88 protein-coding genes and 1 pseudogene (2 of these 89 running past the window's edge) are annotated in these 115,343 nt (G+C 63.9%); 41 read left to right on the top strand and 48 right to left on the bottom strand.

Annotation, left to right across the window (positions count from 1 at the left end):
- The 4 genes from LOY22_RS12230 to LOY22_RS12245 form a co-directional block, all read left to right on the top strand.
- Positions 1–804, top strand: partial view of a hypothetical protein gene (locus tag LOY22_RS12230; protein WP_258597618.1) — the 3' portion only. It extends 156 nt beyond the left edge of the window; only the last 804 of its 960 coding nucleotides appear in the window; its start codon lies beyond the left edge, outside the window; it ends in the stop codon at positions 802–804.
- Between the two features lie 158 nt (positions 805–962).
- Positions 963–1,514, top strand: a complete 552-nt coding sequence (locus LOY22_RS12235) for a hypothetical protein (RefSeq protein WP_258597619.1) — start codon at positions 963–965, stop codon at positions 1,512–1,514.
- Positions 1,511–1,879, top strand: a complete 369-nt coding sequence (locus LOY22_RS12240) for a hypothetical protein (RefSeq protein WP_258597621.1) — start codon at positions 1,511–1,513, stop codon at positions 1,877–1,879. Before LOY22_RS12235 ends, LOY22_RS12240 begins: the two co-directional genes overlap by 4 nt.
- 469 nt (positions 1,880–2,348) lie before the next feature.
- On the top strand, positions 2,349–7,925 hold the full coding sequence (locus LOY22_RS12245) for an RHS repeat-associated core domain-containing protein (RefSeq protein ID WP_258597623.1): 5,577 nt from the start codon (positions 2,349–2,351) through the stop codon (positions 7,923–7,925).
- A 309-nt stretch (positions 7,926–8,234) separates the two neighbouring features.
- Here the strand turns inward: LOY22_RS12245 and LOY22_RS12250 are convergent, their stop codons facing one another.
- Genes LOY22_RS12250 through LOY22_RS12325 form a run of 16 tightly spaced genes read right to left on the bottom strand, consistent with a single transcriptional unit; the run spans position 8,235 to position 26,141 of the window.
- Positions 8,235–9,023 carry a carbohydrate deacetylase gene (locus LOY22_RS12250; protein WP_258597624.1) on the bottom strand — a complete coding sequence of 263 codons (789 nt, stop codon included), beginning with the start codon at positions 9,021–9,023 and terminating at the stop codon, positions 8,235–8,237.
- Entirely contained in the window at positions 8,995–10,167 is a 1,173-nt protein-coding gene (locus LOY22_RS12255; protein ID WP_258597626.1) for a GNAT family N-acetyltransferase, read from the bottom strand. Before LOY22_RS12255 ends, LOY22_RS12250 begins: the two co-directional genes overlap by 29 nt.
- Before the next feature lie 4 nt (positions 10,168–10,171).
- Entirely contained in the window at positions 10,172–10,861 is a 690-nt protein-coding gene (locus LOY22_RS12260) for an N-acetyltransferase (RefSeq protein ID WP_093383306.1), read from the bottom strand.
- 34 nt (positions 10,862–10,895) lie between these two features.
- A complete protein-coding gene (locus LOY22_RS12265; RefSeq protein ID WP_258597627.1) occupies positions 10,896–12,815 on the bottom strand; it encodes a hypothetical protein in 1,920 nt (639 codons plus the stop codon).
- Entirely contained in the window at positions 12,812–14,116 is a 1,305-nt protein-coding gene (locus LOY22_RS12270; protein ID WP_045198756.1) for an oligosaccharide flippase family protein, read from the bottom strand. Before LOY22_RS12270 ends, LOY22_RS12265 begins: the two co-directional genes overlap by 4 nt.
- On the bottom strand, positions 14,113–15,123 hold the full coding sequence (locus tag LOY22_RS12275; protein WP_093383300.1) for a polysaccharide deacetylase family protein: 1,011 nt from the start codon (positions 15,121–15,123) through the stop codon (positions 14,113–14,115). The genes LOY22_RS12270 and LOY22_RS12275 overlap by 4 nt, the downstream gene beginning before the upstream one ends.
- A 9-nt stretch (positions 15,124–15,132) precedes the next feature.
- The gene (locus LOY22_RS12280; protein ID WP_093383297.1) at positions 15,133–16,269 is read right to left on the bottom strand and encodes a glycosyltransferase family 2 protein; all 1,137 of its coding nucleotides are present in this window, start codon (positions 16,267–16,269) and stop codon (positions 15,133–15,135) included.
- Complete coding sequence (locus LOY22_RS12285; protein WP_093383294.1) at positions 16,262–17,227, bottom strand: glycosyltransferase family 2 protein; 966 nt, start codon at positions 17,225–17,227, stop codon at positions 16,262–16,264. Before LOY22_RS12285 ends, LOY22_RS12280 begins: the two co-directional genes overlap by 8 nt.
- Complete coding sequence (locus tag LOY22_RS12290; protein ID WP_093383291.1) at positions 17,224–18,594, bottom strand: O-antigen ligase; 1,371 nt, start codon at positions 18,592–18,594, stop codon at positions 17,224–17,226. Before LOY22_RS12290 ends, LOY22_RS12285 begins: the two co-directional genes overlap by 4 nt.
- A complete protein-coding gene (locus LOY22_RS12295; RefSeq protein WP_258597628.1) occupies positions 18,591–19,679 on the bottom strand; it encodes a glycosyltransferase family 4 protein in 1,089 nt (362 codons plus the stop codon). Before LOY22_RS12295 ends, LOY22_RS12290 begins: the two co-directional genes overlap by 4 nt.
- Positions 19,676–21,265 (bottom strand): LPS biosynthesis protein, encoded by a 1,590-nt coding sequence (locus LOY22_RS12300; RefSeq protein WP_045198768.1) that lies wholly within the window; start codon positions 21,263–21,265, stop codon positions 19,676–19,678. Before LOY22_RS12300 ends, LOY22_RS12295 begins: the two co-directional genes overlap by 4 nt.
- Before the next feature lie 20 nt (positions 21,266–21,285).
- Positions 21,286–22,308: a polysaccharide biosynthesis/export family protein gene (locus LOY22_RS12305; protein ID WP_258597629.1), complete on the bottom strand. Its 1,023-nt coding sequence runs from the start codon at positions 22,306–22,308 to the stop codon at positions 21,286–21,288.
- Between the two features lie 22 nt (positions 22,309–22,330).
- Complete coding sequence (locus LOY22_RS12310) at positions 22,331–22,978, bottom strand: CpsD/CapB family tyrosine-protein kinase (protein WP_045198772.1); 648 nt, start codon at positions 22,976–22,978, stop codon at positions 22,331–22,333.
- A complete protein-coding gene (locus tag LOY22_RS12315; protein ID WP_045198774.1) occupies positions 22,979–23,725 on the bottom strand; it encodes a sugar transferase in 747 nt (248 codons plus the stop codon).
- The gene (locus LOY22_RS12320) at positions 23,722–24,792 is read right to left on the bottom strand and encodes an NAD-dependent epimerase (RefSeq protein WP_045198775.1); all 1,071 of its coding nucleotides are present in this window, start codon (positions 24,790–24,792) and stop codon (positions 23,722–23,724) included. Before LOY22_RS12320 ends, LOY22_RS12315 begins: the two co-directional genes overlap by 4 nt.
- Positions 24,789–26,141 (bottom strand): UDP-glucose/GDP-mannose dehydrogenase family protein, encoded by a 1,353-nt coding sequence (locus tag LOY22_RS12325; protein ID WP_258597630.1) that lies wholly within the window; start codon positions 26,139–26,141, stop codon positions 24,789–24,791. The genes LOY22_RS12320 and LOY22_RS12325 overlap by 4 nt, the downstream gene beginning before the upstream one ends.
- Before the next feature lie 405 nt (positions 26,142–26,546).
- Here LOY22_RS12325 and LOY22_RS12330 point away from each other — a divergent pair, with 405 nt between their 5' ends.
- Positions 26,547–28,256, top strand: coding sequence for a sulfatase-like hydrolase/transferase (locus LOY22_RS12330; RefSeq protein ID WP_093383282.1), 1,710 nt, complete (start codon positions 26,547–26,549; stop codon positions 28,254–28,256).
- Positions 28,257–28,341: 85 nt separating this feature from the next.
- The gene (locus LOY22_RS12335; RefSeq protein WP_258597632.1) at positions 28,342–33,432 is read left to right on the top strand and encodes a dermonecrotic toxin domain-containing protein; all 5,091 of its coding nucleotides are present in this window, start codon (positions 28,342–28,344) and stop codon (positions 33,430–33,432) included.
- 33 nt (positions 33,433–33,465) lie between these two features.
- Here the strand turns inward: LOY22_RS12335 and LOY22_RS12340 are convergent, their stop codons facing one another.
- The gene (locus LOY22_RS12340; RefSeq protein ID WP_093383275.1) at positions 33,466–34,425 is read right to left on the bottom strand and encodes a LysR substrate-binding domain-containing protein; all 960 of its coding nucleotides are present in this window, start codon (positions 34,423–34,425) and stop codon (positions 33,466–33,468) included.
- A 146-nt stretch (positions 34,426–34,571) separates the two neighbouring features.
- Between LOY22_RS12340 and LOY22_RS12345 the strand changes: the two genes are divergently transcribed.
- On the top strand, positions 34,572–35,948 hold the full coding sequence (locus LOY22_RS12345) for an L-serine ammonia-lyase (RefSeq protein WP_093383272.1): 1,377 nt from the start codon (positions 34,572–34,574) through the stop codon (positions 35,946–35,948).
- Positions 35,949–36,062: 114 nt separating this feature from the next.
- Positions 36,063–37,361 (top strand): serine/threonine transporter, encoded by a 1,299-nt coding sequence (locus tag LOY22_RS12350; RefSeq protein ID WP_258597633.1) that lies wholly within the window; start codon positions 36,063–36,065, stop codon positions 37,359–37,361.
- On the opposite strand, the gene LOY22_RS12355 is transcribed toward LOY22_RS12350, so the two are convergent.
- From LOY22_RS12355 to LOY22_RS12370, 4 genes are all read right to left on the bottom strand, one after another.
- A complete protein-coding gene (locus LOY22_RS12355) occupies positions 37,358–38,122 on the bottom strand; it encodes a hypothetical protein (protein WP_258597634.1) in 765 nt (254 codons plus the stop codon). The two genes, LOY22_RS12350 and LOY22_RS12355, sit on opposite strands and share 4 nt — an antisense overlap.
- Positions 38,123–38,198: 76 nt before the next feature.
- Complete coding sequence (locus LOY22_RS12360) at positions 38,199–39,287, bottom strand: HNH endonuclease (RefSeq protein ID WP_258597635.1); 1,089 nt, start codon at positions 39,285–39,287, stop codon at positions 38,199–38,201.
- A 44-nt stretch (positions 39,288–39,331) separates the two neighbouring features.
- Entirely contained in the window at positions 39,332–40,990 is a 1,659-nt protein-coding gene (locus LOY22_RS12365; protein ID WP_258597636.1) for an alkaline phosphatase D family protein, read from the bottom strand.
- Between the two features lie 91 nt (positions 40,991–41,081).
- Positions 41,082–41,759 (bottom strand): DUF3313 domain-containing protein, encoded by a 678-nt coding sequence (locus tag LOY22_RS12370; RefSeq protein WP_093383260.1) that lies wholly within the window; start codon positions 41,757–41,759, stop codon positions 41,082–41,084.
- 165 nt (positions 41,760–41,924) lie between these two features.
- Between LOY22_RS12370 and LOY22_RS12375 the strand changes: the two genes are divergently transcribed.
- Both LOY22_RS12375 and LOY22_RS12380 read left to right on the top strand, forming a co-directional pair.
- Complete coding sequence (locus tag LOY22_RS12375; protein ID WP_045198787.1) at positions 41,925–42,998, top strand: NAD(P)-dependent alcohol dehydrogenase; 1,074 nt, start codon at positions 41,925–41,927, stop codon at positions 42,996–42,998.
- Positions 42,999–43,076: 78 nt separating this feature from the next.
- Complete coding sequence (locus LOY22_RS12380; RefSeq protein ID WP_213601383.1) at positions 43,077–43,577, top strand: GNAT family N-acetyltransferase; 501 nt, start codon at positions 43,077–43,079, stop codon at positions 43,575–43,577.
- Positions 43,578–43,695: 118 nt separating this feature from the next.
- Here the strand turns inward: LOY22_RS12380 and LOY22_RS12385 are convergent, their stop codons facing one another.
- Genes LOY22_RS12385 through LOY22_RS12395 form a run of 3 tightly spaced genes read right to left on the bottom strand, consistent with a single transcriptional unit; the run spans position 43,696 to position 47,068 of the window.
- Entirely contained in the window at positions 43,696–44,442 is a 747-nt protein-coding gene (locus LOY22_RS12385; protein ID WP_258597637.1) for an enoyl-CoA hydratase-related protein, read from the bottom strand.
- Positions 44,443–44,466: 24 nt separating this feature from the next.
- On the bottom strand, positions 44,467–45,072 hold the full coding sequence (locus LOY22_RS12390) for a helix-turn-helix domain-containing protein (protein ID WP_045198793.1): 606 nt from the start codon (positions 45,070–45,072) through the stop codon (positions 44,467–44,469).
- A 46-nt stretch (positions 45,073–45,118) separates the two neighbouring features.
- Positions 45,119–47,068: an FAD-dependent oxidoreductase gene (locus tag LOY22_RS12395; protein WP_258597639.1), complete on the bottom strand. Its 1,950-nt coding sequence runs from the start codon at positions 47,066–47,068 to the stop codon at positions 45,119–45,121.
- A gap of 184 nt (positions 47,069–47,252) precedes the next feature.
- On the opposite strand from LOY22_RS12395, the gene LOY22_RS12400 reads away from it, so the two are divergent.
- The 13 genes from LOY22_RS12400 to LOY22_RS12460 all read left to right on the top strand — a co-directional run bounded on the left by LOY22_RS12400 (position 47,253) and on the right by LOY22_RS12460 (position 63,979).
- Complete coding sequence (locus LOY22_RS12400) at positions 47,253–48,290, top strand: ABC transporter substrate-binding protein (RefSeq protein WP_258597641.1); 1,038 nt, start codon at positions 47,253–47,255, stop codon at positions 48,288–48,290.
- Positions 48,291–48,361: 71 nt separating this feature from the next.
- Positions 48,362–49,117, top strand: coding sequence for a class II aldolase/adducin family protein (locus LOY22_RS12405; protein WP_258597642.1), 756 nt, complete (start codon positions 48,362–48,364; stop codon positions 49,115–49,117).
- 206 nt (positions 49,118–49,323) lie between these two features.
- On the top strand, positions 49,324–49,968 hold the full coding sequence (locus LOY22_RS12410) for a TetR family transcriptional regulator C-terminal domain-containing protein (RefSeq protein ID WP_093383240.1): 645 nt from the start codon (positions 49,324–49,326) through the stop codon (positions 49,966–49,968).
- 69 nt (positions 49,969–50,037) lie between these two features.
- Positions 50,038–50,754 (top strand): response regulator, encoded by a 717-nt coding sequence (locus LOY22_RS12415; RefSeq protein ID WP_045198803.1) that lies wholly within the window; start codon positions 50,038–50,040, stop codon positions 50,752–50,754.
- A 4-nt stretch (positions 50,755–50,758) separates the two neighbouring features.
- A complete protein-coding gene (locus LOY22_RS12420; RefSeq protein WP_258597643.1) occupies positions 50,759–51,532 on the top strand; it encodes an ABC transporter substrate-binding protein in 774 nt (257 codons plus the stop codon).
- Positions 51,529–53,784, top strand: a complete 2,256-nt coding sequence (locus tag LOY22_RS12425) for an ATP-binding protein (protein ID WP_258597644.1) — start codon at positions 51,529–51,531, stop codon at positions 53,782–53,784. Before LOY22_RS12420 ends, LOY22_RS12425 begins: the two co-directional genes overlap by 4 nt.
- Positions 53,785–53,986: 202 nt before the next feature.
- Positions 53,987–55,390: an amino acid permease gene (locus LOY22_RS12430; RefSeq protein WP_045198808.1), complete on the top strand. Its 1,404-nt coding sequence runs from the start codon at positions 53,987–53,989 to the stop codon at positions 55,388–55,390.
- 255 nt (positions 55,391–55,645) lie between these two features.
- Positions 55,646–56,437, top strand: coding sequence for an enoyl-CoA hydratase/isomerase family protein (locus LOY22_RS12435; protein WP_258597645.1), 792 nt, complete (start codon positions 55,646–55,648; stop codon positions 56,435–56,437).
- 31 nt (positions 56,438–56,468) lie between these two features.
- Complete coding sequence (locus LOY22_RS12440; RefSeq protein WP_045198812.1) at positions 56,469–57,629, top strand: acyl-CoA dehydrogenase family protein; 1,161 nt, start codon at positions 56,469–56,471, stop codon at positions 57,627–57,629.
- Between the two features lie 14 nt (positions 57,630–57,643).
- Positions 57,644–59,734 (top strand): acetate--CoA ligase family protein, encoded by a 2,091-nt coding sequence (locus LOY22_RS12445; protein ID WP_093383225.1) that lies wholly within the window; start codon positions 57,644–57,646, stop codon positions 59,732–59,734.
- A 10-nt stretch (positions 59,735–59,744) separates the two neighbouring features.
- Positions 59,745–61,352: a 5-guanidino-2-oxopentanoate decarboxylase gene (locus LOY22_RS12450; RefSeq protein ID WP_258597646.1), complete on the top strand. Its 1,608-nt coding sequence runs from the start codon at positions 59,745–59,747 to the stop codon at positions 61,350–61,352.
- Positions 61,353–61,380: 28 nt separating this feature from the next.
- Positions 61,381–62,571 carry a pyridoxal phosphate-dependent aminotransferase gene (locus LOY22_RS12455; protein WP_213601368.1) on the top strand — a complete coding sequence of 397 codons (1,191 nt, stop codon included), beginning with the start codon at positions 61,381–61,383 and terminating at the stop codon, positions 62,569–62,571.
- Complete coding sequence (locus LOY22_RS12460; RefSeq protein ID WP_093383216.1) at positions 62,564–63,979, top strand: aldehyde dehydrogenase family protein; 1,416 nt, start codon at positions 62,564–62,566, stop codon at positions 63,977–63,979. Before LOY22_RS12455 ends, LOY22_RS12460 begins: the two co-directional genes overlap by 8 nt.
- Before the next feature lie 14 nt (positions 63,980–63,993).
- Here LOY22_RS12460 and LOY22_RS12465 read toward each other — a convergent pair whose 3' ends face one another.
- Positions 63,994–64,434 (bottom strand): Rrf2 family transcriptional regulator, encoded by a 441-nt coding sequence (locus LOY22_RS12465; RefSeq protein ID WP_093383213.1) that lies wholly within the window; start codon positions 64,432–64,434, stop codon positions 63,994–63,996.
- 220 nt (positions 64,435–64,654) lie between these two features.
- Here LOY22_RS12465 and LOY22_RS12470 point away from each other — a divergent pair, with 220 nt between their 5' ends.
- The 8 genes from LOY22_RS12470 to LOY22_RS12505 all read left to right on the top strand — a co-directional run bounded on the left by LOY22_RS12470 (position 64,655) and on the right by LOY22_RS12505 (position 74,024).
- Positions 64,655–66,256, top strand: coding sequence for an ABC transporter substrate-binding protein (locus LOY22_RS12470; protein WP_258597649.1), 1,602 nt, complete (start codon positions 64,655–64,657; stop codon positions 66,254–66,256).
- Positions 66,257–66,310: 54 nt separating this feature from the next.
- Positions 66,311–67,270, top strand: coding sequence for an ABC transporter permease (locus LOY22_RS12475; protein WP_093383207.1), 960 nt, complete (start codon positions 66,311–66,313; stop codon positions 67,268–67,270).
- A gap of 3 nt (positions 67,271–67,273) precedes the next feature.
- Positions 67,274–68,101, top strand: coding sequence for an ABC transporter permease (locus LOY22_RS12480; RefSeq protein WP_093383204.1), 828 nt, complete (start codon positions 67,274–67,276; stop codon positions 68,099–68,101).
- A 2-nt stretch (positions 68,102–68,103) separates the two neighbouring features.
- Positions 68,104–69,750 carry an ABC transporter ATP-binding protein gene (locus tag LOY22_RS12485; RefSeq protein WP_093383201.1) on the top strand — a complete coding sequence of 549 codons (1,647 nt, stop codon included), beginning with the start codon at positions 68,104–68,106 and terminating at the stop codon, positions 69,748–69,750.
- Between the two features lie 9 nt (positions 69,751–69,759).
- Positions 69,760–70,461 carry an NAD(P)H-dependent oxidoreductase gene (locus LOY22_RS12490; protein ID WP_045198821.1) on the top strand — a complete coding sequence of 234 codons (702 nt, stop codon included), beginning with the start codon at positions 69,760–69,762 and terminating at the stop codon, positions 70,459–70,461.
- A gap of 113 nt (positions 70,462–70,574) precedes the next feature.
- Complete coding sequence (locus tag LOY22_RS12495; protein WP_258597651.1) at positions 70,575–71,678, top strand: polyamine ABC transporter substrate-binding protein; 1,104 nt, start codon at positions 70,575–70,577, stop codon at positions 71,676–71,678.
- Positions 71,679–71,710: 32 nt separating this feature from the next.
- Positions 71,711–73,129, top strand: a complete 1,419-nt coding sequence (locus LOY22_RS12500; RefSeq protein ID WP_093383194.1) for an aminotransferase — start codon at positions 71,711–71,713, stop codon at positions 73,127–73,129.
- 73 nt (positions 73,130–73,202) lie between these two features.
- Positions 73,203–74,024 (top strand): helix-turn-helix transcriptional regulator, encoded by an 822-nt coding sequence (locus tag LOY22_RS12505; protein ID WP_258597653.1) that lies wholly within the window; start codon positions 73,203–73,205, stop codon positions 74,022–74,024.
- A 7-nt stretch (positions 74,025–74,031) separates the two neighbouring features.
- On the opposite strand, the gene LOY22_RS12510 is transcribed toward LOY22_RS12505, so the two are convergent.
- Complete coding sequence (locus LOY22_RS12510; protein WP_258597655.1) at positions 74,032–74,928, bottom strand: universal stress protein; 897 nt, start codon at positions 74,926–74,928, stop codon at positions 74,032–74,034.
- Between the two features lie 155 nt (positions 74,929–75,083).
- Here LOY22_RS12510 and LOY22_RS12515 point away from each other — a divergent pair, with 155 nt between their 5' ends.
- Entirely contained in the window at positions 75,084–76,700 is a 1,617-nt protein-coding gene (locus LOY22_RS12515) for a mechanosensitive ion channel family protein (RefSeq protein WP_258597656.1), read from the top strand.
- A 2-nt stretch (positions 76,701–76,702) separates the two neighbouring features.
- Here the strand turns inward: LOY22_RS12515 and LOY22_RS12520 are convergent, their stop codons facing one another.
- The 10 genes from LOY22_RS12520 to napE all read right to left on the bottom strand — a co-directional run bounded on the left by LOY22_RS12520 (position 76,703) and on the right by napE (position 85,523).
- A complete protein-coding gene (locus LOY22_RS12520) occupies positions 76,703–77,800 on the bottom strand; it encodes an AI-2E family transporter (protein ID WP_258597657.1) in 1,098 nt (365 codons plus the stop codon).
- A 30-nt stretch (positions 77,801–77,830) separates the two neighbouring features.
- The gene (locus LOY22_RS12525) at positions 77,831–78,376 is read right to left on the bottom strand and encodes a membrane integrity-associated transporter subunit PqiC (protein ID WP_093383183.1); all 546 of its coding nucleotides are present in this window, start codon (positions 78,374–78,376) and stop codon (positions 77,831–77,833) included.
- 16 nt (positions 78,377–78,392) lie between these two features.
- Positions 78,393–80,045, bottom strand: coding sequence for an intermembrane transport protein PqiB (locus LOY22_RS12530; protein WP_258597658.1), 1,653 nt, complete (start codon positions 80,043–80,045; stop codon positions 78,393–78,395).
- A complete protein-coding gene (locus LOY22_RS12535) occupies positions 80,038–80,664 on the bottom strand; it encodes a paraquat-inducible protein A (protein WP_045198835.1) in 627 nt (208 codons plus the stop codon). Before LOY22_RS12535 ends, LOY22_RS12530 begins: the two co-directional genes overlap by 8 nt.
- Positions 80,661–81,260, bottom strand: a complete 600-nt coding sequence (locus LOY22_RS12540) for a paraquat-inducible protein A (RefSeq protein ID WP_093383177.1) — start codon at positions 81,258–81,260, stop codon at positions 80,661–80,663. The genes LOY22_RS12535 and LOY22_RS12540 overlap by 4 nt, the downstream gene beginning before the upstream one ends.
- 205 nt (positions 81,261–81,465) lie before the next feature.
- Positions 81,466–82,062, bottom strand: coding sequence for a cytochrome c3 family protein (locus LOY22_RS12545; RefSeq protein WP_045198838.1), 597 nt, complete (start codon positions 82,060–82,062; stop codon positions 81,466–81,468).
- A gap of 9 nt (positions 82,063–82,071) precedes the next feature.
- Positions 82,072–82,557 (bottom strand): nitrate reductase cytochrome c-type subunit, encoded by a 486-nt coding sequence (locus LOY22_RS12550; protein WP_093383174.1) that lies wholly within the window; start codon positions 82,555–82,557, stop codon positions 82,072–82,074.
- A gap of 11 nt (positions 82,558–82,568) precedes the next feature.
- Complete coding sequence (napA, locus tag LOY22_RS12555; RefSeq protein ID WP_258597659.1) at positions 82,569–85,073, bottom strand: nitrate reductase catalytic subunit NapA; 2,505 nt, start codon at positions 85,071–85,073, stop codon at positions 82,569–82,571.
- Positions 85,070–85,330: a chaperone NapD gene (locus tag LOY22_RS12560; RefSeq protein ID WP_045198844.1), complete on the bottom strand. Its 261-nt coding sequence runs from the start codon at positions 85,328–85,330 to the stop codon at positions 85,070–85,072. Before LOY22_RS12560 ends, napA begins: the two co-directional genes overlap by 4 nt.
- Before the next feature lie 22 nt (positions 85,331–85,352).
- Positions 85,353–85,523 carry a periplasmic nitrate reductase, NapE protein gene (gene napE / locus LOY22_RS12565; protein ID WP_093383168.1) on the bottom strand — a complete coding sequence of 57 codons (171 nt, stop codon included), beginning with the start codon at positions 85,521–85,523 and terminating at the stop codon, positions 85,353–85,355.
- 150 nt (positions 85,524–85,673) lie between these two features.
- Here napE and LOY22_RS12570 point away from each other — a divergent pair, with 150 nt between their 5' ends.
- Together LOY22_RS12570 and LOY22_RS12575 are read left to right on the top strand one after the other, a co-directional pair.
- A complete protein-coding gene (locus tag LOY22_RS12570) occupies positions 85,674–86,042 on the top strand; it encodes a DUF3302 domain-containing protein (RefSeq protein WP_093383165.1) in 369 nt (122 codons plus the stop codon).
- Between the two features lie 2 nt (positions 86,043–86,044).
- Positions 86,045–87,004 carry an HlyD family secretion protein gene (locus LOY22_RS12575; RefSeq protein ID WP_045198850.1) on the top strand — a complete coding sequence of 320 codons (960 nt, stop codon included), beginning with the start codon at positions 86,045–86,047 and terminating at the stop codon, positions 87,002–87,004.
- Between the two features lie 28 nt (positions 87,005–87,032).
- Here LOY22_RS12575 and LOY22_RS12580 read toward each other — a convergent pair whose 3' ends face one another.
- Together LOY22_RS12580 and LOY22_RS12585 are read right to left on the bottom strand one after the other, a co-directional pair.
- Positions 87,033–87,773 (bottom strand): Crp/Fnr family transcriptional regulator, encoded by a 741-nt coding sequence (locus LOY22_RS12580; RefSeq protein WP_093383161.1) that lies wholly within the window; start codon positions 87,771–87,773, stop codon positions 87,033–87,035.
- Between the two features lie 60 nt (positions 87,774–87,833).
- Positions 87,834–96,424 (bottom strand): annotated as a pseudogene (locus LOY22_RS12585) (GH36-type glycosyl hydrolase domain-containing protein).
- 257 nt (positions 96,425–96,681) lie between these two features.
- Between LOY22_RS12585 and xth the strand changes: the two are divergent.
- From xth to LOY22_RS12600, 3 genes are all read left to right on the top strand, one after another.
- Positions 96,682–97,461 (top strand): exodeoxyribonuclease III, encoded by a 780-nt coding sequence (xth, locus tag LOY22_RS12590; protein ID WP_093383155.1) that lies wholly within the window; start codon positions 96,682–96,684, stop codon positions 97,459–97,461.
- A gap of 132 nt (positions 97,462–97,593) precedes the next feature.
- Positions 97,594–98,505: an aldo/keto reductase gene (locus LOY22_RS12595; RefSeq protein WP_213601347.1), complete on the top strand. Its 912-nt coding sequence runs from the start codon at positions 97,594–97,596 to the stop codon at positions 98,503–98,505.
- 4 nt (positions 98,506–98,509) lie between these two features.
- Entirely contained in the window at positions 98,510–99,787 is a 1,278-nt protein-coding gene (locus LOY22_RS12600; RefSeq protein ID WP_093383149.1) for an NTP/NDP exchange transporter, read from the top strand.
- Here the strand turns inward: LOY22_RS12600 and LOY22_RS12605 are convergent.
- Positions 99,784–99,984, bottom strand: coding sequence for a hypothetical protein (locus LOY22_RS12605; protein WP_045198863.1), 201 nt, complete (start codon positions 99,982–99,984; stop codon positions 99,784–99,786). The genes LOY22_RS12600 and LOY22_RS12605 overlap by 4 nt on opposite strands.
- A gap of 122 nt (positions 99,985–100,106) precedes the next feature.
- Between LOY22_RS12605 and LOY22_RS12610 the strand changes: the two genes are divergently transcribed.
- The 3 genes from LOY22_RS12610 (at position 100,107) to LOY22_RS12620 (ending at position 101,672) form a co-directional block, all read left to right on the top strand.
- Positions 100,107–100,841, top strand: coding sequence for a TraX family protein (locus LOY22_RS12610; protein ID WP_213601346.1), 735 nt, complete (start codon positions 100,107–100,109; stop codon positions 100,839–100,841).
- A gap of 88 nt (positions 100,842–100,929) precedes the next feature.
- The gene (locus LOY22_RS12615; protein ID WP_156160215.1) at positions 100,930–101,076 is read left to right on the top strand and encodes a hypothetical protein; all 147 of its coding nucleotides are present in this window, start codon (positions 100,930–100,932) and stop codon (positions 101,074–101,076) included.
- A gap of 35 nt (positions 101,077–101,111) precedes the next feature.
- Positions 101,112–101,672, top strand: coding sequence for a cupin domain-containing protein (locus LOY22_RS12620; RefSeq protein ID WP_093383143.1), 561 nt, complete (start codon positions 101,112–101,114; stop codon positions 101,670–101,672).
- Positions 101,673–101,748: 76 nt separating this feature from the next.
- Here the strand turns inward: LOY22_RS12620 and LOY22_RS12625 are convergent, their stop codons facing one another.
- On the bottom strand, positions 101,749–102,870 hold the full coding sequence (locus tag LOY22_RS12625; protein ID WP_213601345.1) for an aryl-sulfate sulfotransferase: 1,122 nt from the start codon (positions 102,868–102,870) through the stop codon (positions 101,749–101,751).
- Between the two features lie 64 nt (positions 102,871–102,934).
- Positions 102,935–103,888 (bottom strand): ABC transporter substrate-binding protein, encoded by a 954-nt coding sequence (locus tag LOY22_RS12630; RefSeq protein WP_258597661.1) that lies wholly within the window; start codon positions 103,886–103,888, stop codon positions 102,935–102,937.
- Positions 103,889–103,921: 33 nt separating this feature from the next.
- Between LOY22_RS12630 and LOY22_RS12635 the strand changes: the two genes are divergently transcribed.
- Positions 103,922–104,980, top strand: coding sequence for a GlxA family transcriptional regulator (locus tag LOY22_RS12635; RefSeq protein WP_052676530.1), 1,059 nt, complete (start codon positions 103,922–103,924; stop codon positions 104,978–104,980).
- A gap of 417 nt (positions 104,981–105,397) precedes the next feature.
- Here the strand turns inward: LOY22_RS12635 and LOY22_RS12640 are convergent, their stop codons facing one another.
- The 7 genes from LOY22_RS12640 to LOY22_RS12670 form a co-directional block, all read right to left on the bottom strand.
- Positions 105,398–107,785, bottom strand: coding sequence for a DUF3772 domain-containing protein (locus LOY22_RS12640; protein ID WP_213601339.1), 2,388 nt, complete (start codon positions 107,783–107,785; stop codon positions 105,398–105,400).
- Positions 107,786–107,932: 147 nt separating this feature from the next.
- The gene (locus LOY22_RS12645; protein WP_093383132.1) at positions 107,933–108,400 is read right to left on the bottom strand and encodes an SRPBCC family protein; all 468 of its coding nucleotides are present in this window, start codon (positions 108,398–108,400) and stop codon (positions 107,933–107,935) included.
- Between the two features lie 19 nt (positions 108,401–108,419).
- Entirely contained in the window at positions 108,420–111,887 is a 3,468-nt protein-coding gene (locus tag LOY22_RS12650; RefSeq protein ID WP_258597663.1) for an amino acid adenylation domain-containing protein, read from the bottom strand.
- A 20-nt stretch (positions 111,888–111,907) separates the two neighbouring features.
- Positions 111,908–112,837: a diiron oxygenase gene (locus LOY22_RS12655; protein WP_045198880.1), complete on the bottom strand. Its 930-nt coding sequence runs from the start codon at positions 112,835–112,837 to the stop codon at positions 111,908–111,910.
- A 17-nt stretch (positions 112,838–112,854) separates the two neighbouring features.
- A complete protein-coding gene (locus LOY22_RS12660; protein WP_045198882.1) occupies positions 112,855–113,202 on the bottom strand; it encodes a DUF4437 domain-containing protein in 348 nt (115 codons plus the stop codon).
- On the bottom strand, positions 113,199–113,975 hold the full coding sequence (locus tag LOY22_RS12665) for a DUF3050 domain-containing protein (RefSeq protein WP_045198884.1): 777 nt from the start codon (positions 113,973–113,975) through the stop codon (positions 113,199–113,201). Before LOY22_RS12665 ends, LOY22_RS12660 begins: the two co-directional genes overlap by 4 nt.
- A 370-nt stretch (positions 113,976–114,345) precedes the next feature.
- Positions 114,346–115,343, bottom strand: partial view of a DHA2 family efflux MFS transporter permease subunit gene (locus tag LOY22_RS12670; RefSeq protein WP_045198886.1) — the 3' portion only. It continues 517 nt past the right edge of the window; only the last 998 of its 1,515 coding nucleotides appear in the window; its start codon lies off the right edge, out of view — the gene reads right to left on this strand; its stop codon occupies positions 114,346–114,348.

Here is a 115,343-nt window from a genome sequence, read left to right on the forward strand (position 1 = left end):
TATACATGCTCCGGCATCATCCTGCGCGGTACCCGGGATGTATTACCTGCACCACTCAACGCTTGGGATCCCTATCCAGCGGACAAAGTATCGGATACGTCATTTTCGTTCCTGCGCAAAGACATTGCCATGAAGCGTCTGGCTTGGGGTTACACCAATGGCTTTATCATCGATCCCCCCACGTACCTGGCGGTTAATTGTTTCTATCCCTTGGATGGCAGTTCTACAAACAGGCCAGAGAACGGATGTGGGGGGTATGAAGAATTCCCTAAAAGCAAGCCATGCGATCAATCAGGAATAGAAACAGGTACAGAGTGGCTCGCCAATAACCCCGTCTCGGATAAGGACCATAAACAGCGCTGTGGTTTTGACCTGCGTTCAGACGATACCAGAGCGGCTCGCTTCGAGCAGGGGGTACTGGCCGCAGTGGAGGCGTCCAAGACAGTAGAATTACCCAATGACTTGAAGATAACCACTTGGACGCCTGGCTATGATCGACGTTTACCTATAGTTGCTTTTTTTTATAGTAACGAAAATGGCAAGGCGATTGCTCAGGCTAACCAGCTTAAGTTTTTTAGAGAGACAGATAAATTCCTGCCGGTTATTAAAGTGAGTTTTCCAGATGCTTCGGTTGAGGGGGTAGGCTTTGAGTTTTTAGGTAAATATCAAGCTAAGGTGGCTGCATGTTATACCGATTATGAAAATGGGCGTGGAGCGCTTGCGGGGTACTACTATGGAACGGCAGCTGAGGATATAATGAAAAAGGCTGTCAGTGCTCCGCTGGGCTTTTGTGAGCTCATATAGATATCTTTGGTATGTGGCGGTTGGCCTGATGCTGGTATGTCGTGCCATTTTTAATGGCCGAAATTTAACTAAAGAGGCTATCTATAGTGAGGAATTATCGAGTTGGACGATACCTGCTGTTAGTAGGCTGGTTGTTCACGGTCATTACTAGCCATGCTATGGAGAAGGTCGATGGCGAGGCCTTGGTCAAGACGCTTAAAGCGCGTTATGAAAATATTGTTGGGCAATGTGACGACCAGCCAGCCTATACATGCTCCGGCATCATCCTGCGCGGTACCCGGGATGTATTACCTGCACCACTCAACGCTTGGGATCCCTATCCAGCGGACAAGGTATCGGATACGTCATTTTCGTTCCTGCGCAAAGACATTGCCATGAAGCGTCTGGCTTGGGGTTACACCAATGGCTTTATCATCGATCCCCCCACGTACCTGGCGGTTAATTGTTTCTATCCCTTGGATGGCAGTTCTACAAACAGGCCAGAGAACGGATGTGGGGGGTATGAAGAATTCCCTAAAAGCAAGCCATGCGATCAATCAGGAATAGAAACAGGTACAGAGTGGCTCGCCAATAACCCCGTCTCGGATAAGGACCATAAACAGCGCTGTGGTTTTGACCTGCGTTCAGACGATACCAGAGCGGCTCGCTTCGAGCAGGGGTACTGGCCGCAGCGGAAGCGTCGAAGAAAACAACATTGCCCAACGACATGAAGATAACCACCTGGAAGCTGGGGTATGACAAGCGTTTACCGATTGTTGCGTTTTTCTATGTTGACGAGAAGGGAAAGGCAATTGCTCAAGGCAATCAGGAGAAGCTTTTTAAGAAAGCAGAAAGACTTTTACCTATCATAAAAGTGAGCTTTCCAGGGACTTCTGAGGGGAGCGTTGGGTTTGAGCTTTTAAGCAAGGATCAAATTAAAATTGCCATGTGTGATGACGTGGAAAGGTCTAGTGGAAAAATAATAGAAAGGAAATACTATTTTGGTGCCGAGGCGGAGACTGCGGGCGAAGGTGCGTCGATGTTGGAGGAAACATATAGGGTTTCAGGTCGGTTCTATTCGTGCAAATTTATTTGAGCTTGAGACTTATTGGTTAGGTTTAGCCAAGCGGTCGTGATGCTATCCTGTCTTCAATGCTCCAGAAGTTAGGGTCGGAGCTGAGTTGCATTTTATATGTGTTCTTGCTGGGCCTTCAGGCGTTTCGGTGGGGGACTTTCGGGGGAAGATTAAGCCAGTGTGGCGGCATGTACTGCAACTGATGCTATGAGTATAACTGGGCAGGCCATCCGTTATTTTTTTTGCGTAGAGGCAGAACGGGCATTTAGCAATACACGTGAGACCCAAAAGACACTGTCGGAGCAGTATTCTGTTCTTCAGGTGTGCAACCTCGTGATTTAGTGGTCACAGTTTTTACTGTATGAATAAACACCTGATATTTCTGATGGTGGTCAGTCGTCTGTTGCTTAAAGTACATTGTTCAATGAGTGAGCTGAAAAGAAAACTCAAAGCATCGTAGGGCTATAGCAATTATTCCAGGAGCATCACTATGTCCATTAATTCGCTTAACGGTCAACTGCAACACATTACCGTCAATCCCAGCACTGGGCGCTACACGGCCAGCGTTCCGATCACGACGCTGGTCGGCAACAACGGCATGGGTCCCAGTTACAATGTGGAGTTTGTCTACTCTCCCGAGTCCTGCAACTGGTTTTTACCCGGACTCAGTGCCGTCACCCGCGTGAATAAGGTCTATTACATTTGCCTGTCCAATGGTGAGCAGCTTACAACGACTGAAAGTATTGATGCGGCAACATTCAAGGTAGTTATTGATCATGCCCTGATTCAAATCATCCACAAAAATGGCACCATTGAAAATCTCCGTGACCTGACTGCGCCACCCCCTATTAAATGGGTTGCAGGTCAATACGGAGTGTATGACACGGAGGAGAAACGGCAGGCGCGTTATGACGAGATTTATACTGAGCATATGACTCTCTCTCCTTCTCATTTCAGACTGGAGACCATCAATACGCCGCTGGGTCATCAGCTTAAGTTTGAGTGGGAGTTGTGGGTTGATACTCGTGGTAACAAGTACTCGCTTTCCCACCTTAAAAGTATCAGTGACGAAAGTTATCAGCTGCTGACGTTTGATGCGACGGTGCCGTACCAGCCCACAAGCTTTACCTTGTACCCGCAAAGCAGCGAATCGATTAAGTTTGAACTGACCTACGTTGCAATCAATGAGGCGCTGAGGCCGCAGTTTGATAAGTATTTACCCGGGGTTATCTATTTTGCGGGGGTAAGTGAGGCTGCCAAGGCATTCAACGACACCTTGGATTATATGGCGTTTCATCAACCGCTCCAGTCCATCAAGCAGGCCGGTACGCTATTGGGGGCTGAGTGCCATTTTGAATATGCGGATGATGGCCTCCTGAGCAAGATCAAGAGCGACTGCGGCGCTAACCTGGGAGATGCCACAACACCTTCTTATCATCAGGTTATAGAGACGTTGACCTTGAATAACGATAAGAAAGTCGCCACGTATGTATTCGAACCGGGTTTGGAGGTCGAGGCTACTACTGCAACCTATACCTATGACGCCGATGCACGTCTCACAACCGTTTCCACGGCCTGCGGTGATCAAACGCTTAGCGAGCTCAAGCAGTACTGCAAGGAGAACGGCAGCGTCTGCAAAGAAGAGCTGACCGTTGATGGGGTTACCTCAGTAACAGAGCAAACGGTGGAGTTCAATCAAGAACACCATTTGATTATTGGCACGACCCGCCAGGGCTTGAAAGACGCTAGCGAAGAGCAGAAAGCACAGAGCTTCTGGGTGATGGACGCCCAAGGAAACATGCTGGCCAGTTCTCAAGGTGATCTATTTACAGTCTGGACGTATTACAACACGTACGCTCTCTATGGGGAGGAAGTCTCCAGAACCAAAGTGTATGACGACTCCTTTCTTGGCTATCTGTTCAGACCAATAGACTGGGTAACACCAGATTTTTCGCGAAACGCTGGTCTGACTTGGGCGACGCGACTAGATACCAAATCGACGCTTTCCCCATACCATGATACTTATGCCAAACAGGCATTCAACCTGCCGATTGATGGCATTGTCTGTCCAGGTGATGCCAACTTGTTCTGTGCGCATGTTGAATCCGAGCATGTCTATCGGTTACTCGATGGTAAAATGGAACACCTCAGCCTGAAGTGCTATGGCTACACTTCGATTGATCCGAAGCAGGAGGTGCCAAACTTTACCCGTAGCAAGGTCGTCAAGCCTAGCATCAAGCTGACGGTGCATGGCCCGGACTGTAAGGATGTTGATGTCTCCCTCTCGCAATTTCAAACCGTGGTGACGGGAGCCATGCAGCCGTTGAAGAAGCTGGGTGAGGAGTATTTAAAACTCCAGAATCAAAGAGACACGTTGATCAAGCAGGGCTTGCCTGAAGGCGTCAACCTGATCGTCGAGCTGGACAAAAAAATAGCGCCAATCAAAGCGCAGATCGATCAGTTGCTTGAAAGCAGTACCTCTAATACCACGGGGACTTATCTGAATAGCTGGGCCGCAGGCTCAATGACCGTGGAGCAGACCACTTACCATACCGACAAGGGCAAGCCGGAGTTTGGTCAGGTCAAATCAACCGTTGCCTACCTGTTGGATGAAAAGGGCAAGGAAGTGACGGGCTCGAGAACGACCACCGTCTTCACCTATGCCGTTGATACCACTGACACCACCAAGATGAAAACGACGGTTGCCGTTACCACGGGTGATAGTCTCACGGTGACCTCTACGCAAACACGTTGCCGTTTCAGTGGGCGTTTGCATGAAAGCACTGACAGTGAGGGCGTGAAAACGACCCTTACCTATCACAGTGAAGGGTATGTGAGTAAAGAGAAGGTCACCCAGGGTGCGAATACGGTAACGGAAGTTGATTATTCGGTGGACATCGAAAGTCCCTACACGCTGTTTGATGCCAAGGATGTAAAAAGTGCAAGCAACCGTTCGATCGTCGTCGATGCACTGGGACGCGAACGTGAAAGCCGAGTGGGCTCGGATTATCTCAACGACTCGACACTGAGTTGCACGGAATACGACAAGTTCAATCGCGTCTGCAAGGTCATCGATTACGATTACACGGGGGCTGACGCTGGGACTAAACTTAGCACGCGAACCTCGACCTGGAACTACACATCAAATAACGATTACAGCATTGCCCACGAACTAAAAGATGCGCAGGATAAGGTTACCGAAACCAAGACCCAGACAGTGAAGTCTGATGCACAGGGTTCGCTGGAGGTCACCATAGGCGCAGTCACTTCTCACTCAAAGTATGACGCTGCGGCCCGGACCCTCACCGAGTGGACAACACCTGGAGCGCCTTACCTGGCGACAGTCACCAGCTATGATGTTGACGGACAGCGACAAAAAGTGGAGTACAAGTCCGTGACGCCCGGGGAAGCGGGCGCCGCCAATACAGAGACCGTGCTGGACAGTGTGTCCTATACCTATGACGCCCGGGGGCAACTGAGCAAGATCGAACCAAAACATGGCAAAGAGTCAACCTTTGCCTACGACAGGTTCGGCCGCCTGCTTAAAGAGACGACGGCAGGAACTGAAATCAGCAACACCTATTCGGCCAAGACCACCGCCAGCATTGCCACCGCTGCCAGTATCAAGGCGAGTGGAGGTTCGGCCATTGCGCTGGGTAACCAGACTGTGGATGGGCTCGGTCGAGTCAGCAAACGAACCGTGAATGGTGCGGATACGACCTTCAGCTATGCCGGTGGATCACGCTGGGGAGTAAACAAGGCCGCAACGCCACTGCCGGCTAAAATTACCCAGTACAGCAGGGCGTTTGATCCGCAGGAATTAACCTACAGCGAAACCTATAAATCTTCGGTGGGTTTTGGGGACAAGCCTGCACCTTTCGAGTATACAACGGCTACAACGTTTAGCGTCCGCGGTCAGATGGTGAGTTTTAGTAACGTTATGGGGGATAGCACTTCCTGCACCTACGACCTGTTTGGTCGGCTGATCAAGACGTCCTCTGACGCTGGCGAGTCCTCGTTCCACTACGCGGGTAACGGTCAGCTCGAAAAGGAAACGATTAAAGATATCAAGACGAACAAGGAGATGACCGTCACTTACGCTTACGATCTTATAGGCCGCGAAATCAGTCGCACCTTTGCCTGTGATGGTTTCGACACGCTCACGTTGAAACAGGAACGGCTCGATGACGGTCGAGTGAAAAAAACCACGTTGCTCAAAGGGGAGAGCGAATATCGCAGCGACAATTATAGCTACGATGATCAGGACAGGCTCAAAGAATGGTCCTGTACGGGCAGTGATGCGCCAAAAAGCGGTGATAAGTCTTACACCAAGCAGGTTTTCACCTATGATGCGCTGGGTAATGTGACCTCACGCGAGAATGAGTCTTCGGCTGGCAAGAGTACTTCAACCTATACCTATGACACGGCCAAGCCCGGCGTCCTGACCAAGTCGGGTGACGGGGTGCTGGAAAATGACGCAGCCGGCCGATTGACAAAGCGTATTAATCGCGAGGTCGAATATTACGGAAATGGTCGGTTGAAAAGCTACAGCAGTGAAGCGTCCGCAGATAGCAAGGTTTACGAGTTTAAATACGATGACCTGGGGCGTGTCCGTGTAATAGCGTTGGGTGGTAAAAGTGAGTATTACCATTATCGGAACGGCAAGATCTATGGATTAAGGCAGATCGATTCGTACGAGCCTTCTTCTTTCGGTTTTTATCAGCGCAGCATCGTGTTGGTTAACGATAGTCCTGGCTGTCTGTTGCAACAAATCCATACAGTAGCCAAAAAAGGTAGTAGTGCGGCAGCGGAGGTCACCGCCAGCTTCGAACTGCGCGATGCTGCGGGCAGCGTGTTTGCCAGTTATGACTTGCTCAACACTACGATGAAACACTACAGCTACACGCCTTATGGCTTCCGTAACCCCGAGCCGACGGCAGTGACCTGGCTGGGGTTCAAAGGTGAACCTCTCAACCCTCTGGGGCTGTATCACCTGGGCAACGGTTACCGGGTTTATGACCCGCAACTACATCGGTTCCAGTCTCCGGATGACTGGAGCCCGTTTAGTGCGGGAGGGGCGGCTTGCTATACCTACTGTGGCGCGGACCCGGTCAATTATCACGACCCGAGCGGGCATGCACGCGTGCTGAGCTCTGAAACCCAAATGGTGGGAACGCCCTTTATAGCCACTCCGGAGTTCCGCATCGTTATGGCCGTAGTTGGCGTGGCGGTATCCCCCTTCACCGGTGGTGCTTCTGTGGCCTGGACAGCCGCGGCGGTGGGATTGGCTACCGTCTCGGCAGGATTCGAGATTGCTTCGGCCTTGCTTGAGGAGAGTGATCCGGACGTCTCAGAGGCGCTAGGGTATGTTGGACTCGGGGTGGGCTTGGCCAGCGCTGCGGCGGGAATTGCCGGGGCAAAACTTGCTGCGAGGGCGGGAGCAAAAAACTACTCGGCTGGTTCACGTGCGGCACACTTCGGTGACCTCTATAAGGGTCAGAGTTCTACCATGATAACTTGTACGCCACGCGATAAAAGACATCTGATATGGTATGAAACCTATCTTGATGATCCGAGAAGAGGCGTAAGACATATTTGGGGGGCGAATATCGAAATTAACAAAAGTGAAGTGCGAGCTCATCTTAAAACGATTGCGCGACGCGGATCGAATAGTGATGTACATATTTACTCGGGTGCGCACGGTGAGCCTAACGGTGATAATTGGTATGATGCGATTGTGGGCGGTAAACCCTCGGCAATCAGACGTCCAGAGTTGCAAGATACTGATTTTTATTTGGAAGATTTAGATTATATTAAGAGGTATGCTCCGTTTGGTAATACCAGGAAAGTTTCTGTTCATAAGCTGACGAGCAAGGGAGCTTTAGAAACAATGAACACCATGGAGCAATTGCCTGGGCACCATGTATACGCTTTCTGTTTTGGACGTAATGATGAGCGGTTTTTGGCACTGTATAACCAGGCGCCGGTGATGGTGTATGCACGACCTCCAAAGCCGGGTGATCCTTTCCTCGCACCTAAAACTTCAGGTTTATTCAATTTTCCCTAAGTGCGGCGGGGAGCGTCGAAAGACGCTCCCGTTTTACTATTAAGGCTCTCGCTGCTACGGTGTAGCCCACTACAATGGGCTTTTAATCCCCACAAGCAACCCATCCACCAACCCTTTCGCAGCTTCAGCCGAGTGCAGGTTTGCCTAGAGAGGCCTTTGCTTTCGTGTCAGCAGGCATGTTCACAAGCTCGCAGAACAGTTTCGCAGACGCTCGTAAGCAATAGAGCATACACCCCATTACCGTTTGGTCATTGTGGGCTCCTGCTTTTGATGGTCGCCGACTCTACTGAATCCCGACGCTTATGGGGTTCAAGTGAGTTTCAACTGATTTCGTACAGAGCCTAGCACCTCATACCCCACCCTAGGCACCCCCCCCAACCTTAACTCCACCAACGCCTTCAACGACTCCCCACTGCCCAAATACGCATCCCCAAAATCATGCCCCCCCAACGCACTCGGATGCGCCACCACCTCCAGCAACCCATCCGCCGGCGCCAACCCCGCGCGTAAATCCGCCGGCGTACACACATAATCCGCCGTCGCCCCGGCCAGCTGCTTCAAGCGCCTATTTAGCAACGTCTTGAACACCCGCTTGAGCGGCCCGATGTTATGCCCAAGATTACGCGCCAGCCTCACCGCAACGCCTTCACGTGCCGCAAAGCGGGCGACAATCACGCCGATCGGCCAGATGTTGTGCACATGCTGGTGCGAGTCCAGGTGGCTGGGCATCAGGCCCTGGTTCAGGCAGTGTTGCCACTGCGCCTGCAGTTCCTGCTCGACTGCCTCGCGCTCGGCGCGGCTCAGGCGCAGGGTGCGTTGTTTCAGGCGCAGGTCGAATTCGCCGTTGGGCGCGCAGAAGCGTGGCTGCTGGCGAATGGCTTGGCTCAGCGGCCGGCCGTAGGTGAGGTTGAAGTGCAGGCCGATACGCCCGCGCAAGGCCGGCAGTTGCGCCAGGCTGCAGGCGGCGCTGAAGGCCGGCATATTGGCCATGGCCGTGGCCGAGCTGATCAGCCCGGCCTGGAAGGCATGCAGGATGACCGCGTTGGTGTGGGCGCTGAGGCCGAAGTCGTCAGCGTTGACTATGACCTGTGAGGGCATCCGGGTTCTCCTGTGGCGAGTCGGGCTCGGCGGCTGTGGCCGAGGTTTTTTGGCGCAGGCGTTGCAACTGTGGCTTGAAGCGTTGCCACAGGCGCAAGGCCAGGCCCAGGGCCAGGCCGCTGGGGCGCCAGCTGTAGAAGCTTTGCCGCTGGTGTTCAACGGCGCCGCTCATGCGTTCGTGCAGTTGGTGGCTGGAGTTGTGCAGGCTCACCCGCGAGGCGTCGACCCACTCCCAGCCGTCGTCCAGGCCCCAGTGAATCCATTCTTCGAGCAGCACCCGGCCGCTGCCAAGCTCGGCATAGGCGGGCACGAAGGCCAGGTTGTAGTCGTACACCCGGCCGCGCTCGAACACCCCTAGGCGGTAGCTGATGCAGCGGCCATCGAGCTCCAGCAGTACCATGCGCACCAGGCCCTGGGCCGCCAGGGCGCTGAAGGCCTGGTACATCCATTGGCGGCGCAGGCGGCCAGAGAAGATGCCGACTTCGTCGTCGCCTTTCCAGCTGAGCTCTTCGACGGCGCTGATGGCATCGAGCAGTGGCGTAATGGTGTTTGCATCCGGGATCAACCGGCGTACCTGGGCGCCGCAGGCGGCAATGCGCTTACGCGCGCGGCGCAGTTTGTAGCGCGGGTCGCCGCTGATTTCCTGGCGGTCTTCGGGCACGATGCGGTGCACCGGCACCCGGCAGTTCAGGCGCTGCTCATGGGTGGAGCTGCGCCGCGCCCAGCGGCTGAGCAGGCTGTGGGCCGCCGCGTCGTCGGGCACTTCGTCCAGTTGCAGCAGGGCATGGGGCAGTTGCTTGCGGATTGCCCTTAGCACTTGCGCGGCCGCTTTGGCCGGCAGGTCGCAGAGCAGGGCGATGCGGTCGCTGAGCGGGTAGCCCAGGTGCCGCACCACCTGCACCGTCAATGGGCCGAAGCGCTCAGTGCCGCGTACCAGCGGCAGGCACAGGCACAACCGGCCCTGGTCGCGGCCCACCAGCACCTGCAACTGTTGCCCGACCGTCAGTGCCGCTTCGGCCGCCAGCAGCCAGCCCAGGTGGTTGAACGGCGTGCTGTCGGTCAGTTGCTGGCGCAGTTGTTCGTAGTCGGCGGCGGGGAAGTCCGCCGCCGCCAGCGACGGGTACCACTGCAGTTCAAGGCTCATGGGTTCAGGTCACCGTGGCCGGGGCGGGGCTTGCTTCAGGTTTGCGCAGGGGCTCCAGGCGCGATTCGCTGTAGCGGGTTTCGCGGTAGAACTTCCAGCGGCCGAACAGGCAGTACACATTCATCACCCGTCCTTGTTCCTTATAGCCCATGCGCAGGTGCAGCTTGAGCGCCGGGATGTTGTGGCTTTCGCACACGTCCACCACGGTGTCGCAGCCCTGGGCGGCCATGGCCTTCCACAGCTCCAGCTGCAGGTCGACCGAAAGCTCGGTGCCCCAGTACTTGCGCGCCAGCTCGCCGCCAAATTCAAAGAACTGCCCGGGCTCGACCGGGAACCAGCAGCCGTAGAAGTGGCGGTCGTGGTAGTGGCGCAGGCTGCCCCAGATGAATGCCACCACGTCACCCGCGTCATCGAGGAACATCAGCCCGGTGTGGCCCTCGGCGGCCAGCTCGCGCATGGTCTCGATGCGGTCGCCAAAGTGTTTGGCGAAAGCCCGCACGTTGTGCACGGTGATCGGCTCGACCCGCAGCGGCGGGTAGGGTTTGAGTTTGTGCGGCGGCACGGGGCTGACCAGGTCGCGCTCCATCCACAGCAGCTGCCAATGGTAGAACAGGTAGCGCTTGACCCCAGCGTTGATGGTATTACGCAGTCCTTTGCGCTGGATGCGATCCTGGATCTTGCTCAAAGCACTCATGGTGCCTCCTGTTTCTGGCAGGTGAGGTGCGCGCTCATGACGCGCTCCAGGTCAGGGCGAACAAGGTTTGCCCTGGCAATTGAAAATGGATACGGCCTTGCTCGCAGACAAACTGCGCGCGGCGTGTGCTGTTGTCGGGGCCGAAAAAGCTCAGGGCGCCTGCAGCGCAGCGTTGTTCGGTGGCAAGGGTCACCTGTTGCAGGCGCTCGCCCTTGTTCACCCCCAACAGGCTGCGCTGCTTGCCACGGGCCATGGCCAGGGCGTCGACTTCGAAGGCGTCGTTGTCCAGAGCCAGCACCTGGTCGAGCCAGTGCTGCTGGATGAACTGCTGGGCCAGGCCCACGGGCTTTAGTTCAAAACGGTTTTCGCCCAGCACCCGGACCATGCCCTTGGGCCATTCGGGCTCGTCGGCGACGTGGAACCAGTTGAGCATGTCGAGCAGGCCGTCCTGGGAGGCGTTGATCACCACCGAGGCCCACCACAGGGCGGTGAAGTGGGTTTCCTGGTCGTAGGGGCTCAGGCTCGAGCCGCTGGAGAGGTTGGTCTGGTCCAGCAGCAGCGCCTTGTTCGGCCGGCCCTGGGCATCGAGGCCGACCAGCCTGGCGGCCTGGCGCACCGAGTCGCGGTAGCTGCGGGTGGCCAGCAGGTCGCGGACCATCCATTCGTGCCAGGCCAGGGCGTCGATCTGCGCACCGTGCTCCTTGAGCAGGCGCTGTGCCCAGTCAAGGCCGATGCGCTTTTCGCTGTCGCTGTGCAGCGGGCCGTTGACCAGTCGCGAGCTTGCCGGCATGGCGATGCGCACCCCGGCTTCGCGGGCGCCGGGGCTGCGTTGTACGCGCTCGGCCATGGCCTGGAAGTAGCGGCTGAAGGTGGGGTAGTCGCTGTAGTTGAGGTTCGGTTCGTCGGCGAAGGCCAGGTAGTGCAGGCTGTTGCCGCCCAGCGTGCGGGTGGTGTTCAGCCAGTCGTCGAGGCCGTCGTTGCGGATGCGGTCGGCGGCCAGTACCGATTCGCGGCCGGTGCCGGCCAGCAGGGTGATGTCCTGTTTGATGTTGTAGCGTTGCTGATAAAAGCTGCGAAAGGCAGTTTCATAGCCAGGCTTGCGTGCCAGCAGGTCGGCGAAGCTGTAGTAGCCGGCTGCTTGCGGTTGCAGGGCATCGAGCACGGCGTAGCTTGATGGCGGCGGCAGTACATAGGGCAGGTTGACGCCCAGGTCCGGGGTGCGGCCCAGTACGGTGTGGCCAAGGCTGAGCGCGACCTTGCCGTCGCTGTTGTGTAGCGGGCGTAATTGCCCGGGCTGCTGGGCGAACAGGTTGGCGCTGCCGTCGAGCCAGAACGCCACCTTGCCACGGCCTTGCAGTTGCAGGCGGAAGGTCTGCTCTTTACTCGACTGCGGCAGCGCCAGGCGATCGAACTGCCAATAGGCGGGGTAGGGCTTGAGCGCCAGGCTCAGTTGCTGGCTGTCGCCCAGGCGCTGCACCTGCAGGCTGCGTACGCCGCCATGATATTTGCCGGCCAGGGTGGCTTTCTCGCCCGCAGGCACTTTGAAGTACAGCTCGACATTGGGCCCGACTTCGGCGCTGAAGTGCACCTTGGCCGGGGCGAACAGCGCCCGGGTGCTGTCGGCATGCTCGATGCGGTAACGGCGAAAGCTGTAGCCGGGGATTTCCACCTGGTAGTCGCTGGCGCTCGCCGCCAGCGGCCATTGCACCCGGCCTCGGCTTTCATTGGCCTCGATCGCGCGCTCGGCCTGCAAGTGGCCCTGGCCGTCGAGCAAAAAGATGCGCTCGGGGTTGGCCTCGGCCTGCCAGGCCGGTTGCCAGCTGACCGTGACGGTGTCGGCCTTGCTCGCTTGCAGGTACAGGCTGCCATCGCGCAAGTCGCCCCATTGCAGGGGCGCAGCCTGTAGCGTGGCGCTCACCAGCACGCCGCTCACCACCAGGGCCAGGGCTTTCATGCCGGCCGCCGTTGCAGCATCTGCCGAAGCGGCGCGAGGTCGCTGGGCAGTACCAGCAGGGTTTGCCAGAACGGCACGCCGCTGAGTTTGCAGTACAACAGCAGCATCGCCAGGGTCACCGCCAGGTAAGCGATGGATGAGGCCGCCGCAGCGCCGACGATGCCATAGGTGGGGATCAACAGCACGTTGAGCAGCAGGTTCAGCGCTGCGCCCAGGCCCATCATCAGCGATACCGTGCCGGGGCGGTTCTTGCCTAGCAGGTCGAGGCGCAGGATGCTCGCATAGCACAGGCCGAACAGCCCCGGCAGCAAGGCCAGCAGCGCCGGATAGGCCGGCTGGTATTCGGCGCCGAACAGGGTGACGATCAGCCACTCGCCAATCAGCGCCATGCTCAGGCAGGCGCCGAGCATCACCGTGGCGGTCAGGCGCAGGGCCAGCGGGGTGAGCTTGTCCATGCCGGCGTCCTGCTGCAGCAGGCGTTTCATCAGCGGTGTGGTCACCGCCTCAGGGACGATCAGCAGCAGTTCGGCGGCGGCGCTGGCCATGGCGTAATGGCCCAGCGCTGCGCTGCCGAGCATGGCGCTGATGAACAGGTAGTCGGAGCGCAGAATCACCTGCTGGAACAATAAGTCCGGGTGGCTCTTGGCGCTATAGGAGAGCAGCTCGCGCTGGCCGCTGCGGTCCCAGCACAGGCGGATCGAGTGCTGCCGGCCGAGCCAGTACAAACCGAGCATGACCACCAGGCTCAGGCCCAGCAGCCAGCTGATCAGCGCCGCTTCCAGGGCCGCGTGCTGCCACATCCAGAACAGGCCGACAAACAGCAGCAGCGGCACCAGCGACTCGGTCAGGCGCAGGGCGTTGAAGGCGCCGACGCCGCCGGTGGCGTTGTGCAGGGTCAGCAGGCCGCTTTTAAGCACCGTCAGCGGCACCGCCAGCAGCAACAGCCAGGCCAGCAGGCCCAGCTGGGTGGTCACTTCCAGTTCAGTGCCGAACTCCCGGGCCAGGGCCACGCAGACCAGGGTCAGGGCACCGGCCACCAGGCAGCCGTAGATCAGCACCTGGCTGAGCAGCAGGCCCATGCTGCGCTGCTTGGCCGCCTGGTAACCGACGGCGGTGTTGAGCCCGCCGCTGGTGGCGGCGCTGATCAGGTCGGGCAGGGTGCTGAGCAGGGCGAACAGGCCGCGCTCGCTGGGGCCCAGGATGCGCGCCAGCAGCACGTTGCGCATCAGCCGCAGGGCGATCATCGCCAGGCGCGTGCCCATGCTCAGCAGCAGGTGGCGTACGTAGTGGCTGCGACTCATGGGCGGCCTCCGCGGCTGATGCGCCAGGCCAGCAGCGAAGGGCGGCTGGCGCTGCGCTGGCTGACACTGATACGCGGCAGGGCCAAGGGGTCGTCATGGCCCTGGCAGATCCCGGCGCGGGTGCTCAGGGCAAAGGGGTAGCGGTGCGCGGCCAGGCGCTCGCGCACCCGCGCGTCGTGGTCGCCGTTGGGGTAGCAGTACACCGGCAGCGGCTGTTTACAGCCTTGTTGCAGGGCGTAGTGGCTGCGGCTCAGTTCTTCTTCCAGGCGCTGGTCGTCCAGGCCCGGCAGCAGCGCGTGGCTGGCGCCGTGGGGGCCGAAGCTGATCAGCCCGGAGTTTTCCAGGTGGCGTACCTGGTTCCAGTCCAGGGCCTGGGGCAGGGATTCAGCCGGGCAGGCGTCGGTGAGGTGATGCAGGGCCATCGGGCTGAGGCTTTTCAGGCTTTGCAGGTATTTGCCCAGGGCCTGGCTGCGCGCGTGTGGGCGCTCGTTCATGAAGTAGGCCGCCGGCAGCGGCCGGCCGATCTTGCGCAGTTGCTCGATCAGCGCCCGGCGGGAGATTTCGCCGTGGGTGCCCCACAGGGTTTCGCCGAGGCTTTCCCACCAGAAGCGCTGGCGGCTGCCGATGTAGTCGGTGGACAAAAAGATGCTCGCCGGCACCTGGTATTGCTGCAGCAGCGGGAAGGCATTGAGGGCGTTGTCGCGCCAGCCGTCGTCGAAGGTCAGGGCCACTTTCGGCCGGTTGCCGCTGCGCGGGTGTTCGTGGGCCTTGAGCAGGTCCATCAGGTGTACGCAGTCAAAGTGGCGTTGCAACCAGCGCAGCAGGCGTTCGAAGGCCTGGGGGCCGACGCACAGTTCATTGCGGTGCGGCAGGGCGGCACTGTCGTCGTCGGCCAGCACCCGGTGCAGCATGAGGATCACCCCGGCGCCGCGCAACTGGCTGCGGCCCTTGGGGGAGTTGAGGTACAGCCAACCGCTGGCACGCTTGATACTGGTTTTTATCGGCATGTCAGGTGCTCATCGAGTCTGGTCGGGGTTCCATTGGTTGTAGCTGTGCCCGCGTAAAAACTGCCACAGGCCGACGCTCATGCCGGCCAGGGTCACCAGCACGAAGGCCGCCAGGCGAAACGGTTTGGGCAGGCGCTGGCGCACGTCCAGCAGGCCGGCGATGGCGATGGCATAGCCGAGCAGTTGCGCGGCCAGGGTCAGTTGGTAAAAGCCGTGGCCGTCGAGCAACCACAGGTTGGCCAGCAGCAGGGGCAACAGCAGCACCGGCGCCAGGCGGCGGATCAGTTTGTGGCTGATCAGGGCAATGGCGTACAGGCCGTGGCGCAGCGGGTTGAGCAGTTCGCGGCGAGCGGCCAGGCTGATCAGGCCGCCGACGGTGACGCGCTGGCGGCGGCTGAACTGGCGGTCGGCCTCGTCCACGCCCTGGTCGAGCACCTGGGCTTCGTCAACGTAGACCACCCGTTTGCCGGCCACCGGTGCGCAGGTGTTGATGTAGAAGTCGTCGTTGACCCGCGCCGGAATCGGCTGGTACAGCTCGCGGCGCAGTGCCTGCAGGGCGCCATCGGCCGACACCGTGCAGCCGGTGCGGCTCTCCACCCGGCGCAGCCAGGCTTCGTAGTGGCGGTACAGGCTTTCGCCCAGGCTCAGACCCTTGCCGGCCTCGGGGATGATCATCTTGCCCACCGTGCCGCCCACTTCAGGGTCGGCAAAGGGTGCCAGCAAGGCGGCGAGGGTGCCGTCAATCCAGTGCACATCGGCGTCGGTGAACACCACGATGTCGCCCGTACACTGGGTGACGGCGACGTTGAGCACGCTGTTCTTGCCCATGCGCGGCAGGTCGAGGACCTGGATGCGCGGGTCGTCAAAGCTGCGCGCCAGGGCCACGGTGCTATCCGTGGAGCCATCGCTGGCGACGACGATCTGCAGGCTCTGGGCCTGGTAATCCTGGGCCAGCAGGTTGCGCAGCTTGTTGTCGATATTGCGCGCTTCGTTGTGCGCGGCCACCACCACGCTGACCCGCTGCGGCGCCAGCGGCGCGGGGCGGTGACGGGGGAACAGCGGCCCCACCAGGGTCAGCAGCAGCGGGTAGCCCAGCCAGGCATAAAACGGTAGCAACAGGCACAACCAAAAGATGAACTCAGCCACGGGCGGGCCTCCTTGCGTTCCAGTTGAACAGGCTGAGCACGAAGGCCGCGCCGGCCAGGTGCAGGCGAATCCAGTGCAGGCCCCAAAGCTGCAGGGCGAACAGCAGGTCGCGGTGTTTCAGGCTCTGGCGCAGGCTCAGGGCCAGCGCGGGCAAGCTGGTGACCAGCAGCAGCAACAGCGCCAGGTGCGGGTAACCGTCGAGCAGCGCCGACAAAGCCATGAAGTCGAGCAGCCAGGCGCCCAGCGACAGCAGCGGAAAGCGCAGCAGGCGCAGGCTCGGGCCGTTGCTGCGCAGCAGTTGCAGGTTGCTGCCCTGGCGCCACAGCTCCTTGCCCAGCCACTCGCGCCAGCTGCCCTCAAAACCCCAATGCAGCACCACCGGCTCGCGCAGGGCCAAAAGCCGCGCGCCGGCCTTGTTCAGGTGCCAGGTAAAGTCCTTGTCTTCGCCGGTGCGCAGGGTTTCGTTGAAGCCGCCCACCTGATCGAACCAGTGGCGCTGCATCAGCAGGTTGGGGGTCGGCAGCCACTGCATCGGGTGCAGTGCCGGCAAGCCTGCACGCAGGGTCCGGCGTTGCCAGGCGCGGGCGAACCAGGGCGCCTGGCGCGGGGTGTCGCAGTCCAGGGCGAAGACGTCGCCACGGCCTTCGCCATGCAGCTTGAGCAGCAGGCTCAGCCAGTGCTCGGGCACTTCGATGTCGGCATCGAGAAACGCCAGCCACTCACCGCTGCTGGCCTGTACGCCACGGTTGCGCAAGGCGCCGATGGTCAGCCCCGGTAGGCTCAGCACCTGGGCACCGAGGCTGCGGGCGATCTGCGGGCCGTCGTCGCTGGAGCCGTTGTCGACCACCACCAGCTCGCAGTCAAGGCCGGCATCGGCGGCGGCGTTCAACGCCGACTGCAGGGTCCGGGCGATGTGCCGGGCTTCGTTGAACATCGGCACCACGACACTGACCTTCATGCCTTCACCTGCGCCGGTTGCGCCTGTTCGGCCTTGAGCCGCAGCACGCTGGACAGCGCCAGCATGATCCACAAGTACTTGTGGTTGGGCGCGCTGAGGAACATCAGGAACAGGCTGATGGCGAGCATGCTCATGCACAGGTGGGTGAGCAGGTCGGCCTGGCCCTGCTCACCCTGGCGCAGCCACAGGCGCCGGGCGTACCAGACGTTGTACAGGGCCAGCAAGACCATGCTGACAAAGAGGATGCCGGCCGGTATGCCGACCTCGCTGAAGATCTCCAGGTAGGTGTTGTGCGCGCGGCGGTACAGGTCGCCGACCTTGCGGTTGGCTGAAAACGCCTTGGCGTAGCCGGTGGTGGCGTAGTGCAGGGGGAAGGTGCCGGGGCCGGTGCCGAGCACCGGGTGTTCGCGGATCATCTTGCTGCCGACCACAATGTACGACGAGCGCCGGCCCAGGGAATCGTCCTGGAAGGCATTGACCCCGGACTTGAGCAGCGCCAGCGACTGGATGCGCGCCACGTAACTGGCCGGCATCAGCGCCACCATGGTCGGCAGCAGAATGGCCAGGCCAAGCATGGCAAAGCCCAGGTGCCGCGGGCGCAGGTGGGCGACCTGGGTGCGGTAGTGCACCAGCACGATGCCCAGGCTGATCAACAGCACCACCAGGCCCGAGCGCGAGTTGGTCTTGGTCATTCCCGCCAGCAGCAGGATGCAGCAGGCGATCCAGAACAGCTTGTGCAGCCGCCGCGGGCTGTTAAACACCAGCCACAAGGCCATGGGCACGGCGATGGCGATGAGCATGGCGAACACGTTGGGGTCTTCCAGCAGGCCGGCGGCGCGGCCTTCGTCCTGGTACTTGGCCGAGGCCATGGCCATGATGCAGGTCAGGCTGACACTGAGGGTCACCAGCCGGTACATCATCGGCAGGTCGAGGTCGCGGCCAACCAGCAGGGTGATGCCGAACAACAGCAGGCCCACGGCCAGCTCGCGAAAGTGCCCCAGGGACATCTCGCTGCTGTCGCTGGCCCAGAAACTCAGCAGGTACAGCGCCATAAACCCCAGCAGCAGCCGCCACATGCTGCTGCGCAGACGCTCGGCGGGCAGTTGCTTGACCGCCAGTTGCAGCACCAGCACCAGGGCCAGGGCCGCGCCGATCATTTTCGAGGCGGTCAGCTCGCTGTCCTTGAACAGGCCTTCCAGCGGCACCAGGGTGATAATTGCCAGCAGTCCCCAGGCCGGGCGTTTGTACAGCGCCAGCAGGCCGGCCAGGCCGATTACCGCGCCGGGGGCGAGAAACGGGTAGGGGCTGGCCAGCAATGCCACGCAGGCGATGGCCAGCAGGCCGATCAGGGACAGGGGAATGATCATGCGCAGGTCTCCGTGGCCGCGCCCAGGTAAACCCGGGCCCAGCGTTGCGCCAGCGTCGGCAGGTGATAACGTTCGCGTTGGGTGCGCCGCGCCTGGGCGATCAGCTCGCCGGCCTGGGCCGGGTCGAGCATCAGCGCCTCAAGCTGGGCGGCCAGCTCTTGCACCGCCAGGGGCCGGGCCAGCAGGCCGCTGCGCCCGTGCTCGATCACATCGGGGATACCGCCGACCGCAAAGGCCACCACCGGCACGCCATCCTGCATGGCTTCGAGCAGGATCATCGGCGTGCCTTCGGTGCGCGAGCTGATCACCAGGGCATCCAGGCGCGCCATCCACTGGCGCATGTCGGCCTGAAAGCCGGGCAGGCGGATGCGCTGGCTTAAACCGGCGGCGTCGATGCGTGCTTGCAGGGCGTCGCGCTCGGGGCCGTCGCCGAGCATCACTGCGTCGAGCTGCGGGTGGCGCTGGCACAGCGGGATCAGCGTATCGAGGAACAGGTCCGGGCCTTTCTCGCAGCTCAAGCGGCCAACATAGCCGGCCAGCCAGCGGCCATCGCCAGGGTGGCGTGCGGGCAGGGCGTCAGCCTCGGGCAAGCCGTTGGGGATCACCTGCAGCTTGTGCTCGGCGACCCCGGCCTGGCGATGGATGCGCTTGATGCTCTCGGCCACGCAGACCACCCGCTCGATGGTGGCGGTGCGGCACAGCTGCAGGCTGATCCAGGTGTACAGGCGCTGCTTGCGGCTGCTGGGGGTAAAGCCGTGCTGGGTGGCGACCATCGGCAGGCGCCACAACTGCGCGCCCAGCCAGCCGAACAGCAGGCCCTTGAAGTTGTGGCTGTTGATCAGCGGCTGCTGGTCGTGGCGCCGGCGCAGTTCAGCCAGCAGCTCGCCGACCCCGTCGCAGGTCTGGCAGGCCACGCCGGCGGCGCGAAAACGCGCCACCAGTTGCTCCGGGGCCCCGAGAAACAGCACCTGGTGCTGCCCCGGGGTGGCCTGGCAGTGGTCCAGCAGCATCCGCTCGGCGCCGTAGAAGCCGCCACTGCTGAGCAGGTGCAGGATCGGCCGTGGCGGGTTCAGGGCTGCGTTCAATTGCGCACCCAGTGCACCAGCCGCGGCAGCGACCAGCCCTTGTAAGGGTTGGGGGTTTCCGGGGTCTGGTCGTTGATCACCAGCAGTACCGGCAGGTCCAGTTGATGGCTGATTTGCGCCGGGTGCTTGAAGCGCCGGTCAAAGAACTCTTTGACGTACACCAGGGCAATCGCCAGCAGCAGGCCGGTGAGCATGCCGAACGGCACGATCAGCAGCGGCTTGGGAAACGCCGGCTCCGCAGGCTCGTACGGGGCGCTGAGGATGCGCGCGTTGGACAGGCCGTTGAGCAGGTCGGCGCCGCGCGATTCTTCGTAGCGCTGGGTGTAGGTGAAGTAGGCCTTGTGCAGGGCGTCGATCTCGGTGTCGAGCTGGCGCGCCTTGCTCTGGGTTTCTTGCAACTGGTGCACGCGGCCTTTGAAGTCGGCGATGCGCGCGGTCTTCTGGGCGATCACGTCCTGGACCACGGCCAGGTCTTTCTCGCGCTCCTTGATGCGGTTGGCGACGATCTTCAAGAACTGCTGGCGGGTCTTGGCGATCTGTTCGCGTTGCAGCAGCATCTGCTCGCTGCCGGGCTGGAACACTGCCAGGTCGCTGACGTAGGTCAGCACCAGGGTGGTCAGCTGTTCACCGAGCTGCTTGATCTCGCGGTCTTCAAAGGCCACGTTGTCGACCGTGGTGGTGAAGGTGTAGGGGAAGGCGAAATCGCGCATGTTGGCGTTGCTGGCCGCGGCCAGGCTGGTTTTCAGGTAGTCCAGCCACTGCTGGCTTTGCAGCAGGCGGTCGCGGTACTGGTTCAGCGCCTGTTCTTCGGTGTTGATGGCGTTGAGGCGGAAGGTGATCTCTTCTTTGGGGTCCGAGGAGCCGATGCTTTCGAGCATGCCCAGGCGCTTGCCTTCGAGGTCATCCATGCGCACCTGGTACTGCAGTTTCTTCTGCTCGTAGAACTGCTCGGGCAGCTCGTTGGACTGCAGGTTCTGGCGGTTGCGCAGGTAGTTGTCGAGCAGGCGGCTGACGAACAGCGTGCCCAGTTTCGGGTCGGGAAAGCTATACGTCACCGAGACCACGTTGGAGCCGGGCAGGGTTTCGACCTTGAGGTCCTTGATGGCGTCGTCGGTGAGGGTGTCGAGCTGGGTGTCGCGCACCGGGTCGACCTCGAGGCCGAACAGCGAGCGCACCGGGTTGACCACGTACTCGCGCAACGGGTTGATGATGCCGCTGCGGATCGGCCCGAACACCACCCGCTGCATGAAGCTGGGCGGGATCTCGTACTTGCCCTCGGCGCGCAGCTGGCTGATGGTTTCGCGGATCAGGGTCGGCGAACGCAGGATATTGCTCTCGGTCTCCATGTCGGCCAGCGACGGCGGGATGAACTTGTCGGTCTCCTGGGCGAGGGTGGTGTTGGTGTCGCTCTGGGACAGTTTTTTCGACTGCACGATCACTTCGGCGGTAATGTCGAAGCTCTGCTTGAGCACCAGCGGCAACAGCAAGGCGATCACTGCGAAGACCAGGAACACCCGTTTGACCAACTGGCGGTTGGCAAAGAAGATCCTGAAGAATTCATGCAGGTAGTTTTCTTTTGTATTCATGCTCGGATACCCGCCTGGAATTAGTTGTTGTCGCTGTCTTTGTTGTCAACGCGATAACCGAAGCTGAAGCCGACCCCCTGGAACAGCACCACGTCAGCCAGTTGCCGGGCCAGGTCGCCGGCGCTGGCGAGCTTGGTCTTGGGCACGTAGAGCATGTCGTCCGGCTGCAGGTAGGCGACTTGCGCGGCGCTGGCATCCAGGGCCTTGTCGACGTTGTAGGGCACGGCCTGCACCTGGTTGCCGTTGCGGCGCATGATCACCACCGAGTCGAGCCGCGCCTTGACGTTCGGGCCACGGGCCAGGGTCAGGGCTTCAAGCACCGACACCGGGCGGCGGATCGGGTAGGCGCCGGGCTGGCCGACTTCACCCAGTACGTAGATCTCGTTGACGGCGGTGGACTTGAGCATCACGTCCACGGTCATGCGCCCCGGCAGGTCGGCGTAGCGCTTGTTCAGGTAGGTCTGCAGCTGGGTGACGGTCATGCCCTGCAGCGGCACCGAACCGATTTCCGGGAAGCTCGCCTGGCCGTCGCTGCCGACGGTGATTTCGCGGCTCATGCCGGTGGCCGGGTGGTTGAGCGCGCTCTTGAGGTTCTGCTCGTTGGTCAGCGGGCTGATCACCTGCACGGTGACGTTGTCGCGCCCGGGCTGGAACAGACGCTTGTTGCGGTAGGCCTGCTGGATGGTGCGCCGGGCTTGGTCCGGGGTTTGCCCGGCAACGTTGACCGAGGTGTTGGCCCGCGGCAGTTCGATGGTGCCGTCGGGCAGCACCAGCTGGTTGCCGTTGAGCGAGCTGGCTGCCGGGAAGGCCAGGCCGACGGTGTCGCCGGACTGGATACGGTACGACGCCGAGCCGCTGGTGCTGATGTGGAAGATCACATCGAGCACGTCCTGCGGGCGCAGCACCTGTTCGCTGCGCGGCAGTTCGGTGTCCTGGGCGTTGGCGGCATTGGCGGTCATGATCTGTACCGGCATCTGCCGGGTGTCCTGATTGGCGCAGCCGGCCAGGGTCAGCAGGCACAGCGCGAACGTCGTGTATTTCATGTGAGGCTCCTGGTCTGCTGGCCTAAAGGTTGTTGTACAGCCACTTGGGCATGTAGTACTTGCGCCGGTTGAAGACGCTGCCGATCAGCCTGGCACCGGCCTGGGTCAGGCGCTGGGCGGCGGCCTGGGCCACTTCCCAGCGGGTTTCCTCGGCGCACACGACGAGAATCACGCCATCGACCAGGGTGCCGATGATCAGGCTGTCGGCGCTGGCGTACACCGCCTCGCCGTCGATCACCACGAAGCGGTAGTGCTCGCCCATGTGCTTGAGCAGCACCCGCAGCAGGTCGGGGTTCAGGCGCTCCTTGCCGCGCTTGTAGGTGCCGGCCGGCAGCACGTCGAACGGCTGGTCGGACAGGCGCACGATGCAGTCCTGCATCAACGGCGGGGTGTCCTGGTCGAACATCAGGTCGTTGAAGCCGCGCAGCTTGTGCAGGCTCAACTGCTGGCTGAGGTTGTTGCCGCTGGGGCTGCTGTCGACCAGCAAGACCGGGCCGCCGCTCATCAACGCCAACTGGCTGGCAAAGGCCAGGGCGCTGGTACTGGTGCCGCTGCCGGTGTTGGCAGCGGTCAGCAGCAGGATACGCTGGTCTTCATCGAGCACCGTGGAGGTCAGGTTGGTTTCGCTCGGGGTGGCGATCGTCAGACTTCTTGAAGTAGAACCGTCCATTCAACTTGCTCCGTGGCCGCTGAAGACTTTGAAGGGAGTCTTGAAGAGGATCTTCAGATCCAGCATCAAGCTCTGTTCGTTGATGTAGCTCAGGTCCAGTTCGACTCGCTGGTCGAAGTCTATGTCGCTGCGTCCGGAGATCTGCCACAAGCCGGTCATGCCGGGGTAGATGCTCAGGCGGGCGAGGTGGTTGTCTTTGTAGCGATAGGCGTTGAACGAGGTGGGGCGCGGGCCGACCAGGCGCATGTCACCGAGCACCACGTTGAACAGGTTGGGCAACTCGTCCAGGCTGCTGCGCCGCAGCCACTGGCCGATCGGGGTGACGCGTGGGTCTTTGTCGATCTTGAAATCGATGGCATCGGCGCCGTGCTTGTTGAGGTGGCGCACCGAGTCCTTCAAGGCCTCGGCATTGGCGACCATGGTGCGGAACTTGTACATGCCGAAGGCGCGGCCGCGATAACCGGTGCGTTTTTGCACGAAGAACACCGGGCCGGGGCTGCTGAACTTGACCAGCACGGCCAGGCCCAGCAGCAGTGGCGAAATGATCGCCAGAATGCACAAGGCACCAAAGCAGGCGACCACCCGGTTGGTGCGCGACAGGGTCCAGGGGCGCCCGCCGGCACGGCCGGTCAGCCAGCCACGGCCTTGCATGTGAATCGCCGCGTCGATGCGCTGGCGGTGCGCGGGGTCCATGCGCTTGTCTTGATACAGTGCCTGCAGTTGCGCACTTTTAGGTTGTCCTGTCATACCGTTCTCCGTTGCTGCGCGGGCAAGTGCCCGTTGACCCGCACCGCGTCCCGGTCAAGTTGCGGGTAGTACTGATGAAACCAGGCAATAAAACGCCCGAGCCCTTCATCCAGCGAAACCTGGGGGGTGAAGCCGGTGACCTGTTCCAGGGCGCTGGCATCGGCACAGGTGGCCAGCACATCACCCGGTTGCAAGGGCAGCAGCTCGATGCTGGCGCTGCGTTGCAAGTGTTTTTCCAGCAAGGCCACGTAGTCGGTGAGTTCCACCGGGCGCTGGCCGCCGATGTTGAACAGGCGCCACGGCGCGTGGCTGCTGGCCGGGTCCGGATGCTCGCGGTCCCAGGCCGGGTTGGCGGTTGGCGCCAGCGGGATCAGGCGTACCAGGCTTTCGACGATGTCATCGATGTAGGTGAAGTCGCGCTGGTGCTGGCCGTAGTTGAACAGCTGGATCGGCCGGCCTTCGGCAATCGCCCGGGCGAACTGGATCGGCGACATGTCCGGGCGGCCCCAGGGGCCGTACACGGTAAAAAAGCGCAGGCCGCTGGTGGGGATGTCGAACAGGTGGCTGTAGCTGTGGGCCATGGCCTCGTTGGCTTTTTTGGTCGCCGCGTACAGCGACAGCGGATGGTCGACGGCATCCTCGACCCGGTACGGGGTGTGCTGGTTGGCGCCGTACACCGAACTCGACGAGGCATACAGCAGGTGCTGCACCGGATGGCGGCGGCAGCCTTCGAGAATGTTCAGAAAGCCGCTGAGGTTGCTGTCGATGTAGGCCCGCGGGTTTTCCAGCGAGTAGCGCACCCCGGCTTGCGCGGCCAGGTGAATCACTACCTCGGGTTGCTCGCTGGCAAACAGCTCGGCGATGCCGGCGGCATCGTTGAGGTCGAGGCGGTAGAGGGTAAAGGCTCTGGCCTCAGCTTCGACCCAGCGCACCCGCGCATGCTTGAGCGCCGGGTCGTAGTAGTCGTTGAAGTTGTCCAGGCCGATCACCTGGTGGCCGTCGCGCAACAGCCGCAGGCTGCAATGGGCACCAATGAAACCGGCGGCGCCGGTGACCAGGATCTTCATGGCGCCGGTACCTCCGGCTGCACCTGGCGCAGGCCGATGCCACTGTAGCTCAGGCCGAAAGTGGCGACCTGGTCGGGGTTGTACAGGTTGCGCCCGTCAATGATCAGGCGGCTGCGCAGCTTTTTCGCCAGCAGGGCGAAGTCGACCACGCGAAAGTTCTTCCACTCGGTGCAGATCACCAGGGCGTCGGCGTCTTCCAGGGTGTCGTCGCGGGTGGCGCACAGCTGCAGGTCTTTGCGGTAGCCGTAGATGCGCCGGCATTCGGACATCGCCTCGGGGTCAAAGGCGCACACGGTAGCGCCTTCGGCCCACAGCGCTTCCATCAGGTAGCGGCTGGGGGCTTCGCGCATGTCGTCGGTGTTGGGCTTGAAGGCCAGGCCCCAGACCGCAATCGACTTGCCGGCCAGACTGCCAGGAAAGCGCTGCTTGAGCTTGGCGAAGAGGATCTGACGCTGGCTGTCGTTGACTTCACTGACGCTTTGCAGCAGGCGCAGCGGCATGCCGCTGCGTTCGGCGGTGTGCAGCAGGGCGCGCAGGTCTTTGGGGAAGCACGAGCCGCCAAAGCCGCAGCCGGGGTAGATGAAGTGGTAGCCGATGCGCGGGTCGGAGCCGATGCCTTTGCGCACCGCTTCGATGTCGGCGCCCAGGTGCTCGGTGAGGTTGGCCAGCTCGTTCATGAAACTGATGCGCGTGGCGAGCATGGCGTTGGCCGCGTACTTGGTCAGCTCGGCGCTGCGGTTGTCCATGAACATGAGCTTTTCATGGTTGCGGCAGAAGGGCGCGTAGAGCTCGGCGAGCTGGTCGTGGGCCTGGTCATCGGCGGTGCCAACGATGATCCGGTCCGGGCGCATGCAGTCGGCCAGGGCGCTGCCTTCTTTAAGGAATTCGGGGTTGGACACCACCCGCACCTTGAGCGCGCCCTTGCCCAGGCGCTGCAGTTCTTCGCCGGCCAGGGCGGCGACCTTGTCAGCGGTGCCGACCGGGACGGTGGACTTGATGATCAGGGTGCGATCGGCTTCCATCAGCCCGGCGATCTGCCGGGTCACCCCCAGGACATGGGAGAGGTCGGCCGAGCCGTCTTCATCCGGCGGCGTACCGACGGCGATGAAGATCAGTTCGGCGTGACTGACCGCATCACTGGCCTGGGTGCTGAACAGCAGGCGGCCTTCCTTGATGTTTTCTTCGAGCATGGCCGAAAGCCCCGGCTCGCTGATCGGCGGTACGCCCTGACGCAGTTGACTGATCTTGTGCGCATCGACATCGACGCACAAAACCCGGTGTCCTACGTCTGCGAGGGCCGCAGCTTGCACAAGACCGACATAGCCGGTGCCAAATACGCTCACGTCCATGTCGGCGTGCCTCGTATGGAGTAATGAGGATGAAACAGTGGTGTGATTTCGGTATAGCCCACCCGTGGGAAGTCGTGTCAATCAAATGGCATGTTTCGTCGGATTTACACTCGCTGTGATTTGGGCTTTTTGCTATCAAGCCGTTCTAAATCCGGGGGTTAGCATTGGTGAGCACTGGCCAATTGCCGCATCGCAAAACGATGAACGGTCGAAGCCCGCGATAAACAAGGCGTTTATGGATGTGGATGTTTCACGAATGCAACGCTTTCGCGTTTTTGAACTGTCAGAATTGGCGCCGCCAAGTTGGGTCAAAAAACTGACGCTGTTCCGGTTTGCGCTTTGGGTGGCGACTGCTAACGTGTCAATGTCCGGGTGCTTGCAAGGTCAAAATTGGGCGAGGGGAAGATGTTCAAATACGTCAAGGAACTGCTGCTGGCGCTGTACCTGCTGAGCAATTACCCCTATTACCTGGAGCGCTTGCAGGCCATCGGCCTGAGCCCGGCGTTGCTGTTGTACCTCGGCGTCCTGGTGCTGCTGGTGCTGGCCTTGCTGCTGTGCGCCAACATCCGCCAGGCCTGGCTGCGCTGGGGCTTTGCCCTGGTGTTCAGCGCCAGCGCGGTGTTCTTCGATGCCTACACGCGTATTACCGCCGACTACCTGACCTACAGCGGCTTTATCTCGATGGTGTATTCCGGTGGTTTTATCGGCGAGGCCATCGAGCAGTACCACAGCGTGATCCTCCGGGTACTGGGCAGTTCGCTGCTGTTGCTGCTGGGCCTGGGGCTCAAGCCACGCCACCCTGTGCCCGGGCCCAGGGCGCTGCCGTGGGCGGCGCCGCTGCTGGGCATTGCCTTGCTCACGGCGATTCTGTTCGTGCGCGCCGGCGAAGGCGCGCGCGGCCTGCCGATCATGTACACGCCGCTGGCCTATGCCAACCTGATGCTCTACGAGTCGCTGCACGACAGCGTCGGCCCCCGTGAGCCGGTGACCCTGGCACGCAGCGGCCCGGCCCTGGCCCGCGACATCGTGCTGATCATCGACGAAAGCGTCTCGGGCAATTACCTGGACCTGAACACCGCCCATGGCGTGCGCAGCCAGCTCAACCAGGCCCGGCCCGGGGTGAGCATTTTCAATTATGGCTACGCCGCCTCGATCGCCAACTGCAGCTCCGACACCAACGTCACCCTGCGTTATGGCGGCACCCGCGACGACTACCTGCGCATCAACTCGACCCTGCCGTCGATCTGGCAGTACGCCAAGGCCGCCGGCCTGGGCACCGTGTACATCGACGCCCAGCGCACCGGCGGCAACCTGCAGAACCTGATGAACGCGGCGGAAAAACGCGACATCGACCAGTTCATCCAGTTCGACGGCACCCCGGTGCGTGATCGCGACATGGCCGCTGTGGCCAAGCTCACCGAGCTGCTGGCCGACGGCAAGGCGCAACTGATCGTGATCAACAAGGTCGGCGTGCATTTCCCGGTGCACGACAAATACCCCGACGACTTCATGACCTACCGCCCGGCCTTGCCGCGCGGGCAGTACACCGACATCACCGACACCGGCCGGCGCGACGGATTCAATGGCCAGCCCGAAGACTGGGTGCTGTACCGCAATTCGTACATGAACAGCCTGCTGTGGAACGTCGGCGAGTTCTTCAACCGCCTGTTCGCCAAGGCCGACCTCAGCCAGGCGGTGCTCATCTACACCTCCGACCACGGCCAGGACCTGCACGAGCGCGGCAACCCGGGGCTCAACACCCACTGCGACAGCAACCCGGTGGAAGAGGAGGGCCTGGTGCCGCTGGTGGTGATCCAGGGCCAGGGCCTGCAAACCCTTGACTGGCAGGCGCAACTGGCAACCAACAAGGACCGCTCCAGCCACTACAACATCTTCCCCACCTTGCTGCAGCTGCTCGGCTACGACCCGGCCGGCATCGCCGCGGTGTACGGGCGCTCGCTGGTGGTGCCGAGCGACGACCCGTTCAGCTTCAATACCCGCTTCAATGCGCGGCTGGGGGCCAAGCCGGTGTTCAAGCATATTGACCTGAGCGAAGTGGTGACCCCGGGGGCGGCCTTGCCGAATGCGCAGATGCCGGTGGGCCAGGCGGATTGAGCGGGTGAAGGCACTATTTATCTAGCTCCGCCGTCAACGGCGGTGCTGCTCTCCTGACAGCCCCTCACTGTCAGGAACTTTTCCAATGACACCTGCAAAGCCAAACCCTGCGTTGATTTTCCACCGCACCTTGATCGGCGCGGCGATTCCTGCCTGGGTCAGCCATCTGGCGGCCAAAGACTTTCAAACCCTGCTGCAGAGCCAGCAACTGCCGTCGGCGATAGAGCCGCAGCTACAGGCTGCGCTCAAGGCTTCGAGGGCTGCACGCCAGGCGCTGGCAGTTCAGCTTGCCGCGCTCAAGGGCATCAGCCAGTTCTGTGCACCACTGTTGGCCCGTTCATTACGTGAGGCCCATGGGGTGGAAGTGGATGTGCTCAAGGCGCAACTGCACCAGGTCGGTTTTGAAACCCTTGGCGGGCGTACCTTGCCCAAGGGCGCGACCCACAGCAGCAGCCTGCTTGAGGCGGCGCTGCAGAATTTCAGCGCCAACGAAGACCTGGGCCCTTTCAGCTACCTGGCTGACGCGCAAGGTCAAACCGTGAGCCTGAGCTGTGAGCGTTTCCTCGCCCTGTGCCGCGAACTCGACCTGGGTCGGCAGTATCAGCAGCACCTGGCCGAGGTGCTGCAGGACCCCGTCAGGGCCGCCAGCATGACGGCAGCGACCCGGGCCGACTTCGTCGCGCAAGTGCAGCGGGCGCGAAGCTACGGTGAAATCACCGACGCAGTACAGGCCGCGTTATTGCTGCTGGCCAATGGCGCTGCGCCCCGGCTCGATGGCAAAGCCGTGGTCTGTCGGCAGATCAGCGTGCTGGGCAGCGTGCTGGACGGAGCGCTGTTGATCGGCCCGGATCCGGCGGCGAGCAATGTCACTGAACGCTGTGTGGCCTGGATCGCCGGCGCGCCGCTGTACCCGATCAAGGAGTATTCCTCGACCAGCGCCTTTGCCCACGACCTGGCTACCAGCCTGCAAGCTGACGATTACCGCCAGGCAATACTCAAATGTGTGCCCCAGGCCGAGCGCCCGGCATTTGTGCGCGCCTTGAATCAGGCGCTGTACGTCGAACGCTTTGAGGGCGAGGAAAAGATCCGCCAACCGATCCGCAATCCGCGCCTGCAGGTCGAGGAACATGCGCTCGACGGCGAGCTGTGGAGCCGCTTGCAGCGCCTGCAGGTGCGCAGGCTCAAGGCCAATGCCCGGGTACTGGCGGTGCCGACCGCCGATGAAGACCGCGCCGCGCGCCTGGCGCGTTTGCAGCATTGGCTGGATATCGGCCTGAATGTGCTCAACGCTGCGGCGTTTTTAGTCCCGGCGCTCAATCCGCTGATGCTGGCGGTGACCGGCGCGCAACTGATGGCCAACGTGTTCCATGGCGTCGAGGCCTGGGAAGCCGGGGAAACCGCCGAAGCCCTGGCGCAGGTCGAGTCGCTGGTTGTCAACCTGGGTTTGATCGCAGGGCTGGGGGTAGCCGGCAGCGCCGCCGAACCGTCGCTGTTTGTCGATGGTCTGGAGCGTGTCGAATTGGCCAATGGCCAAGTGCGCTTGTGGAAGCCCGACCTGAGCGGTTATGCAAGCCCGGTGCAACTACCCGAGGGCCTGGCGCCCAATGCCCTGGGGCAGTACGCGCTGAACGATCAGTTGTACATCCGCCTGGATGGCAAGCTGTACCAGCAACGCTATGATGCCGGTCTTCAACAATGGCGAATCAGGCACCCGGACAACAACGACGCCTTCGAGCCGCCGCTCAAACACTACGGTAACGGCGCCTGGCAGTTCCAGGGTGAACAGCCGCTGCATTGGGAGCGTGGCCAGTTGCTGCGGCGCATCGGCGTTCTGGCCGAGGGCCTGGACGATGCCAGCCTGGCACAGGCTGCCGAGATCAGCGGGGTCGACGACGACGTGCTGCGCCACATGCATGTCGAGCAGGGGCCGCTTGCACCGCTGCTGGCCGATACCTTGCAGCGCCTGCAACTGGACCGGCGCATTACCCGGATGGTCGCCGATATCCGCAGTGGTGCGGCGCTGGAGGCGGGCATGACCTATCCGCTGGCGTTGCTGGTCGAGTTGCCCAAATGGCCGGCCAACCGGGTACTGCAGGTGTTCAGGGGGCCGGAGCTGTGGGGTGAATCGCAGACCTATGGCCTGGAGCGCTGGCCCCAGGGTCACGCCTTCAAGGTGCTGGCCGCCGATGTGCGCAGCGGCAAGCTCGCCCAGGTGCTGTTGCAGGCCTTGAGTGAGGCGCAACGCAGCGAGCTGCTGGGTGAGCATTTGCCCGAGCAGGCACGCTTGCCGGCCTTGCGCGAGCAATTGGCCGATCTGGCAGAGCGCAAGCGCAGCGCGGTGTTCGACAGTCTGTACGCCAGTATCGAAAGCGCCCCCGGCCTGGGCGCCAAGACCTTGCAGCGTGACTTCGCCTCGCTGCCTGATTCGCTTGCCGAGGAAATTGTGCGGCACGCCACTGCCCAGGAGCGTGGGCAACTGATTGGCGAGCAAGCGCGCGTACCTGGACGCTTGGCCGAAGAAGCCCGGGCCTATCAGCGCCAGTTGCGCCTCAATCGTGCCCTTGAAGGGTTGGTGTTCCCTGCAAGAATGGCCCTGGACAGCGAGCGCCTGGCACTGCAATTGCTCGCCGATTTGCCCGGCTGGAACAGTGGTATTCGCCTTGAGCTACACCAGCAGACGCTGGCCAGCGCGGTGCTGGCCAGCGTCGGTGACACCGAGGCAGAGCTGCGCTCGATACTCAAGTACGAGGGTGGCTATCGCGTTTTCGATGCCCGCGGTAATGAACTGGGGCTGAGCGATGACTTTTTTGCTGCGCTGTTACGCGCACTGCCCGACACCCTGCGCCAGTCACTTGGGGTAGAGATCTACGAGCCCGCGCAACTGCGCCAGCGTCTGACCCAGCAAGCCCTGGGCAATCGCGCCCGCTGTTCGACCCTGATCGGCCAGCAACCCTCGCGGCCCTGGTTGCAATCGCCGTTGCGCCTGGCCGACGGGCGCCGTGGCTACCCGCTGGGCGGCGCGGTGGGGACCTTGCGTTCCAGCGAATATCGCCGTTTGAGTGCCTTGTACCCCGAGTTGCGTGCCAATGAAATTTCCGAGATCAAGAACCAGCTGAGACTCGCCAATGAAGACCTTGGTGTTGCGATCCAGGGCCTGGAAGATGAGTATCGCCAGCTCGGGCAGACCCTCGACAACTGGGTGGCGCAGCGACCCAGCGCTGGCGAGCGGGTGGACCGGGAAATGCTTCGTGACCGGCTAAAAGCCGCCTGGCGCCGTGTGGGTGGCGATCATAAACATGAACTGGACCTGTCCTCCTGGAGGCCTGGCGGATTGCCAGCGATCAATGTGCGCTTTCGCCATGTCACCCGCTTGTTCCTGCATCGGATGGAACTGAGCGCAGTGCCGGAGCAATTCCTTTCGTCGTTTACCGAACTCAGGGAACTGAACCTGGACCACAACCGCCTGACCGAGATACCCGCTGCGCTTGGCACCCGGACCAAGCTGCGGTTGCTCAGCCTCGAGGGCAACCAGATCGCGGTCAATGCGCGCATGTTCGACCCGCTGCAAAGCTTGCGGGCCTTGCGTGGGCTGGGCCTCACCGGTAACCAGATGGCCACGCTGCCGGTTGAAGCGATCAATGCCCTGGGCAAGCTCGATAGCCTGACCACGCTGGGCTTTCGGGCCAATGGCGCGACCCTCGATGCCGAGCAGTTGCAAGCCCTGGCGGCAATCCCGTTGCAGGAGCTGGACCTTGCCCGCAATAACATCCAGCTGGACGAAGACGGGGCCACAGCCTTTGCCGGCCTTGTGCGGTTGCGCAAGCTCAACCTGGCCGACAACCCCCTGGGCCGGGCGCCGCAGCTGGCCGGCCTGCGGATGCTTGAGCACCTGAGCCTGCGTGGCTGCCAGCTCGAAGACTGGCCTGATGGGTTGCTGGAGCTGATGCAGCCGCCAGAGCATCGGCTGCGCACGGTGGACCTGAGCAGCAACGAGCTGAGCGAGCTTCCCGACCTTGCGGCCACGGCCTTTGGCGGTGCGTTGCGTGCCGACGGCCAGCGCAGCCGCTGGCTGCTGCTCAACCAGAACCCGCTCAGCGAGGCCGCTGCCACTCACTTGCGCGGCCTGGGGATGCCGTTCAGTCACCGTGCCAGCGGCCTGGCCGCCGGCTGGTTACGTGAGGCGAGCGCCGAACAGCAGCAACTGTGGGACACCTTGTTCCCCGATGAAGACACCCATCGCCCGCTGTTGCTGGTGCTCGACCGGGCGCTGGAGTCCAGCGAGGCCCGGTTCGATTTCAACAACATGTCCGCCAGGGTCTGGGAGCTGCTGCGCGCCGCACAAGGTTGCGACCAGCTGTTCAGTGATTTGCAGGCGGTTGCCGACGCTTACCCACCAACCTGTGGCGACGCCGGGGCCGACGGCTTCAGTGCCCTGGAAGTCGAGTTTCTCGCCTATCGCCAAAGCCAGGAGGCGCTTGACCCGCTGCAGCGCACGGCGGCAGTGGTCGGCTTGTACAAACAGCTCTATCGCCGCGAGCTGGTCAACTCCCTGGCCCAGCGTATCGGCCTTGCCCGCGATCTGCGCCGCGATGCCATGCGTGCCGGCAGCCGCCCGTTGCCGGCCTTCGACCCGCTGGATAACCTTACCGACCAGGACCTGGAGCATGAGTCCGACCCGGTGGAAATTCGCCTGAAGTTGCGTCAGGAACTGGCCACCCGGCTCGACTTCCCCGAGCCGTCCAGCGGCATGCTCTATGCGCACAGGGCCGGTGTTGACGCGCGTGTGGTCAAGAATGTCGAGCGCGAAGTCCAGCGCCTGAGCAGCCAGGTGGAGGCCAGGCAGCAATGGATGGTGCTGCAACATGGCTGGAAGCGCTACTTGCGCAAACTGCACGGGCAGCGCTTTGCGACCTTCGAACAGCAATGGCGCGATGCCGCCGACTACCTGTTGAGCTGCCTGTACGACTGGCACGAGTTCGACGGGCCGCTGGCGCCCGAGGTGCGCAGAGCGGTGCAGCAGATCCTGCCCGATGCACCCGTGGACGGGCAGGGGCACCTGCAGCGTCTGGCACTGTCGGAAGGGCGCTACTTCACCGCTGAGCAGCAGTTGAAAGAAGTCAGCACTGCGGCCGAGCACGGCCTCATCCTCGAACTGACCCGCAGCAGCGAAAGCTAAGCGGCCTGAACGGCCTTGCCTTGCGTCGCTGCACTAACGGCGCAAGGCAAGCGCACTGGCGTCCTGGGCATGCAACACGCGAAAGCCTTCGGCTTCTTCCACCAGCCAGTCATGCACCGCCCGCGCCCCCGGATGCGCCAGGCCACCGGGCGGGTACAGCAACACATAACGCTTGTGGTTGGCGATCGGCAGGCCGAACGGCACGATCAGCGCGCCGCGTTCCAGCTCGTCATTGAGCAGGGTACGCCGGGCAATGGCCACGCCGATGCCGGCAATCGCCGCCTCGATGGTCAGGTGGTTGCGGTTGAAGGTGTGCCCACGGCGCACGTCCAGGCCACTGGCGCCAATCCCCTCGAGGTAAAACTCCCATTCGGCGTATTCCGAACTGCCGCGCCAGGCGGTGATGTCGTGCAGCAGCGGGTAATGCGCCAGGTCCGCCGGGCCATGCAGCGGCGGGCGGCCGCGCAGCAGTGAAGGGGCGCAGACCGGGAAGATCTGTTCGTCGAGCAGCGGTGTGGAATGCATGCCCGGGTAGCTGCCGTCGTTGAGGTCGATGGCCAGGTCGAAGTCGCCTTCGTGCAAGGCCTGGCTGCTGTCTTCGGCCACCAGGCGCAGCTGGATGTCCGGGTAGCGTTGCTGCAGGCGCGGCAGGCGCGGGGTCAGCCACTTGGCCAGAAACGACGGGATCGAGCGCAGGCGCAGGGTGCCGCGGATTTCGCCAGCGTCCAGGCGGCGCAACTCGGCATCGATGCTGCCATAGGCTTCGCCGACGGTCTGCGCCAGGCGCTGGCCTTCGGCGGTCAGCTCGACGCCGCGGGCGCGGCGCAGGAACAGGCGAAAGCCCAGGCGCTCTTCCAGTTGGCGGATCTGCTGGCTGACTGCGCCGGGGGTGATGTGCAGTTCTTCGGCGCAGCGGGTGAACGACAGGTGCCGCGCCGCACAGGCAAACACATGCAGCCAGACGTACATCTGGCCATTCATTTGTCGCTTCATCGTTTAGCTCTGCTAAAGGCTTGCTTAGAAAGTTTCGTTGGTCAACACGCAAGTGACCGGGCAGTATCGCGCAACTTCGCGACACCCATCAATTTTTTAACAGTGCCGTTGCGTGACATGGATTGTTGCCTCGGTCAGGCATTAGCATGGCTATCAGTGTTTTCGACCTTTTCAAGATTGGCATCGGCCCCTCCAGCTCCCACACCGTAGGCCCCATGCGTGCGGCGGCAACCTTTGCCCAGACCCTGCGTGAGCAAGGCCTGCTGGAGCAGGTCAGCCGGGTCGAAGTGCGCCTGTACGGCTCGTTGTCGGCCACCGGCGTCGGCCACGCCACCGACCGCGCCTGCCTGCTCGGGCTGATGGGCGAATGGCCGGACCAGATCGACCCGCAAAGCATCGAGCCGCTGATCGCGCAACTGCAGCAAAGCCAGGTACTGATGCTCGACGGCACGCAGGCGATTGCATTCGACTGCGCCAGCGACTTGCTGCTGCTCGATGAAAGCCTGCCGTATCACCCCAACGCCATGACCCTGGAAGCCAGCAGCGCATCGGGCTCGTTGCTGCAGCAAACCTACTATTCGGTCGGTGGCGGTTTTATCGTCGAGGCCGCGCAAGTGGGCACGGCCGGCAACAGCGCCGAGCAGGTGCAACTGCCCTATGACTTCGACAGCGCCGCCCAGTTGCTGGCGCTGTGCAAGCAGCACAAGCTGCGGGTCAGCCAGGTGATGATGGCCAACGAGCTGGCCTGGCGCGAGGAAGCCCAGGTGCGCAGCGGCCTGCTGAAACTCTGGGCGGCGATGCGCGAGTGCGTCGACAACGGCCTGCGCAACGAGGGCATCTTGCCGGGCGGGCTCAAGGTCAAGCGCCGCGCCGCCAAGCTGCACCGCAGTCTGCAGGAGCTGGGCAAGCCCAACGTCATCGGCTCGACCCTGAGCGCCATGGAGTGGGTCAACCTGTTCGCCCTGGCGGTCAACGAAGAAAACGCCGCCGGCGGGCGCATGGTCACCGCACCGACAAATGGCGCCGCCGGCATCATCCCGGCGGTGCTGCACTACTACATGAAATTCAACCCCGAGGCCTGCGACAACGACGTCGTCGACTTCCTCCTCAGCGCCGCTGCGGTGGGCATCCTGTGCAAAAAGAACGCCTCGATCTCCGGCGCCGAAGTCGGCTGCCAGGGCGAGGTCGGTTCGGCCTGCGCCATGGCTGCCGCCGGCCTTGCCGACGTGCTGGGGGCAACGCCCATGCAAGTGGAAAACGCCGCCGAAATCGCCCTTGAGCACAACCTCGGGCTGACCTGCGACCCGGTCGGCGGCCTGGTCCAGGTGCCGTGCATCGAGCGCAACGCGATTGCTGCAGTCAAGGCCATCAACGCCGTGCAGATGGCCTTGCGTGGCGATGGCGAGCACTTCATCTCCCTCGACCGGGTGATCCGCACCATGCGCGACACCGGCGCCGACATGCATGCCAACTACAAGGAGACGTCACGCGGCGGCCTGGCGGTCGCCTTCGTCGAGTGTTGATCCCATCGCGGGTCAAGCCCGCTCCTACATGTGGGAGCGGGCTTGACCCGCGATAGCTGCACCGCTGTTCCAAAGTTATTCATACGCAACAAAAACAACTACAAGGCAATATCGATGACTGATGTAAATAGCACCACGAGCGTTCGTGTGGATTCGGCCGCGCCTGCGCAAAGCCGTGCCTGGAGCCGTCACGACACCACCTGGGTCCTGGGCCTGTACGGCACCGCCATCGGCGCCGGTACCCTGTTCCTGCCGATCAACGCCGGGGTAGGGGGCTTCTGGCCGCTGCTGGTCCTGGCGGTACTGGCCTTCCCGATGACCTTCTACGCCCACCGCGGCCTGACCCGCTTCGTGCTTTCGGGCAAGCGCGGCGCCAGCGAAGACATCACCGAAGTGGTCGAAGAGCACTTCGGCGTCGGCGCCGGCAAGCTCATCACCTTGCTGTACTTCTTTGCCATCTTCCCGATCCTGCTGGTGTACAGCGTCGCCCTGACCAACACCCTGGGCAATTTCATGGAGCACCAGCTGCACATGACCCCGCCGCCGCGGGCGCTGCTGGCCTTGCTGCTGATTTGCGGGCTGATGATCGTGGTGCGCAGCGGCCAGGGCATTATCGTCAAGGTCATGAGCCTGCTGGTCTACCCGTTCGTGGCCGCGCTGTTGCTGCTGGCGGTGAGCCTGATCCCCAACTGGAACGGCGCCTTCTTCGCCCAGGCCAGCGAGGGCATGCCCCTGGAGCTGTTCTTCAAGACCCTGTGGCTGGCCATCCCGGTAATGGTGTTCTCGTTCAACCACTCGCCGATCATCTCCGCCTTTGCCGTTGACCAGAAGCACCGCTACGGCGAGCAGGCCGACGCCAGGAGCGGCAAGATCCTCGCCAGCGCCCACGTGATGATGGTGCTGACGGTGATGTTCTTCTGCTTCAGTTGCGTGCTGGCCCTGAGCCCGGCGGACCTGGCCGCTGCCAAACAGCAGAACATCTCGATCCTGTCGTACCTGGCCAACCACTTCCAGACCCCGGTGATCGCCTTTGTCGCGCCGCTGATCGCCCTGGTGGCAATCACCAAGTCGTTCCTCGGCCACTACATCGGTGCCAGCGAAGGCTTCCAGGGCATGATCGTGAAAAGCCTGCGCAGCCGCGGCAAACAGGTCTCAAGCAAGCGCCTGGAACAGATGACTGCGCTGTTCATGGTCATCACCTGCTGGGCCGTGGCGACCCTCAACCCGAGCATCCTCGGCATGATCGAGAACCTCGGCGGGCCGATCATCGCCTGCCTGCTGTTCCTGATGCCGATGTACGCCATCCACAAGGTGCCGGCGCTGCGCAAATACTCGGGCAAGGCCTCGAACGTGTTTGTGGTGCTGATTGGCCTGATTACCCTGTCGGCGATTCTGTTCTCGTTTTTTGCCTAGATCCGAGCTGTACCAGGGAAGGGCTGGTGCGGGCCGTTGCCGAGAAAGCCTGCGTGGTGTTCCAGGGGCTGGACGGTAATGGCCAGCTGGCCCAAGGGGATCGGATCAAACACCTGTTGCAACTGTTCATAGGGCAGGATGGTTCCTGCGGCTGTCCGGCAGGTGGACCAGAAGCCCACTGTGCCGACAAGCAGCCGCAACTGCTGAAGCCCAGCTTCTCTGACCGCTTGCGTCTGGCTTTCATTGATCCTCATGGCTGCTTCCTGGGTAAAATTCCAGGCATCGGTACGTTGATCCAGGCGCCGGTCAAGCAACGACAGATAGTCCAGGCCAGGGATCCTCAACTCGTTGGCATCTGCATTGATGTATGACGTATTGAGCGCGAAGTAACGCAGGGTGGCTTGGGCCCGGTAGTGGGTTGTAGAGATCAGCACAGCGCCGATTGGCTCGCGTTCATACTCGCTGTTATCTTCGTCAAGCAAAACCCTCTGAATCGACTGGAATGAGTAGCTCAACGGATAGTTGGCGCCATGAGGGTAAGACACGAGCGATTCGGTCGGCAGCATCAGCAACGGCAGCTCCTGCTTATTGGCCTGCTGTTGCGCTTGGTGGCAATCATGATCAAGCAGATAGAGGTGCTCCCAGTCCTGGGCACTGCAGTTGTCCCCTTCAACGCATGCGCCTGTCCGGGCATTCCACACCCAAACGTCATCGAGCAGCGGGCGCTCGCAGAATGAACAGAAGTTGCCGAAAGCGCTCAACAACAGTCGTGCTGCGGGAGCCTGGCGTAGCCGATTCGGCAGCAATGGGCGTACTAAGGGTCTCATGGCGCCTCACTCAGCAGGGGAGCTGGCTGATGTTGGTGCTGGGGTAATACAACTTGCTGGCGGAGTCATTGACGAAAGCTTTTGCATAGTGGGTGCCGTGCGAGTTGTCGAACGCCTGCATGACCGTCAGCCAGACTGAATAGAATCCGGAACTTGCTGCGCGTCGCAGAGTGATCGGCCACAGCCAGTTGTGTTTGGGGTCGGGGTCGACGCGGCTGAGCAATCGGCACTCCTCCAAGGCATCGAACCAGGCCCTGGTGCGATTCATCAGCCGTCGATCGAAGACGCTGGAAGAGTCGGCATTCAAGCCCAGCAAGTCGATCATCTCTGTCGCCCGGCCGTTGGCGTCACTGACAACCACGGCAACCTCCACGTCGCCGAAGGGGCCGCCGCCGATACTGGCATCGAGGTTGGCCAGGACCTTGTGCTGTATCACGTCATAAGCAGTGAGCCTGATTCCCGCACTGACCGATTCTGCTGCATTCAACACAGTCCATGTCTGCACTTTAGGGTCCAGGTACTGCAGTTGGTTGGGCAATGCCTGCCAGCAGCCAGCGTTCAGGTCCGGCCAGATGTAGTGTTGCTGACGGATACTGTTATGCAATTGTTGTTCGGTCGGGGAAAAAGCCTGTGCCCAGCTTGTTGCGGTTTTTCGATCCGGGTCATCGGCTTTGCACGTGTTGCATGGGCTGCAGGCCAGAAGGAAATTCTTCCACTCCACGGCGTAGTAAGGGAAATGGCTCTTGGGTAGGGCGTGTTCGACTTCGATCAGGCCAGGCAAGGCAGTACCGCAATAAGAGCAGAAGGCGCCCAGTTCGTCAGTCAGAGGCAATGCAGCCGTTTTGTAGATTTTACTGATCCGTTGCATCAGCCCACTTGCCAGCACGCTTTGCTCGGCAGGCGTAATGCGCCGGATACGCAGGCCTGTAACGTGGTCCAACAGTACTTGCAAGGCCAGAGTCAGGGGTATCTGGTAGGTTGGCGTCGCAGACGTGACACCGGCGATTTTCTGAAAAAGGGCCGCCACGGTGCCGCCTAGCAAGAGCTTCTGCGGCGGCGAGTATTTCGCATGGCGTGGCTGCTTGGTGACCGGACGCATGACTCAGCCCTCATGGGCAACGGTGACACCCAATCAGTGTAGCGCTACTTGAGCAACACCCGGCGCTTGGTCAGTTCGCCGTCCTCGCCACTGGGCCAATGCAGTTCCACCAGCACTTCAGTCTGCTGGCCGTCCAGCGACGGGCGCACGCTGAGCATGGCGAAGTTCTTCGAACCGGCCATGGCGTACCAGCGCTCGCAGACCATGTTGGCAATGCCCGGCATCTCGCCGCCGCCGCTGATGGCCAGCTTGAGCATGCCTGGCGCTGGTACGCGCGAGATGGCACTGGAGGTGACCTGGAACACCTTGGCCGCCGGGTATTGCTTGTGCAACAGGCGAAACACCGCCGCGCAGTGCACGTCGCCACTGAGAAACACCACCGGCCTGGCACTCTTGCCCAACGCCGCGTAGACCTGATCGAGCAGCACCTTGCGTTCGGCCTGGTTGCTCTTGTGGTCCCACTCATCCATGCAGTCATCCTTCAGCGAGCCGAAATCGGCGCCGTTGGTGACCACGTTCTTCCAGTGCATGACCGGCACCGGCGAGACGATGAACACCGCCTTGGCGCTTTGCACCACGGCACTGTTCAACCAGTCCTTGAAGCGCTTCATCTGTGCGCTGCCAAGAATCTTGTGCGGGTCCTTGGCCTCGACATCGTGGTGGCCACGCATGTCTAGCACGTAAAAGGCCGAGCCGCCTTGCTCGAAGGCGTAGTCCCAATGACAGTCGTCGGGCTTGTCGAGGTTGATCGAGGTAACCGGGTTGTGGCTGTGCTCATACTCGTAGTAGGCACGGCAGGCGGCACGCCACATCAGGTCGACGAGCATTTGATTGGTGGCGCCGTTGCTTGAGCTTTCGAACAACAGCGAGATACGCTTTTGCCGCTCCTTGTTGGTCAGCGAGCCCCAGCCGTCCATGATTTCGTGATCGTCCCAGATCATGTACTGGGGGAACTGCTCGTACACCTCGCGCAGGGTCGGGATGTTCCAGTACACCCGGTAGTACCAGCGGTAGATGTTCAGCAGGTACTTCTCGATGCCGGCCTTGTCGTAGCTGCTGCCTTGCTTGAACTGGGCCAGCAGCGCCTGCTTGTTGTCCTTGAGCCATTCCCAGATATCCAGGAAGCCGTTTTTCTTGTTGGTGTCGACATACATCTGGTCACCACCGCCGATGATGAATTGCGCGCGCTGGTCGACCAGTTGCTGGTGCAGCAGCGGCCAGGCGCCGGCACTGCCATCGGCGCTGATCGGGTCGTGGCAGCTGTAGAAGCCGAAGGTCAGGGTCTGCGGGTTGGCCGCCGGGGTAATCAGGCTTTTCGGGCTGTCGCCACCGATTTCGGTACGCCGGCGAATGATGTCGCGGTCGCTGATGTTGCTGATCAGGGCGTAGTAGTAGGTGCTTTGCGCCTTCAGGCCAGTCACCGCAAAGACACCGGTGAGGTCGCTGTCGAAGCTGAAGGTTTGCGCCTGGGTGAACACCGGCTTGATCTTGTACTTTTTCAGGAAATCGGCCACCGGCAGCTCATCGAGTCGCTGCAGGTCGCCGCTCAGCGGCGCAGTAGTGACCACCAGCACCCACTCGCCGGGCAGGTACACGCGAAACCACAGGCGCACGCTGGTGGGGGTGATCGCGCCGATGATCGCGGCGCTGGCGAGCTTGGCGTACTTGCTTTCGTTGGAGGTGGGGTCCAGGAGCTGGGACATGGTCGATTTCCCTATCAGTTCGCACGCCGAAAAGCCCTGCAGCGCACGCCGGGATCAACGCAGTGAACCCGGTGCGCTCCAGTGTCAGTAGCTAGCGCGACTCGCTCTTGAGCTTGGCGAAGCTTTTGCGCAGGTCACTGGCCCAACCGTCCAGCACCGGCTTGACGTTCTCCAGGGCCAGCTTGGAGGTGTCGTTTTCCAGGGCCTCGCCGGTGCCTTTGCGCACCACCTGGGCAATCACCTTGTTATTGCCGCCGTCGAGGAAGGCCGCCTCGGTGGCGATGTCGACTTCCTGGTCGCGGCCGCCGGCGGCGGTATTGACCGCAGCGGCCACCAGGGCGATGGGGATCACTTCGTAGGGTTTCAGGCCTTCGGTCTTGGTCGATACCGCGGTGATCGCCGGGCGCACCACCAGCACGCCGGGGCCCGGGCCCTGGGCCAAGGGCAATTCGGCGCCCAGTTCACGCTTGAGCGCGGTGTTGTAGTACTGGGTGATCTGGCTGAGGATTTGCGGCGAAATCGCCGCGGTAGGCTGGGGCTTGGGGTAGAACTGGCTGGGCTCGATAAACACCTGGGTAAAGCGCGCGGCCTTCACTTGTGGGTCGATCCAGCGCATCACCGGCTTGCCGGAGCTGCTTTCGGCGGGCTTGAGGCGGCTATAGTCCTTGAGAAACCCGGAGTACTGGCTGGGGTCGACCTGGCTGCTGGAGCAACCGGCAAGGACGATAAGGGCAGAGCAGAGCAGGGTGGAGCGCAAGGTGGGTTTCATCGACGTTCGTATCCTTGGCAATGACCGCACGGGACGGGGAATTGATCGCCTGAACAACGCTAGCAGCTCTTGGCCTGGCCGCCAGTTCATTGACCCCGGTCAAGCGCACCCGGGCCTGTCGGGCGCAGGGTGGACAATCACTACCGCCCCGTCGAGGACACCGCCATGGCCAAGATGAAAGCTGCGATTTTCGTTGAAAAGAACCGCATCGTGCTGGACGAAAAGCCGATCCCCGAAGTGGGCCCGCTGGATGCGCTGATCCGCATCACCACCACAACCTTGTGCGGCACCGACGTGCACATCCTGCGCGGTGAGTACCCGGTGGCCAAGGGCTTGACCATCGGCCACGAGCCGGTGGGGGTGATCGAAAAGCTCGGCTCCCAGGTGCAGGGTTTTGTCGAAGGCCAGCGGGTGATCGCCGGCGCCATCACCCCAAGCGGCCATAGCTTTGCCTGCCTGTGCGGCTGCGGCGCCCAGGACGGCCCGGATACCCGCCACGGCTTTCGTGCGGCGGGCGGCTGGAAATTCGGCAACAGCATCGACGGCAGCCAGGCCGAGTACCTGCTGGTGCCCGATGCCACCGCCAACCTCTGCGCCATTCCCGATCACCTGAGCGACGAGCAGGTGCTGATGTGCCCGGACATCATGTCTACCGGGTTTTCTGGCGCCGAGCGTGGCGAGGTGCAGATAGGCGACACGGTCGTGGTCTTTGCCCTCGGCCCGATTGGCCTGTGTGCCGTCGCCGGCGCGCGGCTCAAGGGCGCGACCACGATCATTGGCGTCGATACCGTCGCGGCGCGGATTGAAGTGGCGCACAAGCTCGGTGCAACCCATGTAGTGGATTTCAACCAGGGCGATGTGGTCCAGCAGATCATGCAGCTCACCGATGGCCGTGGGGTTGACGTCGCCATCGAGGCGCTGGGCACGCAATCGACCTTCGAATCAGCGTTGCGGGTGCTGCGCCCCGGCGGCACCTTGTCGAGCCTGGGCGTGTACTCAAGCGACTTGCGCTTGCCGCTGGACGCCTTTGCCGCAGGGCTTGGCGACTACCGCATCGTCAGCACCCTGTGCCCCGGCGGCAAGGAGCGCATGCGCCGGCTGATGGAAGTGGTAGGCAGCGGCCAGGTGGACCTCAAGCCGTTGGTGACCCATCACTTCAAGCTCGATGACATTGAGGCGGCGTATGAGTTGTTTGCCCATCAGCGGGATGGGGTGATGAAGGTGGCGATTACCCCTTGAGTGTGTCGAGCGCAAAGCGCTCGCAATGATTTTGACTATGCAATACTGGTCAATCCTTACCCACCCCTGGACCCCGCAATGGACCTGCCCCGCCGCTTGCGCAGCAAACAGCTGAAACTCCACGCCCCGGAACTGACCTTCGCTGCGCAACTGCAGGCGGTGCTCAACGCCAACTACGACTTTCACCGTGAGTTTCTGCCCTGGGCCCGTGACGACTGGACCCTGGAGCAGGCGCGTCAAAGCCTGCTCCAGGCCCGGCAGAACTGGGCGGCGCCCCAGGGTGAAAAACGCTACTACCTGTTCCTCGCCAGTGGTGAGCTGATCGGTTGCCTCGGTGTGCGCCCGGATGCCCAGGGCAAGGTCGGCCTGGGTTACTGGATCGCCGAGGCCCATGCCCGGCAGGGCTTGATGACCGAGGCGCTGGAAACCCTGCTACCACTGCTCGAAGGTTCGCTGTTGTGGCTGACCACGTCGCCGGCCAATGTTGCGTGCCAGCGCCTGGTGGAGGGATTGGGGTTCAAGCGGGTGGCGTCGGCGGCTGGGGCGAATGCGCGGTTGCGCTATGAGTTGAGGCGTTGATTCAAACTCGGTGCTCAATCGCGGGTCAAGCCCGCTCCCACAGGGATTGCATTGGTCCTGGCCACTGTGGGAGCGGCGGTGCGACGCCTCGACTTGACCCGCGATGAGGCCGCCAGCGTCAATCCTTGACCAACGCCCGCAACGCCGCCTTCGCCTCCGGCGTTTGCAACCGTTCGATAAACAGCAGGCCTTCACGTTGAACCGTCGCTTCCAGTTCCTGGCGGTGGGCATCCTTGAGCAGGCGCTTGCTGATGCGCAGTGCATCCTGGGGCAGGGCCTGTAGCCGTGCCGCCAGCTTGCGTGCCGCCGCCAGGCACTGTTCGCCATCTTCATGCAGCTCATTGGCCAGGCCCCATTCGACGGCCTGTTCGCCTGTGAGCAGTTCATTGCACAGCAACAAGCGCGCCGCCCGGGCATGGCCGAGCAGGCGTGGCAATAGCAGGCTGGAGCCAAACTCCGGGCACACCCCCAGCGGCACGAACGGCATGCGCAGTTTAGTGCACCGGCTGACCAGTACCTGGTCGCAGTGCAGCAGCAAGGTGGCGCCGATGCCGATGGCGGCGCCGGCAACCGCTGCGATCAGCGGCTTGTCCAGCGCCAGCACTACGCGCATCAGGCGAAACACCGGGCTGTCCATGTCGCCGGGCGGGTTGTCGAGGAAGTCCTTGAGGTCGTTGCCGGCGCTGAAGCACTGCGCGCCGCCGGTCAGGAGGATGACCTCGACCTGGGCGTCCTCCTGGGCCGCCAGCAATAGCTCGCCCAGCTGGCTGTACATGGCGTTGTTCAGCGCATTGAGCTTGTCCGGGCGGTTGAAGGTCAGGGTCAGCAGGCCCTGGTGCAGTTCGCGGGTGATCAGTTCGTTCATGGCGTGCCTGTGTTGTTGTAGGTATCAGAACGTCGGCGGGGTGATCACCCAGATCACCACCGCATCCACTTCGCCGGGGTTGCCGTAACGGTGCGGCTCCTGGCTGGAAAAACTGAAGCTGTCGCCTTCGCCGAGCTGAAAATAGCGCTCGCCAACCCACAGCTCGAAACTGCCGGACAGCAGGTAGCCGGCTTCTTCGCCGTCATGGCTGTAGCTTTGCTGGCTGTAGGTGCCCGGCGGGAAGCGCGAGTGGAGGATTTCCAGCTGGCGGTTGGGTTGCGGGGTCAGCAACTGGTCGACGATGCCGTCTTCGTAGTGCACGCTCAGGCGGCTGTGCTTGCGCACCACGTAGCCGTTGTCTTCCGGGGCAGTACTGGCTTCGCTGGCGAAAAACCACTGGATGGTCACGCCCAGGCTGCGGGCGATGTTGAACAGCGCCGGGATCGACGGGTAGGAGAGGTTGCGCTCCAGCTGGCTGATGTAGCCGGCGGTCAGCTCGCTCTGCTCGGCAAGCTCGGCCAGGGTCATGCCGCGGCGCTTGCGCAGGCCGCGGATACGGGTGCCGAGAAAATGCGCGGTGCTGGTGCCTTCCTGGCTGGCGGCGGGCGGCGTCTTGCTGCTGTTGCTCATGGCGTGCTCCGAACCGCACTGTCAAAGCCCCGGAGTATAAACAGGCTTACAGGCTCCAGGCGACCTTCAAACCGTCGTAGACGGCTTCTTCCACCGTGCGCGGGGCCAGGCAGTCGCCGATGCGTTTTACCTCGACCAGGCCGTGCAGTTCAGCGGCCAGGGTATCGACCGGCTGATGACCCTGGCACAGCACCAGGGTGTCGATGTCTTCGAAGATCATCGGCTCGCCGCTGGCGGTGTGTTGCAGGTACACGGTGGTGTCGTCGCAGCCGTACAGGCGCGCATAGGGGGTGATCGGGATACCCAGCTTGTGCAGTTCGCCGGCCATCTGGTCGCGCACGTACAGCGGCAGGCTTTCGCCGCAGTGGGTGCCATTGACCGCCAGTTGCACCTGGTGGCCTTCACGCACCAGGCGCTCGGCGATGCCCGGACCGATCCAGTCGCAGCGCCAGTCGACCACCAGCACCGAGCGCCCGGGCCGGGCCTCGCCACGCAGGACCTGCCAGGCATCGAGCACCTGCAGTTCGCCACCGCGCTCGAAGGCCGGCCAGTAGGGTTCGGCGCCGGTGGCGACGATCACCAGGTCTGGCTGTTCGCGCTCGACCAGGGCGCGATCCACCCGGGTATTACGCACCACCTTGACCCCGGCCAACTGCATCTCCCGTTGCAGGTTGGTGCTGGCGCCGCCGAATTCGGCCCGGCGCGGCAGCAATTGCGCGAGCAGCACCTGGCCGCCCAGCTGTGTGCTGGCTTCGTACAAAGTCACGTCGTGGCCGCGCGCTGCCGCCACTGCCGCCGCCTTCATGCCGGCCGGGCCGCCACCGGCGATCATGATGCGCTTGCGCACAACTGCCGGCTGCAGGCTGCCGAACTGCTGCTCACGCCCGGTTTCCGGATGCTGGATGCACGAGATCGGCAGGCCCTTGTGAAAGTGGCCGATGCAGGCCTGGTTGCAGGCGATGCAGGCGCGTACATCTTCAACGCGCTCAGTGCGGGTCTTGTTGGGCATTTGCGGGTCGCAGATCAGCGCGCGGGTCATGCCGCAGACATCGGCCTGGCCACGGGCGAGGATCAGTTCGGCTTCCTGGGGCTGGTTGATGCGCCCGGTGACGAACAGCGGAATGCTCAGTTGCGCCTTGAAGGTCCCGGCCTCGCGCGTCAGGTACGCCGCCTCGATAGCCATGGGCGGGACGATGTGCACGGCGCCGCCGAGCGAGGCCGAGGTGCCGGCGACGATATGCACGTAGTCCAGCTCTGCTTGAAGCAGCTTCACCGCCGCCAGCGACTCATCCTCGGTCAGGCCCTCGGCGTCGCGCTCATCGGCGCTGATGCGCAGGCCGATGATGAAGTCGTCTGCCGTCGCCGCCCGCACTGCGGCGATTACTTCACGGACAAAGCGCAGGCGTTGCTGCAGCTCACCGTTGTAGCCATCGCTGCGGCGGTTGACCCGTGGGTTGATGAACTGCGCCGGCAGGTAGCCGTGGCTGGCCACCACCTCAACGCCATCGATGCCGGCCTGCTGCAGGCGCCGGGCAGCAGCGGCATAGCCAGCAATGATCTCGTCGATCATGGCCTGGTCCAGCGCCCGTGGCATCACCCGAAAACGCTCGTTGGGCACCGCCGAGGCCGAGTAGGCCACGGCCAGCAAGCCGTCGCTGGACTCCATGATTTCCCGCCCGGGGTGGAAGATCTGCGACAGCACCACGGTGCCGTGGGCATGGCAGGTCTCGGCCAGTTGGCGGTAGCCGTCGATGCAGGCATCGTCGGTGGCCATCAGCACGTGCGAGGTGTAGCGCGCACTGTCGTGCACCCCGGCCACCTGCAGCACGATCAGGCCGACGCCGCCGGCGGCACGGGCCTGGTGGTAGGCAATCAGGCGCTCGTTGACCAGGTTGTCGGTGGGCATCGAGGTGTCGTGGCCGCTGGACATGATGCGGTTCTTCAGGCGTTTGCCACGGATGTGCAGCGGTTCGAACAGGTGCGCGAAGGTCGACATGCGGGTCAGGCTCCAGCGGGGTGTTGTTATTATTTTTCTATAGAAGTGTACCGCCAGTAAAAAATCAACTTGTTTTTTTACTGGCCTTTGACTAGTTTGCAAATCACCCCGGGTCCTGGGGCACACCTCACAACAACAAGAAAACGGGCCACGCATCACGTGGTACCGGCAAGAGGAAGCATTGATGAAATCGAACCTGCTCAAGCTCTCTCCCTGGTTGCTTGCCCTTGCAGTCGGCGGCGTCCAGGCAGCACCGGACATGGTCGTGGTCGCCTATGGCGGCGCCGGCCAGAAAGCCCAGGATGCGGCGATCTTCAAGCCTTTCAGTGCCCAGGACGGCAGCACGTTGATCCAGAGTGAATACAACGGCGAAATGGCCCGGATCAAGGTCATGGTCGATACCGGCAACGTCGATTGGGACCTGGTGCAGATCGAAGGCCCGGACCTGATGCGCGGCTGCGACGAGGGCATGTACGAGCGCCTCGACTGGACCCAGCTCGGGCGTGCCGAGCAACTGATACCCGACGCCGCCCAGGAGTGCGGCTCGGCGGTGCTGGTGTGGAGCGTGGCGATTGCCTACGACCGCAACAAGCTGGCCCAGGCGCCGGCCTCGTGGGCGGATTTCTGGGACGTCAAGAAAATCCCCGGCAAGCGCGGCCTGCGCAAGCGTGCGGTGTACAACCTGGAGTTCGCGCTGATGGCCGACGGGGTCAAGGTCGAGGACGTCTACAAGGTCCTGGCCACCCCCGAGGGTGTCGACCGCGCCTTCAACAAGCTCAGCGAGCTCAAGCCCTATATCCAGTGGTGGGAAGCCGGCGCGCAACCGGCGCAGTGGCTGAGCGCCGGCGACGTGGTCATGACCTCGACCTACAGCGGTCGGGTCGCCGTCGCCGCCCAGGAGGGCAGCCCGCTGGCCCTGGTGTGGCCGGGCAGCCTGTACGGCATGGACTACTGGGCAATCATCAAGGGCTCCAGGCATGTCGACCAGGCCAAGCGCCTGATCGCCTTCGCCAACCAGCCCGACACCCAGGTGCGCTACGTCAAGCAAATCCCCTACGGGCCGACCAACACCCAGGCTGCCGCCGAGCTTGATCCGAAGCTGGCGAGCTGGGTGCCGACGTCCAGGCAGAACCTTGAGGGCGCACTGTCGATGAACGTCGAGTTCTGGGTCGATCACGGCGATGAGCTGGAAGAGCGCTTCAACGCCTGGGCCAGTCGCTAACCCCTGTGGCTGGACATCGTACGGTGTCCAGCCCTATTGTCTGGCCAGTTTTTCGCCTGAGGACAACAATAATGACCGAGACCGAAATCCGCCTGCGCCAGGAACTGGCCGCCTGCTATCGATTGATCGCGCACTTTCGCATGACCGATCTGATCTTCACCCATATCTCGGTGCGCATTCCCGGCCCCGAGCATCATTTTCTGATCAACCCCTATGGTTTGATGTTCGATGAAATCAGCGCCTCCAACCTGGTCAAGATCGACCTGGCGGGCAGGGCGGTGGAGGCTTCGCCGTACCCGGTGAACCCGGCCGGTTTTGTCATTCACAGTGCCATCCACGGTGCCCGCGAAGACGCCCAGTGCGTGCTGCACACGCACACCAAGGCCGGCTGCGCGGTGGCGGCGCTCAAGTGCGGGTTGCTGGCGGTCAACCAGATTTCCATGGAATTCCACGGCAAGGTCGCCTACCACGACTACGAAGGCATCGCCCTGGACATGGCCGAACAAGCGCGCCTGGTCGATGACCTGGGTGACAAGGCGGTGCTGATTTTGCGCAACCATGGCTTGCTCAGTGTCGGGCGCAGTGTCAGCGAGGCGTTCCTGCGCATGTACTACCTGGAAAAAGCCTGCGAGATCCAGCTCACGGCGATGGCGGCCGGCGAGCTGGTGCTGCCATCGGAAGAAGTCTGTGCCCACACCGAACGCCAGTTCAACGAACCGGCGCGGCCGCTGAAGGAAGGTGAGCTGAGCGATCCGGACGGCATGCAACTGGCCTGGTCGGCGTTGCTGCGTCTGCTCGATCGGGTGGCGCCGGGCTATCGCGACTGATCAGCAGTTGTTGTACAGTCGTTCAATACGCAATCCTGTGGGAGCGGGCCTTGCCCCGCGATCTGCTGCGAAGCAGCAGTAAAACCTGTCGACACGGTGCAAACAGACACACCGCATTGGCCGCTTTTACGACCGCTTCGCGCTCGATCGCGGGGCAAGGCCCGCTCCCACCGGGTTCCTGCAACTCACTCTGTTCGAGAAACCCTATGTCTCAGGAAGCCCGTTACAGCCGTATGGTCCCGGAGTTGCGCAAGGCCAACCTGGTCGAAGCGACCCTGGTGTGCCTGAAACGCCACGGCTTCCAGGGCGCCTCGATCCGCAAGATCTCCGCCGAGGCCGGCGTCTCGGTGGGGTTGATCAGCCATCACTATTCGGGCAAGGACGAACTGGTCGCCGAGGCCTACATGGCGGTCACCGGCCGGGTCATGGGGCTGATCCGCGAAGCCATGGCCCAGGCCGCACCCAATGCCCGCGAACGGCTGTCGGCGTTCTTTCGCGCCTCGTTCTGCGCCGAATTGCTCGACCCGCAACTGCTCGATGCCTGGCTGGCGTTCTGGGGCGCGGTGAAAACCGCCGAGGCGATCAACCAGGTGCACGATCATTCCTACGGCGAGTACCGCAACGAACTGGGCCGGCTGCTGGCGGACCTGGCCACAGAGGAGGGCTGGCAGGCATTCAACGCCGACCTTGCGGCCATCAGCCTGAGTGCCTTGCTTGACGGCCTGTGGCTGGAATCGGGGCTCAACCCCGGGACCTTCACCCCCGAGCAGGGCGTGCAGATCTGCGAGGCCTGGGTCGATGGTTTGCAAGCCGGTGGGCGCCGGCGCTTCACCCTGATCGAGGGCTGTTGATCGGTCGTTCAGTAATGGGTACGCTGCTGTCGTGAGTCATACAACAATTTTTATAAGAGACAACACGCAATGACGCCTCGGGTACTGGTCGTCGATGACGATCCGCTGATTCGCGACTTGCTGCACGCCTACCTGTCCCAGGAAGGCTACGACGTGCACTGCGCCGCCACGGCGGAGCAGGCCGAGCATTTTCTTGGCGAGCAGGCCGTCGACCTGGTCATGCTCGACATCCGTCTGCCGGGCAAGGATGGCCTGACCCTGACCCGCGAACTGCGGGTGCGCTCGGAAGTCGGCATCATCCTCATCACTGGCCGCAACGACGACATCGACCGCATCGTTGGCCTGGAATGCGGCGCCGACGACTACGTGATCAAACCGCTGAACCCGCGCGAGCTGGTGTCGCGGGCCAAGAACCTGGTGCGCCGGGTGCGCCATGCCCAGGCCGGCAAGCCGCCCAGTGGCGCCAATCATCCGCTCAAGCAGTTTGCCGACTGGGCCCTGGACACCGACCGCCGGCGCCTGATCGACCCCCAGGGCGGCGAAACCCTGCTGACCCATGGCGAGTTCCAGCTGCTCAGCGTGTTCCTGCGCAACAGCGGCCATACCCTCAGCCGCGACCAGTTGATGGACCAGATCCGCAACCGCGAATGGGTGCCCAACGACCGCTCCATCGATGTGCTGGTCGGCCGCTTGCGGCGCAAGCTGCACGATGACCCGGCCGAACCGCAGTTGATCATCACCATTCACGGCGCCGGTTACCTGTTTACCGCCAGCGTGGCGGCCTGAGCGCATGTGGCGGTGGTTATGGCTGGCCCTGCTGGTGCTCGGCGCCCAGGCCCAGGGCGCCGAGCGCATCCGCTATTGCGACTACCCGGTGTACCCGCCGGTCTCCTGGAGTGACGGCAAGCAGGTGCGCGGCCTGGCGCCGACCGTGGTACGCCAGTTGTTCGCGCGCCTGGGCTATGAGGTGGAGATCGTCGTGCTCGGCAACTGGAAGCGCTGCCTGCTCGATGCCGCCGAAGGCCGGGTCGACGTGGTGTTGGCCTACAACAGCGACCAGCGCGACCAGGGCATGCGTTTTTCCACGGTGCCAGTGCTGCGCGAAGAGGTGGCGGTGTTTTTCAACCGCCAGCGGCCGGTGAAATTCGAGCGCCTTGAAGACCTTGCCAGCTACCGCGGCGGGCTGTTGTTCGGCGAAAGCTACGGCCCTGACTTCGACCGCTTCGTCGCCCGCCACCAGAACATCGAGTGGGTCTCCGACAGCCAGCAGAATTTCGGCAAGCTGATTCGCGGGCGCATCGATTTCGTCATCCAGGAGCGGCGCACCGGCCAATTGTTTGTCGAACACCTGCCTGGCGCCCAGGACATCCAGGCCTTGCCCACCGCGCTGAGCGTCGACTACCTGCGGGTGGCGGTGTCGCGTCATTCACCCTTGAGCCAGCACATGGCGCAAATCGACGAGCAGTTGCAGCGCATGACCGACAACGGTGAGATCCAGCGCTGGCTGGAACAAAGCGAAGTCACCTACCGCGACATGGTCAACCTGCCGGCGGACGCCCGTTGATGCGCCTGCAACCCGGTGGCCTGCTGCGGCGCCTGCTGCTGTTCATCCTGTTGTTCAGCCTGTGCTTTACCGTGCTGGCCAGCACCGTGCAGTTGTATTTCGAGTACCGCCGCGAGATGCGCGACATCGATTCGCGCATGGCGCTGATTCGTGCCGGCTACCTGGCAAGCCTTGAGCGCAGCCTCTGGGACCTCAACCAGGAGCAACTGAACGTGCAATTGCGCGGCCTGGTGGACTTCTCCGATGTGGCGCGGGTGCGCCTGAGCAGCGCCGATTTCGACTTGCTGCAGGGCGAGGCCGCGCCGCAAGGGCCGCTGCGCATCGAGCGTTTCGCCCTCGACTACCAGCCGCCGTCAGGGCCGCCACGCCATTTGGGCGAGCTGGAAGTCAGCATCGACCTGGGCGCGGTGCACCGACGCCTGTTCGCCACCGGGCTGACCAGCCTGTTGTGGATGAGCGTGTTCCTCTGCGGCCTGGCCGTGGCCCTGTCGGGGTTGTTCTACCGCCTGGTCACCCGCCACCTGCAGGTGATGGCCGAGTTTGCCCGCCGTATAGGCGCCGGCGATTTGCAGGAGCCGCTGCGCCTGGACAAGCGCCGCTCCAGCCGCGAAGACGAAATCGATACCGTGGCCCACGCCCTGGACGACATGCGGCGCAATATTCTCAGCGATATCGATCGCCGTGAAATCGACCGCCTGGCCCTGCAGGACAAACGCGACGAACTGCAGAAGATGGTCGAGCGCCGCACCGCCAGCCTGATGCATGCCAAGGAGGAGGCCGAGGCGGCGAACCTGGCCAAGTCGCGCTTCCTGGCAACCATGAGCCATGAACTGCGCACCCCGCTCAACGGCATCCTCGGCATGGCCGAACTGCTGCGCGAAGCGCACCTCGACGCCCGTGACCGCAAGCGCCTGGATGCCCTGTACAAAGCCGGCGAAGGTTTGCTGACCATCCTTAACGAAGTGCTGTATTTCGCCCGCCTGGAAGAGGGCGAAAGCCACCCGGAGCCGGTGGACTTCTCCCTGCGCCAATTATGCGACGAGGTCATGACCCTGCTCGAGCCGCGAGCGCTGAACAACGATACGGTGCTGCGCTGTCGCATCGATAGCCAGTTGGCGCCTCGCCAGCACGGCGCCGAGCAGTTTTTGCGTCAGGTGCTTAGCAACTTGCTGGCCAACGCCATCAAGTTCACCGAGGCCGGCGAGGTGAGTGTCGATGTCCAGGTGCTGGACCAGGCGCAAGGCCGCCAACAGTTGCGGGTCAGCGTGCGCGACAACGGCATCGGCATCGCTGCGCCGGTGCAGGGGCGGATTTTCGATCGCTTCGTCCAGGCCAGCGACGCCGTGGCCCGGCGTTACGGCGGCACCGGCCTGGGCCTGGCGATCTGCAAGCACCTGGTCGAGCTGCTCGGTGGGCGCATCGGTCTTGAAAGCGTTGAGGGCCAGGGCAGTTGTTTCTGGTTCGAGCTGCAGCTGCAAGCGGCTGCCGCCGAGGCCCCGGCGCTGCTGCCGGCAGCAGCGGTGCAGGCCCTGGATATTCTTGTGGTCGAAGACGTCGAGCTCAACCGCGAGGTGGTGCGCGGCCTGCTGCAGCGTGACGGCCACCGCTTGTGGATGGCCGAAGACGGTGAACAGGCGCTGGAGCTCTGCGCCCAGCGGCGCTTCGAACTGATCCTGCTCGATGTGCACCTGCCGGGTATCAGTGGCGTCGAGCTGTGCCGGCAGATCCGCCGCATTCCCGGGCCGAACCGCGCTTGCCGGATCCTGGCGCTGACCGCCAGCGTGCAACCGGCGCTGGTGCGCGGATTTCTTGCGGCGGGCATGCAGGGCATCCTCGCCAAGCCGCTGAAGCTCGACAGCCTGCGCCAGGCGCTGGCGCAACAGGGGGTGGTGGTCGAGGCGGCGACGGCCGGGCAGGGCATGGACTGGGCGCTGCTCGATACCCATCGCAGCCTGCTCGGCGAACAGAAAGTCCAGGGTTTGCTGACGGTGCTGCGCGATGCCCTCGAACAGCACCAAGGCGCGCTGGCCGAGGCGCTCAAGGCCGGTGACTGCACCGAGGTCGCACACCTGGCCCATCGCCTCGCCGGCAGCAGCGACTCCCTGGGTTTTAGCGGCCTGGCGACGGTACTGCGCGAGCTCGAGGCAGCAGCGCTGGGCAAGCACCAGGCGGCCCTGAAAGCATTGCAAGCACCCTTGACCGAGCAGTTGCGCCTGGCCGCACAGACCCTCAAACAGTTGATCCAGAGCTGACGTACAAAAACCTTACGACTTTTTACATCTTCGATCTTCAGGTACAACGCCAGCTTACATCGCTTTCCAATAATCGACGGCAACCGCTGCACGCGGTCTTCGAAGCTTATTGGAGATAATAATAATGAACTGCCGTAAAGCTCAGCCGTCCCCGCACCATCGCCTGTCCCTCCCGCGCTTCAACCACTGTTGAGGTGCCGACATGACTGACTCTACTGACCGTAAAGGCATCCACCTGACCCGCGCGCTGAAAAGCCGGCACATCTTCATGCTGTCGCTGGGCGGGGTGATCGGTACCGGGCTGTTCATGGGCTCGGGGGTGACCATCAACCAGGGCGGGCCCATGGGCGCAATCCTTGCCTACCTGGTGGCCGGTTTCCTGATGTACCTGGTGATGGTCTGCCTGGGCGAGCTGTCGGTGCAGATGCCGGTGTCCGGCTCGTTCCAGACTCACGCGACCAAGTTCATCGGCCCGGCCACCGGCTTCATGATCGGCTGGGTGTACTGGATGAGCTGGGCCACCACCGTCGGCCTTGAGTTCACCGCCGCCGGCATGCTGATGGTGCGCTGGTTCCCCGAGGTGCCGATCTGGTACTGGTCGGCGCTGTTCGTGGTGGTGCTGTTTGGCCTCAATGCCCTGGCCACCCGCGCCTTTGGCGAAGCCGAGTACTGGTTCTCGGGGATCAAGGTGGCGGCGATCCTCGGGTTTATCATCGTCGGCGTGCTGGTGATCTTCGGCGCGATCCCGCTGACCAGCGGCGAGCCGGCGCCGATGATGAACAACCTGATCGGCGACTCGATGTTTCCCAACGGCCTGTCGGCGGTGTTCGCGGTGATGATGACCGTGGTCTATGCCTTCCAGGGCTGCGAGATCATGGGCGTGGCCGCCGGTGAAACCGACCAGCCGGAAAAGAGCATCCCGCGGGCGGTGCGCAACGTGGTGTTCCGCGTACTGATCTTCTACGTGCTGGCCATCGTCGTGCTTTCGGCCATCGTGCCGTGGCAGCAGGCCGGGCTGATGGAGAGCCCGTTCGTGCAGGTGTTCGACATGGTCGGCATCCCTTACGCCGCCGACCTGATGAACTTCGTCATCCTTACCGCGATCCTGTCGGTGGGCAACTCCGGCCTGTATGCCTCGACGCGCATCCTCTGGGCCATGTCCAAGACCGGCATGGCACCCAAGAGCCTGTCGCCCTTGAGCAAGCGCGGCGTGCCGCTGCGGGCCCTGAGCATCACCCTGTGCTTTGCCCTGGTGTCGCTGATGACCAGCTTCGTTGCCGCCGACACCTTGTTCATGGTGCTGATGGCGGTGAGCGGCATGTCCGGCACCGTGACCTGGATCGTCATTGCCCTGGCCCAGTACAAATTCCGCCGTGCGTACCTGCGCGATGGCGGCAAGCTGGCCGACCTCAAGTACCGCGCGCCGCTGTTCCCGCTGGTGCCGCTGCTGTGCATCACCCTGTGCAGTTCGCTGTTCGTGTTCCTGGCCCTGGACGAAACCCAGCGGCCGTCGCTGTACTGGGGTTTTGGTTTCATCGCCGTGTGTTACGCGGCGTACTTCATCATCCACCGCAAGCGCCAGGCGGTGTTGGCGCCGTCGGTGTAAACCCATCGCGGGGCAAGCCGCTCCTACCTGTAAATGTAGGAGCGGGCTTGCCCCGCGATAGGTTGTACAAAGTTGTAACAGGCGCGGCCATTACTTCTTCATGTAAATATTTAAATCTTTTAAAAACAAAAAGATAGCTCTGTTACTTCACCTGTTACAGCAAGTAGTGCAACCGATTGTCTCCTTGTTGAACACTCGTTTAGTATGGCCTCACGTCATACCTCTAACGCCAACCACAATAATTCGAGGCCACCCATGACCCCTCCTGCGTCGCTGCTCAGCCAGGTCGAAGCCGGCATTGCCTGGATCACCCTCAACCGCCCCGACCAGCGCAACGCGCTGGACATCCCCAGCCTGAAAAACCTGCATGCCTTGCTCGACGCCCATAACGCCGACCCGGCCGTGCGTGTGGTGGTGCTGACCGGCACGGGCCGCAGCTTCTGCGCCGGCGCAGACCTTGCCGAATGGGCCGAGGCCGAAGCCCGCGGCGCGCTGGAAAGCTACGGCTGGACCGAAACTGCCCATGCCTTGATGCAGCGCCTGCACAGCCTCGACAAGCCCACCATCGCCGCCATCAACGGCACCGCCGTCGGCGCCGGCATGGACCTGACCCTGTGCTGCGACCTGCGCGTAGCAGCAGCCTCGGCGCGGTTCAAGGCTGGCTACACCAGCATGGCCTACAGCCCGGATGCCGGCGCCAGCTGGCACCTGCCACGGCTGATCGGCAGCGAACAGGCCAAGCGCCTGCTGTTTCTCGATGAGCTGTGGGGCGCCGAGCGGGCCCTGGCGGCCGGGCTGGTCGGCGAGGTGTGCGCCGATGAGCAATTGCTGGCGGTGACCGCAGAACTTGCCGGGCGCCTGGCCAAGGGCCCGACCTTCGCCTTCGCCCAGACCAAGCAGCTGATCCGCGACGGCGCCCAGCGCACCCTGGGCGAGCAGCTACAGGCTGAGCTTGCCGCCGGGCTGCTGTGCGGGCGCAGCGCAGACGGCGCCGAAGCGTTGCGCGCCGCCGTCGAGAAGCGCACTGCTAATTTCGTTGGCAAATAAACACTTACAAGCACTTCTTCAGGATCGACTCATGAATTTCCAACTGACCCAAGAACAACAAATGTTGGTGGAAGCGGTACGCAGTTTTGTCGCCAAGGAGTTATTGCCCCATGAAGAGGCGGTCGACCGCGCCGACGAGGTCTCGCCAGAGCTTGCCGCGCAGATTCGCGGCAAGGCCATCGCCGCCGGCTTCTATGCCTTCAACATGCCCGAGGAAGTCGGCGGTGGCGGCCTCGACTACCTGTCCCAGGCGCTGATCGAACGCGAGCTGTCGAAGGTGTCGTGGGCCCTGCACGTGTTTGTCGCGCGGCCGTCGAAGATCCTCATGGCTTGCAAGGACGAACAGATCAACGATTACCTGCTGCCGTGCATCCAGGGCGAGAAGACCGACTGCTTTGCCCTCACCGAGCCTGGCGCCGGCTCCGATGCCAACGCGATCAAGACCCGCGCCGTGCGCGAGGGCGACAACTTTGTGCTCAACGGCAGCAAGCACTTTATCAGCCATGCCGGGCATGCCGATTTCGCCATCGTCTTCGCCGTCACCGACACCTACCAGCACAACGGCAAGACGCGCAATGCGGTGACCGCCTTCCTGGTCGACCGCGGCACCCCGGGCATGACCATCCGCCGCGGGCCTAAATGCGTGAGCAATCGCGGCTATCACACCTTCGAGCTGTTCTTCGATGACTGCAAGGTGCCGGCCAGCAAGGTGCTCGGTGAGGTCGGCAAGGGCTGGGAAGTGGCCAACGCCTGGCTGACCGCCGGGCGGGTGATGGTTGCCGCCAACTGTGTTGGCCAGGCCCAGCGCGCCCTGGATGTGTCGCTGCAATGGGCGGCCGACCGCAAGCAGTTCGGCCAGCCGATCGGCACCTACCAGGGCATTTCGTTCAAGCTCGCCGACATGGCCACGCAAATCCGCGCCGCTGAGCTATTGACCCTGCACACTGCCTGGAAAATGGACCAGGGCACGATGACCGACGGCGAGGCGGGCATGGCCAAGCTGTTTGCCAGTGAAGTGCTCGGCAAGGTCGCCGATGAGGCGGTGCAGATCTATGGCGGCATGGGCCTGATGGACGAAGGGCCGGTCGAGCGGATCTGGCGCAATGCGCGCATCGAGCGGGTCTGGGAGGGCACCTCGGAGATCCAGCGGCACATCATTTCCCGTGAACTGCTGCGCCCGCTGCTGCGCTGACCAGGAGCCTGCTCATGTTACGAGACAACCTCAAACGCCTGCTCGCTCCGCGCCACCTGGCCTTCGTCGGCGGGCGCAGCATGGCCCGGGCCTTCAAGCGCTGCGCCGAAGGCGGCTACCCAGGGCAGATGTGGCTGGTCAACCCGCAGCACGACAGCCTCGATGGCGTGCCGTGCGTGCGCAGCGTCGCCGAGTTGCCCTGTGCGCCGGATGCGGTGTTCATCGCCACCAACCGCGAACTGACCCTGACCTGCGTGGCCGAGCTGGCCGCCAAGGGCGCCGGCGGGGCGATTTGCTACGCCTCGGGCTTTGCCGAAACCGGCGCCGAAGGCCTAGCCCTGCAACAGCAACTGCTCAAGGCCGCCGGCGACATGGCGCTGCTGGGCCCCAACTGCTATGGCCTGCTCGACTACCTGCACAGCTCGGCGCTGTGGCCGGTGGCCCATGGCGGCAAGGCGGTGGAGAAGGGCGTGGCGGTGCTGACCCAGAGCGGCAACTTTGCCTACAACCTGTCGATGAGCGACCGCTCGCTGCCGGTGGCCTACATGGCCTCGGTGGGCAACCAGGCGCAGATCGGTATCGCCGAACTGATGGACGCGCTGCTCGATGAGCCGCGGGTGACCGCCATCGGCCTGCACCTGGAAGGCCTGAAGAACGTGCCGGGCTTTGCCCGCGCCGCGCACAAGGCGCTGGAAAAGGGCATCCCGATCATCGCCCTGAAAACCGGGGTGTCGCAGATCGGCGCGCAACTGGCGCTGAGCCACACCAGCTCGCTGTCCGGCTCCGATGCCTTGTACGACAGCCTGTTCGAGCGCCTCGGGGTGATCCGCGTCAGCGGCCCGGTGAGCTTTGTCGAAACCCTCAAGGCCGCCGCCTGCGGCCAGCTGCCCAAGGGCGGCAGGCTGATTGCCCTGGCCTGCTCCGGTGGCGACGCCGGGCTGATCGCCGACTATGCCGAGCGCAACGCGCTGAGCCTGCCGAAGCTGGATGACGGCCAGGTCGGCGAGCTGACCCAGGTGTTGCCAAGCTATGCCAACCTGGTCAACCCGCTGGACTTCACCACGGCGATCTGGGGCGACGCCTGCGCGCTTGAGCGCATGCTCGACAGCGCCCTGCGCACCGAGGCCGATGCCGCCATGCTGGTGCTCGACTACCCGGCCGAGTTCACCGGCGAGCGCAAGGAGTGCGACCTGCTGCTGGAGCTGTACTGCGCGGCGCTCAAACGCCACGGCAAGAGCGGTTTTGTCACCTCGGCCTTGCCCGAGCTGCTGCCGGCCGTTGCCCGCGAGCGCCTGCATGGCCACGGCATTGCCGCGCTGCAGGGCGTCGAGGATGGCCTGGCGGCCTGGGGGCGGATTGCCGCGTACCAGGCCAGGCGTCAGGCGCTGCTTGATCTGGGCGAGTCGGCATTGGCGCCGTTGTGCCCGCAGGCACTGCATGGCGAGGGCGAGCTGCTCACCGAGTGGCAGTCCAAGCAAGCCTTGCAGGCGTTCGGCCTGGCGGTGCCCAAGGGCGTGTTGAGCAGCCCTGAGCAAGCCCTCAAGGATGCTGAAACGGTTGGCTATCCTTTGGTGCTCAAAGCGGTCAGCGCGCAACTGCCGCACAAGACCGAAGCCGGCGCCGTCGCCCTCAACCTGCGTGACCCCCAGGCCCTGGGCGCGGCCCTGGAACAGATGCGTACGCGGATCGCGGCCTATGCACCGGGTGTAGTGTTCGACCAGGTGCTGCTCGAACCCATGGCCAGCGCGCCGCTGGCCGAGCTGATCGTCGGCATCAAGCGCGAGAACGACTTCGGCCTGGCGCTGGTGATAGGCGCGGGCGGCATCCTCGTCGAGTTGCTCAAGGACAGCACCAGCCTGCTGCTGCCGACCACCGACGGCGCCATCCGCAAGGCCGTGCTCGGCCTGCGCAGCGCCGCCTTGCTCCAGGGCTTTCGCGGCCGTGAAGCGGCCGACCTCGAGGCGCTGGTGGCGGCGATTCGTGCGGTGGCCGACTACGCCTGCGAAAACGCTGCGCAATTGCTCGAACTGGATGTCAACCCATTAATGGTCGGTGCCCAGGGCACCACCGCGGTCGATGCGTTGATTCGCCTCGGCCAGGTGTAAGGAGATGAACATGCACAACAGCCCATTGACCGGTGGCCAGGCCCTGGTGCGCCTGTTGGCCAACTACGGCGTCGATACCGTGTTCGGCATTCCCGGGGTACACACCCTGGAGCTCTACCGCGGCCTGCCCGGTAGCGGTATCCGCCACGTGCTGACCCGCCATGAGCAGGGCGCGGGTTTCATGGCTGACGGTTATGCGCGAGTCAGCGGCAAGCCGGGGGTGTGTTTCGTCATCACCGGCCCCGGGGTTACCAACGCCGCCACCGCCATCGGCCAGGCCTACGCCGATTCGATTCCGATGCTGGTGATTTCCAGCGTCAACCATACCGCGAGCCTGGGCAAAGGCTGGGGTTGCCTGCACGAAACCCAGGACCAGCGCGCCATGACCGCGCCGATCACAGCGTTTTCCGCCGTGGCCCTGAGCGCCGAGGACCTGCCCGAGCTGATCGCCCGTGCTTACGCGGTGTTCGACAGCGAACGCCCGCGCCCGGTGCATATTTCGGTGCCGCTGGATGTGCTGGCCGCACCGGTCGCCCGCGACTGGAGCAATGAAGTGGTGCGCCGCCCGGGCCGGGGCGTGCCGGCCAGCAGCGCGCTGGATCAGGCCGCAGGCAAATTGGCCGGCGCCAAACGGCCGATGATCATCGCCGGTGGCGGTGCCCTGGCCGCGGCCCAGGAGCTGCAACAACTGAGCACCCGCCTGGCCGCGCCGCTGTTCACCAGCGTTGCCGGCAAAGGCCTGCTGCCACCCGATGCGCCGCTCAATGCCGGCTCAGCGTTGTGCGTGGAGCCAGGCTGGCAACTGATCGCCGAGGCCGATGTGATCCTTGCGGTCGGCACCGAAATGGCCGACACCGACTTCTGGCGTGAACGGTTGCAACTCAATGGTGAATTGCTGCGGGTGGATATCGATCCGCGCAAGTTCAACGACTTCTACCCCTGTGCGGTGGCCTTGCAGGGCGATGCCCGGCAGACCGTCGCGGCGTTGCTCGAACGTTTGCCGCCAGCACCGCGCGATGCCGCTGTCGCCAGTGCTGCGGTCGCCAGCCTGCGCCAGGCGGTCAAGGCCAGCCATGGCCCGCTGCAGGCAATCCACCAGGCAATCCTGGACCGGGTTGCCGCCGAGCTTCCGGCCAACGCCTTTATCAGCACCGACATGACCCAGCTGGCCTACACCGGCAACTATGTCTATGCCAGCCGCGCGCCCCGTAGCTGGCTGCACCCCACCGGCTACGGCACCCTCGGTTACGGCTTGCCTGCCGGTATCGGCGCCATGTTCGCCACGGATGACCGCCCGGGCCTGGTGCTGGTCGGTGATGGCGGGTTCCTCTACACCGCCCAGGAACTGGCCACTGCGGTCGAAGAACTGGAGCGCCCGCTGGTGGTCCTGCTGTGGAACAACGATGCCCTGGGGCAGATTCGCGACGACATGCTCGGCCTGGATATCGAGCCGATCGGCGTGCTGCCGCGCAACCCGGACTTCATCGGCCTGGCCCGGGCCTTTGGCTGCAACGTGGCGCAGCCACACAGCCTGGATGACCTGCAACGGGAACTGCGCAGCGGCTTTGCCCGCAATGGCGTGACCCTGATCGAGCTCAAGCACGCCTGCGCGCGCTGAGCCTACACCGTATTTTTGGGAGACTGCCATGCGTTTTTCCGCTCTGACCCAACGTATCGCCGGTGACGGCGCCGCTGCCTGGGAGATTCACTACCGCGCCCTTGAGCTGCTGGAAAAAGGCCAGGACGTGTTGCTGCTGTCGGTCGGCGACCCGGATTTCGACACCCCGGCGCCGATCGTTGAGGCCGCCATCGACAGCCTGCGCAGCGGCCACACCCATTACTCCGATGTGCGCGGCAAACTGGCCCTGCGCCAGGCCATTGCCCGCCGCCATCAGCAACGCAGCGGCCAGCAGACCGGCGCCGATCAGGTAACCGTGCTGGCCGGCGCTCAGTGCGCGCTGTTCTGCGTGGCCCAGTGCCTGCTCAACCCCGGTGATGAGGTGATCGTCGCCGAGCCGATGTACGTTACTTACGAAGCGGTGTTCGGCGCCTGTGGCGCCACGGTGATCCCGGTGCCGGTGCGCCCGGAGAACGGTTTTCGGGTCCAGGCTGAAGATGTCGCCGCGCGCATCACCCCCAAGACCCGCGCCCTGGCTCTCAACAGCCCGCACAACCCCTCCGGCGCCAGCCTGCCGCGCAGCACCTGGGAGGCCCTGGCCGAATTGTGCATTGCCCATGACCTGTGGCTGATTTCCGATGAGGTCTACAGCGAGCTGCTGTACGACGGCGAGCACATCAGCCCCGGCAGCCTGCCGGGCATGGCCGAGCGCACCGCAACCTTGAACAGCTTGTCCAAGTCCCATGCCATGACCGGCTGGCGGGTGGGCTGGGTGGTCGGCTCGCAGGCTTTGGCCACGCACCTGGAAAACCTCGCACTGTGCATGCTCTACGGCTCGCCGGACTTCATCCAGGACGCCGCCGTGGTGGCCCTGGAGCAACAACTGCCGGAGCTTGCGGCCATGCGCGAAGCCTACCGCCAGCGCCGTGACCTGGTCTGCGAGTGCCTGGCCGATTGCCCGGGCTTGCGTGCGCTCAAGCCCGATGGCGGCATGTTCGTGATGGTCGATATCCGCGAAACCGGCCTTAGCGCCCAGGCGTTCTCCTATCGCCTGCTCGATCACCATGGCGTCTCGGTACTTGCCGGCGAAGCCTTCGGCCCCAGCGCCGCCGGGCATATCCGCCTGGGCCTGGTGCTCGGCGCCGAACCGCTGCGCGAGGCTTGCCAGCGTATTGCCCGCTGCGCCGCCGAACTGATGGAGGGCAAGGCTCATGGCTGACTATTCGCGGCTGTTTATCGATGGCAGCTGGCAACTGCCGTCGGGGCAGGGCCTGGCCGAGGTGATCAACCCGGCCACCGAAGCCGTGGCCGGCAGGGTGCCGCTGGGCGACGAGCACGACGTCAACCGCGCGGTGGCAGCTGCGCGCCATGCCTTTGGCAGTTGGTCGCAAACCCCGTCCAGCGTGCGCGCAGGTTTCATCCGCGCCCTGGCCGAGCAGCTCAAGGCCCGCGCCGATGAGATGGCCGCCGTGATCACCAGCGAGCTGGGCATGCCGGTGCAATGGTGCCGGGCGGTGCAGGTCGACGGGCCGATTGTCGGCCTTGAGCAGTACATCGAACTGGCCGGGCTGATGGATGAGGTGCGCGAGGTCGGCAACTCGCTGGTGGTGCGCGAGGCCGTCGGTGTGTGCGCCTTCATCAACCCCTGGAACTACCCGCTGCACCAGTTGATCGGCAAGCTCGCCCCGGCCCTGGCCGCCGGTTGCACGGTGGTGCTCAAGCCGAGCCAGGAAACCCCGCTGCATGCCTTTTTGCTGGCCGAGATGATCGATGCCATCGGCTTGCCGGCCGGGGTCTTCAACCTGGTCAGCGGCCCCGGCGCCAAGGTCGGCGAGGCGCTGGCCCGCCACCCGCAAGTCGACATGGTGTCGTTCACCGGCTCTACCGGCGCCGGTGTGCGCGTGGCCCAGGCGGCGGCGCCGTCGGTCAAGCGCGTGTGCCTGGAACTGGGCGGCAAGTCGCCGTTGTTGATCACCGCCGACGCCGACCTGGAAGCCGCGGTGCGCTATGGCGTGCAGGACGTAATGATCAATTCCGGGCAGACCTGCACGGCACTGACGCGCATGCTGTTGCCGGCCAGCCGTTATGAAGAGGCCCTGGCAATCGCCGTGGATGAAACCCGCAGCCTGGTCATGGGCGACCCGCAAGACCCCGGCAGCTTCCTCGGCCCGATGTGTTCGGCAGCGCAGCGGCGCACCGTGCTGGACTACATCCGCATCGGCCAGGAGGAGGGCGCACGGCTGTTGTGTGGCGGCGACACGGCGCCAGGTTTCGAGCGTGGCTTCTACGTGGCGCCAACGCTGTTCGCTGACGTCGACAACCGCATGCGTATCGCCCAGGAAGAGATCTTCGGCCCGGTGCTGTGCCTGATCCCCTATGCCGATGAGGCGCAAGCGCTGGCCATCGCCAATGACTCGCCCTTTGGTTTGTCCAGCGCAGTGTGGGCGGCCGACCGCGAGCGGGCCCTGCAACTGGGCCGGCAACTGCGCGCCGGGCAGTGCTTCATCAATGGTGCGGCGTTCAACTACCAGGCGCCGTTCGGCGGCTACAAGACCTCGGGCAATGGCCGCGAATGGGGCGAGGAGGGCCTGGCCGAGTTCGTCGAGACCAAGGCCATTCAGCTCTGAAGTGTCGGGCAGGCTCAGGCCTGCCCGATGTTGTCCTGCGGCTTGTCGAAGGCGACGAACAACTGGTCGGCGGTGATGGCCCCCAGGTCCAGACGCATGTTGGCTTCGAGCATGGCGAACAGGCGGGTGAACACCTCGAACACTTTGCAATGATCTTCCATGCCGGAAAACGGGTTGTCGATTTTCTCGGCGATCAGCGAGCTCTCCTGCACCGCGTCATAGACCTCGCGCAGGGTGATCTCGCTGGCCGGGCGGGCCAGGGTCAGGCCGCCATGGGCGCCACGCCAGGACTTGAGGATATTGGCCTTGACCATCAGCGAGACCAGGCTGCGCACCCGCGTGGGGTGGGTCTTGACCCACTTGGCGATGGTCTCGGTGCGCAGCTTTTGCGGCGCATTGGCGGCCACGAACGAGAGGATGTACGAGGCGGTGATCAGGCGGGTCGACTGGCTCATCTGGCGAAGTCCCTTGTTTGTGGGAGCGGGCTTGCCCCGCGAATCGATGTGACTGAAAAAAACCTATCGCGGGGCAAGCCCGCTCCTACAGAGGAAGGGGATTGGCAGCGACGTGTTTTTGAGTTTAATGTATTTGTCACGATGACAATTACAAATATTTGCATCGATGCGTGCGAGGTTGGCTGAATCCTTTTCTCTGCAGTTCTACAGGGGCAATGCCATGAGCGATAACAACAACAAGATTACTCAAGCGATGCACGACAGCGGCCTGCCGCGTCGGGATTTTCTCAAGTACAGCGCCGCTGCGGCGGCCGTGGCCGGGGCGTTTTCCCTGGGTTTGCCGCTGCACGGCCGGGCCGAGGAGGCCACCCCGAAAGCCGGTGGCGTACTGCGCATGGGCCTGGCCGGTGGCAGCACCACCGACTCCCGCGACCCGGGCTCATGGAGCGACACCTTCACCTTTGTCGGTTTCTCTGCGGTCTACAACACCTTGAGCGAAATCAGCGTCGACGGCACAGCGATTCCCGAGCTTGCCGAGCGCTGGGAGTCCAGCCCCGACGCGCGTGTCTGGACCTTCACCCTGCGCCAGGGCGTGACCTTCCATAACGGCAAGACCCTCGATGCCGGCGACGTGGTCGCCTCGATCCAGCACCACCTGGGCGACAAGTCCACCTCGGCGGCCAAGACCGTGCTCGGCGATGTCGCCAAGGTCAGCGCCCAGGGCACCGACACCGTGGTGTTCGAGCTGCACTCGGGCAATGCCGACTTCGCCTACGTGGTGGCCGACTATCATCTGGTGATCATGCCGGCCAAGGACGGCGCCGCCGACTGGCAGGCCGGGGTCGGCACCGGCGGCTATCGCCTCAAGGGCTTCGAGCCCGGCGTACGCATGGACCTTGAACGCAGCCCGGATTACTGGAAAGCCGGCCGCGCGCATTTCGCCAGCGCCGAACTGCTGGCCATCGCCGATGGCGCGGCGCGGGTCAACGCCCTGGCCACAGGGCAAGTCGATGTGATCAACAAAGTCGACCTGAAGACCGTCGCTCTGCTCAAGCGTAATCCCAACCTGGTCATCGAAGAGACCAAGGGCGCCCAGCACTACACCTTCCCGATGCTCACCGACAGCCAGCAGTTCCAGGACAACAACATCCGCCTGGCGCTCAAGCATGCGATCAACCGTGAAACCCTGCTGGCCTCGGTGCTCTACGGCTACGGCCAGATCGGCAACGACCACCCGATCCAGCCCGGCAGCCGCTTCATCAATAGCGCCCTGGAGCAGCGCGGCTATGACCCGGACAAGGCGCGGTTCTATCTGCGCCAGGCCGGGGTCGATTCGCTCAAGGTGCGCCTGCAGGCCTCCGACGCCGCCTACACCGGCGCGGTCGACGCCTCGGTGCTGTTCAAGGAACAGGCGCGCCAGGCTGGCATCGACATCGACGTGGTGCGCGAACCTGCCGACGGCTTTTTCTCCAATGTGTGGATGAAGCAGCCGTTCACCACCTCGTTCTGGTACAGCAGCCTGACCGCCGACCGCATGTTCAGCATCGGCTACGCCAAGGGCGCGGCCTGGAACGAGACGCACTGGGACAACGCCCGCTTCAACCAGTTGCTCAACGCCGCCCGCGGCGAGATGAACGCGCCGCTGCGCCAGGAGATGTACAACGAAATGCAGGCCCTGTGCCGCGACGAGGGCGGGGCGATCGTGCCGCTGTTCGCAAACTCCGTGGCCGCGCGCTCCAAACGGGTGGCCCACGGTGGGCTGACCGCGCCTTACGGCGAGCTCGACGGCCTGCGGCTGATCGAGCGCTGGTGGCAGGCGTAAGCCCGACACGTTGCTTGCACCTTCTTTCGTTGAGCCTGTTCGAGGAGCTGTACGGTGAATAGTCTTTGCAAACTGCTGCTCCAGCGCCTGGCCCTGGGCCTGCTGGCGCTGTTGGCGGTATCGGTGATCATCTTCCTGGCCGTTGGTATGCTCCCGGGCGACGTCGCCCAAGCCATGCTCGGCCAGGCGGCAACCCCCGAGACCGTCGCCGCCTTTCGCGCCCAACTGGGCCTGGACCTGCCGCCGCTGACCCGCTTCGGCCACTGGGCCTGGCAACTGCTGCACGGTGACCTTGGCCTGTCGCTGGCCAACCAGCGGCCGATTGCCGAGCTGATCGGCACGCGCCTGGGCAACACCTTTACCCTGGCCTTGCTGGCGGCGCTGGTGTCGGTGCCGGTGGCTTTGCTGCTGGGCATGCTCGCGGCGCTGTACCGCAACAGCTGGTTCGACCGGCTGCTCAACACCAGCGCCCTGAGTGCGGTGTCGTTCCCGGAGTTTTTCGTCGCCTACATCCTGATCCTGGTGTTCGCGGTCAAGCTCAACTGGTTGCCGAGCATCTCCAACCTGGCCCCGGGTGCGTCCTTCGCCGAGGTGCTGGAGCGGTCGCTGCTGCCGGTGCTGACCCTGAGCCTGGTGGTGATCGCACAGATGATGCGCATGACCCGCGCGGCCTTGATCAACCTGCTGGCCAGCCCGTATATCGAGATGGCCCGGCTCAAGGGCATCAGCCAGGCGCGGATCATCTTCCACCACGCCTTGCCCAATGCCCTGGCACCGATCATCAACGTGGTGGCGCTGAACCTGGCCTACCTGGTGGTTGGCGTGGTGGTGGTCGAGGTGGTGTTCGTCTACCCGGGGCTCGGCCAGTTGCTGGTCGATTCGGTGTCCAAGCGCGACATCCCGGTGGTGCAGGCGTGCAGCCTGATCTTCGCCGCCACCTACATTCTGCTCAATACCACGGCCGACGTGCTGTCGATTGCCAGCAACCCACGCCTGATGCATCCGAAGGGGTAAGCCATGAGCCTGATCAAAGCGTTGTTGCGGGCGCCGTTGAGCGCCCAGTTCGGCCTGTTGGTGATTGTTGCCTACATTCTGGTGGCGTTGTTCGCGCCGGTGCTGGCGCCGTTTGGCGAGACCGAAGTGGTTGGCGAGGGCTTCGCACCCTGGGGCGGGCAGTTCCTGCTGGGCACCGATAACCTTGGCCGCGACATGTTCAGCCGCCTGGTGTATGGCGCGCGCAACACCCTGGGGATCGCCTTCCTGACCACCTTGCTGGCCTTTGCCGTCGGCGGTTTCTGCGGCCTGGTGGCGGCGATCAGGGGCGGCTGGATCGACCAGGGCCTGTCGCGCCTGGTGGATATCCTCATGGCCATCCCGCAGCTGATCTTCGCCTTGCTGATCCTCAGCGTGGTTGGCACCAATGCCACCTCGCTGGTGCTGGTGATCGCGTTGCTCGATGCTACCCGGGTGTTTCGCCTGTCGCGGGCGGTGGCGATGACCGTGGTGGTCCAGGACTTCGTCGAGGCCGCCCGGCTTCGTGGCGAGGGGCTGTGGTGGCTGGTCAGCCGCGAGGTGCTGCCCAATGCCGCTGCGCCGCTGATTGCCGAGTTCGGCCTGCGCTTTTGCTTTGTGTTTTTGTTCATCAGTGCGCTGTCGTTCCTGGGCCTGGGCATCCAGCCGCCAACCGCCGACTGGGGCAGCATGGTCCGCGACAACGCCGTGCTGATTACTTTCGGCGATATCAGCCCGTTGCTGCCGGCCCTGGCGGTGGCGCTGATCACCGTCAGCGTCAACTTTGTCGTGGACTGGGTGCTGCATCAATCCAGTGGCCTGAAGGAGTGCTGAGCATGAGCGTACATTCAACTGACAAGCCGCTGCTGGACATCCGCGACCTGCGCATCGAAGGCCATTACCAGGACACCTGGCACCCACTGATCAAGGGCATCGACCTAAGCCTGCAACGCGGCGAAGTACTGGGTCTGATTGGTGAATCGGGGGCGGGCAAGTCGACCCTGGGGCTGGCCGCCATGGGCTATGTGCGCGACGGTTGCCGCATCACCGGTGGCTCGGTGCGCTTCGACGGCCGGGAGCTGGTCGGCGCCAAGCCCGAAGCCCTGCGCAAGTTGCGCGGCCTGCGTATCGCCTATGTTGCGCAAAGCGCGGCGGCCTCGTTCAACCCGGCACACCGGCTGATCGACCAGCATGTCGAGACCGCGGTGAAGAACGGCGGTATCGACCGTGCCAAGGCGCAAGCCGAAGCGGTCGAGCTGTACCGCGTGCTGCGCCTGCCCAACCCCGAACAGATCGGCCAGCGTTACCCCCACCAGGTCTCCGGCGGCCAGTTACAACGGGTCATGACCGCCATGGCCATGGCCTGCCACCCGGACTTGATCATCTTCGACGAACCAACCACGGCGCTGGACGTCACCACCCAGATCGAAGTGCTGGCGGCGATTCGCGAGGCGCTGAAAACCTACGACAGCGCCGCCCTGTACATCAGCCACGACCTGGCGGTGGTGGCGCAGATGGCCGACCGCATCATGGTCCTGCGCCACGGCAAGCTGGTGGAAGAGGCCGACACCCGGACCATGCTCGACACCCCTCAGCAGGATTACACCAAGTCGCTGTGGGCGGTACGCAGCTTTCGTACCGAACCCAAGCCGTACCCGGCGCAGGCGACGCCGCTGCTGGAGGTGCGCAAGGCCAGTGCCAGTTATGGCCACCAGCCGGTGCTGCATGAGGTCTCGCTCACGCTCCATCGCGGCCAGACCCTGGCGGTGATCGGTGAGTCGGGCAGCGGCAAGAGCTCAACCGCGCGGCTGATCACCGGCCTGTTGCCGCCGACTTCAGGCCAGGTGTTGTATGACGGTGAAGCGCTGCCGGCCGATTATCGCCAGCGCAGCAAAGAGCAACTGCGCCGGGTGCAGATGATCTACCAGATCCCCGACACCGCCCTCAACCCGCGCCAGCGCATCGTCGACATCATCGGCCGGCCGCTGAGCTTCTACCTCGGCCTCAAAGGCCAGGCCCTGCGCCAGCGGGTCGCCGAACTGCTGGAGATGATCGAGCTCGACCCGGCGCGCTACATGGACCGCCAGCCCCGCGAGCTGTCCGGCGGGCAGAAGCAGCGCATCTGCATCGCTCGGGCGCTGGCGGCCGAGCCGCAGCTGATCATCTGCGACGAAGTTACCTCGGCCCTCGATCAACTGGTGGCCGAAGGCGTTCTGAAGCTGCTCACCCGCATCCAGCAGCAACTGGGCGTGGCTTATCTGTTCATCACCCACGACGTCGCCACCGTGCGCGCCATCGCCGACGAGGTGCTGGTGATGCAGCGCGGGCAGGTGGTCGATCACGGCAGCCGCGAGGCGATCTTTACCCCACCGCACCGCGACTACACCGGCTTGTTGTTCTCCAGCGAGCCGGAAATGGACCCGGACTGGCTCGACCGCCTGCTGGCCAAGCGGGCGCTGATTTCCCCTGTGCAAACCGTTTAAGGACCCCTCATGAATGTACTGATCGTTCACGCTCACCCCGAGCCGCAATCCTTCACTGCCGCCCTGCGCGACCAGGCCGTTGCAACCTTCACCGCCCAGGGTCACCAGGTGCAGGTCAGCGACCTGTATGCGATGAACTGGAACCCGGTGGCCAGCGCCGCTGACTTCGTCAGCCGCGAGAACCCCGATTACCTGGTGTATGCCCTGGAGCAGCGCCTGGGAGTCAAAAGTCAGTCGATTGCCGCCGACATCCAGCAGGAGCTCGACAAGCTGCTGTGGGCGGACCTTGTGGTGCTGAACTTCCCGATCTTCTGGTTCTCGGCACCGGCCATGCTCAAGGGCTGGATCGACCGCGTGCTGGTGTCCGGGGTGTGCTACGGCGGCAAGCGCTTTTATGACCAGGGCGGGCTGGCGGGCAAGAAGGCGCTGGTCACCGTGACCCTCGGCGGGCGCGAGCACATGTTCGGCGAAGGGGCGATTCACGGGCCGCTGGAGGACATGCTGCGACCGATCCTGCGCGGCACCCTGGCCTACGTCGGCTTCGAGGTGCTGGAGCCGTTCGTGGCCTGGCACGTGCCGTATATCAGCGACGAGGCGCGCAAGGACTTTTTGCGCAGCTATCAGCAACGCCTGGAGCATCTGTCCGATGACCAGCCGCTGGTGTTTCCGCGCCTGGCGCAGTTTGATGAGGCGTTGTATCCGTTGGCTTGACCCGCGATAAAAACGACACCTACCCATTCGGGGTATGGTCGCCATCAACGGCTCCCGCGATAGTAACTCCGTCGGCTCACACCGAGCAGATCTGGTGACACGACGGAGTGGCTATGCGAAAGACACTGAAGGTGATTTCCAGTCTGTTGCTCGCGCCGCTGGCAGCGGCGGCCCTTGCCGCCGACGACGGGGCGGGCAACACACTCAGGCTGTACAACTGGACGGACTACATCGGCGAAACGACCCTCGCCGACTTTGAACAAGCCACCGGCATCAAGGTCATCTACGACACCTTCGACGGCTACGAAACGGTGCAGACCAAACTGCTGACCGGGCGCTCGGGCTACGACCTGGTGGTGCTCAACGCCTCCCTGGTGCCGCCGCTGATCAAGGCCCGGGTATTCCAGCCGCTGGACAAAAAACAGCTGCCCAGCTGGAACAACCTCGACCCGCAGGTGCTCAGCACCCTGCAAGGCTACGACCCGGGCCTTGCGTATTCGGCGCCCTACACCTGGGGCAGCTCGGGGGTGACCTACAACGTCGACAAGATCAAGGCACGCATGCCCGATGCGCCCATCGGCTCGCTGGCCATGCTGTTCGACCCGAAGATCGTCTCGCGCTTCGCCGACTGCGGCGTGACCTTGATGGATGCACCCAGCGAAGTCATCCCGCTGGCCCTCAAGTACCTGGGGCGCGACCCCAACAGCGCCAGCGCCGATGACCTCAAGGCGGCCCAGCAGTTGCTGCTCGGCGTGCGGCCGTTCATCAACAAATTCGACTCGGTCAACTACCTGACCAGCCTGCCCAACGGTGATACCTGCCTGGCATTGACCTGGTCCGGCGACTACGCCACCGCCCAGGCGCGGGCCGAGGAGGCGAAGAACAACATCAAGCTGTCGTTCTTCATCCCGCAGGAAGGCTCGCTGATCTGGTTCGACAACCTTTACCTGCCCAGCGACGCGCCGCACCCGGCCAACGCCCACCGTTTCATCGAATTCCTCCTGCAGCCGCAGAACATCGCCAAGGTCAGCAACTACATCCACTACGCCAACAGCAACGCCGCTGCCACGCCCTTGGTGCAGGCCGAGATTCGCGACGACCCGGCGATCTACCCGGACGCCGCCACCCGCCAGCGCCTGTTCGCGCAGAAAACCCAGAGCGGCAAGGACATGCGCGCCATCACCCGGGTCTGGAGCACGGTCAAGACCGGTAGCTGACATTTCAATTTCCCTTCGCCAAGGACACTGCCATGGCCACGCCAAACCAAGCCTTGCCAACAAATGCTGCCAACGATGCCCTGGTGGCCGCCGACAAAGCCCACTACATGCACGGATACCACGTGTTCGACGAGCATGCCGAGCAAGGCGCGCTGAACATCGTCGAAGGCGAGGGCGCCTATATCTACGACACCGAGGGCAACCGCTTTCTCGACGCTGTCGGCGGCATGTGGTGCACCAACATCGGCCTGGGCCGCGAAGAAATGGCCCTGGCCATCGCCGACCAGGTACGCCAGCTGGCCTATTCCAACCCGTTTTCGGACATGGCCAACAACGTCGCCATCGAGCTTTGCGCAAAACTGGCCAGCCTGGCCCCGGGCGATCTCGATCACGTGTTCCTCACCACCGGTGGCTCGACCGCGGTCGATACCGCCTACCGGCTGATCCAGTACTACCAGAACTGCCGTGGCAAGCCGGATAAAAAGCACGTGATCGCCCGTTACAACGCCTACCACGGCTCGACCTGCCTGACCATGTCGATCGGCAACAAGGCCGCCGACCGCGTGCCCGAGTTCGACTATGCCAACGAGCTGATCCACCACGTCTCCAACCCCAACCCCTACCGGGCGCCGGATGACATGGACGAAGCAGAGTTTCTCGACTTTCTGGTGGCCGAGTTCGAAGACAAGATCCTCTCGCTCGGCGCCGACAACGTCGCGGCGTTCTTTGCCGAGCCGATCATGGGCTCGGGCGGGGTGATCATCCCGCCCAAGGACTACTTCCTGCGCATGTGGCAGGTGTGCCAGACCTACGACATCCTCTTCGTGGCCGACGAGGTGGTGACTTCATTTGGCCGCCTGGGCAAATTCTTCGCCAGCGAGGCGCTGTTCGGCGTGCAGCCGGACATCATCACCACCGCCAAGGGCCTGACTTCGGCGTACCTGCCGCTGGGCGCGTGCATCTTCTCGGCGCGCATCTGGAAGGTCATCGCCGAGCCGGGCAAGGGCCGCTGCTTCACCCATGGCTTTACCTACAGCGGCCATCCGGTGTGCTGCACGGCGGCGCTGAAGAACATCGAAATCATCGAGCGCGAGCAGCTTCTGGCCCATGTCGATGAGGTGGGTGGTTATCTGGAACAGCGCCTGCAGAGCCTGGCCGGGCTGCCGCTGGTCGGCGAGGTGCGCTGCATGAAGCTGATGGCCTGCGTCGAGTTCGTCGCCGACAAGCGCAGCAAGGCGCTGTTTGCCGATGAAGTGAACATCGGCGAGCGCATCCACCGCCGGGCCCAGGCCAAAGGCTTGCTGGTGCGGCCGATCATGCACCTGAACGTGATGTCGCCGCCGCTGATCATCACCCGCGCGCAGGTCGACGAGATCGTTGAAACCCTGCGCCAGTGCATCATCGAAACCGCTGAAGAACTGCGCCGCGAAGGGTTGTACGCGGGTGCATGACAAGCCCTTGCGGGAGCCGGCCTTGCCGGCGATGGGCTGCATCGCAGCCCCCCGGCGGGTTAGACTGCCGGGCATGACCCGAGCCACTGCCGACACCCCGATCTGCCTGTCGTTCTCAGCCCTGCAGCAATGGCATGCGGCGCTGCAGCATGCCATTGCCCGCAGCGGCGAGGCCGACGCCCTGGCAAGCCTCGCCGCCGCCCTGAGCCAACTGGTGGCGGTCGAGTCGATGATGATCAGCCTCGAGCGCCAGGGCCAGCCACCGCAACTGTTGTACCAGCAGGGCATTCCCGAGCGTCACCGCGACGCCATCCTCAACCGTTACTTTACCGCCGGCTACCTGCTCGACCCGTTCTGCCTGGCGGTAGAAAAAGGCCTGGCCCAGGGTTTTTACCACCTGCAGGACATCGCCCCGGACCACTTCTTCGACAGCGACTACTACAAAGCCTACTACCTGGGCACCGGCTGCAGCGAAGACAGCTACTACATCGTCGACATCGACCCGCACAGCAAAATATCCCTGAGCCTGTTCCAGGGCTGTGGTGGCAGCAGCCTGAGCGTCGAACAACTGCATGTGTTGCAGGCGGTCGAGCCGATGGTCCGCGAACTGATCCGCCGCTTTGCCCAGCATGGCCTTGAGCCCGGCAGTGAAGCGGCCAGCCAGGGCAGCGTCCAGGCCGCCTTCGACAGCTTCGGCTGCAACAAACTGACCGAGCGTGAACGGCAGGTGGCGCAGATGATCCTGCGCGGCCACTCGGTGAAGTCCACCGCCGGCGAAATGGGCATATCGCCAGAAACCGTGCGCATGCACCGCAAGAACCTCTACCTGAAGCTTGAGATCAACTCCCAGTCCGAACTGTTTGCGCGTTTTATCGACTGGCTGCGCCTAGGCTGAGGCTGTCTCACGCTGCCCCCCTGATCGCCAAAACATTGCACAAGCGCTGTTCCAGCACATGCTCGGTGGTGCTGCCGGTCAGGCGTTCGAGCAGTTTGCGCGGGTGGTTGCCCATCACCAGCACGTCGGCGCGGCTGTGGGCGATGAACTCGGCGATGCTGCGGGTGATCGGCGCCGACAAAAAGTGCTGGCGCTCAACCGGTACGCCATGGCGCGCGGCCATTTGCTCGAAAGCCTTGTGGATCGACTTGCGCACGTCACTGCCAAAGCCCGGCATGGTCACGGTGCCGGCGCCGAAGTCGGCCATGTGGGTGTGGGCGCTGTCGCATACGTGCAACAGGTGCAGTTCGGCGTTGCACTGGCGGGCCAGGTCGGCGGCGGCGTTGATCACGCTTTCGTTAAGATCGTCGTGGGGGTGTTCGGGGTGGGTCGGGTCGACCGCGGCAATCACGATGCGCGGCAGCGGGCAGTGCACCTCGCTGACCAGGTGCACCGGGCACGGGCATTCGCGCAGCAGTTGCCAGTCCAGCGGCGCGACCACCAGGCGCTTGAGCAGCGGCTCGTGCTGTACGTCCTTGATCAGCAGGTCGGGGGTGATTTCGGCCACTTGCGCCAGGGCCGTTTGCAGCACGTCGCGGGCGAGAATCACCTCGGTACTGACGCGAATACCGTTTTCGTGCAGCAAGGTCGCTTCATCGGCCAGCCACTGGCGGTTGTTCTGCATCAGCGTATCGAGGCGGTGTTCGTCACCGCTCATGAGCCCGAGGGTATCGATTTCGTCGACAAAGGCGCAGATATGCAAGGTGGCGCCGGTGGCGAGGGCCAGGGCAGCGGCGCGCTCCAGCGCCGGGGTGTGGCGCAGGTCGGAACCTACCATCAGGAACAGGCGTTGGTACTGGCTCATGGGGTACCTCCGGTAGCGTTGTGTTGCCAGCCCCCCGGTGCTTGAAGTCTAGTCCATCGCAGCGGGGCGCCCGCAGGCTCCGGGGCGGGCTATCTGACAAGCGGTCCGCGCTGGTCTAGGCTGCGCTACAGGACCGGGCGGGCGAGGGTGAGGGCATGAGCAATGCGGTACTCAAGGCGTGGCTGCTGATTGGCGGGTTGCTGCTGGGCGCCCTGACCTGGGCCCAGGAGCCAGGCGCGGCGGCGGCCAGCGCCGAGCCGGTGGAGCTGAAGGTGTTCAACCGCAGCATCATGCTGTTTCGCGCGACGGTGCTGGGCGAAACCCCGCAGTTGCGGGTCAAGCGCGCCCGCACGGTGATCGGCGAAACCCTGGACGACAGCCCCGACCCGCAGGTCAGCCTCGACCCGGTGCAGTCCAGCTACCTGGTGCTGCTGGGCGACAAACGTGCGTTCATTGTCTCCAGCCGCGACATTGACCCGCTGAGCCAGGGCACGGTGCGCGAGGCCGCCGAGCAGGCCGCGGCCAACCTGCGCCAGGCCGTGGGCGAGCAGCGCGAGGCGCGTAACCTGCAACGGCTGGCACGCGCGGGGCTGGCAGCAGCGCTGGCCACCGCGCTGTACCTGGCGCTGTTGTGGGCTATCGCGTTTACCAGAGGCAAGCTGCAAGCGCGCCTGCCGCGGCTGATGCGCCGTCACGCGCGGACCCTGAGCGTGGGGCAGACGCCGGTGATCGAGGCGAATTTCTTCTACACCTTGATACGCCGGGTGCTGGAGAGCGCGCGCTGGTTGCTGATCGCCTTGCTCAGTTATGAATGGCTGGGTTTTGTCCTGTCGCGCTTTCCCTATACCCGGCCATGGGGCGAGCGCCTCAATGAATACTTGCTGGAGCTGCTGCGCTACCTGCTCGAAGGCATGATCAGCGCGGTGCCGGGGCTGGTGGTGGCCCTGGCGATTTTTTTCATTGCCCGTGGCGCGGTCGCTTTCAGCCGCCGCTTGCTGCGCCGCCTGGCGGTGCCGGGTACCCTGAGCTGGCTCAACCAGGAAACCCTGGCCCCGACCACGCGCCTGACTGCCCTGGCGATCTGGTTGTTCGCCCTGGCCATGGCCTACCCATACCTGCCTGGTGCGGGTACCGACGCGTTCAAGGGCTTGTCGGTATTGATCGGCCTGATGATTTCCCTGGGCGCCACCAGCGTCGTCGGCCAGGCCGCTGCCGGGCTGATCCTGACCTACACGCGCACTTTGCGTCCTGGCGAATTCGTGCGCATCGGTGAGTACGAGGGCACGGTCACCGAGCTTGGCATGTTCACCACCCGCATCCGCACTGGCCTGGGTGAAGTGCTGACGCTGCCCAATTCGTTGATCACTGCCAGCGTGACCAAGAACTACTCGCGGATCGTCGAGGGCGAGGGCTATGTGGTCGACACCACCGTGACCATTGGCTACGACACGCCCTGGCGACAAGTCGAGGCGATGCTGCTGGAGGCGGCGCGGCGTACCAATGGCATCCTCGAGCAACCGTTGCCGCAGGTGTTCCAGACCGCCCTGTCGGACTTCTATCCCGAGTACCGCCTGGTGGCCCAGGCCATTCCCAGCCAGCCCCGGCCGCGGGCGGTGCTGCTCAGCGAACTGCACGGGCATATCCAGGACGTGTTCAACGAGTACGGCGTGCAGATCATGTCGCCGCATTACCTGGGCGACCCGCAACAGCCCAAGTCGGTGCCCCCGGCGCAGTGGTACAGCGCCCCGGCGCAGCCGCCCGGGGCGCCCTGAACTCAGGGCTCTTCGGCCGGGCTGTCGGCGGCCAGCGGCTGCGCCACCCAGCTCATGAACAGCTCGTAACCCACGGCCAGCACCACCGGGCCGATGAACAGGCCGATGATGCCGTTGGTCAACATGCCGCCGAGCGCGCCGATCAGCACTACCGGCATCGGCACGGCAACCCCGCGGCCCAGCAGCAGCGGCTTGAGGACGTTGTCGCACAGCCCGGCGAGCAGGGTCCAGATGGCGAAGATCACCGTGCTGGCACTGACTCCGTCATGGGCAAACACATAGATCACCACCGGCAAGGTCACCAGCAGCACCGGCAGCTGGGTGATGCCCAGCAGCAACACCAGTAGCGCCAGCACCCCGGCCGCGGGCACGCCCATGACCACCAGGCCGATGCCCACCAGCAGCATCTGCACGAAGGCGATGCCAACCACGCCCTGGGCCACGGCGCGAATGGTCGCGGTGCACAGCGCGGCCAGTTGCTCGCCGCGCTGTGGCCCGGAAATGCGCATGGCAATGGCCTCGGCGGTGCGCTGACCATTGTCGCCCTTGGCCATGATCACCCCGGCGACCACCAGGGCAACCACGAACACCAGGATGCCCGAGCCGATCCCGGCCAGTTGCGTCAGCAAGGTCTTGCTCACGCCCTTGAGGTGCGGGGCCACCTGCGACAACGCCCAGCTCAGGTCGCTGCTGGCATGGGCCCAGATACCGTACAGCGGTGCGCCGATCAGCGGCCAGTCACGCACGTTGTCCGGCGGCGGCGGGATTTCGATGCGCTGGTCCTCGAAGCCGTGGATGCCTTGCTGCACGGTGTCGGCCACCGAGGTGCCGAGCAGGCTCAACGGCCCGATCAGGCAGGCCAGGCCGATAATCACCAGCACCACCGCGGCCCAGCCAGGGCGGCCACCCAGCCAGCTGCCCAGGCGCTGGTTGAGCGGGTAGAGGGTGATCGCCAGGATCACCGCCCAGAGCATCAGGCTCAAAAACGGCCGGAAGATCTCGAAGCAGAACATCACCAGCACCGCGATCAGGCCAGCGCGGATCAGCACATCCAGCAGTTCGCGGGCGGTACCCAGGTGCAGGGGGCGGTTGTTGGCCATCGGCGTCTCCTTGGGCGGGCAATCGGCGCTTTAGCGCAGCGCCGGGCAGCGACTGGCGCCGCCGCTGGCCGCCTGGCTGACCAGTTCGGTGAAGCGCTTGAGGTTCTGCTGGTGGGCCAGCACCAGCGCGTCGATGCTGGCGCCTGCCGGGGTCTGGATCACGCTGCGACAGTTGAGCGCCGCGCCGCCGTTGGCGGCCCGCAGACGCCAGCGGGCATCGAACAGGGCGTACTGCCCAGGCACCGAGTCAAAGCGCTGGACTTCCACGCGCAGGCCCAGGCGTGGCTGGGCGCTGCTGCTGGCGAACTGGTTGACCAGGGCGTTGCGCAGCTCGTCGGCGAGGCTTGCGCCCCACCATTCGGTCTCAAGGATCGCCAGGCTGCTGTTGCCCTGACGAATCACCACCTGCGGGCGATCGACCTGCGGCGGCACGCTGACCTGTTCCAGTAGCACATCGGCACTGCTGGCCGCCGCCGGCTGTTGCGGGATCAGCGTGTGGTAGTGGATCGGGTCGCTGCGGCAAGCGGCCAGCACCAAGGCCAGGCTCAACACGGCAATCTTGAAGGCATGCGCCATGGGTGTGCTCCTGCGGTCAGTTGCGCGACGAAGGTTTCAATGCGTCAGCGGGTGCATCCTTGGGTCGGCCGCGCAGCAGCGACTCGGGGTTGCGCCCCAGGTAGTCGGCCAGCTCCCGGAGCGAGCGCGACATGCGCCCCAGCTCGTCGAGGGTCTGGGTCAGTTGCTCGCGTTGCGGCGAATCCTCGGCCAGGGTCGAGTTGGCCGACTGCAGGGTCTTGCTGACCTCCTGCAAGGTGCCCTGGACGCCCGGCAAGGTACGGCTGTTGAACTGCTGCAGGCCCTTGCGCAGTTCCACCAGGTTGGCGTCGAGGTTGTTGGCGATGCGCTCGATCGGCAGGCGGTTGAGCTTCTCGACCATGGCCTGGAACTGCTCCTGCAGTTGCTCCAGGCTACCCGGTACGGTGGGGATGGTAATCGGCCGGGCGCTCGGGTCGAACACCACTTTCGGCGCCTTGGGGTCGAAATCCAGGGCGATGTACAACTGCCCGGTGAGCAGGTTGCCGCTGCGCGCCTGGGCACGCAGGCCGTTGTCGACGAAGGTGCCGAGCAACTGCGCGGCGGCTTTTTCGTCGTCGGGGTCGTGGTTCAGCGCCTTGAGCAGCTTGGTGTGGGCGCGGCCCAGGCGCTGCGGGTAGATGACGATGCCGACATTGACCGGGAAGGTACGCTTGTCGACGTCGAAATCGAGGTTGACCGACACCACCGAGCCGATCTCGACGCCGAGGAACTCCACCGGCGCTCCGACCTTGAGGCCGCGCAGCGCCTGGTCGAAACGCAGGCTCAGGTACTGCGCCTTGCCATGCGGCGGCGCCAGGGCTCGGGCGCGGTCGTCGAACAGTTCGAACTGGCGGTCTTCGGCGGCCACCTGGTCATCGGGGCTGTAGTCGGGGGCGCGAAAGGCAATGCCGCCGACAATCACCGACGACAGCGATTCGGTACGAAAGGCAAAGCCGTTGGCGCCGACCTCGACATCGACGCCGCTGGCGTTCCAGAACCGCGTGTTGTCGGTGACGAAGGCATCGCTGGGCGAGTTGATGAACACCTCGATACTCACCCCTTTGCCGTTCTCGTCGAGGTTATAGGCGACCACCTGGCCGACCGGGATCTTGCGGTAGTAGACCGGCGAACCGACCCCCAGCGAGCCGAGGTCGCTGGCGTGCAGGAAAAAGCGCTTGCCGGGCTCGCCGTAGGTGATCGGCGGCGGCGATTCGAGGCCGACGAAGGCCTTGGCGCGGGTGTGAGATTCGCCGGAATCGGCGCCGATGAAGTCGCCGGACAGCAGGGTGTCGATGCCCGACACGCCGCCGGCGCCGATGCGCGCGCGCACTACCCAGAACTTGGAGTCCTCGCGGGTAAAATTGTCGGCCTGCTTGACCAGCTTGACCGTGGCGGTGACGCTCTTCTGGTCCTTGCTCAACTCCACTGCGGTGACCTGGCCGATCACCACGTTGCGGTACTTGACCGCGGTCTTGTTGGCCTCCAGGCCCTGGCCGGTCTTGAAGGTGATCTCGATGGTCGGGCCTTGCTGCATGACGTTATGGACCACCAGCGACAAGCCCACCAGCACCGCCACCAGCGGCACGATCCACACCAGCGAGATGCTGAAGCGCCGGGTCTTGACCCCGGGCTGGCCGGGTTGGGGGCTGTCTTGGCGGGTATCAGTCATCGGCCTGCTCCTTGTCGTGCTGCCAGATCAGTCTAGGGTCGAAGCTCATTGCCGCAAGCATGGTCAGCACCACCACCATGCCGAAGAACAGAATGCCCGGGCGCGGTTCGATATCGCCCAGGGCCTGAAACTTGACCAGCGCCGCCACCAGGGCGACCACCAGCACATCGAGCATCGACCAGTAGCCGATCAGCTCGACGAAGCGGTACAGGCGCGCCCGTTGCGTCTGCGCCCAGGTGCTGCGGCGCTGCACGGTGATCAGCAGCAGGGCCAGGGCAACGAACTTGGTCGCCGGCACGGCGATGCTGGCGATGAAGATGATCAGGGCGATGTCCCAGGCGCCATGCTCCCAGAACTCCATGACGCCGCTCATGATGGTACTGTCGGCGCCGCTGCCGAACAGCGTGGTGTTCATTACCGGCAGCAGGTTGGCGGGGATATAGAGCACCAGCGAGGCGACCAGGTAGGCCCAGGTGCGGGTCAGCGAATCGGGCTTGTGCGCATGCAGCGGCGCGCCGCAGCGTTCGCATTCGTGCGGCTGATGAGTGTTGTCGCAGGCCATGCCGCAGGCATGGCAGAGCACCAGGTTGAGCTCGGCGGCGCGCGGTGGGCGGCTCATGGCAGCACGTCCCAGAGCTCGCGGATGTCGCGCCCGGCGATGCGCAGAATCAACAGGCTCAGGGCCGCCAGTGCCAGCAGGCCGATGCCCGGCAGCACATCGAGCATGCCGGCCAGCTTGAACACCGCGACCATGGCGCCGAGCAGGCAGACTTCGAGCATGCTCCACGGGCGCAGGGTTTCCAGCCAGCGCATGCACAGGCTGAAGCCCGGGGCGCGGCCGCCGGCCAGGGCAAAGCCGAGCACCCAGATCAACAGCAGCAACTGGAACACCGGGGCGATGATGATCGAAATCGCCGCCACCAGGGCGATAAAGGTGATCGGCCCATTGGCCAGGGCCCGCACCGAGTCCCACAGGGTGGCGCTGTTGTGCAGGCCTTTGAGGCTGATGCTCATGATCGGGTAGAAATTGGCGAACACCCAGAGGATCAACGCGGTGACGCTCAGGGCCAGGCGTTGCTGCACGCTCAGGCCGTTATAGCGCTGCAGCACCGCGCCGCAGCACTGACACAGGGCCTTCTGATGTTTGCCGAGGCTGACTTTCTGGTACACGCAGTCGCAATGTTCGCAGATGATCAACTGATGGGTATCCAGCATGGCGCGCGCTCTGGCTGCGGGCGGGGACTAGCTCAATATAGTCGGCGCTGGCGCGGGGCTTCGGATTTTTTACCCACTGCGGGAGTTGGCTGCACCGGCCTCATCGCGGGTCAAGCCCGCTCCCACAGGTCCGGTGTACACAGTTCCACTGTAGGAGCGGCGGTGCGGCGACCCGACTTGACCCGCGATGAGGCCGGTGCAGCGGCTACCAACCCGGCACCCCGCGCATGTCCGGCAGTTTGTGGGCGATGCCCTTGTGGCAATCGATACAGGTCGCCTGCCCGCTGGCCAGCGAGGTCGAGTGCATGGCTGCGGCGCGTTTGCTCTGGCGGGTGAAATCCATGAACTCGAAGTTGTGGCAGTTGCGACATTCGCGCGAATCGTTGGCCTTGAGCCGCGCCCATTCGTGCTCGGCCAGTTCACGGCGGTGCGCGAGGAATTTGTCGCGGGTGTCGATGGTGCCGAAAATCTTGCCCCAGACTTCCTTGGACGCCTGCATCTTGCGCGCGATCTTGTGTGTCCATTCGTGCGGTACATGGCAATCCGGGCAACTGGCGCGTACCCCGGAGCGGTTGCTGTAGTGAATGGTCTCCTTGAGTTCGACAAAGACGTTGTCGCGCATCTCATGGCAGGAGGTGCAGAACTTCTCGGTGTTGGTCACCTCCAGGGCGGTGTTGAAGCCGCCCCAGAAGATGATCCCGGCGACGAACCCGCCGAGGGTCAGAAAGCCCAGGCTGTAGTAGACACTGGGCCGCCAGAGAATGCCCCAGTATTGCTTGAGTAGCCCGAACAGTGCTCGCATGGCGCCTCCTCAGGGTTTTTGCGCGGCGTTGGCGTCGTCTTGCAGCAGCTTGTCGATGGTTTCGAAGCTGTTGCCCACCAGTGGCTGCACCTCTTTTTGCGGCACATGACACTGGGTGCAGAAGTAGCGCCGTGGCGATACCGCCGCCAACGCCTGGCCGTCACGGTCCATGTAGTGGGTGATGCTGATCATGGTCGCCTGGCTGCGCGCACTGTTGGCGCGGCTGTGGCAGGACAGGCACTTGTTGCCGTTGAGGTCGACCTGATAGCCGCGAATCGTGTGGGGGATGGTCGGCGGCTGGTCGGGGTAATTGCGTTCGCGCTTGAGGTCCTTGTTCTCGTCGTTGGCCAGCGGCGGCGCCGGCAAACTCTGGGTCAGGGTGCCGCCCGGGCGCCGGCCATCGGGGCCGGGGGCATCGAGGGGGTAGTCGACTTCGGCGGCGACCACCAGGCCGATGACCGCGAACAGCAGCAAAGGCAGGCTGCGAATGGGCATGACGGTTCTCCTCAGGCCGCGCTGATCAGCTCGATGCGTATGGCGCATTTCTTGTAATCGGTTTGCTTGGAGATCGGGTCGGTGGCGTCCAGGGTGACTTTGTTGATCAGCTTGTTGGCATCGAAAAACGGCACGAACACCAGGCCGCGCGGTGGCTTGTTGCGCCCGCGGGTTTCGATGCGCGCGCGAATCTCGCCGCGCCGGCTGATCAGTTTCACTTCACTGCCGCGCCGTGCATTCAGGGCCTTGGCATCGTCAGGGTGCATGTACACCAGGGCATCGGGCACTGCTTTGTACAACTCTTCAACGCGCTGGGTCATGCTCCCGGTGTGCCAATGCTCCAGCACCCGGCCGGTACTCAGCCAGAACGGGTAGTCGGCATCCGGTGCTTCGGCCGGCGGCTCGTAGGGCAGGGCGAAGATGATCGCCTTCTTGTCCGGGTAACCGTAAAACTGCACTTCACTGCCTTTCTCCACGTACGGGTCGAGGCCTTCGCGGTAGCGCCAGCGGGTTTCCTGGCCGTCGACCACCGGCCAGCGCAGGCCGCGCTCGCTGTGGTAGCGATCAAATGCGGCCAGGTCGTGACCATGGCCCCGGCCGAACTGTGCGTACTCTTCGAACAAGCCCTTTTGCGGGTAGAAGCCAAAGGCCTTGGCTTCATCGTTGTGGTAACCGGCTTGCAGCTGCTCGACCGGGAACTGGTCGACCTGACCATTTTTGTACAGCACTTCGAACAGGGTCTTGCCTTTGTACTCGGGGGCCTTGGCCAGCAACTCGGCAGGCCAGACCTCTTCGGTGGTGAAGCGCTTGGAAAACTCCATCAATTGCCACAGGTCTGAACGTGCTTCGCCCGGGGCGGTCACCAACTGATGCCAGAACTGGGTGCGGCGCTCGGCATTGCCATAGGCGCCTTCCTTTTCTACCCACATGGCGCTGGGCAGGATCAGGTCGGCAGCCTGGGCCGACACCGTGGGGTAAACGTCCGAGACAATCACGAAATTGTCCGGCTTGCGCCAGCCCGGCAGCACTTCCTGCATGATATTGGGCCCGGCGTGCATGTTATTGCTGGCCTGGGTCCAGTAGACGTTGAGCACCCCGTCCTTGAGCATGCGGCTCTGTTGCACGGCATGAAAGCCGACTTTCTCCTGGATAGTGCCGGCGGGCAGCTTCCAGATTTTTTCGGCGCTGGCGCGGTGCTTGGGGTTGGTCACCACCAGGTCGGCCGGCAAGCGGTGCGAGAAGGTCCCGACTTCGCGGGCGGTGCCACAGGCCGAGGGCTGGCCGGTGAGCGAGAAGGGGCTGTTGCCCGGCTCGCTGATCTTGCCGGTGAGCAGGTGGATGTTGTAGATCAGGTTGTTGGCCCACACCCCGCGGGTATGCTGGTTGAAGCCCATGGTCCAGAACGACACCACCTTGCGCTTGGGGTCGGCATACAGCTCGGCCAGCGCCTTGAGGCGCTCTTGCGGCACGCCCGATTCGGTGGCTGCGCGCTCAAGGGTGTAGGGCCGCACAAAGGCGGCGAACTGCTCGAAATCGATGTCGCTCCAGGTGTTGGCCTTGTCGGCGTTCCTGGCCTTGGCTTCGCGTGGATCGTCGGCGCGCAGGCCGTAGCCGATGTCATCGGCGCCGAGGGCGAAGCGTGTGTGCTTGCTGATGAAGTCCTTGTTCACCGCGCCGCTTTCGATGATGTGGTTGGCGATGTAGTTGAGGATCAGCAGGTCGGTTTGCGGCTTGAACACCATGGGAATGTCGGCCAGGTCGAAGCTGCGGTGTTCGAAGGTCGACAGCACCGCAACCTTGACCTGCGGCTGGCTCAGGCGCCGGTCGGTGACCCGGCTCCAGAGGATCGGGTGCATTTCGGCCATGTTCGAGCCCCACAGCACAAAGGCATCGGTGGCCTCGATGTCGTCGTAGCAGCCCATGGGTTCATCCATGCCGAAGGTGCGCATGAAGCCCATCACCGCCGAAGCCATGCAGTGGCGGGCATTGGGGTCGATGTTGTTGCTGCGAAAGCCGGCCTTCATCAGTTTGTTGGCGGCGTAGCCTTCCCACACCGTCCATTGCCCGGAGCCAAACATACCGATCGATTCCGGGCCTTTTTTGTGCAGCGCTTGCTTGTACTTTTCGGCCATGATGTCGAAGGCTTTTTCCCAGCTGATCGGCTGGAATTCGCCCTGCTTGTGGTACTGGCCGTTGCGCATGCGCAGCAGCGGTTGGGTCAGGCGGTCATTGCCATACATGATTTTCGACAGGAAATAGCCTTTGACGCAGTTCAGGCCGCGATTGACCTCGGCTTTGACGTCGCCGTGGGTGGCCACCACGCGGTTGTCGCGCGTCGCCACCATGACGCTGCAACCGGTGCCGCAAAAGCGGCAGGGCGCCTTGTTCCAGTTCAGGGTCACCAGGTCGGCTTCGGTCACCAGGTTGCTGGCGCTGGTGAAGATCGGCAGGCCCGCCGCGGCGGCGGCAATGGCGGCGGCCTGGGCCTTGGCAAATTCACGGCGGGTCATGCTCATGGTGAGTCTCCTTCTGGGGCGAGGAGTTCGTGGTAAATCAGCGCGGCATTGAGCACCCCGGGCAGGTTGTTGATCTGCTCGATGCGCTGCAGGATCTGCTGTTCATGGTGGGCTTCGAGCACCACCACCAGCTTGCCGGCGGGGCTGTGCTGATGCAGTTCGAGGTTGTCGAGCAGCAGCAGGTTGGCCTTCACCGCCTCGAACAGTTCGGGGCGGGCATGTACCACCAGGCTGGCAATGTGCAGAACGTCGTCCATGGGCGGGCTCCGGCAGTCTCGGCTAGCCGTTGGGAGGGCCGGGTGGGCCATACAGCAACTGGAAAAACCAGACGAGAAAACCGTAGCCGCCAACGATGGCGACCGACATCAAGGGGAACAGGCAGACGATCAGAAACAGGAACAGCAGCGTTTCTCTTCTGCGGGCGATTTTCTGTTCTTCAGCCAATGACATGGAGCGGCCTCCTGTCGAGCGTGAACTGAGCCTAGATCAGCGTGCTCTGCCCACGCCGGCTGGCGCGACCAACGGTCAACACGGCCTTGAAAACACTACAGGTGAACTACACTGCTGGCACGGACCCCCTGGCTGCGGTGGAAAGCGAACATGCTTGATTACTTCGCGTTGGGTATTTTGATTTTTGTCGGCCTGGTGCTGTTCTACGGGATCATCGTCCTGCACGACATTCCCTATGAAATCGCCGTACACCGCAACCACCCGCACCAGGATGCGATCCACGCCACCGGCTGGGTCAGCTTGTTCACCCTGCATGCGCTGTGGCCGTTCCTGTGGATCTGGGCAATGCTCTACCGCGAAGATCGCGGTTGGGGCTTTCGCGATGGCAAGTCGCCGCAAAACCATGTGGTGCGCCTTGAACAACAGGTCGCCGAACTGCAGCAACGCATCGCCCGCCTCGAAGGCGTGGCTCCCGCCGAGCCTGCGCCCGGCCACGACGATGGCAACGGAGGGCTCTGAGCATGGACTTGCTGCTGATCCTCACCTACGCGGCCATTTGCGTGGCGATCTTCAAGCTGTTTCGCATCCCCCTGAACAAGTGGACAGTGCCCACGGCGGTGCTGGGGGGCATCGTGATGATCGGCGCGCTGATCTTCACCATGAACTACAACCACCCGTATTCGGAAGTGGCGCGTTCCTACTTCGTCTCGGTGCCGGTGATCCCGGCGGTTACCGGCCAGGTGATCGAGGTGCCGGTCAAAGGCAACCAGCCGCTGGAGAAGGGCGATGTGCTGTTTCGCATCGATCCGGCGCCGTTCGAGTACCGGGTGCGCTCGCTCAAGGCGCAGATCGTTGCGGCGCGGGGCGATCTGTACCGCATCAACGAACTGATCAAGCGCAACTTCGGTACCCGCCGCGAGCAGGAAGCGGCCATCGCCCAGGTCGATGACCTGCAGGCGCAACTGGACAACGCCCAGTTCGAACTCGATAGCACCGTGGTGCGGGCGCCGAGCAAGGGTTACGTCACCCATGTGTCGCTGCGCACCGGGATGCGCGCGAGTGCCTTGCCGCTGCGCCCATCGATGGTGTTCATTCCCCAGGAAGGCCAGTACTTTGCTGCCTGGATGCGCCAGAACAGCCTGCTGCGCCTGGTGCCCGGGGATGAGGCGGAAGTGGCCTTCGACGGCATTCCGGGCAAGGTCTTTCATGGCAAGGTCAAGAACGTCATCGCGGTGATCGCCGAGGGCCAGGTGCAGCCGTCCGGCACCCTGATCGGCTACACCGGTTCACCGCCACCCGGGCGGGTGCCGGTCATCATTGAAATCGACGACCCGGCGTACGCCCAGTACAGCGCGCAGATGCCCGGCGGTGCCTATGGCCAGGCGGCGCTGTACAGCAAGCACTTTCCGCACATCGCCACCATGCGCAAGATCCTCCTGCGCATGGCGGCGTGGATGAACTACATCTTCCCGTTCCACTAGTGGAGTACAAATGTACTCCGCGCCGGGTTCACGCCTGCGGCCGGGTCGGTAGATACGGCAGCAGGCGCTCGGTTTCCTTTCTGACCACCGCGTAGCACTCGCAACTCAACTGCTCCAGGCGCGCCCGATCAAGGACCTTGATATGCCCGCGGCTGTACTCGATCACGCCCAGGCGCTGCAGCTTGCCGGCGGCATCGGTGACGCCTTCGCGGCGCACCCCGAGCATGTTGGCGATCAGCTCCTGGGTCATGGTCAGCTGGTTGCCTTTGAGCCGATCCAGCGACAACAGCAGCCAGCGGCACAGTTGCTGGTCAATCGAGTGATGACGATTGCACACCGCGGTCTGCGCCATCTGCGTGATCAGCGCCTGGGTGTAGCGCAGCATCAGCACCAGCAGCTCGCCGTGGCGGTTGAATTCGTCTTTCAGGCGCTGGCCGGGCAGGCGGTAGGCGTGGCCGGCGCTCTGCACGATGGCGCGGCTCGGGGTGCTTTCGCCGCCCATGAATACGGCAACGCCGATCAGGCCTTCGTTACCGACCACGGAGATCTCCGCCGAGGCGCCGTTTTCCATCACGTACAGCAGCGAGACGATGGCGTTGGTCGGGAAGTAGACGTGACGCAAGGCATCGCCAGACTCATAAAGCACCTTGCCCAGCGGCAGGGCGATCAGTTCCAGGTGCACCAGCAGGCGCTCCAGCGCGGTTGTCGGCAGGGCCGCCAGCAGGTGATTGTCCTGTGGCCTGACCTGTGGCTTGGGTGATGCGGGCATACGGAGCCACCGATGGCAGACGAGAGCTGTCTGGCCTCAGGGTACTCCTATCCGCGCAGGCTAGGGGAGGCTGGCAGTGGCCGGCAGGCAATGCGCGCTGATCTGGTGGGTTTGACCGTCATCCACGAGCCTGACCACGCCGTCGGCCAGGGGCTGGCCATCCAGGCTCAGGCTCAACGCGCCCGCGCCCGCATGGCGCACCTCGATGCGGTAGCGGCTGGCGCCATAGCGATAGTGCAGCACGTAGCCCGGCCATTCGGCCGGCAGCAGCGGTTGCAGGCTCAAGGTCTCGCCGCTGCGCTGCAAGCCCAGCAGTGACTCGACGATCAGCCGGTACATCCAGCCGGCGGCGCCGGTGTACCAGCTCCAGCCGCCGCGCCCGGCATGGGGCGGCGCGCCATAGACATCGGCGGCCATCACGTACGGCTCGACCTTGTAGGTGTCGATACGCTCGGCGCTGCCCTGGCGCAACGGGTTGATCAGGCGCAGCAGTTCCCAGGCCCTGGCGCCGTCGCCCAGGCGGGCAAAGGCCATGCTCGCCCAGACGGCGGCATGGCTGTACTGGCCGCCGTTCTCACGCACGCCGGGCACGTAGCCCTTGATGTAGCCAGGGTCCAGGCTGCCCTGGTCAAAGGGTGGATCAAGCAGCTTGACGATACCGATGTCGCGGCGCACCAGGTAACGGTCCAGCGCCTCCATGGCCAGGCGGCCCCGTTCAGGGGCGGCGGCGCCCGAGAGCACTGCCCAGCTCTGGGCGATGGAGTCGATGCGGCATTCTTCATTGCTCGCCGAACCCAGCACCTGGCCGTCATCGAAATAGGCGCGGCGGTACCAACCGCCGTCCCAGCCATGGGCTTGGAGATTGCCACGCAGGGTGGCGGCGCGCCTGTTGCAGTCCTCGGCGAACGGGCCGTCACCCTGGCGCTGGGCGGTGCGGGCGAACTGCTGCAGCACCTCGACGCCGAAAAAGCCCAGCCACACACTTTCGCCCAGGCCCTGTTCGCCGACGCGGTTCATGCCGTCGTTCCAGTCGCCGCTGCCCATCAGCGGCAGGCCATGCACGCCGCACTGCAGGCCGTGTTGCAGCGCCCGCTGGCAATGCTGGTAGAGGTTCTCGGTGAGTGCCGAACGGTTCGGCAGGTCGTAGTAGGACTCCTCGCCAGGGTTCAGCGCGCGGCCTTCGATATAGCCGACCTGTTCATCGAGCACGCCGAGGTCGCCGGTCACCTGCACATAGCGGCTGGTGGCCAGGGGCAGCCAGAGCATGTCGTCGGCGCAACGGGTGCGCACGCCGCGCTGCAGCGGCGGGTGCCACCAATGCTGGACGTCGCCTTCGCGGTACTGATGGCTGGCACACAGCAGCAGGTGCTGGCGCGCCGCGGCCGGGTCAGCGTGGATCATCGCCATGCTGTCCTGCAACTGGTCGCGGAATCCGAAGGCGCCACCGGACTGGTAAAAACCACTGCGCGCCCAGAAGCGGCAGGCAATCACCTGGTACATCAACCAGCCATTGACCAGTACATTCAGGGCCGGCTCCGGGGTTTCGATGCGGATGGCGCCGAGGACTTCGCGCCAGTGCGCGCGCACCCGTTCCAGTTCGATCGCTGCCGCGCGCAGCCCACGGTACTGCTGCACCCGGCGGGTGGCGGCGGTGGCGTCGTGCTCGGCGCCGAGGCGGAACACCACTTCCTGGCTTTCACCGTCGGCCAGTTCCAGCGCCACCTGCAGCGCTGCGCAAGGGTCCAGGCCACCGCCGCTGCGCCCGGAAAGCCGCGCCCGGCCCATGGCTGCCGGCGCGCCAAGATTGCCGTTGCGGCCAATGAACTCCAGGCGGTCGCAACTGAGGCTGCGGTCGGCCAGGTCGCTGTCGAGGAACGCCACCCGCGCGGAAAACTCGATGGAGTAGGCATTGCGCGCAAACAGCGCGCCACTGAACGGGTCGGCCTCACTGACCACGTGCATGGCCGTCTTGCTGCGCAGGTCGCCCAGCACCCATTCCACATAGCTGGTTACCGACAACCGGCGCGGCCGGCCCGAGGTGTTGCGCAGCTTCAGGCGCGAGAACTTCACCGGCGCATCGAGGGCGACGAATACCCACAGCTCGCTGTGCAGGCCGTCCTCGTCATGCTCGAAGACGCTGTAGCCAAAGCCGTGGCGGGTGCGGTAGCTGCCCTGGCCAGGGCACGGCTGCGGGGTTGGCGACCAGTAGCGGCCGCTGTCTTCGTCGCGCAGGTACAGGGCCTCGCCGCTGGGGTCGCTGACCGGGTCGTTGTGCCAGGGCGTCAGGCGAAACTCATGGGCATTGTCGCCAAAGGTGTAGGCGCCACCGCTTTCGCTGATCACCGAGCCGAACTGCGGGTTGGCCAGCACGTTGACCCAGGGCGCCGGCGTCGGCTGCCCCGGGCGGTGATTGATGATGTACTCGCTGCCATCGGCGCTGAAACCGCCGTAGGGGTTTTCCATCAGCAGCCCTGGCTGCACGCTAGGCCCCGGCCGTACCGGCGCCTGCACCAGGCTGCCGGGGTTGGCTTCGAAGCGCGCCAAGGCGTGCTCACTGCGCCGTTGCTGTACCTGTTCGGAGAGGCTGCCACGGCTGTCGCTGAGCACCAGGCGGGCGACGCTGAGCATCAGCGTGCGGTCTTCGCTGGACAACTGCTGGGCCGGGCGCACGAAGATCCCGCCCGGGCGGTCGAGCAGCGCCGCTTCGCTGCCCGAGGTCACCAGGCCCATGATCAGCTCCTGCAGTTGCTGGCGGTAGCCGGCCTGGTCTTCGTTCCAGATCACCAGGTCCAGGCTCAGGCCTTTCTGCCGCCAGTAGGCATGGGCTTGGACCATCTGGCGCACCAGTTCAATGTTGGCCGGGTCGCTGATTTGCACCAGCACGATCGGCAGGTCGCCGGAAATCGCCTGGCCCCAGAGCCCGGACTGGTTACGCCGATTGCTTGTCAGCACTGCGCTTTCGCTGCGCAGCGACGGGTTGGCATAGATCACCGAGGCGGCCATCTGCTCGAACAGCCGCGCATCGGCCAGGGACGCGTTGAGCTGGCGCAGCAGCACCTGGCTGTGGGTCCAGGCCAGGTCAAAGACCCGGTCTGCCAGGTGCCGGTCGCGGTACTTGTGGATCTGCTGCAGGCAGCTTTCGCGGCTTGGGGCGATGCCGGTGACCAGGTCGATGGTCGCACTCTGCCCGGGATCAAGGCTTATCCGGCAGCGAATGGCGACGATCGGGTCGAGCACCGCCCCGGCGCTGTCGGACAACCGCTCAACCTCAGGCAGCAACGCCGCCGGGGCCTTGAGCGTGCGGCCACGGCCGATGAAGCGGGCACGGTCGGTTTCGTACGAGAGCGCTTCGATGTCCACACCATGGGCGGCCAGCAGGTGGCACAGCCATGGCACCGGTTCTTGCTGCGAACGTGGCCGGCGGCTACAGACAATGGCCTGCAGCGGGCGCAGCAGCTCGGTCTGCACGAACAGCTTGCTGAACGCCGGGTGCAGGGCATCGCTGATCGCCGGGGCCAGCACCACCTCGGCGTAGCTGGTCAGCTCCAGTTGGCGGCGCTGGCGGCCATGGTTGGTCAGGTGCAGGCGGCGCAGTTCGACATCGTCCTCGGGCGAGACGATGATTTCAGTGTGGCAGTCGATGTCGCGTTCGCGCAGGCGAAATTCGGCCCGCGCGTCACTGAAGATCGCCTCCTGGCTTTGTGGCCGGTACAGGGTCGGCTGGTGCGCCGTGGACCAGAACGCACCGCTGGCAACATCGCGCAGGTAGCAGAAGATGCCCAGGCTATCGCTGGCGATATCCTCGTGCCAGCGGGTCACGGCCAGGTCGTTGCAACGGCTGTAACCGGCGCCGGCATTGTTGACCATCACGTGGTAACGGCCGTTGGACAGCAGTTGCACGGCCGGGCAGCGCCGGTTGGGCTCGGTGAACACCCGCAACTGTTGCTCGCCTGCGCTGGCGTCTTCGCTGACCGGGGCCTGGGCGGCGTGCAGGTAGGCGGCGGCAGTCTTCGGCACGCGCTCCTGCAGCAGCAGAGCGCTGGCCTGGAACTGCGGGTCGGACTCGAAACGCCGCTGCATCGGGCGATCGAGCAGCAATGAGGTCAGGGCAAGCAGGCTCATGCCCTGGTGGTGGGCCATGAACGACTTGATCACCACCGCCTCCTGCCCGGGCGGCAGCCGTGCTTCGCTGTAGTCCACCGCCTCATAAAGCCCGAAGCGCCCGGCAACCCCCTGTGCGGCCAGGCGCTGGAGGTTGGCGCAGGCCGCCGCGGGCGCCACCAGCAGCGCCAGGGCACTGGCATAGGGCGCTACCACCCGGTCTTCGCCCAAGCCGCGCTTCAGACCCAGGCCGGGCACGCCGAAGGCCCGGTACTGGTAGTTGAAGTGGGTATCGAGGCTGTTGTAGGCCGACTCCGACACCCCCAGGGGATGCCCAGCTGGTTGCCGTAGGCGATCTGCCGGTTGACCGCCGCGCGGCAGGACTGCTCCAGCAGCGTGCCCGGGTAGGAGGGCATCACCAGCATCGGCATCAGGTACTCGAACATCGACCCCGACCACGACAACAATACCGGCTCACCGGCATTGCTGGTGAGCAGGCGGCCAAGGGCGAACCAGCTGTCCTGAGGCACCTGGCCCTGGGCAATGACGACGAAGTTGGTCAGGCGCATTTCCGAGGCCAGCAGGTCGTAGAAGGCGCTGTCCAGGCGTTGTTCGTCGACGTTGTAGCCGATCACGAAAAGGTCGCGCTGCAGATCGTAGAGAAAGCGGAAATCCATGTTGGCCAGGGCGCCAGCCTGTTCGGCCAGGTGCGCCGCGCTGCCGATACGCTCGCGAGCGAGGTTGCGCACGGCATTAACCCGCGCGCGCTCGGCTGCCGGCCAGCGCTGGGCGTCGAGCTGCGCCAGTTGCCGCCAGCTTAGCGGTAGCTGCGCTGCCGGGTCGTCGCCAGCAGGCAGCTCGAAGGCGCGCAATTCATCGAGCAGGTCCTGGCAGTGCTCCTGCAGCGCAGCGCGCCAGAAGGCGCAATCGCCGCTGGGCTCGGCTGGCGACAGCGGGCAGTCGAGCAGCTGTTGCAGCAGCGCCGGCAGTTGCTGCGGTGCTTGGTTGATCTCGAGCTCGGCGCGCAGCACCTGCCATTGCTCATCGGCAATGCCCGCTGCCTTGTAGGCTTGCAGCAGCACATCGAGGCTGTCCAACAGCCCCTGGCGCAGGCGCCCATCGAGCAGCGGCGCATCGCCCAGGGCCAGCAAGCCGGGGCGCAAGGTCAGCAGCAGGCCGGCGAGGTTGCCGCTGTCCACCGTCGATACATACAGGGGGTGCAGCGCCAAGCCGCTGCGGGTGTCGTACCAGTTGTAAAAGTGCTGCTGGTGACGCTCCAGGCTGTGCATGCTCTGTAGCATCGCTGCCAGGCGCTGCAGCAGGCGCGCGCTGCCCAGGTAGCCGAAGTCATGGGCGGCCAGGTGGGCAAGCAGGGCCATGCCCATGTTGGTCGGCGAGGTGCGGTGGGCGACGTTGGCGTAAGGCGCTTGCTGGATGTTGTCCGGTGGCAGCCAGCGATCTTCGGCATTGACGTACTGGTTGAAAAAAGCCCAGTTACGCCGGGCCAGCAAGCGCAGAAACTGCACGCCCTGGAGCGAGATGGCCTGGCTGGCGCCGCTGTCGGCGCGGCTGACCCACCAGGCCAGGGCCGGGCCAGCCAGCCACAGCAGCAAAAACGGTGCGGCGAGGGCGAGCAGGCCCGGCGTTGGCGCCAGCACGGCGATCAGCGCCAGGGCCAGTACCGGCGCGACCCACAGGGTGCGATACAGCCCCGCCAGGCTGTTGACGCTGGTGCGCTCGACCTCCCGCGACGGGCTCCATTGCAACAAGCGCCGTTTGCTCACCAGCATGCGCCACAGCGTGCGGGCAATCGCATCCAGGCTGTAATGGGCCTCGAACGGCAACCAGGCCAGGTTGAAAGTGGCGCGTATGCCGTGCTGGGCGGCGCCGTGCAGCACCGCCAGCAGGTGCTCGGCCAGCGGCACGTCGGTGGTTTTGCCCAGCAGCGCGAGCAAGCTGTCCAGCAGCGGCTGAGTCAGCAGCAGGGCGACCACGGCCAGGGTCCACAGCCCCGGTTGCGGGGCAATCAACCAGGCGCACAGCAGCACACCAAGGAACGCCGCCGGCTCCAGGCTGCGGCGCAGGTTGTCGAACAGCTTCCAGCGCGCCAGGGCGCTGAGGTGGTTGCTTTGCAAGCCGCTACAGCACGGCGCCCAGGGCAGCAGCCACGGCAGCAGTTGCCAGTCGCCGCGAATCCAGCGGTGCCGGCGCTTGACGTCGGCGCTGTAGCGGGCCGGGTATTCCTCGAACAATTGCACATCGCTGAGCAGCCCGGAATGGGCGTAACAGCCTTCGATCAGGTCATGGCTGAGGATGCGGTTCTCGGCAAAGCGGCCGTCCAGCGCCTGTTCGAAGGCATCGACCGCGTAAATGCCTTTGCCGATGAACGAGCCGTGCAGGAACAGGTCCTGATACACATCGGACACCGCGCGGGTGTACGGGTCGACCCCGGCATCGCTGCCGAACAGCCGCGCATAGCGCGAACGGGCGGCGCTGGGCAGGCTGATGCCGACCCGCGGTTGCAATATGGCGTAGCCGCGATGGATCCGCCCGTGGGCGTCGAAGTGCGGCTGATTGAGCGGGTGCTGCATGGCGCCGATGAACTGGCGGGCAGCATCGCGGGGCAACTGAGTGTCGGTGTCCAGGGTGATGACATAGCGCACTCCTGGCAACGCCGCGATATCGCCGACGATCAGCGCAAAGCGCTCAACGCCGTGCCCGCGCAGCAGCGCATTGAGCTCGGCCAGCTTGCCGCGCTTGCGCTCGTAACCCATCCAGGCGCGTTCGGCGGGGTTCCAGCGCCGCGGCCGGTGCAACAGCAAAAACCGCTCGCCAAGCAACGCCGGGTACTTGCGGTTCAAAGCGCCAATGCGCTCGCTGGCCTCGGTCAGCAGGCCGGCGTCCTGCTCCTGCACCTCGACCGGGCTATCCATGAAGTCGGTGAGCAGGGCGAAGTACAGCTGCTCGTCGCGGTTGGCGAGAAAACGCACCTCAAGCCCTTCGACCAGTTCCTCGACATCGGCACTGCTGGCCATCAGCGTCGGCACCACCACCAGGGTGCGGGCCTCGGCCGGCAGCCCTTCGCGGTAGTCCAGGCGCGGCAGCTGGCATGGCGCAACAGTGAGGGTCACCAGCCAGTTGATCAGGCCGATGGCCAGGCGGCTGGTCATCAGCAGCAGCGCCACGGCCAGCAGTGCCAGGCCCCAACCGGGCCAACCGGCCCGATGGCCGTCGAGCAGAAAGGGCCAGGCAAAGCCCAGCGACAGCAGCGCTACCGGGGTTAAAAAAAACGCCAGCGGCGCGCGGTGCAACAGCCGCTGCCAGCGTTGGGCCAGCGGCACACCGGCGCCCAGGTGGCGCTCCAGTTGCTCAAGGCCCGGGCCGATCAGGTAGAAGCCGACATGCCCGGCGACATCCGCTGCCGGCGGCGGTTGGCCGCGCTGCTGGGCGAGCGCGATGGCCTGTTGCGCGACCTGTTCCTCGCTGTGCCGGCAATGCCGCGCCAGGCGCTCGATGACGTGGCGGTAGTGATCGCGGCTGGCGAAGTCCATGTGCGCGTAGGCGCCTGCGGGGTCGTTGCGCAGCTGGCGCTCGACGTGGCTCAGGCGCTCGACGAAGGCCCGCCAGTCGCTGGTCGAGAGCAACCGCAGGCTGGCAATGCTGTTGCTGATCGACACCTGGTCGGCGGCCTGTTGCTGGGCATCCAGGTGCACCAGGCGCTCGATGGTCAGGCCGGATTCGGCCAGCAGTTGCTCGATCCAGGTCAACGGCTGGATCAGGGTTGCGCTCTGGCCCTGCAGCCTGCGGGTAAGTTCGGCAACGAAGGCGGCGGTCATCGGCGGTTCGGAGCGGGCCATGTCGGCCACCACCAGCACCACGCTTTTGGCGTCGCGCTCGGCGGTTTCGCTGAGACGGTCGGCCCAGTCATTGGCCAGGTTGCGGTCAGCCCAGCTGGCCATGACCCGCGCAGCGATGCGCCGCAGGTTCTCGATCAGGGCCAGGCGCAGCATGATCGGAATCGCCCACAACTCACCCAGGGTCAGCGCGGTGACGCTCTGGTAGGCCTCGACGAAGCGGCTCAGGCTTTCGTCGTCGACCCGCCCATCACCGTGGCTGATGGTTTCCAGGGCGATGTCGTAGACCCTCGGCAAGCCGGTCGACGGGCCGTTGCCCAGGCGCGGCAACTGGCGGCTGTAGCCTTTGGGCAAGTGGGTCTTGGCCAGGCGGATATGGGCTTCGACCAGGTAGTAGTTGTCCAGTAGCCATTCGGCGGCGGGGGTCACTCGCCGGCTGCTGGGCTGGGCGTCGATGAAGCGTGCGCAACTGCTGGCCAGGACCCGTTCATTGTCGGCCAGGCGTGCTAAAAGGCCATCGGCACGGGGCGTCGGGTCCAGCCGGTGCTGGCGGGCGAGCAGGGTGCCATGGCTGGCCATTTGTTCGGCGCTCAGCAGCTCCGCGCGCAGCAGCGCCTCGTAGCCGAAAGTACGCGGTGCGGATCGCCATGAAAGGCGCTTGAGCAGCATCAGGGCACGGGGCCAGGGCTTGTCCATGATGTCCTTGTATGGGCTGAGGCTGACAGCTGCAGTGTGCCGCGCTGGCGGTGGCGGGTCTGTACGCTAGCGAACAGAGCGCTTGGTCCATTGCGCTCAGGCTGAGGTGTACAACTCGGTCACCGGCTCCTGGGGCTTGCAGGCCGGGGTGCGTAGCGAAGGGACGAAAATCTCGTTGATCAAATGCTGACGGTGGCGGTCTGAGGCTTTGAGGGCTGCGCTGCAGCCCATCGCTGGCAAGCCAGAGGAAGAGCCCCTTGAAGATCGCCACCTTCAACATCAACGGCATTCGCGCGCGGCTGCCCAATCTGCTCGACTGGCTGCAGCGCGAGCAGCCCGATGTGGTCTGCCTGCAGGAACTCAAGGCCGCCGATGCTGCGTTTCCGGCCGCCGATTTCGAGGCCCTTGGCTATGGCTCGCTGCACCACGGCCAGGCCTCGTGGAATGGCGTGGCGATTCTTGCCCGCGAGGCCCAGCCGCTGGAGATCCGCCGCGGCCTGCCGGGCCTTGAGGACGACAGCCAGAGCCGCTACCTGGAGGCCGCCGTACAGGGCATTCATATCGCCTGCCTGTACCTGCCCAACGGCAACCCGCAACCGGGGCCGAAGTTCGCCTACAAGCTGGCCTGGTTCGAGCGGCTGATCGACCATGCCAAGACCCTGGTCGGCAACGATCACCCGGTGTTGCTGGCCGGCGACTTCAATGTCGTGCCCACCGATTTCGACATCTACAACACCCGCTCCTGGCTCAAGGACGCCTTGCTCCAGCCCGAGAGCCGCGACTGCTACCAGCGCCTGCTGGCCCAGGGCTGGACCGATGCCATCCGCCACCTGTACCCGGATGAGCGGGTCTACACCTTCTGGGACTACTTTCGCCAGCACTGGCAGAAAAACGCCGGCCTGCGTATCGATCACCTGCTGCTCAACCCGGCCCTGGCCACGCAGCTGAAAAACGCCGGGGTCGATGCCTGGGTGCGCAACGAAGCGCACGCCAGCGATCATGCGCCGGTGTGGATCGAGCTCAAGGCCCCGGCGTGAGCCTGCGTACAACGGCCCTCGGGATTGAGTGCAGCTAGCGACTACATATGCAGTTACGAATACTGCGGTGCAAAGCGCTCTCGCGCACTAAGCTTTTAGCCCTTGAGTGCAGGCTTTATCAGGAGGTGTGCCATGCCCACCCGTCGCCACTTTCTTGCCGCCAGTGCCACCCTGGCCGCCGGGCTGGCCCTCACTGGCTTGCCCTTGGCCCAGGCCAGCAGCGCAATGCTCACCCGCAAGATCCCGTCCACGGGTGAGGCGCTGCCAGTGATCGGTGCCGGTACGTCTGGCAGTTTCGAGGTCGAGGCGGGTTCGCCTGATTACCAGCAGCTCAAGCAAGTGCTCAAGGTGTTTTTCAATGGTGGCGGCCGGGTTATCGACACCTCGCCCAACTACGGCGGCGCCGACGCCATCCTTGGCCAGCTGCTGGAGGAGGGCGGCTGGCGGGACAAAACCTTTATCGCCACCAAGATCGCCGCCGACAGCCGCGCCGACGCCGAATCGCAGTGGGCCGGGACCCTGCAAAAGCTGCGCACCGACAAGGTCGACCTGCTGCAAATTCACAACCTGCGCGACTGGCAACGCCAGTTGCCCTATGCCCGCGAGCTCAAAGCCCAGGGCCTGACCCGCTATGTCGGCGTGACCCACTACATTGACAGTGGCCTGGAAGCGCTTGAGCAAATTCTGCGCAGTGAAGCCCTGGACTTCATCCAGATCCACTACTCGGTCAATTCGCCCAAGGCTGCGCGCACCGTGCTGCCCCTGGCCCAGGACAAAGGCGTGGCGGTGTTGATCAACCGCGCCTTCGACGATGGCCGGCTGTTTGCCAAGGTCAAGGGCCAGGCGCTGCCCGGCTGGGCGACCGAGGCGGGGATCGGTAGCTGGGCGCAGTTGTTTCTCAAGTTCGCCATCAGCCACCCGGCGGTGACCACGGTGATCCCGGCCACCAGCCGCCCAGACCGCCAGCTTGACCAGCTCAAGGCCGGTAGCGGGCCACTGCTCACCAGCGCGCAGCAACAAGACCTGATCAAGCAGTTCGCCTGAAGCCATGAAACGCTTGGGCACCCGCGTGTTCAACGTCAGGCCTGGCGAGGCACCGGCGGTGGTTGCCGGTTTGGCGCTGTTCTTTTTGCTGTTCGCCGGTTACTTCATGCTGCGCCCGGTGCGCGAAACCATGGGCGTGGCCGGTGGCGTGGACAACCTGCAGTGGCTGTTCACCGGGACCTTTGTCGTCACCCTGATCGCCTTGCCGCTGTTCGGCTGGCTGGCCTCGAAAGTACAGCGCCGGCGCATCCTGCCCTGGACCTACGCGTTCATGGCCAGCAACCTGTTGTTGTTTGCGGCCTTGTTCGCCGTGCAACCCGATAACCTCTGGGGCGCACGGGCGTTCTATATCTGGTTGTCGATGTTCAACCTGTTGACCATCTCCCTGGCCTGGAGCGTGCTCGCCGACCTGTTCTCCAGCGAGCAGGCCAAGCGCCTGTTCGGCCTGCTGGCGGCGGGGGCGAGCGGCGGTGGCTTGCTCGGGCCATTGCTCGGGACGTTGCTGGTGGGCCTGATCGGCCATGCCGGGCTGGTGCTGCTGGCCACGGTGTGCCTGCTCGCCAGTGTGGTGGCGGCCATGTACCTGCAGCACTGGCGCGACCTGTACCCGCTGCCGGCGCAAACCGAGCATCCGCGTTCACAGGCGTTGGGCGGCAACCCCTTTGCCGGTGCCAGCGAGGTGTTGCGTTCGCCCTACCTGCTGGGTATAGCGCTGTTCGTGGTGCTGCTGGCCAGCGTCAGCACCTTCTTGTATTTCGAGCAGGCGCGGCTGGTGGCCGCGCACTTCACCAGCCGTACCGAACAGACCCAGGTGTTCGGCCTGATCGACAGCGCCGTGCAGGCCCTGGCGATCCTCACCCAGCTGTTTGTCACCGGGCATGTCGCCCGCAAGCTCGGGGTCGGGGTGTTGCTGGTGGCGGTGCCGCTGGTGATGGTGCTGGGGTTCATCTGGCTGGCCCTGGCGCCGCTGTTTGCCGTGTTCGTGCTGGTCATGGTGGTGCGCCGGGTGGGCGAGTACGCGCTGGTGCGGCCGGGACGCGAAATGCTCTACACCGTGGTTGAGCCCGGGCACAAGTACAAGGCCAAGAACTTTACCGACACCGTGGTTTATCGCGGTGCCGATGCCGTGAGTGGCTGGCTCAAGCGCGGCCTGGATGTGATGGGCGATCATCCGCAGTTGGCGATGCTCATCGGCGCGGGGATTGCCCTGGGCTGGGCAGGCAGCGGCTGGTGGCTGGGGCGTCAGCAGCGCCGGCGCGAGGATCAGCCGGGCCATGTTTAACTGCTGCGCACCCCGCGCAACTGCGCGGCAAGCTCGGCATTGATCGCCACCAGCTTGGCAATGTTCTGCCGGGCCTTGAGCAGTTCGCTGTTGAGGTACTCGGCTTCGTTGGTCATCAGGACCACCTGATGCTTCCACATTTCCACCAGGGTCGGTGAATCCGGTGCGGCGAAGTCTTCTTCGTAGTCGGTCATCATGGTTACTCGTTGTTGCTGTATGCATATACAGTAATCCATGTTTACAACCTTTTTCCAGTCCAGCCGACAAACTGCAGGTGCCTGTGGCATTGTTCGCTAACCTTTTTCCGACCGGGACGGACATGAGCGAGCAGCGTGGCGCCCAGCGGCACATCAGCCTGGACCTGCTCAAGTGGCTGGCGATCATCAGCATGATCGCCGATCACCTGCGTTTTATCTGGCCGGCCGAGCATTGGCTGTTTGTCGTCGGCCGCCTGGCGTTCCCCTGGTTTTGCCTGGCGATTGCCGCCAACGTGGCCCGCGCCCCACCCGGGCAGGCCTTTACCGCGGGCACGGCGCGCTACCTGCAAGGGCTGGTGATTTTTGCCGTGCTGTCGCAGTGGCCGTATCGCTGGCTCAACGGCCCGTCGCCGACGCTCAACATCATGCCGACCCTGGCGCTGGGCCTGTTGATTGCCTGGGGCCTGCACCATCACCGTCGGCGCAGCAGTGTGTGGGTTGCCCTGGCAACAGCTGTGGTGGCGACGCTGGCAGCCGACGGGTTGATGTACGGGCTGGCCGGGGTGCTGCTGCCGGCGGCATTCCTGCTGGCCCTGCGCCTGGGGCCGCTAGCGTGGCTGCTACCTGCAGGCCTGGCGGTGGCGGCCAACCTGAGCAACCTCTGGCTGCGCGCCCATCCGCTGCAGGCCATTTCAGTCATGGCCCTGGGCGCCGCATTGCTGTCGGCCCCGCTCGGCCTCGGGCTGTTGCGCCTGCAGCTGCAACGTCAGGTATGGCGCGTCGGGCGCTGGGGCTACTGGTTCTATCCGCTGCATCTGTTGCTGATCAAACTCATTACCATCATTGACTATACTTGAGCTTCAGGTACTGGCTCACCGGTCGAAGTCGCGCGGACCCAGGTGTATCGATCAGTGAGGGCTTGATTCGGGCCCCAGGTGTCGCAGCATGATGGAAGTTCACTGGGGCTACTTGCTGTTGGCGGCGATGCTGATCGCCTCGGTCGGGGTACTGGCCTGGGGCGCGGCGTTGGCCCGGCGCCGACGGCGCGAAGAGCGCATCGCCCGCGAGCACGAGCGCGACAATCAGCGCTAAGGGTGCCAGCAGCGTAGGTCAGATGGACAACCGTGATGAACCCGCACCTCAGTGAGATCGACCCGCAAACCATGCTCGGCAATCGCCGGCTGTTGTATTTCGAGGATGACGGCGCGACCCCCAACAGCCGCTTGCCGGTGCTGCTCTATCATCTTCGGCTCGCGCCGCAGAGCGATGCCGCGGCGGGCTTCGAAGCCTTGTTCCGCGCCCATCAATGGCCACCCTTGTGGCGTGCGGGCATCTTTGCCTACCAGCATTATCACTCCAACGCCCACGAAGCCCTGGGCGTTGCCTGCGGGCACGCCCAGGTGATGCTCGGCGGTGCGCAGGGCCAGCTCCTGGGGCTCAAGCGCGGCGATGTGCTGGTGCTGCCGGCCGGTACCGGGCACTGCTGCATCGACAGCAGCGAGGACTTTCTGGTGGTCGGCGCTTACCCGCTGGGCCAGCAGGGCTACGATATCCAGCGCCCCAGCGCCAAGACCCATGAGGCGTGCCAGGCGCGCATCGCCCAGGTGCCGTTACCTTGCCAGGACCCGGTGATCGGCGCCGGCGGCTGGCTGGCGTCGGCCTGGCATGTGCTTGCTGATCCGGCGTAGCGGCCCTGTAGGTGATGATGTTTTGCGTGATAAATCCGAGGCAGCCGTGGCTACGGCTGCTGGCGAATTTAAAACGCTAGTCGCGTTGCAGCCAGGCGATATCCTGCGCCTGGTAACGGTGCGCACGGAAGATCGCATTGTTTTCACCCGGCAGGTAAGCCTGTGAGGCGGCGTCCGGGTAGGCGGCAAAGTGCGGGTTGATGTATTCCCAGACCACCTCGCCGGCGCGGGTGACCTCGAACAGGCGGCCGAAGTTGGCCTCGGTGATCAGCGTGTTGCCGTTGTGCAAACGCTGGGCGCCGCCCATGAACGGGGTGAAGAAGGCGTAGCCTGGGGTATCGGCATATTGCCATTCGATGCGCTGGCGCACGGGGTCGATCTCGATCACCCGCGAATGCGGCATCGACACCTGCGGGCGCGAGATGCCGTTGTCGAACACCAGGATACGGCCGTCCGCCAGCTCGCTGGGGCAATGCTGCTGCGCCACCAGGTCATGGCCCAGGCGCCAGAGTACGCGGTCGCTGGCTTTGTCGACGGCGATTACCGAGGATACGCTGCGCAGGCTGAGGATGACCTTGCCGTCGCGCCCCGGCGTCACGCTGTTGGTCATCGGCCAGTGATAACGCTCGAAACAGGCGTGCAGCGGGTAGTCTTCCGGGGCCAGGTGTTCCCAGCTGCGCCATTGCCAGAGCAGGTTGCCGGCGCGATCGACTTCCTTGACCACATCACCGTAGATCACCCCGCCGGGCGCTTCGCTGCCGGGGATACCGCCTTGCACGCGGCGGGCGATGTCCAGCGGCAACGGCTCGGCGGTGGTGTACAGCAGGTTGCCGTTGGCCAGCCACTGGGCGTCGTGATGATGGCCGAGGTCGGTGTGCTGCCAGAGCACTTCGCCCTCGGGCGTTACCTCGCTGAAGGCGCCGCCGTGCCACACCGACCAGCCGGGGAACAGCTCGGGCGAATCCGGGTGATTGCCGTTGTAGCCAAGGTTGCCGTTGGCGAGGATCACCGCGTCGCGGCCGGGGCGCTGGGGCAGTTGCCAGCGGTGCACTTCTTCGCCGTGCAGGTCGATCAAAAACACCTTGCCGCCGGCGGTTTGCGGGGCAAACAGGGTGTAGCCGCCGGCCGAACGTTCGGCGTCGACGGCCAGCAGGCCGGTGGCCTGGCGGCGCAAGGTGGTGCTATCGAGGGTGGGCATCACATTTCTCCAGATGAACGCCGCCCTGCCGGCGTTTGCGGCATGGCGACAAGGGCAGGGGGGGTTAGGGCAGCAGGGGGTTGTAGCGGTCGTCGAAGGCCTCGGCGACCTTGATCGGCCGCGGAACCAACCGTGCCTGGGCAAAGCTGTCGGCCAGGCGTTGCTGCAGGCCGATGACCCGGGCGTCCAGGGCCACGTACTGCAAGTGCTGCTGGGCAAGCATGTCGCGCACCAGCCCCAGGGGCAGGCGGGTAACCCTGGCCAATTGTTGCGCCCAGGCTTCGGGGTTGGCCGTGGTCCAGGCCTGGGCGCGGGCCAGGCGCTGGACGAAATCACCCAGCGCCTCGGCTTTGTGCGGATCGTCGAGGGCGGCGAGGCTTGCCACGGTAAAGTTCAGCCCGGTTTCCGGCCACTGGCTGCCGTCCAGCAGTTTTTGCGCACCGCGCGCGGTGGCCTGGCCGACAAAGGGGTACCACACCGCCCAGGCATCGAGCTTGCCGCTGGCAAAGGCGTTCTGCGCATCCACCGGGCTTGCATAGACCACGTTGACGTCACTGAGCTGCAGCCCGGCGCGGGCGAGGGTGGCCAGCAGCAGGTAGTGGCCGCTGCTGCCTTTGGCCACGGCAATGCGCTTGCCCTTGAGGTCGGCCGCCTGGCGAATTGGCGAGTCCGCCTGCACCAGCAGCGCGTTGTTGTTCTGTGCACCTTCGGCCGCGGCGACCACGCGCACCGCAAAGCCGCCGGCCTGGGCAAACACCGGTGGCGCGTTACCGACTACACCCACGTCGATGGCAGCGGCATTGAGCGCTTCCATCAGCGCGGTGCCGGCGCCGAACGGGTGCCAGTCGAGGCGGTAGGCAAGCCCCTGGTCTTGGCCGGCGGCCACCAGCAGCGCCTGGGTCAGGCCGCTCTGGTCGCCGACTTCAAGTTCCGGCGCGGGCGCGGCCCAGACCTGCAAGGTGGCCAGCAGGCTGGTCAGCAACACAAGGTGCTTGGCAGTGAAGGACTTTCTCGGCATCGTCTGGGCTCTCGAATCACGTGTGCCTTGAGTATGTCGACGCAACCTGCCAGCCACCATGCCAAACACCCCACCTTTTCTGCCATGCACAGTGCCCGGACGGTGCTGGTACTGGCATTTCCCGGCGCGCTGCTGCTCAACGCCGCCGGGCCCCTTGAAGTATTTGCCGCGGCGTCGCGGGTGCTCGGCGGCGAACTGGCCGATAACCCGCCTTACCGGGTGATACTGGCGTCGGCCCAGGGGGGCGAGATCGAGACGATCTCCGGGATTGGCGTGATGACCCGTTCGTTGGCCGAGGTCGACAGCGCGCTTGCAATCGACACCCTGATCGTCATCGGTGGGCCGGGGGTTGCCGAGCTTGAGCGTGACCAGCAGGCAATCGCCTGGCTGCAACGCCGGGCGCCGACGGCGCGGCGCCTGTGTTCGATCGGCACCGGCGCCTTCGCCCTGGCCGCCGCCGGGCTGCTGGACGGACGCCGGGTGGTCACCCACTGGCAGTTTGCCCAGGCTCTGCAACACAGCTACCCGGCGCTGCGCGTGGAACACCAGGCGTTGTACCTGCATGATGAGCGCTTATGGACCTGCGGCGGCGCCGCGGCCGGCATCGACCTGGGCCTGGCCCTGCTCGAACAGGACCTGGGTGCCCAGGCGGCATTGGCCCTGGCGCGTTACTTCACAGTGTTTTTGCAACGCTCGGCCGAGCAGGCCCAGCTCAGCGCGCCACTCAAGGCGCAGAGCCAAGCGCTGCACCGCGACCGTGACCAGCGCCTGGTGCGCCTGCATGCCTGGATCGCGGCAAACCTCAATGGCGACCTGCGGGTTGAACGCCTGGCCGAAAAACTCGGCATGAGCCCCCGGCACTTTGCCCGCGCCTATGCCGCGGCTACGGGCGGCACCCCGGCGCAAACCGTCGAAACCCTGAGGCTTGAAGCTGCCTGCCGCTTGCTCGAAACCAGCCAGGAACCGATCAAGCGCATCGCCGAAACCACCGGCTTCGGTAACGAAGAACGCATGCGCCGCAGTTTTCAGCGGCAACTGGGCACCAGCCCGCTGGGCTACCGATCGCAGTCAAGGCTGCAGCTTGCGCGCTAGCAGGTTTCATCGCCGGCAAGCCGGTTCCCACAGGTGGCGTAGGCCTTGAGAGGCGTGAGCGGATCCATTGGCGACGCTGCTCACACCTCACCTTTACGCTTTTGTGGCGGGCTACGAGTGGTGGTGAATGGATCGGCGATGCACGAAAAGCGAAAGCAAAGAAGCGCTTTGCTTCTAGATGTACGTAATCGCAGGCGCTACCTATCGTCCCTTGCAGAAGGCCGAGTGGAACCCGGAGCGCAGCGTAGGGCCGATGAAGGGACAGGGCGTTTTTGGTTACTTTTGCCGCCAAGCAAAAGTGACCCGCCGTAAGGGCGGAAGGCGCCGGCAGCGCCCCATCATCAAATGGATCAACTCAAACACAGCCTGGCCGCCCCAACACTTGTAAGCCTTCCAAGGCAGTTGCTCCCACAATGTTCAGCTTGCCGGCGCGGCCGGCTTGGCCAGTTCGATACCCGCCGCGCCCAGGCGCTTGAGGATCTCGAACAGCAGGTCGCTCTTGGTGGTACCGACAATCCGCGGGCTGCTGACGTAACCGGTCACGGTCAGGGTGATGCCGTCGGCCGTGAGCTTGCTGAAGCGCACGAACGGCGCCGGTTTGTCGAGGATGGTTTCGTGCTCGCAGTAGGTATCGTAAAGCAAGGTCTGCACCTGCTCGGGGTCGATATCCAGCGGGAACACCAGCTCCAGGCTCGCCACGCCCTGGGCGCTGCCACCGAGGGTGACGTTGCGCAGGTTCTGCGAGATCAGTTGCGAGTTGGGCACGATGACGATCGAGCGGTCGCTGAGCTGGATCTCGGTGGCGCGCACATTGATGCGGCGGATATCACCCTCGACCCCGCTGATGCTGATCAGGTCGCCGACCTTGACCGGGCGCTCGGTGAGCAGGATCAGCCCGGAGACGAAGTTCTTGACGATTTCCTGCAGGCCGAAGCCGATACCCACCGACAGCGCACTGACGATCCAGGCCAGGTTGGTCCACTTCACCCCTAGCGACGACAGGGTCAGGAGGATCACCAGGGCATAGCCGATGTTGGCGAACAGGGTGCTGAGCGAGGCGCACATGCCCGGGTCCATGTCGGTCTTGGGCAGGAACTCGTTGTCCAGCCAGCGGCGCAGCGTGCGGATCAGGTAGATGCCCAGCACCAGGGCCAGCACGGCATTGAACAGGTGCCCGGGGATGATGTTGAACTGGCGCAAGCCGGCGCCGCCCAGGAACGCGACGATGTTGCTGATCAACTGCCCCAGGGTGGTGCCGATGCCGCCAACGAACAGGGTGATTACCGCCAGCAGCAACAGCGCGGCACGGCCGAAGCCGGAGACCAGGGTCTCGATCTGGTCCAGGCGCCGGTCGCCGATGCCCAGCAGTTCCTTGAGCGCCTTGCCGCTGGCCTGACGCGGTGAGAAGACATATTCGCAGCCGTCCTTGAACACCTGGATGAGCACATAGAAGCCGGCCAGCAGGATGAACACCCAGACCACCTCGTAGGTCACAAAGCGCGCCAGCGACACGTAGCCGGTCAGCAGGGCAATCACCGAGATGACCATGGCCATGCTGGCGATGCTGTAGATCAGCCCGGCCATGGTCGAGGCGGCTTCCGGTGCATCGCCGGCGGCGGCCATGACCCGGCGCGCGCGGCTGGTGCGCACCAACAGGGCGATGATCAGGGCGCTGATCACCAGCGCGGCGATTCCCCGCCCGGCGATCACCAGCTGGCTGCTCATGCCGGCGGCGTTGGAGATCTGCACCAGGGCCACCAATACCAGCAAGGTACTGGCCAGCCAGCGGGCGAAGGGCTGCAAGGCCAGCGCCACCGGGTCGGCGATGTCCGGCAGCCGCCAGGACGGATGCGAGGTCGACAGCAGTGCGCGGCTCAAGCCGGTGATCAGCACGCAGGTATAGGCAAGCTTTTCGAACTCTTCAGAAAACGTCGCCAGCATCGACGGCAACGGCAGGTGGTGGGTGCAGGCGTAAAACAGCAGCTCCAGGGCTACCCCGGTGGCCAGCAGGGTGGCCATTACCGAGGCCAGAGCCAGCGAGCTGCGGCGCAGGCGGCCTTCAGGCACGCGGTTCATGCATAACCAGGCCAGCCAGCGCTCCAGCAGCCGGCGGCCGAGGGTCCAGGCCAGTATGGCAAGCAGCACCAGCAGCAGGGTGGCGAAGCGCTGGCCGGGCTGCCAGACCGCGTTGGCGGTATCGTTGACCTCGTCGAAGAACGCCTGCAAGCGCTGGCGGTCGTCTGCCGAAGGGGTGAGCACCGGCGACCAGAATGCCGGGTTGAGCAAGCTGTGGGTGCTCAGGGTCAGCTCGCTTTCGAGCATGGTGCGGCGAATGGCGGAAATCTGCGTCAGCAGGTTGCTGGCGTTTTCCTTGAGCGCGGCCAGGGCTTTGAGGGTGGTGTCGAGGCTGTTTTTTTGCTCGGTAAGCGCCGTGCGTTGCGCGGCGATGTCCGAGGTGCCGGGCACCAGGGCTTCGACCGGCGCCGGGCCGAGCACTTCCAGTTGCGCGCGCAACTGCGCCTGTTCGGGCAACAGCGCCGCGCTCAGCCGGTCGATATCGACGATCAGCGCCTGCAAGCGGTCTTGCGGGCCTTCGAGCTGGTTGTAGTTGTTGGCCTGGGAAATCTGCTGCTTGAGGCTGTCCAGGCGCAGTTGCAGGGCTTGCAGGTCTTGCTGGGTGACCTTGACCACAGGCGCGGCAGCACTGGCGGGTGCTGGCGCAGGGGGTTGTGCGGCCTGCCCGGGAGGGCTGGACAGCAGCAGGGTGAGGGCAATGAAGCCGATGATCTGCAAAGCACTGCGCATGGTTATGCCCGGTTCGGTTATTGATCTCCCAGCTTATGAGGGTAGGACATCGGCGGGCATTTGCCCGGCTGCGCTTGTGCGTTGTGTAGTGAACCGCGAGGCAAAGCCCGCGCCTACCGGGCGGTGGGAGCGGGCTTGCGCTGCGGCTTAAGCGAACATCTGCTTGACGTTGTTCATGGCACCATCGGCAAAGCCCTGGAGGAACGCCTGGAACGCCGGCAGGTCTTGCGCGCCGCCGGTCTGCGGCTCGCCAATGATGGTCCAGGTGGCCAGTGACTGATTGGCGCCCTGGGCCTTGACCTCCATGCGCGCCCAGAGGTTGCCGATGTTCAGCGAGGTGTAGATCAACGACCAGGTCATGACCATCTGCTGGTCATCATGGCTATTGAGTTGCTCCATCACCACGTTGCCATCCTTGAACAGCTTCTTGCGCACCGAGCGCACGCCGCTGCCGGTCATTTCAATGTGCGACAGCGCCGGGATAAACACCGGAAAACCGGCGAAGTTACCGACGATGTTCCACACGCTGCGGGCGTCGGCATTGACGGCCACCGTGGCAACCACGGGCTCGCCAACAGGGTTTTTGATCAGGGTATCGGGTTCCAGATGTGACATGTCGAGCTCCTTTGACGGGTTAGATGAAGTCGATTTCTTTGAGGAATTCACAACCCCGGCGCAGCAGGGTCGGGCTTTTGGCGGGGTACTCCTCGCCCATGTTGTCGATGCCGTGACGGGCATTGCCGTGCTCGATCATCGAGATGTCGCCGATGTCTTCCTCAAAACCGTTGAGGTAGAAACCGACTACGCCGAACAGGGCGTTGTCGCTGCCGATGGTCGACAGCCGCTGCTGCCAGCGGCTGACCGGCACCAGCTGGAAGTCGTGGCCCATGTGGCGGAACGCCTCGACGTAGTTGTCCCAGCTCAGCGGCGTCGGGTTGTGCAGGTTGAACACCGCGCGGTTGATGGTGTGGCGGCTGGCATGAAAACCGATGAAGCGCGCGAGGAAATCCACCGGCATCAGGTCGAAGTTCAGCGACAGTTGCGGCACTTCCTTCAGTTGCAGCGAGCCCTTGAGCATCAGCATCAGGCGGTTCTGGTGCGGTTGGCAGACGCCGGTGCGGGTATTGAAGGCAATGTTCCCGGGGCGATAGATATTGACCCGCACGCCACGCTCGCAGGCGTTCCAGAGAATCCGCTCACCGACCCACTTGGACAGGTTGTAGCCATTGCGGATGTAGATCGGCGGCGTCGCCGCGGGCGGGGTTTCCAGCACCCGGCCCTGGGCATCGATGCTGCTGGAGGCCGACAGGGTGGAGATGAAGTTGAAGATCTTCTTGCTGCGCCCCTCGCACAGTTTCAGGCATTCAAGCAGCGGCGCCACGTTGTCCTTGATCAGCGACTCGTAGTCGAGCACGTGGTTGACGTTGGCCGCGTTGTAGATCAGCGCGCCGTAGTCGCGGTCCAGGTGTTCGTACTCTTCGGCGCTCAGGCCCAGCAGCGGCTGGCTGATGTCGGCGGCCAGCACCCGCACACGGCTCATGTCCAGGTGTTCGAGGCGGTTGTCGACCAGGGCCTGGGCAAAACGCTGCTGCGCCGATTGCCCGGGGGATGCGCGAACCAGGCAGGCGACTTCGCTGGAGCCCAGTTCGAGCAGTGCCTCGACCAGGTGCACACCAAGAAAGCCATTGGCGCCGGTGACGATGACCTTGTGCACGTCACCCTGGCGGCTGAGCGGCAGCACCTCAAGGTCGACACTGAGGTTGGCGTCGGCCAGGGCCCGGGCGCTGACCACGGCATCGGCGGTGTCGTCCTGCTCGAGCAGGCGCGCCAGGTTGGTCAGGGTTGGCTGCTCGATGAAGCGGTTGATCGACACGCCCTTGGCGAAGGTCTCGCGAATGTCCATGAGCATGCGCGAGAGCAGGATCGAATGGCCGCCGAGGTTGAAGAAGCTCTCGTCCAGGCCGATGTCGTCGGCGTCGATTTCCAGCAGCTTGGCCCAAATCGCCAGCAGGCTTTGCGTGGCCGCGCTCAGCGGCTGGGCGCGCACCTGGCGCTGACGGCTGTCGTCGGGCATCAGGCGCAGGGCCTTGCGATCGATCTTGCCGTTGGTGGTCGCGGGCAGGGTCTCGAGCAGGCGCCAGCGGGCAGGGCGCATGTAGTCCGGCAGGTGCTGCTGGGCATGGGCCTTCAAGGCTTCGGTGGCGCTGTGCGCATCACCGTTGCGCGGTTCGGCGAAGAACGCCAGGATGCGCCGCTGCTCATCGATCACCACGGCCTGCTGGCCGAACAGGTTGCTGCTGCGCAGCACGTGCTCGATCTCTTCGGGCTCGACCCGAAAGCCGCGGATCTTCACCTGATTGTCCAGGCGGCCGATGATTTCCACGCCGGCGCGGCCCCAGCGCGCCAGGTCGCCGGTGCGGTACAGGCGCTCGCCGTGCAGGCCGCCGCTGCCGTTCAGGTAGCGCTCGGCGCTGGCGGCGGGGTTGTGCAGGTAGCCGGCACCGACGCCGGGCCCGGCGATGTAGATCTCGCCGCTCTGGCCTTCGGACACCGGCAGGCCTTGCTCGTCGAGCAGGTACAGGCGGGTATTGGCGATCGGCAGGCCGAGCAGGCGGTTCGAGTCGCCGGCGCGCATCACCCGGCTGGTGGCCAGCACCGTGGTTTCGGTGGGGCCGTAGATGTTGTGCAGGTGGCAGTGCTCGGCCAGGGCGTCGATCACGTGCGGCTCGCACACATCGCCGCCGGTGATCAGGTGGGTCATGCCGCGCAGGCTGTGCAGCGGCAGGATGCTCAGCAGCGCCGGTGGCAAGAAGGCATGGCTGACTTCGGCCTGGACCACCAGTTGCGCCAGGGCCAGCGGGTCGCGGCGCTGGTCCTCGTTGGGCACCACCAGGCAACCGCCTTCGAGCAGGGTCGGGAAGATGTCCAGCAGCGAAGCATCGAAGTTGATGGTCGAGAACTGCAAGGCGCGGGTCTTGGGCCCGACCTCGACATGCTCGGCGTACCAGGCACAGAAGTGGCTGAGGTTGGCAACGGTCAACTGCACGCCTTTCGGCGTTCCGGTGGTGCCCGAGGTGTAGATCGCCACGCACGGCCGCGCACCTTCCCAGTTGCCGCGCAGCAGCGACTGATGCTGGGCCAGGGCAATGCCCTGGTGGCCATCGGCGCCTTGGTGCACGGCGCTCAGGTGGCTGACATCCAGGCCGATGCAACCGGCGGGGATGGCCAGGTTATCGTCGTGGATGACGATCCGCGCCCGGGCATGTTCGACGATCAGCGCCCGGCGTTCGGCGGGGTGGCTGGGGTCCAGCGGCAGGTACAGGGCACCGCAGCCAAGCACGGCGAGGATCGAGGCGTAGAGGGCCACGCCCTTGCCCAGGGCGATGGCCACCACCGGCTGCTGCCGGTCTTCACCCAGCAGCGGCACCAGGCGCTCCTGGATCGCCACGCTCAGGGCATGCAGCTCGCCATAGCTGACGCTGCGGCCTTCGACCAGCAAGGCCGGGGCGTCATGGTGCTGGCGCAGGCTGGCGGCCAGGCGCTGGATGAACGGCACGCTGGCCGCCTCGCTAATGGCCGGTGCTGCCGTGCGGTTGCAACGGTGGGCGAAGGCCAGGGTGTCGAGCACGCCCAGCCCGGCGCTGGGCACCTGGCCCAGGGCCTGGAAGCGGTACTGGCTGAAGTAGTCGTCATGGCGCGAGTAGCCGCTGACATGCGCCGCTGCCGCCTCGACCAGTTCCTGCACGGCCCTGTTCACCAGGTCGGCGCCGTTGCCCGAGGCCTCTGCAGGTACATCCTGACGTTCCAGGCATTGCCAGGGCTGGCTGCCCTGGCGGCCCAGCAGGTGCAGTTGCAGGTCTTGCAGCGGGTCGCTGAGGTCGCTGCCGCTGACCTGCAACGAGACTTGCCAGGTGTTGCCCGTTTCCGGCCACGGCGCCAGGGTCGCGTCGTCGATGACCAGGTCCGAGGCGTGGAGTTGCCAGTGATCGTAACTGGCCGGCGTGTCGAGCAAATGGGCACCATGGCCCATTCGCCGCAACTCGTCCGCCAGGCAGGCCAGCCCGCGGCTGCTCCCGCACAGCAGAATTTCAAGACGTCTCATCGGCATTGATTCCTTTGATGTCAGATCAGGTAGGCGGCCAGGGAAGACTGCACGGCCGGATCTTCGAGCATTGCGCTGGCGCGGAAAAACCGCATGATGTTGCCCACCAGGGGATGCCCCGGGGTGATCGGGAAGTCCATGGCTTCAACTTCCAGGCGCAGCGCTGCCTTGACCTGCTCACTGGTGTCCAGGTGGGCAATCAGCGCCAGGTCGAAGGCTTTCTGGATGTCGTTGGTCAGGTAGTGGCTGAGGAACACCGGCATGATCGAAGCGAGGATCTGCCGGTCTTCAGCCGGCGCCGCACTCCAGTAGATGCGCGTCAGCCGCGCCCAGAAGCTCGAATGCCGGCCTTCGTCGGCCAGGTGGTCGGCCATCAGGCCCTTGACCGATTCCTTGACCGTGTCGTCGCGGGCGAAGGCGGCGACATCATTGGTCAGGGTGTTCTCGGCAACCGCCACGCAAATCAGCTCGACCGCCGCTTTCAGGTGTTCGGGGGCCATCTCCATGGCTTTGGGGATCGAGCGGCTGAGCTCGATTTCCCGCGGCAGGGCGATGGGCTCGATACCGGTCAGCTCGATGGTCTGCTGCAGGTAGTCCATGGCCACCAGGGCGTGGTAGTCCTCATCCACCACCACGGTCATGGCGTCGTAGCGGCAGGCAAACGGAAAGCGGATCGCAAAGCTGTCCTTGGCAATGCTGCGTGCGGTTTTGTCGACAATCTCGGTTTCGAAGATCACCACGTCATTAATGAACTTGTAGAGACTTTGCACCAGGGCAAAGTCTGTCAAGTGCGGGCACTGTTCCATAAAGACGGCGCTGGTCACCAGGGGTTGACGGCTGGTCGGGTAAATCAACTTGCCGTCATCTTCCACAGTGCGCCGCGGACGCGTGCGAATGGTCGCTCGCCGCTCCCAGGAGTCGGCGAAAGACTGATACTCATGTGCGTTCATTTAACCTTGCCCACCGTTCAATAGTAATGAACTTCAAATAACAGGCAGCCCTGCTCCGAATGAAACGGACCATGTTCCGTGTGCGCCGCGCGAAAGAAGTAACTGCCTTGCCCGTAGGTCTTTTGTGCACGCCCCGGCGCGGCCTGTTCGGTTTGATCACCTTCGATCAAATACACTTCTTCGTGGTAATCATGGGTATAGATTTCACGCGTGCCGCCGCCGGGGTTAAAGCGCACCAGGCGTGTGCGGATACCGGTACGGGTGTTGGCATCGAGGGTGTCCTTGAACACCGTGAGGGTGATGCCGCGCTCGCTGCTGACCGCTTGCCAGGTGGCCTGGTCGTGCTCGATGACTTCGAACTTCATGCGACACACTCGGCGATCTGCACGGCCATTTCGGCGCGCAGTTCGTCCCACAGCACGCGGCGGCTTTCGACTGCGGCAATGGCGGCGGCGTAGACTTCCTGCTGGCGCTGCGGGTCGCCCTGGACCAGGCGATCGAGCAGTTTTTCGGCGGCCGGGCCATGGTCGTCGGAGTCGACGTCGATATGGCGCTGCAGGTAGTAGCGGAAAGTCGGGGCCTGGTCGGTACCAATGTCCCAGTCATCGAGAATGGTCTGGAACATCCGTGGGATCACGCTTTCACGCCCGTGCAGAAAGGCTGCGGCAACTTCATGAGGCTTGGCGTTGATGGCGGTGTCGAGGGTGTTGCTGACAAACCGCACCGCTGCCGGCGAGGCATGGCAGTGCTGCAGGGCTTCGTCAAGCTCGACGCCGCCGCGCAGCAGACGGACAAAATGCTCGATACGGTCGGTGCTCGCGCCAATCTCCCGCATGGCGTGCAGGTACAGTTCGAAGTGGCTGTAGTGGCCGCCTTGCAGGTTCTGGTCGGACTCTTCACCGAGGACGATTTCGTTGATCAGGTGGGCGGCGGCGGGGTCCAGCGGTGGTAGCCACGGCAGGCGGGTGCAGGTCAGTTCCTGCTGCAGGCGCTTGGTCAGCGACATGAAGTCCCAGACCGCAAAAACATGGGTCTCCATGAACGTGCGCAATACCTGCAAAGAACCGATTTCAGCGAAGATCGGGTGGTTGCCAAGTTCGGTTTTGTTGTGTTCAAGAACGGCTTTTTGATTGTGCATGTTTTCCTCGGTTATCAGGTTTTTTGTCGGGATATAAAACAGCGTTATCGTTTTTAGGGCAGCCGCACAGGTGGCCAGAAACTGGCCCGTTGGCGCGTTTGCGTCATGCAGTGGCCGGAACCGTTATGGCGCCAGGCAACGGAAAGCTAAGACATAAGAAGTTACAAATCAAGACTTCGCAAACATAAAATTTAGGGGTGGATTAATAACTTGCAGGCACGCGAAAAAGGCAACTTCATTACTGAAGTTGCCAAGCGGCAAGAGGCTGTTAATAGCGTTTTTTATCGCTATTTAATTAGATTTAGCGCATGTCATACCACTGAACTCCCTGTTCGCTAATACCGTTATAACTATTAATTACATGTAAACTTCAGGCCGCCCGCTGGGTGCGCAGCACCAGCGCTGCTACTGCGCAGCCAATCAGGGCCAGGCAGGCGACATAAAACGCATCGCTGTAGGCCATCAGGTACGCCTCGCGGCGTATGGTTGCAGCCAGACCCTCCAGTATCTGCTGCTGTTGCGGCAGCCAGGTGTGCACCGCCTGGTTGAGGCGCTCCTGCAAACCTGGCGAAAACACCGTGACATGTTCGTGAATACGCTCGCTGTGGTAGCGCTCACGGGTGGCAACGATCTGCGTCAGCCCGGCGGTACCGATGGCGCCACCGAGGTTGCGCAGCATGGAAAACACCGCCGATGCCGAGCCCGCTTCGCGCTTGTCCAGGCCCGCCACCGCCAGCACCGACAGCGCCACCATGATGAACGGCTGGCCGATGCCGCGAACCACGGTGGAGGGGATGATGACGTTGTCGGCGCTGTCGACGTTGAGGCTGGCGCCCAGCCAGCAGCCCAGGGCCATGATCAGAAAGCCGCTGGCAACCATGAACTTGGCGCTGGTCCAGGCCATCAACCGCGGCATCAGCGGCGCCAGCAGCAATTGCACCAGGCCATAGGCGATCAGGCTGACGCCGACATCGCGGGCGCTGAAACCCTGCAACTGCGAGAGGTAGTTGGGCACCAGGAACACCAGGCCGAAGGTGGCGCCGCCAAAGATGAACATGGCGACGCTGGCCACGCCAAAGTTGTAGCGCCCGAGCAGGCGCAGGTTGATGAAGGCGCGGCTGCCGTACAGCTGGGTGACCACAAACACCACCAGGGCGATGCCGGCGGCCACCGACATGCCGAGGATGTAGCCCGAGCCGAACCAGTCCAGGCGCCCACCTTCCTCGAGCACGATCTGCAGGCCGCCCAGGCCCACGACCATGGCGAAGATCCCCAGCCAGTCGCCGCGGCGCAGTAACTCAAGCTTCATCGGCTTGGCCTCGATCGACCAGGCGATGGCAATCAATAGCGCCACCCCGGGGAACAGCT

The organism is Pseudomonas sp. B21-035 (assembly GCF_024748945.1).
In the GTDB taxonomy this organism is placed as follows: Bacteria; Pseudomonadota; Gammaproteobacteria; order Pseudomonadales; family Pseudomonadaceae; genus Aquipseudomonas.

Coding starts and splice junctions, on each gene's coding strand:
- LOY22_RS12535 (WP_045198835.1), bottom strand. CDS start 80,664: ATGAGCCGCCCACCGCGCGCCGCCGAGCTCAACCTGGTGCTCTGCCAT.
- napA (WP_258597659.1), bottom strand. CDS start 85,073: ATGAGCATGACCCGCCGTGAATTTGCCAAGGCCCAGGCCGCCGCCATT.
- LOY22_RS12420 (WP_258597643.1), top strand. CDS start 50,759: ATGTGGCGGTGGTTATGGCTGGCCCTGCTGGTGCTCGGCGCCCAGGCC.
- LOY22_RS12265 (WP_258597627.1), bottom strand. CDS start 12,815: ATGAAAGCCCTGGCCCTGGTGGTGAGCGGCGTGCTGGTGAGCGCCACG.
- LOY22_RS12610 (WP_213601346.1), top strand. CDS start 100,107: ATGAGCGAGCAGCGTGGCGCCCAGCGGCACATCAGCCTGGACCTGCTC.
- LOY22_RS12580 (WP_093383161.1), bottom strand. CDS start 87,773: ATGCCCGCATCACCCAAGCCACAGGTCAGGCCACAGGACAATCACCTG.
- LOY22_RS12545 (WP_045198838.1), bottom strand. CDS start 82,062: ATGCGAGCACTGTTCGGGCTACTCAAGCAATACTGGGGCATTCTCTGG.
- LOY22_RS12340 (WP_093383275.1), bottom strand. CDS start 34,425: ATGAAGCGACAAATGAATGGCCAGATGTACGTCTGGCTGCATGTGTTT.
- LOY22_RS12390 (WP_045198793.1), bottom strand. CDS start 45,072: ATGAGCAACAGCAGCAAGACGCCGCCCGCCGCCAGCCAGGAAGGCACC.
- LOY22_RS12330 (WP_093383282.1), top strand. CDS start 26,547: ATGTTCAAATACGTCAAGGAACTGCTGCTGGCGCTGTACCTGCTGAGC.
- LOY22_RS12525 (WP_093383183.1), bottom strand. CDS start 78,376: ATGGCGCATGCCTTCAAGATTGCCGTGTTGAGCCTGGCCTTGGTGCTG.
- LOY22_RS12380 (WP_213601383.1), top strand. CDS start 43,077: ATGGACCTGCCCCGCCGCTTGCGCAGCAAACAGCTGAAACTCCACGCC.
- LOY22_RS12325 (WP_258597630.1), bottom strand. CDS start 26,141: ATGGACGTGAGCGTATTTGGCACCGGCTATGTCGGTCTTGTGCAAGCT.
- LOY22_RS12290 (WP_093383291.1), bottom strand. CDS start 18,594: ATGATCATTCCCCTGTCCCTGATCGGCCTGCTGGCCATCGCCTGCGTG.
- LOY22_RS12240 (WP_258597621.1), top strand. CDS start 1,511: ATGAAGATAACCACCTGGAAGCTGGGGTATGACAAGCGTTTACCGATT.
- LOY22_RS12630 (WP_258597661.1), bottom strand. CDS start 103,888: ATGCCGAGAAAGTCCTTCACTGCCAAGCACCTTGTGTTGCTGACCAGC.
- LOY22_RS12515 (WP_258597656.1), top strand. CDS start 75,084: ATGAGCAATGCGGTACTCAAGGCGTGGCTGCTGATTGGCGGGTTGCTG.
- LOY22_RS12260 (WP_093383306.1), bottom strand. CDS start 10,861: ATGAGTGCTTTGAGCAAGATCCAGGATCGCATCCAGCGCAAAGGACTG.
- LOY22_RS12520 (WP_258597657.1), bottom strand. CDS start 77,800: ATGGCCAACAACCGCCCCCTGCACCTGGGTACCGCCCGCGAACTGCTG.
- LOY22_RS12655 (WP_045198880.1), bottom strand. CDS start 112,837: ATGAACGCACATGAGTATCAGTCTTTCGCCGACTCCTGGGAGCGGCGA.
- LOY22_RS12575 (WP_045198850.1), top strand. CDS start 86,045: ATGGACTTGCTGCTGATCCTCACCTACGCGGCCATTTGCGTGGCGATC.
- LOY22_RS12625 (WP_213601345.1), bottom strand. CDS start 102,870: ATGCCCACCCTCGATAGCACCACCTTGCGCCGCCAGGCCACCGGCCTG.
- LOY22_RS12315 (WP_045198774.1), bottom strand. CDS start 23,725: ATGACAGGACAACCTAAAAGTGCGCAACTGCAGGCACTGTATCAAGAC.
- LOY22_RS12410 (WP_093383240.1), top strand. CDS start 49,324: ATGTCTCAGGAAGCCCGTTACAGCCGTATGGTCCCGGAGTTGCGCAAG.
- LOY22_RS12665 (WP_045198884.1), bottom strand. CDS start 113,975: ATGCACAATCAAAAAGCCGTTCTTGAACACAACAAAACCGAACTTGGC.
- LOY22_RS12305 (WP_258597629.1), bottom strand. CDS start 22,308: ATGAAATACACGACGTTCGCGCTGTGCCTGCTGACCCTGGCCGGCTGC.
- LOY22_RS12310 (WP_045198772.1), bottom strand. CDS start 22,978: ATGGACGGTTCTACTTCAAGAAGTCTGACGATCGCCACCCCGAGCGAA.
- LOY22_RS12435 (WP_258597645.1), top strand. CDS start 55,646: ATGACCCCTCCTGCGTCGCTGCTCAGCCAGGTCGAAGCCGGCATTGCC.
- LOY22_RS12285 (WP_093383294.1), bottom strand. CDS start 17,227: ATGAAGGTCAGTGTCGTGGTGCCGATGTTCAACGAAGCCCGGCACATC.
- LOY22_RS12445 (WP_093383225.1), top strand. CDS start 57,644: ATGTTACGAGACAACCTCAAACGCCTGCTCGCTCCGCGCCACCTGGCC.
- LOY22_RS12385 (WP_258597637.1), bottom strand. CDS start 44,442: ATGAACGAACTGATCACCCGCGAACTGCACCAGGGCCTGCTGACCCTG.
- LOY22_RS12530 (WP_258597658.1), bottom strand. CDS start 80,045: ATGACTGATACCCGCCAAGACAGCCCCCAACCCGGCCAGCCCGGGGTC.
- LOY22_RS12640 (WP_213601339.1), bottom strand. CDS start 107,785: ATGCGCAGTGCTTTGCAGATCATCGGCTTCATTGCCCTCACCCTGCTG.
- LOY22_RS12455 (WP_213601368.1), top strand. CDS start 61,381: ATGCGTTTTTCCGCTCTGACCCAACGTATCGCCGGTGACGGCGCCGCT.
- LOY22_RS12370 (WP_093383260.1), bottom strand. CDS start 41,759: ATGAAACCCACCTTGCGCTCCACCCTGCTCTGCTCTGCCCTTATCGTC.
- LOY22_RS12335 (WP_258597632.1), top strand. CDS start 28,342: ATGACACCTGCAAAGCCAAACCCTGCGTTGATTTTCCACCGCACCTTG.
- LOY22_RS12480 (WP_093383204.1), top strand. CDS start 67,274: ATGAGCCTGATCAAAGCGTTGTTGCGGGCGCCGTTGAGCGCCCAGTTC.
- LOY22_RS12270 (WP_045198756.1), bottom strand. CDS start 14,116: ATGAGTCGCAGCCACTACGTACGCCACCTGCTGCTGAGCATGGGCACG.
- LOY22_RS12375 (WP_045198787.1), top strand. CDS start 41,925: ATGGCCAAGATGAAAGCTGCGATTTTCGTTGAAAAGAACCGCATCGTG.
- LOY22_RS12605 (WP_045198863.1), bottom strand. CDS start 99,984: ATGATGACCGACTACGAAGAAGACTTCGCCGCACCGGATTCACCGACC.
- LOY22_RS12500 (WP_093383194.1), top strand. CDS start 71,711: ATGGCCACGCCAAACCAAGCCTTGCCAACAAATGCTGCCAACGATGCC.
- LOY22_RS12635 (WP_052676530.1), top strand. CDS start 103,922: ATGTCGACGCAACCTGCCAGCCACCATGCCAAACACCCCACCTTTTCT.
- LOY22_RS12365 (WP_258597636.1), bottom strand. CDS start 40,990: ATGTCCCAGCTCCTGGACCCCACCTCCAACGAAAGCAAGTACGCCAAG.
- LOY22_RS12570 (WP_093383165.1), top strand. CDS start 85,674: ATGCTTGATTACTTCGCGTTGGGTATTTTGATTTTTGTCGGCCTGGTG.
- LOY22_RS12405 (WP_258597642.1), top strand. CDS start 48,362: ATGACCGAGACCGAAATCCGCCTGCGCCAGGAACTGGCCGCCTGCTAT.
- LOY22_RS12245 (WP_258597623.1), top strand. CDS start 2,349: ATGTCCATTAATTCGCTTAACGGTCAACTGCAACACATTACCGTCAAT.
- LOY22_RS12415 (WP_045198803.1), top strand. CDS start 50,038: ATGACGCCTCGGGTACTGGTCGTCGATGACGATCCGCTGATTCGCGAC.
- LOY22_RS12345 (WP_093383272.1), top strand. CDS start 34,572: ATGGCTATCAGTGTTTTCGACCTTTTCAAGATTGGCATCGGCCCCTCC.
- LOY22_RS12255 (WP_258597626.1), bottom strand. CDS start 10,167: ATGAGCCTTGAACTGCAGTGGTACCCGTCGCTGGCGGCGGCGGACTTC.
- LOY22_RS12350 (WP_258597633.1), top strand. CDS start 36,063: ATGACTGATGTAAATAGCACCACGAGCGTTCGTGTGGATTCGGCCGCG.
- LOY22_RS12485 (WP_093383201.1), top strand. CDS start 68,104: ATGAGCGTACATTCAACTGACAAGCCGCTGCTGGACATCCGCGACCTG.
- LOY22_RS12620 (WP_093383143.1), top strand. CDS start 101,112: ATGAACCCGCACCTCAGTGAGATCGACCCGCAAACCATGCTCGGCAAT.
- LOY22_RS12300 (WP_045198768.1), bottom strand. CDS start 21,265: ATGAATACAAAAGAAAACTACCTGCATGAATTCTTCAGGATCTTCTTT.
- LOY22_RS12660 (WP_045198882.1), bottom strand. CDS start 113,202: ATGAAGTTCGAAGTCATCGAGCACGACCAGGCCACCTGGCAAGCGGTC.
- LOY22_RS12460 (WP_093383216.1), top strand. CDS start 62,564: ATGGCTGACTATTCGCGGCTGTTTATCGATGGCAGCTGGCAACTGCCG.
- LOY22_RS12470 (WP_258597649.1), top strand. CDS start 64,655: ATGAGCGATAACAACAACAAGATTACTCAAGCGATGCACGACAGCGGC.
- LOY22_RS12320 (WP_045198775.1), bottom strand. CDS start 24,792: ATGAAGATCCTGGTCACCGGCGCCGCCGGTTTCATTGGTGCCCATTGC.
- LOY22_RS12600 (WP_093383149.1), top strand. CDS start 98,510: ATGAAACGCTTGGGCACCCGCGTGTTCAACGTCAGGCCTGGCGAGGCA.
- LOY22_RS12510 (WP_258597655.1), bottom strand. CDS start 74,928: ATGAGCCAGTACCAACGCCTGTTCCTGATGGTAGGTTCCGACCTGCGC.
- LOY22_RS12360 (WP_258597635.1), bottom strand. CDS start 39,287: ATGCGTCCGGTCACCAAGCAGCCACGCCATGCGAAATACTCGCCGCCG.
- LOY22_RS12400 (WP_258597641.1), top strand. CDS start 47,253: ATGAAATCGAACCTGCTCAAGCTCTCTCCCTGGTTGCTTGCCCTTGCA.
- LOY22_RS12490 (WP_045198821.1), top strand. CDS start 69,760: ATGAATGTACTGATCGTTCACGCTCACCCCGAGCCGCAATCCTTCACT.
- LOY22_RS12235 (WP_258597619.1), top strand. CDS start 963: ATGGAGAAGGTCGATGGCGAGGCCTTGGTCAAGACGCTTAAAGCGCGT.
- LOY22_RS12505 (WP_258597653.1), top strand. CDS start 73,203: ATGACCCGAGCCACTGCCGACACCCCGATCTGCCTGTCGTTCTCAGCC.
- LOY22_RS12650 (WP_258597663.1), bottom strand. CDS start 111,887: ATGAGACGTCTTGAAATTCTGCTGTGCGGGAGCAGCCGCGGGCTGGCC.
- LOY22_RS12495 (WP_258597651.1), top strand. CDS start 70,575: ATGCGAAAGACACTGAAGGTGATTTCCAGTCTGTTGCTCGCGCCGCTG.
- LOY22_RS12465 (WP_093383213.1), bottom strand. CDS start 64,434: ATGAGCCAGTCGACCCGCCTGATCACCGCCTCGTACATCCTCTCGTTC.
- LOY22_RS12395 (WP_258597639.1), bottom strand. CDS start 47,068: ATGTCGACCTTCGCGCACCTGTTCGAACCGCTGCACATCCGTGGCAAA.
- LOY22_RS12540 (WP_093383177.1), bottom strand. CDS start 81,260: ATGCTGGATACCCATCAGTTGATCATCTGCGAACATTGCGACTGCGTG.
- napE (WP_093383168.1), bottom strand. CDS start 85,523: ATGTCATTGGCTGAAGAACAGAAAATCGCCCGCAGAAGAGAAACGCTG.
- LOY22_RS12615 (WP_156160215.1), top strand. CDS start 100,930: ATGATGGAAGTTCACTGGGGCTACTTGCTGTTGGCGGCGATGCTGATC.
- LOY22_RS12560 (WP_045198844.1), bottom strand. CDS start 85,330: ATGGACGACGTTCTGCACATTGCCAGCCTGGTGGTACATGCCCGCCCC.
- LOY22_RS12275 (WP_093383300.1), bottom strand. CDS start 15,123: ATGCCGATAAAAACCAGTATCAAGCGTGCCAGCGGTTGGCTGTACCTC.
- LOY22_RS12595 (WP_213601347.1), top strand. CDS start 97,594: ATGCCCACCCGTCGCCACTTTCTTGCCGCCAGTGCCACCCTGGCCGCC.
- LOY22_RS12440 (WP_045198812.1), top strand. CDS start 56,469: ATGAATTTCCAACTGACCCAAGAACAACAAATGTTGGTGGAAGCGGTA.
- LOY22_RS12250 (WP_258597624.1), bottom strand. CDS start 9,023: ATGCCCTCACAGGTCATAGTCAACGCTGACGACTTCGGCCTCAGCGCC.
- LOY22_RS12550 (WP_093383174.1), bottom strand. CDS start 82,557: ATGCCCATTCGCAGCCTGCCTTTGCTGCTGTTCGCGGTCATCGGCCTG.
- LOY22_RS12430 (WP_045198808.1), top strand. CDS start 53,987: ATGACTGACTCTACTGACCGTAAAGGCATCCACCTGACCCGCGCGCTG.
- LOY22_RS12645 (WP_093383132.1), bottom strand. CDS start 108,400: ATGTCACATCTGGAACCCGATACCCTGATCAAAAACCCTGTTGGCGAG.
- LOY22_RS12450 (WP_258597646.1), top strand. CDS start 59,745: ATGCACAACAGCCCATTGACCGGTGGCCAGGCCCTGGTGCGCCTGTTG.